This window comes from Cupriavidus necator N-1 (genome assembly GCF_000219215.1).
Taxonomy (GTDB): Bacteria; Pseudomonadota; Gammaproteobacteria; order Burkholderiales; family Burkholderiaceae; genus Cupriavidus; species Cupriavidus necator.
Genome location: NC_015723.1, coordinates 1296076 through 1409345 on the forward strand (window position 1 = coordinate 1296076; position 113270 = coordinate 1409345).

The 113270-nt window shown below is 66.0% G+C and carries 108 protein-coding genes, 1 tRNA gene and 2 pseudogenes (2 of these 111 only partly in view); 49 read left to right on the top strand and 62 right to left on the bottom strand.

Features of this window, described 5'->3' with window-relative positions:
• The 3 genes from CNE_RS24035 to CNE_RS24045 form a co-directional block, all read right to left on the bottom strand.
• Positions 1-188, bottom strand: partial view of a 5-carboxymethyl-2-hydroxymuconate Delta-isomerase gene (locus CNE_RS24035; RefSeq protein WP_035823957.1) — the 5' portion only. Its footprint begins 181 nt before the window's first position; 188 of the gene's 369 nt are visible here — the first part of the coding sequence; its start codon is at positions 186-188; its stop codon lies off the left edge, out of view.
• Between the two features lie 116 nt (positions 189-304).
• On the bottom strand, positions 305-901 hold the full coding sequence (locus CNE_RS24040) for an HAD domain-containing protein (protein ID WP_013952884.1): 597 nt from the start codon (positions 899-901) through the stop codon (positions 305-307).
• Between the two features lie 191 nt (positions 902-1092).
• Positions 1093-2721: a methyl-accepting chemotaxis protein gene (locus CNE_RS24045; protein ID WP_041228625.1), complete on the bottom strand. Its 1629-nt coding sequence runs from the start codon at positions 2719-2721 to the stop codon at positions 1093-1095.
• 230 nt (positions 2722-2951) lie between these two features.
• Between CNE_RS24045 and CNE_RS24050 the strand changes: the two genes are divergently transcribed.
• Positions 2952-4802 (top strand): phosphodiesterase, encoded by a 1851-nt coding sequence (locus CNE_RS24050; RefSeq protein WP_041228626.1) that lies wholly within the window; start codon positions 2952-2954, stop codon positions 4800-4802.
• On the opposite strand, the gene CNE_RS24055 is transcribed toward CNE_RS24050, so the two are convergent.
• Positions 4799-5554, bottom strand: coding sequence for a response regulator transcription factor (locus CNE_RS24055; protein ID WP_013952887.1), 756 nt, complete (start codon positions 5552-5554; stop codon positions 4799-4801). The genes CNE_RS24050 and CNE_RS24055 overlap by 4 nt on opposite strands.
• Positions 5555-5962: 408 nt before the next feature.
• On the opposite strand from CNE_RS24055, the gene cls (CNE_RS24060) reads away from it, so the two are divergent.
• From cls (CNE_RS24060) to CNE_RS24075, 4 genes are all read left to right on the top strand, one after another.
• Entirely contained in the window at positions 5963-7399 is a 1437-nt protein-coding gene (cls, locus tag CNE_RS24060) for a cardiolipin synthase (protein ID WP_013952888.1), read from the top strand.
• A 129-nt stretch (positions 7400-7528) separates the two neighbouring features.
• On the top strand, positions 7529-8173 hold the full coding sequence (locus tag CNE_RS24065; RefSeq protein ID WP_013952889.1) for a TetR/AcrR family transcriptional regulator: 645 nt from the start codon (positions 7529-7531) through the stop codon (positions 8171-8173).
• A gap of 314 nt (positions 8174-8487) precedes the next feature.
• Positions 8488-8805 carry a hypothetical protein gene (locus CNE_RS24070; protein ID WP_013952890.1) on the top strand — a complete coding sequence of 106 codons (318 nt, stop codon included), beginning with the start codon at positions 8488-8490 and terminating at the stop codon, positions 8803-8805.
• Between the two features lie 77 nt (positions 8806-8882).
• Positions 8883-9065: a hypothetical protein gene (locus CNE_RS24075; protein WP_041228627.1), complete on the top strand. Its 183-nt coding sequence runs from the start codon at positions 8883-8885 to the stop codon at positions 9063-9065.
• A 51-nt stretch (positions 9066-9116) separates the two neighbouring features.
• Here CNE_RS24075 and CNE_RS24080 read toward each other — a convergent pair whose 3' ends face one another.
• Complete coding sequence (locus tag CNE_RS24080; RefSeq protein WP_035823937.1) at positions 9117-9542, bottom strand: hypothetical protein; 426 nt, start codon at positions 9540-9542, stop codon at positions 9117-9119.
• A 249-nt stretch (positions 9543-9791) separates the two neighbouring features.
• Positions 9792-10919, bottom strand: a complete 1128-nt coding sequence (locus tag CNE_RS24085; RefSeq protein WP_013952892.1) for a site-specific integrase — start codon at positions 10917-10919, stop codon at positions 9792-9794.
• Positions 10920-11031: 112 nt separating this feature from the next.
• Between CNE_RS24085 and CNE_RS24090 the strand changes: the two genes are divergently transcribed.
• The 3 genes from CNE_RS24090 to CNE_RS24100 all read left to right on the top strand — a co-directional run bounded on the left by CNE_RS24090 (position 11032) and on the right by CNE_RS24100 (position 13081).
• Positions 11032-11997: a DNA-binding protein gene (locus CNE_RS24090; RefSeq protein WP_013952893.1), complete on the top strand. Its 966-nt coding sequence runs from the start codon at positions 11032-11034 to the stop codon at positions 11995-11997.
• 98 nt (positions 11998-12095) lie between these two features.
• A complete protein-coding gene (parS, locus tag CNE_RS24095) occupies positions 12096-12611 on the top strand; it encodes a type II RES/Xre toxin-antitoxin system antitoxin (RefSeq protein WP_013952894.1) in 516 nt (171 codons plus the stop codon).
• Positions 12608-13081, top strand: a complete 474-nt coding sequence (locus CNE_RS24100; protein ID WP_013952895.1) for an RES family NAD+ phosphorylase — start codon at positions 12608-12610, stop codon at positions 13079-13081. Before parS ends, CNE_RS24100 begins: the two co-directional genes overlap by 4 nt.
• A gap of 3 nt (positions 13082-13084) precedes the next feature.
• Here the strand turns inward: CNE_RS24100 and CNE_RS24105 are convergent, their stop codons facing one another.
• Complete coding sequence (locus CNE_RS24105) at positions 13085-14662, bottom strand: fatty acid--CoA ligase (RefSeq protein ID WP_013952896.1); 1578 nt, start codon at positions 14660-14662, stop codon at positions 13085-13087.
• Between the two features lie 193 nt (positions 14663-14855).
• On the opposite strand from CNE_RS24105, the gene CNE_RS24110 reads away from it, so the two are divergent.
• A complete protein-coding gene (locus tag CNE_RS24110; RefSeq protein WP_013952897.1) occupies positions 14856-17165 on the top strand; it encodes an ATP-dependent DNA helicase in 2310 nt (769 codons plus the stop codon).
• A 126-nt stretch (positions 17166-17291) separates the two neighbouring features.
• Complete coding sequence (locus CNE_RS24115; protein WP_013952898.1) at positions 17292-17615, top strand: thioredoxin family protein; 324 nt, start codon at positions 17292-17294, stop codon at positions 17613-17615.
• A gap of 17 nt (positions 17616-17632) precedes the next feature.
• On the opposite strand, the gene CNE_RS24120 is transcribed toward CNE_RS24115, so the two are convergent.
• Positions 17633-18064, bottom strand: a complete 432-nt coding sequence (locus tag CNE_RS24120) for a VOC family protein (RefSeq protein WP_010809388.1) — start codon at positions 18062-18064, stop codon at positions 17633-17635.
• A 122-nt stretch (positions 18065-18186) separates the two neighbouring features.
• Here CNE_RS24120 and CNE_RS24125 point away from each other — a divergent pair, with 122 nt between their 5' ends.
• Positions 18187-19071: a LysR family transcriptional regulator gene (locus CNE_RS24125; RefSeq protein WP_013952899.1), complete on the top strand. Its 885-nt coding sequence runs from the start codon at positions 18187-18189 to the stop codon at positions 19069-19071.
• A gap of 11 nt (positions 19072-19082) precedes the next feature.
• Here CNE_RS24125 and CNE_RS24130 read toward each other — a convergent pair whose 3' ends face one another.
• From CNE_RS24130 to CNE_RS24160, 7 genes are all read right to left on the bottom strand, one after another.
• Positions 19083-19418, bottom strand: a complete 336-nt coding sequence (locus CNE_RS24130; RefSeq protein WP_013952900.1) for a cupin domain-containing protein — start codon at positions 19416-19418, stop codon at positions 19083-19085.
• A gap of 105 nt (positions 19419-19523) precedes the next feature.
• Positions 19524-19730 (bottom strand): hypothetical protein, encoded by a 207-nt coding sequence (locus CNE_RS24135; protein ID WP_013952901.1) that lies wholly within the window; start codon positions 19728-19730, stop codon positions 19524-19526.
• Between the two features lie 88 nt (positions 19731-19818).
• Entirely contained in the window at positions 19819-20133 is a 315-nt protein-coding gene (locus CNE_RS24140; protein WP_041228629.1) for a hypothetical protein, read from the bottom strand.
• 181 nt (positions 20134-20314) lie between these two features.
• Positions 20315-21778: an efflux transporter outer membrane subunit gene (locus CNE_RS24145; protein WP_013952903.1), complete on the bottom strand. Its 1464-nt coding sequence runs from the start codon at positions 21776-21778 to the stop codon at positions 20315-20317.
• Positions 21775-22683, bottom strand: coding sequence for an efflux RND transporter periplasmic adaptor subunit (locus CNE_RS24150; protein ID WP_013952904.1), 909 nt, complete (start codon positions 22681-22683; stop codon positions 21775-21777). The genes CNE_RS24145 and CNE_RS24150 overlap by 4 nt, the downstream gene beginning before the upstream one ends.
• The gene (locus CNE_RS24155) at positions 22680-22898 is read right to left on the bottom strand and encodes a DUF1656 domain-containing protein (protein ID WP_013952905.1); all 219 of its coding nucleotides are present in this window, start codon (positions 22896-22898) and stop codon (positions 22680-22682) included. Before CNE_RS24155 ends, CNE_RS24150 begins: the two co-directional genes overlap by 4 nt.
• Before the next feature lie 26 nt (positions 22899-22924).
• Entirely contained in the window at positions 22925-24919 is a 1995-nt protein-coding gene (locus CNE_RS24160; RefSeq protein ID WP_013952906.1) for an FUSC family protein, read from the bottom strand.
• A gap of 213 nt (positions 24920-25132) precedes the next feature.
• Between CNE_RS24160 and CNE_RS24165 the strand changes: the two genes are divergently transcribed.
• On the top strand, positions 25133-26038 hold the full coding sequence (locus CNE_RS24165; protein WP_041228863.1) for a LysR family transcriptional regulator: 906 nt from the start codon (positions 25133-25135) through the stop codon (positions 26036-26038).
• Positions 26039-26059: 21 nt separating this feature from the next.
• Here the strand turns inward: CNE_RS24165 and CNE_RS24170 are convergent, their stop codons facing one another.
• Positions 26060-26623 carry a hypothetical protein gene (locus tag CNE_RS24170; protein ID WP_013952908.1) on the bottom strand — a complete coding sequence of 188 codons (564 nt, stop codon included), beginning with the start codon at positions 26621-26623 and terminating at the stop codon, positions 26060-26062.
• Positions 26624-26806: 183 nt separating this feature from the next.
• On the opposite strand from CNE_RS24170, the gene CNE_RS24175 reads away from it, so the two are divergent.
• Entirely contained in the window at positions 26807-27313 is a 507-nt protein-coding gene (locus tag CNE_RS24175; protein ID WP_013952909.1) for a GNAT family N-acetyltransferase, read from the top strand.
• 11 nt (positions 27314-27324) lie between these two features.
• On the opposite strand, the gene CNE_RS24180 is transcribed toward CNE_RS24175, so the two are convergent.
• Both CNE_RS24180 and CNE_RS24185 read right to left on the bottom strand, forming a co-directional pair.
• Positions 27325-29667: a cytochrome P450/oxidoreductase gene (locus tag CNE_RS24180; RefSeq protein WP_013952910.1), complete on the bottom strand. Its 2343-nt coding sequence runs from the start codon at positions 29665-29667 to the stop codon at positions 27325-27327.
• Positions 29668-29738: 71 nt separating this feature from the next.
• Complete coding sequence (locus CNE_RS24185; RefSeq protein ID WP_013952911.1) at positions 29739-30725, bottom strand: Bug family tripartite tricarboxylate transporter substrate binding protein; 987 nt, start codon at positions 30723-30725, stop codon at positions 29739-29741.
• 134 nt (positions 30726-30859) lie between these two features.
• Here CNE_RS24185 and CNE_RS24190 point away from each other — a divergent pair, with 134 nt between their 5' ends.
• On the top strand, positions 30860-31696 hold the full coding sequence (locus CNE_RS24190; RefSeq protein WP_013952912.1) for an IclR family transcriptional regulator: 837 nt from the start codon (positions 30860-30862) through the stop codon (positions 31694-31696).
• Positions 31697-31880: 184 nt separating this feature from the next.
• Here CNE_RS24190 and CNE_RS24195 read toward each other — a convergent pair whose 3' ends face one another.
• The 7 genes from CNE_RS24195 to phnG are packed head-to-tail and all read right to left on the bottom strand — an operon-like array spanning position 31881 to position 37756.
• On the bottom strand, positions 31881-33098 hold the full coding sequence (locus tag CNE_RS24195; RefSeq protein ID WP_013952913.1) for an alpha-D-ribose 1-methylphosphonate 5-triphosphate diphosphatase: 1218 nt from the start codon (positions 33096-33098) through the stop codon (positions 31881-31883).
• A 24-nt stretch (positions 33099-33122) separates the two neighbouring features.
• Positions 33123-33848: a phosphonate C-P lyase system protein PhnL gene (gene phnL, locus CNE_RS24200; protein ID WP_013952914.1), complete on the bottom strand. Its 726-nt coding sequence runs from the start codon at positions 33846-33848 to the stop codon at positions 33123-33125.
• Between the two features lie 5 nt (positions 33849-33853).
• A complete protein-coding gene (gene phnK / locus CNE_RS24205) occupies positions 33854-34630 on the bottom strand; it encodes a phosphonate C-P lyase system protein PhnK (protein WP_013952915.1) in 777 nt (258 codons plus the stop codon).
• Positions 34627-35529 (bottom strand): alpha-D-ribose 1-methylphosphonate 5-phosphate C-P-lyase PhnJ, encoded by a 903-nt coding sequence (locus tag CNE_RS24210; protein WP_013952916.1) that lies wholly within the window; start codon positions 35527-35529, stop codon positions 34627-34629. The genes phnK and CNE_RS24210 overlap by 4 nt, the downstream gene beginning before the upstream one ends.
• Entirely contained in the window at positions 35526-36650 is a 1125-nt protein-coding gene (locus CNE_RS24215) for a carbon-phosphorus lyase complex subunit PhnI (protein WP_013952917.1), read from the bottom strand. Before CNE_RS24215 ends, CNE_RS24210 begins: the two co-directional genes overlap by 4 nt.
• Position 36651: 1 nt before the next feature.
• Positions 36652-37269 (bottom strand): phosphonate C-P lyase system protein PhnH, encoded by a 618-nt coding sequence (phnH, locus tag CNE_RS24220; RefSeq protein ID WP_013952918.1) that lies wholly within the window; start codon positions 37267-37269, stop codon positions 36652-36654.
• A 1-nt stretch (position 37270) separates the two neighbouring features.
• Positions 37271-37756, bottom strand: coding sequence for a phosphonate C-P lyase system protein PhnG (gene phnG, locus CNE_RS24225; protein ID WP_041228630.1), 486 nt, complete (start codon positions 37754-37756; stop codon positions 37271-37273).
• A 178-nt stretch (positions 37757-37934) separates the two neighbouring features.
• On the opposite strand from phnG, the gene phnF reads away from it, so the two are divergent.
• The 3 genes from phnF (at position 37935) to phnN (ending at position 40111) form a co-directional block, all read left to right on the top strand.
• Positions 37935-38669 (top strand): phosphonate metabolism transcriptional regulator PhnF, encoded by a 735-nt coding sequence (phnF, locus tag CNE_RS24230; protein ID WP_041228631.1) that lies wholly within the window; start codon positions 37935-37937, stop codon positions 38667-38669.
• 129 nt (positions 38670-38798) lie between these two features.
• A complete protein-coding gene (locus CNE_RS24235; protein ID WP_013952921.1) occupies positions 38799-39524 on the top strand; it encodes a DUF1045 domain-containing protein in 726 nt (241 codons plus the stop codon).
• Positions 39521-40111: a phosphonate metabolism protein/1,5-bisphosphokinase (PRPP-forming) PhnN gene (gene phnN, locus CNE_RS24240; protein WP_013952922.1), complete on the top strand. Its 591-nt coding sequence runs from the start codon at positions 39521-39523 to the stop codon at positions 40109-40111. Before CNE_RS24235 ends, phnN begins: the two co-directional genes overlap by 4 nt.
• Positions 40112-40152: 41 nt before the next feature.
• Here the strand turns inward: phnN and CNE_RS24245 are convergent, their stop codons facing one another.
• From CNE_RS24245 to CNE_RS24270, 6 genes are all read right to left on the bottom strand, one after another.
• Positions 40153-40617: a GNAT family N-acetyltransferase gene (locus tag CNE_RS24245; protein ID WP_013952923.1), complete on the bottom strand. Its 465-nt coding sequence runs from the start codon at positions 40615-40617 to the stop codon at positions 40153-40155.
• On the bottom strand, positions 40614-41150 hold the full coding sequence (locus CNE_RS24250) for a phosphonate degradation HD-domain oxygenase (RefSeq protein WP_013952924.1): 537 nt from the start codon (positions 41148-41150) through the stop codon (positions 40614-40616). Before CNE_RS24250 ends, CNE_RS24245 begins: the two co-directional genes overlap by 4 nt.
• A 4-nt stretch (positions 41151-41154) precedes the next feature.
• The gene (phnE, locus tag CNE_RS24255; protein WP_013952925.1) at positions 41155-41967 is read right to left on the bottom strand and encodes a phosphonate ABC transporter, permease protein PhnE; all 813 of its coding nucleotides are present in this window, start codon (positions 41965-41967) and stop codon (positions 41155-41157) included.
• Between the two features lie 81 nt (positions 41968-42048).
• Positions 42049-43041, bottom strand: coding sequence for a phosphonate ABC transporter substrate-binding protein (gene phnD / locus CNE_RS24260; protein WP_013952926.1), 993 nt, complete (start codon positions 43039-43041; stop codon positions 42049-42051).
• A 55-nt stretch (positions 43042-43096) separates the two neighbouring features.
• Positions 43097-43951, bottom strand: a complete 855-nt coding sequence (gene phnC, locus CNE_RS24265) for a phosphonate ABC transporter ATP-binding protein (RefSeq protein WP_013952927.1) — start codon at positions 43949-43951, stop codon at positions 43097-43099.
• Between the two features lie 128 nt (positions 43952-44079).
• Positions 44080-44844, bottom strand: a complete 765-nt coding sequence (locus tag CNE_RS24270) for an SDR family oxidoreductase (RefSeq protein WP_013952928.1) — start codon at positions 44842-44844, stop codon at positions 44080-44082.
• A gap of 166 nt (positions 44845-45010) precedes the next feature.
• Here CNE_RS24270 and CNE_RS24275 point away from each other — a divergent pair, with 166 nt between their 5' ends.
• The 7 genes from CNE_RS24275 (at position 45011) to CNE_RS24305 (ending at position 53733) form a co-directional block, all read left to right on the top strand.
• A complete protein-coding gene (locus CNE_RS24275; RefSeq protein ID WP_013952929.1) occupies positions 45011-45943 on the top strand; it encodes a LysR family transcriptional regulator in 933 nt (310 codons plus the stop codon).
• A 168-nt stretch (positions 45944-46111) separates the two neighbouring features.
• A complete protein-coding gene (locus CNE_RS24280; RefSeq protein WP_010809356.1) occupies positions 46112-46591 on the top strand; it encodes an Lrp/AsnC family transcriptional regulator in 480 nt (159 codons plus the stop codon).
• A gap of 180 nt (positions 46592-46771) precedes the next feature.
• Positions 46772-49468: an alpha-ketoglutarate dehydrogenase gene (mdeB, locus tag CNE_RS24285; protein WP_013952931.1), complete on the top strand. Its 2697-nt coding sequence runs from the start codon at positions 46772-46774 to the stop codon at positions 49466-49468.
• A 163-nt stretch (positions 49469-49631) separates the two neighbouring features.
• Positions 49632-50822 (top strand): class C beta-lactamase, encoded by a 1191-nt coding sequence (gene ampC, locus CNE_RS24290; RefSeq protein WP_013952932.1) that lies wholly within the window; start codon positions 49632-49634, stop codon positions 50820-50822.
• Positions 50823-50940: 118 nt separating this feature from the next.
• On the top strand, positions 50941-51759 hold the full coding sequence (locus CNE_RS24295; protein WP_013952933.1) for a hypothetical protein: 819 nt from the start codon (positions 50941-50943) through the stop codon (positions 51757-51759).
• A gap of 111 nt (positions 51760-51870) precedes the next feature.
• The gene (copM, locus tag CNE_RS24300) at positions 51871-52317 is read left to right on the top strand and encodes a CopM family metallochaperone (protein WP_013952934.1); all 447 of its coding nucleotides are present in this window, start codon (positions 51871-51873) and stop codon (positions 52315-52317) included.
• Positions 52318-52353: 36 nt separating this feature from the next.
• Positions 52354-53733: a YncE family protein gene (locus tag CNE_RS24305; protein ID WP_013952935.1), complete on the top strand. Its 1380-nt coding sequence runs from the start codon at positions 52354-52356 to the stop codon at positions 53731-53733.
• A 37-nt stretch (positions 53734-53770) separates the two neighbouring features.
• Here the strand turns inward: CNE_RS24305 and chrA are convergent, their stop codons facing one another.
• Complete coding sequence (gene chrA / locus CNE_RS24310) at positions 53771-55000, bottom strand: chromate efflux transporter (protein WP_013952936.1); 1230 nt, start codon at positions 54998-55000, stop codon at positions 53771-53773.
• A 105-nt stretch (positions 55001-55105) separates the two neighbouring features.
• Between chrA and CNE_RS24315 the strand changes: the two are divergent.
• Positions 55106-55264: pseudogene (locus CNE_RS24315) on the top strand (Txe/YoeB family addiction module toxin); the annotation flags it as partial.
• Positions 55265-55360: 96 nt separating this feature from the next.
• Here the strand turns inward: CNE_RS24315 and CNE_RS24320 are convergent.
• On the bottom strand, positions 55361-55639 hold the full coding sequence (locus CNE_RS24320; RefSeq protein ID WP_013952938.1) for a c-type cytochrome: 279 nt from the start codon (positions 55637-55639) through the stop codon (positions 55361-55363).
• A 10-nt stretch (positions 55640-55649) separates the two neighbouring features.
• Positions 55650-56879 (bottom strand): molybdopterin-dependent oxidoreductase, encoded by a 1230-nt coding sequence (locus CNE_RS24325; RefSeq protein WP_013952939.1) that lies wholly within the window; start codon positions 56877-56879, stop codon positions 55650-55652.
• Positions 56880-57616: 737 nt separating this feature from the next.
• Between CNE_RS24325 and CNE_RS24330 the strand changes: the two genes are divergently transcribed.
• The 4 genes from CNE_RS24330 (at position 57617) to CNE_RS24345 (ending at position 61650) form a co-directional block, all read left to right on the top strand.
• Positions 57617-58051: a hypothetical protein gene (locus tag CNE_RS24330; RefSeq protein WP_085959704.1), complete on the top strand. Its 435-nt coding sequence runs from the start codon at positions 57617-57619 to the stop codon at positions 58049-58051.
• Between the two features lie 429 nt (positions 58052-58480).
• Positions 58481-61141: a YdbH domain-containing protein gene (locus CNE_RS24335; protein ID WP_013952941.1), complete on the top strand. Its 2661-nt coding sequence runs from the start codon at positions 58481-58483 to the stop codon at positions 61139-61141.
• Complete coding sequence (locus CNE_RS24340) at positions 61138-61317, top strand: YnbE family lipoprotein (RefSeq protein ID WP_013952942.1); 180 nt, start codon at positions 61138-61140, stop codon at positions 61315-61317. Before CNE_RS24335 ends, CNE_RS24340 begins: the two co-directional genes overlap by 4 nt.
• A 9-nt stretch (positions 61318-61326) precedes the next feature.
• Positions 61327-61650 carry a YdbL family protein gene (locus CNE_RS24345; RefSeq protein ID WP_013952943.1) on the top strand — a complete coding sequence of 108 codons (324 nt, stop codon included), beginning with the start codon at positions 61327-61329 and terminating at the stop codon, positions 61648-61650.
• Positions 61651-61871: 221 nt separating this feature from the next.
• Here CNE_RS24345 and CNE_RS39415 read toward each other — a convergent pair whose 3' ends face one another.
• The 6 genes from CNE_RS39415 to CNE_RS24370 form a co-directional block, all read right to left on the bottom strand.
• Positions 61872-62378, bottom strand: coding sequence for a DUF2141 domain-containing protein (locus CNE_RS39415; RefSeq protein ID WP_148271655.1), 507 nt, complete (start codon positions 62376-62378; stop codon positions 61872-61874).
• A 281-nt stretch (positions 62379-62659) separates the two neighbouring features.
• Positions 62660-63955 carry a cardiolipin synthase gene (gene cls / locus CNE_RS24350; RefSeq protein WP_013952945.1) on the bottom strand — a complete coding sequence of 432 codons (1296 nt, stop codon included), beginning with the start codon at positions 63953-63955 and terminating at the stop codon, positions 62660-62662.
• Between the two features lie 388 nt (positions 63956-64343).
• A complete protein-coding gene (locus CNE_RS24355; protein ID WP_013952946.1) occupies positions 64344-64655 on the bottom strand; it encodes a BON domain-containing protein in 312 nt (103 codons plus the stop codon).
• A gap of 164 nt (positions 64656-64819) precedes the next feature.
• Complete coding sequence (locus tag CNE_RS39420; protein WP_039008227.1) at positions 64820-64978, bottom strand: DUF3309 family protein; 159 nt, start codon at positions 64976-64978, stop codon at positions 64820-64822.
• Between the two features lie 17 nt (positions 64979-64995).
• On the bottom strand, positions 64996-66174 hold the full coding sequence (locus tag CNE_RS24365; protein ID WP_013952948.1) for a DesA family fatty acid desaturase: 1179 nt from the start codon (positions 66172-66174) through the stop codon (positions 64996-64998).
• 399 nt (positions 66175-66573) lie between these two features.
• A complete protein-coding gene (locus CNE_RS24370) occupies positions 66574-68334 on the bottom strand; it encodes an ABC transporter ATP-binding protein/permease (protein WP_013952949.1) in 1761 nt (586 codons plus the stop codon).
• A gap of 461 nt (positions 68335-68795) precedes the next feature.
• Here CNE_RS24370 and CNE_RS41080 point away from each other — a divergent pair, with 461 nt between their 5' ends.
• The 3 genes from CNE_RS41080 to CNE_RS24380 all read left to right on the top strand — a co-directional run bounded on the left by CNE_RS41080 (position 68796) and on the right by CNE_RS24380 (position 69842).
• A complete protein-coding gene (locus CNE_RS41080; RefSeq protein ID WP_148271656.1) occupies positions 68796-69164 on the top strand; it encodes a hypothetical protein in 369 nt (122 codons plus the stop codon).
• 24 nt (positions 69165-69188) lie between these two features.
• A complete protein-coding gene (locus tag CNE_RS24375) occupies positions 69189-69446 on the top strand; it encodes a hypothetical protein (protein WP_013952950.1) in 258 nt (85 codons plus the stop codon).
• 144 nt (positions 69447-69590) lie between these two features.
• Positions 69591-69842, top strand: coding sequence for a DUF1488 family protein (locus CNE_RS24380; protein WP_013952951.1), 252 nt, complete (start codon positions 69591-69593; stop codon positions 69840-69842).
• Positions 69843-69893: 51 nt separating this feature from the next.
• On the opposite strand, the gene CNE_RS24385 is transcribed toward CNE_RS24380, so the two are convergent.
• The gene (locus CNE_RS24385; protein ID WP_013952952.1) at positions 69894-70613 is read right to left on the bottom strand and encodes a Crp/Fnr family transcriptional regulator; all 720 of its coding nucleotides are present in this window, start codon (positions 70611-70613) and stop codon (positions 69894-69896) included.
• 405 nt (positions 70614-71018) lie between these two features.
• Between CNE_RS24385 and CNE_RS24390 the strand changes: the two genes are divergently transcribed.
• The 5 genes from CNE_RS24390 (at position 71019) to CNE_RS24405 (ending at position 81207) form a co-directional block, all read left to right on the top strand.
• A complete protein-coding gene (locus tag CNE_RS24390) occupies positions 71019-79568 on the top strand; it encodes a GH36-type glycosyl hydrolase domain-containing protein (protein WP_013952953.1) in 8550 nt (2849 codons plus the stop codon).
• Between the two features lie 122 nt (positions 79569-79690).
• Entirely contained in the window at positions 79691-79867 is a 177-nt protein-coding gene (locus tag CNE_RS24395) for a CsbD family protein (RefSeq protein WP_013952954.1), read from the top strand.
• 131 nt (positions 79868-79998) lie between these two features.
• Positions 79999-80235: a hypothetical protein gene (locus CNE_RS24400; protein WP_013952955.1), complete on the top strand. Its 237-nt coding sequence runs from the start codon at positions 79999-80001 to the stop codon at positions 80233-80235.
• A gap of 231 nt (positions 80236-80466) precedes the next feature.
• Positions 80467-80613, top strand: a complete 147-nt coding sequence (locus CNE_RS39425; RefSeq protein WP_013952956.1) for a DUF3096 domain-containing protein — start codon at positions 80467-80469, stop codon at positions 80611-80613.
• Positions 80614-80688: 75 nt separating this feature from the next.
• The gene (locus CNE_RS24405) at positions 80689-81207 is read left to right on the top strand and encodes a hypothetical protein (RefSeq protein ID WP_013952957.1); all 519 of its coding nucleotides are present in this window, start codon (positions 80689-80691) and stop codon (positions 81205-81207) included.
• 56 nt (positions 81208-81263) lie between these two features.
• Here the strand turns inward: CNE_RS24405 and CNE_RS24410 are convergent.
• From CNE_RS24410 to CNE_RS24430, 7 genes are all read right to left on the bottom strand, one after another.
• Positions 81264-81339 (bottom strand) — tRNA-Met (locus tag CNE_RS24410).
• A 93-nt stretch (positions 81340-81432) separates the two neighbouring features.
• Complete coding sequence (locus CNE_RS24415; RefSeq protein ID WP_013952958.1) at positions 81433-82356, bottom strand: BKACE family enzyme; 924 nt, start codon at positions 82354-82356, stop codon at positions 81433-81435.
• A 45-nt stretch (positions 82357-82401) separates the two neighbouring features.
• Positions 82402-83403, bottom strand: a complete 1002-nt coding sequence (locus CNE_RS24420) for a DUF6537 domain-containing protein (protein WP_049800641.1) — start codon at positions 83401-83403, stop codon at positions 82402-82404.
• A 42-nt stretch (positions 83404-83445) separates the two neighbouring features.
• Positions 83446-83838, bottom strand: a complete 393-nt coding sequence (locus tag CNE_RS38720) for a 2-oxoacid:acceptor oxidoreductase family protein (RefSeq protein WP_013952960.1) — start codon at positions 83836-83838, stop codon at positions 83446-83448.
• A gap of 3 nt (positions 83839-83841) precedes the next feature.
• Positions 83842-83964 carry a hypothetical protein gene (locus CNE_RS42745; RefSeq protein ID WP_013952961.1) on the bottom strand — a complete coding sequence of 41 codons (123 nt, stop codon included), beginning with the start codon at positions 83962-83964 and terminating at the stop codon, positions 83842-83844.
• Positions 83965-84002: 38 nt separating this feature from the next.
• Positions 84003-86018 carry a sigma-54-dependent Fis family transcriptional regulator gene (locus CNE_RS24425; protein WP_238553090.1) on the bottom strand — a complete coding sequence of 672 codons (2016 nt, stop codon included), beginning with the start codon at positions 86016-86018 and terminating at the stop codon, positions 84003-84005.
• Positions 86019-86234: 216 nt separating this feature from the next.
• Positions 86235-86738 (bottom strand): lecithin retinol acyltransferase family protein, encoded by a 504-nt coding sequence (locus CNE_RS24430; protein WP_013952964.1) that lies wholly within the window; start codon positions 86736-86738, stop codon positions 86235-86237.
• A 445-nt stretch (positions 86739-87183) separates the two neighbouring features.
• Here CNE_RS24430 and CNE_RS24440 point away from each other — a divergent pair, with 445 nt between their 5' ends.
• The 5 genes from CNE_RS24440 (at position 87184) to CNE_RS24460 (ending at position 94143) form a co-directional block, all read left to right on the top strand.
• Positions 87184-89328 (top strand): hydantoinase/oxoprolinase family protein, encoded by a 2145-nt coding sequence (locus tag CNE_RS24440; RefSeq protein WP_041228634.1) that lies wholly within the window; start codon positions 87184-87186, stop codon positions 89326-89328.
• An 11-nt stretch (positions 89329-89339) separates the two neighbouring features.
• Positions 89340-91664 carry a hydantoinase B/oxoprolinase family protein gene (locus CNE_RS24445; protein WP_013952966.1) on the top strand — a complete coding sequence of 775 codons (2325 nt, stop codon included), beginning with the start codon at positions 89340-89342 and terminating at the stop codon, positions 91662-91664.
• A gap of 23 nt (positions 91665-91687) precedes the next feature.
• On the top strand, positions 91688-92197 hold the full coding sequence (locus CNE_RS24450) for an acetone carboxylase subunit gamma (protein WP_013952967.1): 510 nt from the start codon (positions 91688-91690) through the stop codon (positions 92195-92197).
• 68 nt (positions 92198-92265) lie between these two features.
• Positions 92266-93813, top strand: a complete 1548-nt coding sequence (locus CNE_RS24455; RefSeq protein WP_013952968.1) for a class I adenylate-forming enzyme family protein — start codon at positions 92266-92268, stop codon at positions 93811-93813.
• 114 nt (positions 93814-93927) lie between these two features.
• Positions 93928-94143, top strand: a complete 216-nt coding sequence (locus CNE_RS24460) for a hypothetical protein (RefSeq protein WP_013952969.1) — start codon at positions 93928-93930, stop codon at positions 94141-94143.
• A gap of 1 nt (position 94144) precedes the next feature.
• Here CNE_RS24460 and CNE_RS24465 read toward each other — a convergent pair.
• The 3 genes and pseudogenes from CNE_RS24465 to CNE_RS24475 all read right to left on the bottom strand — a co-directional run.
• Positions 94145-94339: pseudogene (locus CNE_RS24465) on the bottom strand (ATP-binding protein); the annotation flags it as partial.
• Between the two features lie 151 nt (positions 94340-94490).
• Complete coding sequence (locus CNE_RS24470) at positions 94491-95000, bottom strand: lecithin retinol acyltransferase family protein (protein WP_013952971.1); 510 nt, start codon at positions 94998-95000, stop codon at positions 94491-94493.
• Between the two features lie 228 nt (positions 95001-95228).
• The gene (locus CNE_RS24475) at positions 95229-95603 is read right to left on the bottom strand and encodes a hypothetical protein (RefSeq protein WP_193351067.1); all 375 of its coding nucleotides are present in this window, start codon (positions 95601-95603) and stop codon (positions 95229-95231) included.
• Here CNE_RS24475 and CNE_RS42750 point away from each other — a divergent pair.
• On the top strand, positions 95592-95720 hold the full coding sequence (locus tag CNE_RS42750) for a hypothetical protein (RefSeq protein WP_269148719.1): 129 nt from the start codon (positions 95592-95594) through the stop codon (positions 95718-95720). The genes CNE_RS24475 and CNE_RS42750 overlap by 12 nt on opposite strands.
• A gap of 207 nt (positions 95721-95927) precedes the next feature.
• Here the strand turns inward: CNE_RS42750 and CNE_RS24480 are convergent, their stop codons facing one another.
• The 9 genes from CNE_RS24480 to paaA all read right to left on the bottom strand — a co-directional run bounded on the left by CNE_RS24480 (position 95928) and on the right by paaA (position 104911).
• Positions 95928-97592 carry a cation acetate symporter gene (locus CNE_RS24480; RefSeq protein ID WP_013952973.1) on the bottom strand — a complete coding sequence of 555 codons (1665 nt, stop codon included), beginning with the start codon at positions 97590-97592 and terminating at the stop codon, positions 95928-95930.
• Positions 97589-97897, bottom strand: a complete 309-nt coding sequence (locus CNE_RS24485) for a DUF485 domain-containing protein (protein ID WP_013952974.1) — start codon at positions 97895-97897, stop codon at positions 97589-97591. The genes CNE_RS24480 and CNE_RS24485 overlap by 4 nt, the downstream gene beginning before the upstream one ends.
• A 154-nt stretch (positions 97898-98051) precedes the next feature.
• Complete coding sequence (gene paaK / locus CNE_RS24490; protein WP_013952975.1) at positions 98052-99401, bottom strand: phenylacetate--CoA ligase PaaK; 1350 nt, start codon at positions 99399-99401, stop codon at positions 98052-98054.
• An 81-nt stretch (positions 99402-99482) separates the two neighbouring features.
• Positions 99483-101147 (bottom strand): phenylacetic acid degradation protein PaaN, encoded by a 1665-nt coding sequence (gene paaN / locus CNE_RS24495; protein WP_013952976.1) that lies wholly within the window; start codon positions 101145-101147, stop codon positions 99483-99485.
• Between the two features lie 58 nt (positions 101148-101205).
• Positions 101206-102282 (bottom strand): 1,2-phenylacetyl-CoA epoxidase subunit PaaE, encoded by a 1077-nt coding sequence (gene paaE, locus CNE_RS24500; RefSeq protein ID WP_013952977.1) that lies wholly within the window; start codon positions 102280-102282, stop codon positions 101206-101208.
• Between the two features lie 19 nt (positions 102283-102301).
• Positions 102302-102817 (bottom strand): 1,2-phenylacetyl-CoA epoxidase subunit PaaD, encoded by a 516-nt coding sequence (gene paaD / locus CNE_RS24505; protein ID WP_013952978.1) that lies wholly within the window; start codon positions 102815-102817, stop codon positions 102302-102304.
• A 5-nt stretch (positions 102818-102822) separates the two neighbouring features.
• Positions 102823-103578 carry a 1,2-phenylacetyl-CoA epoxidase subunit PaaC gene (paaC, locus tag CNE_RS24510; protein WP_013952979.1) on the bottom strand — a complete coding sequence of 252 codons (756 nt, stop codon included), beginning with the start codon at positions 103576-103578 and terminating at the stop codon, positions 102823-102825.
• 10 nt (positions 103579-103588) lie between these two features.
• Positions 103589-103870: a 1,2-phenylacetyl-CoA epoxidase subunit PaaB gene (paaB, locus tag CNE_RS24515; RefSeq protein WP_010809321.1), complete on the bottom strand. Its 282-nt coding sequence runs from the start codon at positions 103868-103870 to the stop codon at positions 103589-103591.
• Between the two features lie 54 nt (positions 103871-103924).
• Positions 103925-104911 (bottom strand): 1,2-phenylacetyl-CoA epoxidase subunit PaaA, encoded by a 987-nt coding sequence (gene paaA, locus CNE_RS24520; protein WP_013952980.1) that lies wholly within the window; start codon positions 104909-104911, stop codon positions 103925-103927.
• A gap of 131 nt (positions 104912-105042) precedes the next feature.
• Here paaA and paaX point away from each other — a divergent pair, with 131 nt between their 5' ends.
• A complete protein-coding gene (gene paaX, locus CNE_RS24525) occupies positions 105043-105984 on the top strand; it encodes a phenylacetic acid degradation operon negative regulatory protein PaaX (RefSeq protein WP_013952981.1) in 942 nt (313 codons plus the stop codon).
• 42 nt (positions 105985-106026) lie between these two features.
• Here paaX and CNE_RS24530 read toward each other — a convergent pair whose 3' ends face one another.
• Positions 106027-107043 carry a 1-aminocyclopropane-1-carboxylate deaminase gene (locus CNE_RS24530; RefSeq protein WP_013952982.1) on the bottom strand — a complete coding sequence of 339 codons (1017 nt, stop codon included), beginning with the start codon at positions 107041-107043 and terminating at the stop codon, positions 106027-106029.
• Positions 107044-107235: 192 nt separating this feature from the next.
• Here CNE_RS24530 and CNE_RS24535 point away from each other — a divergent pair, with 192 nt between their 5' ends.
• On the top strand, positions 107236-107751 hold the full coding sequence (locus CNE_RS24535; RefSeq protein WP_013952983.1) for an Lrp/AsnC family transcriptional regulator: 516 nt from the start codon (positions 107236-107238) through the stop codon (positions 107749-107751).
• Between the two features lie 149 nt (positions 107752-107900).
• On the opposite strand, the gene CNE_RS24540 is transcribed toward CNE_RS24535, so the two are convergent.
• Positions 107901-109067, bottom strand: a complete 1167-nt coding sequence (locus CNE_RS24540) for an acyl-CoA dehydrogenase family protein (protein WP_013952984.1) — start codon at positions 109065-109067, stop codon at positions 107901-107903.
• A gap of 255 nt (positions 109068-109322) precedes the next feature.
• Between CNE_RS24540 and CNE_RS24545 the strand changes: the two genes are divergently transcribed.
• From CNE_RS24545 to CNE_RS24560, 4 genes are all read left to right on the top strand, one after another.
• Positions 109323-110627, top strand: coding sequence for an acetyl-CoA hydrolase/transferase family protein (locus CNE_RS24545; protein WP_013952985.1), 1305 nt, complete (start codon positions 109323-109325; stop codon positions 110625-110627).
• A gap of 42 nt (positions 110628-110669) precedes the next feature.
• The gene (locus CNE_RS24550; RefSeq protein WP_013952986.1) at positions 110670-111878 is read left to right on the top strand and encodes an acetyl-CoA C-acetyltransferase; all 1209 of its coding nucleotides are present in this window, start codon (positions 110670-110672) and stop codon (positions 111876-111878) included.
• 119 nt (positions 111879-111997) lie between these two features.
• The gene (locus CNE_RS24555) at positions 111998-112984 is read left to right on the top strand and encodes a Bug family tripartite tricarboxylate transporter substrate binding protein (RefSeq protein WP_013952987.1); all 987 of its coding nucleotides are present in this window, start codon (positions 111998-112000) and stop codon (positions 112982-112984) included.
• Positions 112985-113036: 52 nt separating this feature from the next.
• Positions 113037-113270, top strand: partial view of an acyl-CoA dehydrogenase family protein gene (locus tag CNE_RS24560; protein WP_013952988.1) — the 5' portion only. 924 nt of this gene lie beyond the right edge of the window; only the first 234 of its 1158 coding nucleotides appear in the window; its start codon is at positions 113037-113039; the stop codon falls past the right edge of the window.

Sequence of the window (113270 nt, forward strand, 5' to 3'; positions counted from 1 at the left end):
TGGACAAAGGCCCGCTCGACCGCGTCCACGCCCTGGCGGTAAGTCGACAGCGTGATGCAGCGCGACTTGATATCCGCCTCCTGGAACTGTCCGGAAGCCAGCAGGGCGGCATTGGCTTCATCCAGCAACTCTTCCTGCGAGCAGTTCAGGCGGGTGTTTTCGGTGAGTTCGATGACGAGGTGAGGCATGGCGGCGTCCTGACTGTGCGTTCCGGTGAAACCGAGCATGATACGGGATCGCAGGGCGTACCAATGCAAACGGGGCGCCTTTGGGCGCCCCGTCGGGATGTGCTGCTGCTGCGGGATCAGGCGTGGACAGGCGTGCGCTTGCGTGCCGGTGCCCGCGCGCCGTCGAAGCGGGCCGGATTTTCCCGGGCGAGCTGCTGCAGCTGGGCCAGCTTGGCCTTCAGGCCGGCATCCAGTTTCGGTGCGGGCATCACCGTGGACGGGCAGGCCACGCCCAGGATGCCTAGCGCCTGCTGGAAGTTCTCCAGAGTCAGCCCGGCAGCCGGGTCAACGGTGACGAGGTGCTCGCGCAAGGCTTCGGGCATCGACTCCGGGGCGGCGCAGGAGATGATCACGTAGTGGACCGGCATGGCGCCCTGGGCGAAATAGGCTTCGATTTCCGCGCCATGGCCGCCTGCGGCCGGCGGGGTCATGGCTTCGACCTGCAGGTCCAGCTGCTGCAGGATTGCCGCGGGCGTGCCGCGGCGCCAGGCGTCGGACACCACCACGCGGGCGCCGGCCACGCCGAACAACCTGCGTACGAACCCCAGCGCGACAGGATCAAAGAACCGGACGTCGCGCAGCGTGCCCGAATCCGGAATGCCGCCGAGGCGGGTGCGGGAGCGGTCGGAATACAGGACGCCGGGTACGTCCAGCATGATGAGTCGTTCAGCCATGGTTTCCTGTGCGGGTGCCAGTTCAGTTGGTGTGAACCAAGATTACTCGCCAGGGGCAGGCTGACACGTAACCGGCGCGGGTTCAGTTGAAACAGATCTGTAACTTTGTCGGGGAAGACGTAAATGCCGGTTACGCCGCCATGACAAATGTTTCGCCCGGACACATCTGGCCGATACAAGGATGACACGCACTAGAAGCGGAAGCGGGCCACATCGTCGGCCAGTGCCGCTGCCTGCTGGTCCAGCCGGGCTGCCTGGCTGGCCAGGTCATCGACCAGCGCCGCGTTCTGCTGGGCGGTCTGGCGCAGCTGCGATACGGATTGCCCGGCGGCCTGCACGCTGCCGGCCTGCTCGTCGGCAATCGTGCGCAACGCCTCGGCCAGCGCATGGCTGTGCCCGACGGTAGCCGCGATGCGGTCCATCGCCACCACCACGCTGGCGCTCAGGCGCGTGCCTTGCTCGATCTCATGTGTAGCCGTGCCGACGATGCCACCGATCTCGCGCGCCGCATCGGCGCTACGCTGGGCCAGCGCGCGCACTTCTTGCGCGACCACCGCAAAGCCGCGGCCGGCGGGGCCGGCGCGGGCCGCTTCCACGGCGGCATTCAGGGCCAGGATATTGGTCTGGAAGGCGATGCCCTGGATCACGCCGACGATCTCGGCGATATGGCGCGAGTGGCCGTGCAGCGTATCCATCGCGCCGCGCATCTGCTGCACCACGGCAGCGCCGGCATCGGTGGCGGCACGTGCCTGGCTGGCCATCTGGCTCGATTCGGTGGCCTGGGCGTGCGCGTCGGCCACGCGCGCGGCCAGTGCCTGCATGCTGCCGGTGGTGGCATCGAGCGCGCTGGCCTGCTGCTGGGTGCGCGCCGACAGGGCCTGGTTGTCTTCGGCGATCTGCTGGCCGGCCGCGGTGATCTCCTGTGCGCTGGCCTGGATACGCGCCAGTACGCCGGCAAGCTGGTCGCGCATGCCGGCCACGTGGTGCAGCATGCTGCTGTGGTCCGACGGGCGCAGGGCGATGGTGGCGGTCAGGTCGCCGGCGGCTATGCGGCGCGCGATCTCGGCGGCGTCACGCGGCTCGCCGCCAAGCTCGGCACGCAGGCTGCGCGCCGCGATCCACGCCAGCGCGGCGGCCGCCAGCAGGCTGGCGCCGAGCAGGGCGGCCATCCATGCCTGCGCGCGCAGCTGGCTGGCCGCCACGCTGGCCACCGTGGCCGCGGCCTTTTGTTCCTGCTGCTGGCGCACGGCTTCCACCTGCCGGCTGAGGGATTGCAGCTGTTCGGTGACGAAGTGGCCGTCGACTGAGACCGCGCTGTCGAATTGCAGCGAGTCCAGTGGCTGCTTGCGCAGCAGCGCCACGTAGGCCTGCACCAGCTCGCCGGCGCGCTGGCGTTCGCGCAGCAGCGGCGCGGCCTGTGCCGCGGCGGCCTGGCGTACGCCGGCCAGCGCAGCATCGAGCTGCGACAGGCCGCGCGCGATGTCGGCGGCGGCATCGTCGCGCTCGGTGCTGCTGGTGGCCATGGTCAGCGCCAGCTGGGCACGGCCAAGGGTAGCCAGCGCCGACTGCGCACGCTCGGCCGAGATGGCGCCGTGCATGTCGTGCTGGTACAGGGTGTCGGTGCGCGCCTTGATCGAGACCAGGTTGGCGATGCCGGTCAACCCGACGGCGGCGCCGAACAGGTACACCAGGGCAAAGGCGGCGCACAGGCGCGCCACCAGCGGCAGGCGGCCCAGTCGTGCGGAAAGCCGCGCGAACAGCCGCGCGGGGGCAGCTGCCCGGCTGCGGCCGGGCAGGTGTGTCTTGATGACTTGCAACACGGAGAAGACTCCAAACGGGCACGCTGGCTCCAGAAGGATGCACGGCCCGGGCTTGACCCGAATTGCCGCGCGCGCTGTCCTCTGTCCGGGGCGGTCGCAGGCGGCGCACGGATGGTCGGTCATCAACGTGACGCCGGCGTGACATGGAATGAGGATCTTTGTCATCACGCTGTCATCTCCATGTCATGCAATGTCGCTCGCCCATCTTGCTCCACCCCCGGATTTCCTCCATGACAGGCCTGCCTGCCGCCACGCCTTCGCACGACCGCGCACCTGTCGCATCTTCTGGCACCCCCGTCGCGGCGGCACTGGCGCGTGCACGGCTGCCGCCGCTGCACGCGGTATTCCAGCCGATCGTGCAGGCCGACAATGCCGAAATTCTTGGCTACGAGGCGCTGATCCGGGGCCCGGCGGGCTCGCCCTGGGCGAAACCCGACGCGTTGTTCCGGCTGGCGCAGGGCGTTGCCGCGACCATGGCGCTGGAGATCCACGCGGCGCGCACCGCGCTGGCCGCCTGGCGCAGCCTGGACCTGCCCGGCAAGCTCTTCCTCAATTTCAGCCCCATGACATTGCGGCACCTGCTGGCCGAGCGCGGGCGGTTGATGGCGGCGCTGCTGGAAGCGGGCATTGCGCCATCGCGCCTGGTGATCGAAGTCACCGAACAGACCCCGATCGGCGATGCGGCCAGCTTTGCCCAGGCGATGGCGGTGCTGCGCGAGCTCGGCATGCAATACGCGCTGGATGATTTCGGCACCGGGCATGCCAACCTCGACCTGCTGGCGCACTTGTCGCCGCACTTCGTCAAGATCGACAAATCGCTGGTGCGGGGCATTGCTTCCTGTTCGCGCCGGCTGGAAATCCTGCGCGCGCTGCTGCGCATGATGAGCGCCTTTGGCGGGCGCGTGATCGCCGAAGGCATCGAAGACGAAGACGAGCTCGCCGTGATCCGCGACCTGGGCGTGACCGGCGCCCAGGGCTACTACGTGGGCCGGCCCGTGGCGCGGCCGGCCGCGCAGGCGCCGCTGCACGTGCACCAGGCGCTGGCGTCGCGCCATATCGCCGTGTTTCCGCAAATGGTGCGCTCAGGCTGGTCGGGCATCACCGCCGGGCGCCTGCTGCGGCCAGCGCCGACCGTGTCCCCTGCCACCAGCAACGATGCGGTGCTGCGCGTCTTCCAGGACCAGCCCGACCTGCAGGCCGTGGCCGTCGTCAATGACGAAGGCCGGCCGCTGGCGATCATCAGCCGCCAGGCCTTTGTCGACCGCTACGCGGCGCCGTTCCATCGCGAGCTGTATGGCAAGAAGGCCTGCATCGCCATGGCCAACCGCGAGCCGGCCTGCTTTGACCATCGCGCCAGCCTGGAGGAAATGGCGCAGATCCTGTCCGGCGAGAACACGCGTTCGCTTGCCGATGGTTTCGTGATCACCGAACAGGGCTGCTATATCGGCCTGGGCACCGGCGCCGACCTGATCCGGGCCATCACCGAAGTGCGCATGGAGGCGGCGCGCTACGCCAATCCGCTGACCTTTCTGCCCGGCAATATTCCGCTGAACCAGCATATCGAGCGACTGATCGAAGCCGCCAGCGAGTTCCGCGCCTGCTATGTCGACCTGAACCATTTCAAGCCTTTCAACGACAAGTATGGCTACTGGAAGGGCGATGAGATGCTCAAGGGCGCGGCCGCCATCCTGGCCGAGGCCTGTGATCCCGCACGCGATTTTCTCGGCCATGTGGGCGGCGACGATTTCCTGGTGCTGTACCAGAGCAGCGACTGGGCCGCGCGCCTGCAAGCGGCAATCCGGCGCTTCAACGACGCGGCGCGCGCCATGTATTCGCCCGCCGATCGCAGCGCCGGTGGCATGCATGGCGAAGACCGGCACGGGCGGCCGGTCTTCTTTGCGCCAGTGTCGATGGCGGTTGGCGTGGTGTGTGTGAGCGGCGAGGGCGTTGCGGGCCTGCAGCGGCTGGGCAGCCAGCATATCGGTGCCGCGGCGGCGGCGGCCAAGCGCGAGGCCAAGCGCTCGGCAACCGGCATGGCCGTGCTGGACTTCCTGTCGCTGGCCGCGACGCTGTCGGTCTAGCGGTCCGGCTGCCTGCGTCTGGTGACCCGGCGGCCCGCTGCGGGCAGCCTGGGCGCGTCGCCCCCTTCCAGTACGTCGAGCCGGTAGCCGTGCGCGTAGACGACGGTGATGACGATGCCGTTGGCGATGCCGATGCGCAGGGTCTTGCGCAGGCGCGAGATCAGTCCGGCCAGTGCCCGTGACAGCGGCGCCAGTTCATGCCGCCACACCGCCTGCTGGATGCGGTCGCTGGACAGGACCCGGCCGACATTGGAGAACAACAGCATGGCCAGGTCGAATTCCTTCGGCGTCATTTCGATGCGCTCGTCGCGCAGCGTGGCAAAGCGGCCCACACTGTTGAGCTGATAGGGGCCGACGCGCACCACCAGGCCCTGGCGCAGGCGCTCTCCGGTCACCCGGCGGCGCGGCGCCGTGATGCGTGCCATCAGCACGCGCGCATTGAGCGGACGGCATACGTAGTCATCAGCGCCGGCTTCGAGTGCATCGACGAGGCCATCTTCACTGCTGTCGGCCGCAAGCATGATGATGGGCACATCGCGTGAGCGCGCACAGCGCACGGCACGGATAACGTCGACGGCTGGCAGGTCCGGCAACTCGTCATCGATCAGCAGCAGGTCGAACGGTACCTGGCTGACACCGTGGATCAGGTCGCGGCCCGATTCAAACACGTTGCAACGATAACCGGAACGTGCCAGCAGTTCCGGCACCGGCCGGAGTTGGGGCGACTTGCCCATGAGCCGCGCAATATTCATCGATGGCGAAATACGAGAGCGTGGCAGGGACGGCCGGACCGCGATGGAACGAAGGCAGGCGCGCACGCACGCAGCACTACCGCTCGCAGGCAGCAAGCGTACAAAAAGTGCGGTCAACAGGACAATCAGACCTTTCTGAAATTTCTGCTGTTTTTTTGATGGCGCTCGCGTTGTTAGCGTGACGGAGCGCGTGTCGACGGGGCCGATGGCGATATGGAAAGTTGTCCACAGTTCCTGTGGACAAGCCAGGGAACAGTGGCCAGACTACGGCTTGGCACCGTGATGCTGTCGGCGTGCCAAAAAAGAAGGCAGCCGCGTTGAAGTTATGGGCGCCGTGCTGTCAACATCCGGGCGGGGTGTGCCAAAATAGCGCGCATCCCGTTCTGGTCCGGGGACTCAAGCCCACCGATGCTGCAGAGCCCGAGTGTCATCGCCATCATCGTCCTGTGCTTTCACGTCGTCGGCGTGGTGGCCGCCCTGCATGCCGTCATGACGGTGCGCACCGCGCCCGGCGCGATCGCGTGGGCGGGGTCGCTGCTGATGATGCCGTACTTCACGCTGGTGCCTTACCTGGTCTTCGGGCGCAGCACCTTCGCCGGCTACGTCGATGCGCGGCGTTTCAATGACGACCACCTGCGCGAGCTGCGCCACGGCATGACCCCGCGCGAGCGCGAGGCGCGCAGCGCCTGCGTGGTCCATGCGCCGGCGCAGGTCTGCATGCGTGCGCTGCCCCGGCTGACCGGCATGCCGTGCCTGGCCAACAATGACGTGCGCTTGCTGGTCAATGGCGAGCAGACCTTCGAGGCGATCTTTGCCGCGATCGCGCGGGCCAGTCAGGTGCTGATCGTGCAGTTCTTCATCGTGCATGACGACGCGCTGGGCCAGCGCCTGCAGGCGCTGCTGTGTGAGCGTGCACGGGCCGGCGTCAAGGTGTACTTCCTGTTCGATCGCATCGGCTGCCACGCGCTGCCGCGCCGCTACGTGCGTACGCTGACCGAGGCCGGTGTCGATGCGCGGGCGTTCTCCACGCACCGCGGCTTTGTCAATCGGTTCCAGCTCAATTTTCGCAACCATCGCAAGCTGGTGATCGTCGATGGCAGCGAGGCTTTTGTTGGTGGCCACAACGTCGGCGTCGAATACCTGGGCGAACGCCCGCCGCTGGCGCCGTGGCGCGACACCCATATCGCGCTGCGCGGCAGCGCCGTGCTGGACCTGCAGATGGCCTTTGCCGAAGACTGGTTCTGGGCCGCGCGCGAGGTGCCGCACCTGCTGATGCCGCCGCCTGAGGTGGGCGGGCGCATGACCTGCCAGGTGGTGCCGTCAGGCCCTGCCGACGCGCAGGAGACCTGTTCGCTGTTCTTTGTCGAGGCCATCCAGTCGGCGCGCCACCGGCTGTGGATCACGTCGCCGTATTTCGTGCCGGACGAGGCGGTGTTTGCGGTGCTGCGGCTGGCCGTGCTGCGCGGCGTGGATGTGCGCATCCTGATTCCGGCGCGGCCCGATCACCTGGTAGTCTATGCCGCCTCCACCATCTATGCGTACCAGGCCGTGTCCGCCGGCATCAAGCTGTATCGCTACCAGCCGGGCTTCCTGCACCAGAAGGTCATCCTGGTCGACGACGAAGCCGCGGCTGTCGGCACGGCCAACCTGGACAACCGCTCGTTCCGGCTCAACTTCGAGCTGATGGTGATGACCGCCGACAAGGGCTTTGCCGCGAGCGTGGCCACCATGCTCGAAGCCGACTTCGCCCAGGCCCGGCGCATCAGCGTAGACGAGTTCCTTGACGCGCCGGCGCCGCTGCGCGTGGCGATGCACGTCGCCAAGCTGTTCGCGCCAATCCTCTGAAGCCCGCATTCCGGTCCGCTGATTCCTGCAATCCTCGTTGCGACAGACTTGTTTTCGCTTGATTGTGTACACTGTTCACTATAAGCGTATGCACATCATGAACCGTTATCCATATTCAAGAGGGTCCGCATGACCCGGGCTGTCCACGCGCCCCCGGCGCGCGCCACCTACCGCCACGGAGACCTGCGCCGCGCGCTGCTGGACGCCGGCATCGACCTGGCGCGCGAGGGTGGCCCCGACGCCATCGTGCTGCGCGAGGCCACGCGCCGTGCCGGTGTGGTGCCCAATGCCGCGTATCGGCACTTTGCCAGCCGGCAGGACTTGCTGCAGGCGGTGCGGGCCTCGGCCTTGTCGTCGCTTGCCATTGCCATGGAGGGTGAAATCGGCGGGCTGCGGCCGGGCCGCGGGGCCGCCGCGCATGCGCGTGCCTGCCTGCGTGCGGTCGGCACCGGCTACCTGCGCTTTGCGCTGGCCGAGACCGGACTGTTCCGCACCGCGTTTTCGGTGCCGAATGAAGTGGAAGACGATGCCGACCCGGCCAAGGCGGGCAACAGCGGCCTCAATCCGTTCCAGCTGCTGGGCGCGGCGCTCGACAAGCTGGTGGAAGCCGGCGTGCTGCCGCCCGAGCGCCGGCCGGGCGCGGAGTACCTGGCGTGGTCGGCCGTGCATGGCCTGGCCATCCTGCTGATCGACGGCCCGCTGCGCAGCCGCGCCAGGGAGCAGGCAGAGATCCTCGGGCAGCGCTTGCTCGACATGGTCGAGAAGGGCCTGTAGCGCCTGCAGCAGGATCGCGGCGAAAAAAATGCCACGATGGCGGGGACCAACGTGGCAGTGTAAGGAACCAGGAAGGTGGTCAACCTGGCTCAGTCGGGGCACCCGCGGGCCGGGTGCAAGAGGACTGTATTCTGTTGTTTCTCATCTGAATATCGGATATTTCCTAAATAGGGCGTTGAATTGTCCCGATATGCGCACGTCGATGCCCGCACGTCATCAGGACGCGGCTGCATTTCGAGGAATTGTGAGGCTTGCGGCGCGGTCTAACTTGCTGTCAGACAGCCGAATACCGGCGCCACGGTGAGGAGCAGATCATGCGATATGGATTGGGAGCGGCCCTCTGCGTGGCAGTGCTGGCTGGCTGCGTCGCCTATCCCTATGCAGGTGACCCTTACTACCCCGCTTATCCGGCCTATCCGGTGTCGTCTGCCTACTACTACGATGGCTACCCGGTTGCGCCGTACTACCCGTACTACGGTGCCTGGCCCGGCTACGGTGGCTTCTACGGCAGCTTTACCTATATCCATGGCGGCGGTTACGGCGGGCATCACTGGCATGGCGGTGGTGGCCACGGGAATGGCGGCTGGCATGGAGGCGGACGCGGTGGCGGCCACGGTGGCAGGGGCCGATGACCATGCGTCGCCGTGATGGCAAGGCGGCCCGCACGGGATTACCATCCGCTCATGGACGCCAACGGAGCCCCATCGCCATGACCAAGCCCACAACGCAGAAGCACCAGACGCCAGCCTCCAGTGAACAACAGCGCAAGGATGAACTGATCGAGCGCGAACTGGACGAGGCGCTGAAAGAGACGTTCCCGGCGAGCGACCCCGTGGCTGTCGATACCCATGCGCCGCGCAAACCCGGGCCGGAACCGAAACCGGCGAAGTAGGCGGGCAGGCTATACCGTGGGGCGCGCAACGCGCCCGCGCAATCCGCCGTGCTATGGCAACTGGCGCAGCTGCCCGATCACCGACATCAGCCGTCCGTGCGCCACGATGACGCCGGACTCGTCCTGCAGGGCTTCCTGGTAACGCTTGCGGAAGGCCGGGTCAGAACCGTCGCTGAACAGCCTTTCCGCGGCGCGTCCGACTGCTCGGCAGGTTTCGTCGTGGTGTTCCTTGGCCTCCAGCTCTTCGTCGATCTCGATGATCAGGCGCGACAGCGGGTCGAGCCAGCGGAAGTAGTTGTCTTCAGTCACCAGTTGCACAAACAGGCCAGCCGGAATCGGGCCGTTTAGGCGCTCATACTGGGTCCTGTCATAGCCGATGACTTCCTTGTGAACCTGCAGCAAGGCAGCCCGCAGGGCTTTCAGCCCCGAGCGCCGGGTTTCCTGGGTGGCGAGGAATTGTTCGTTGGGCATCCCCATCTTCTCCGCGTTTCTGCTTGTTCCGGTCCAGGCAGGTGGTGCGCAATGGCATCCCATGGGCCGCCGCTGCACATCGTGCCAGTGGCGATTGCCTGCCGGATTCTCCGGGCGCGGCCGGCCATGCCTGGCACTGTGCGGCGCGCTGCCAGTATAGGCACCCCCCGCAGCCCGAGCCAGCGCTGCCAGCTAGCGAAATACCCGTATTTGCGCCGGCTGCGCGGCATGATTGGCGCCAGTTGCAAGCCGCGATCAGTCGCCTTCGGCGGATTGCGGCGCTTGCGCCAGCAGGTCGGCCGCACGCGAGCGCCGCGCGTCCGCTGCGCGGAAATATCGCACTACCGTCGACACGCTCGCGTGGCCGGTCATGGCCATGGTCTCGGCCAGCGGCACCTGTTGCGCAGCAGCCTCCGTGACAAAGCCCGAGCGCAGTGAATGCGCCGAGTAGTCGCCCTCCAGTCCCGCCAGTGCGCAGCGCGTCTTGACGATGCGGCTGACTGCCGCATCGGACAAAGCTTCTGCCACATGCCCGCCGCGGCGGATGCGGCGAAACAGCGGCCCGCTGCTGATGCCGGCGGCCGCAAGCCATGCCTCCAGCGCCTGGCCGGCGGCACCGGTGACGGGCTTGGCGGTATCGGCGCGCTCGTTGCCTGACTGGTTGGTCTTGGACCAGCCCAGTGCATAGACGAAGTCACCGGGGCCAAGCCGGGTGAGGTGCTCAAGGGTCGCGCGCGCGACTTCAGAGCGGCGGCGCCCGCCACTGGCCCACGCAAACAGCAGCAGCGCGCGGTCGCGCAGGCCGCGCAGCGAGTCATCGCAGGTATCGAGCAGGCGCAGCAGCGGATCGCGGGTCAGCGCCGCCTTGCGCGCCTGCCGCTGCCCGCGGCGCGCATAGGCACGCCGGATGCCGGCCATCAGTTCGCGCACCGCAGCTTCGGCACAGGGGTTGGGCAGGGCCTGCAGACGGTGGGCCTTGGCCAGTACCGCCAGCCGGTGCGTCAGCGTGGACAGCGCGGGCGGGCCGGGTCGTGCCTTGTATCCGTCAGCGACCAGCGCCTGGTCGATGGCCGTAGGCATCTCGCAGACAGGGCCTTGCGGCGTCTGGCGCGTGGCGTGGTCGACGATGAACTGGATGACGACGGCAGGCGCGAGCGGGAGCCGCACAGGTTGCCGGTAGCGCAGGGCATACCAGGCAGACCAGTAGCGCAATGCGGACCGGTAGCTCGCCACCGTGTTTTGGGATTCGCCTTCGCGGCGCAGGGCATTGGCCGCTTGCTCGGCAAGAGGATCCAGTTCGGACGGACGAAGCGGCGCCGGTAGTTCGACATCGGATGCGATCGGTGGAAAGTACGCCTCGTGGGCTTCTCGGATTTTAATCATAATAAATACGATGTATGCTGTAATATATCATACGGAAATGACAAATAACAGCCGATAACTCTCCATTATCGAACCTTATTTGCTTCCTCACAGACTTTTGCCGGATCCCATCATGGAAACCCTCCGCAGCCGTGGCATTACCCGAGACGACGTCTGGCAGGCCGCCGACAGCCTGCTCAAGGCCGGCCAGCGGCCCACCATCGAACGCATCCGCCTGCACCTGGGGCGGGGTTCGCCCAATACGGTCAGCCCGCACCTGGATGCCTGGTTTGCGGCGCTGGGTGGACGTATCCAGGATCCACAGGGCTTTGCGCCCGCACCAGGATGCCCGGAGCCAGTCACGGAGGCAGCGCGCTATCTGTGGGAAGCGGCGCTGCAGGTGGCCAAGGCTTCGGCCGAGGCCGCGCTGGTGCAGCGTGAGGCGGCGCTGGCCGAGGCCCGGGCGGCACTGGAGCAGGAGCGCGAGGCGCTGGCGCAGGAACGCCATGTCATGCAGGCCCGACTGGAAGGGGCCGAGACGGCCATGGCGGAACTGACACGGGCCCGAGACGACGCCACGGAGCGCGCCGTGCGTGCTGAAACAGCGGCCGCCGCCTTGCAGCAACAGGCGGAGACCATGCGCGCAGAATCGGCCGCGGCGCTGTTGGCACACAACGCGATGCAGCAGGATTTCGCCGCGCAGCGGGCGGCGTGGGACCAAGAGCGGGAAACCGTGACCCAGCGCGCCGCCGCCAATGAGCGCCGCATGGCGCTGGAGCTGGATGCCGCGCGCGTGGCGGCCAGGGAAGCCCAGAAGCTGCTGGAAGCCGAGCGCAAGGCGGCCGTTGAGCGGCTGACGCGTGCCGCCGAGGCCGCGTCGCGCCAGGGCAGCGAGATGACACGCCTTGGCCAGACGCTCGCCGTGCTGGAAGAACGGGTGCGGCAGCGGGAAAGCCTGCTGGCCGAGTATCGCGACCAGGCGGATGCCGCAACCACGGCCGCCGCCGGCCCCGCCAGTCCGGCAGTCCGCCGCACACGGCCGGCCCGCGCTGCACTGGCCGCCGGCAAGGGCAGCCGGCGGTACACGCGGGGCTTATAGTGCGCCTGGCAGGGCAACCACCAACGGATGCATGGCGGGTTGCGCAGGCGGCTTTTGTCAATTGAGCTATACTGAATGCTCATTTGATGAGGTCTGCCATGCCGTTCACGCTCACTCCCGAAGGCCGCTATCCGCTGGCTCATGAACGCCCGTCACCGCCCGAGCTGAGCGTCAACAACTATGTCGCCGTCTATGAGGCCAGCCTGTCGACGCAAGGTGCCATGTCGGTCATCCGCGCGATTCGTGAAGGCGTGCCGGCTTCAGACCTGACCCGCCTGGCCGAATCCATGGGCACGACCAAGGAGCAGCTGATCAAGACACTGGATTTGCCGCGCGCCACTGTGGACCGCAAGGCACGGGCGCACCAGAACCTGTCGAGCGAGCAGAGCGAGCGTGTGCTGGGCATGGCGCGGCTGGTCGGGCAGGTCCAGGCGCTGGTGGAAAGCTCGGGCGATCCGCGCGGTTTCAGCGCGGCACAGTGGGTGGCGCAGTGGCTGGAGCAGCCGTCGCCGGCGCTGGGCGGGCGCCGCCCCGCTGAGCTGATGGATACGCTCGCCGGCCAGCGCATCGTTTCCGACCTAGTGGCCAGGATGCAGAGCGGGGCGTACGCGTGAGGCCAGCCTGGCGGATCGCGACCGACACCCCAGACTACACCGCGGACGATGCCAGCGGCGCCGGCGCCAAGGCCACCGGCGGGCGCTGGAACCGGCAGGGCACGCACTTGATCTATGCGGCGTCCAGCATCGCGCTGGCTTGCCTGGAAACGCTGGTCCACCTGGGCGCGGGCGGGCTGCCACTGAACCGCTACCTGGTCCGGATCGACATCCCTGACGAACTATGGGCGGCGGCGCAGCAACTGAGCGCGGACACCGCCCCCGTTGGATGGGATGCCATTCCCGCCGGCAAGACCAGCCTCGACACCGGCGAAGCCTGGACCGCCGAGGGAACCAGCGCCTTGCTGCTGGTGCCCTCTATCGTCATCCCTGAAGAACACAACGTGCTGGTCAACCCGGCACACCCCGACGCGGCGCGGCTGGCCTACGTCAAGCTGCGCCGCTGGCAGTATGACGCGCGCCTAGTCTGAGGCTCAGGCCGTGGCGCCGGCGCGCAGCATGTGCTTCTGGATCTTGCCGCTGGTGGTCTTGGGCAATGCGTCCAGGAAGTGATAGCGGCGCGGGCGCTTGTAGGCTGCCAGCCGGTCACCCTGCAGCAGGAAGGCGTCGAGCTGCGCCGCGCTGACCGGTGCGTCGCCGCGCGTCACCACATAGGCGCCGACCACCTGGCCCCAGGTCGGATCGGGTTCGCCCAGCACGGCTACCTCCAGCACGGCTGGGTGTTCGATCAGTGCGTCTTCCACCTCGCGCGGATAGACGTTCTCCGCGCCGGAATTGATCATGTAGTCGATGCGGTCGCGGATCCACAGGTAGCCGTCCGCATCCAGGCTGCCGAGGTCGCCGGTGTGGTACCAGCCGTGCGCGAGCGCGCGCGCATTGGCATCCGGGCGGTTCAGGTAGCCCTGCATCATGCAGGGGCCACGCACCAGCACTTCGCCGACTTCGCCCGGCGCGCACGGCTGCAAGGGGTCGGTCGGCTCGCCGTCGTCGCGCAGCCTGGCCACCACCAGTTCATGGCCGAGCGCGGGCAGGCCTGCCGAGCCAGCGTGGCTCAGCTGCTCATGTGGGTAAAGCACCGACATGCACGGGCCCATCTCCGTGGTGCCGTACACCTGCACCAGCCCGGCGCCGACCTTGCGGTCCCACTCGCGGATCAGGTGCGGCGCCATCGATGCGCCGCCGTATTCGACCAGCCGCAGCGAAGACACGTCGCGCGCGTCGGCATCCGGATGGTTCAGCAGCATGCCCACCATGGTCGGGGCGGCAAAGAAATGCGTGACGCGTTCGCTTTCCACCAGTTGCCAGGCCTCGCCCGCGTCGAAGCGGCGCTGCAGCACCTGCGTCGCGCCGACCTGCAGGCGGGGCAGGAAGCTGGTATGCAGCTCGGCAGTATGGTTCAGCGGCGCGACCGACAGGCCCACGTCCTCGCGCGACAGCGTCATGGCCTGGTGCATCATCGCGTTATGCTGCAGCTTGCTGCGATGGGTGTGCACCACGCCCTTGGGGCGGCCGGTGGTGCCGCTGGTGTACATCAGGATGCAGGGGTCGTCTTCATGGACCGTCACCGCGGGCGGCGTGGCCGGCTGGCCCGCGGCCAGCGTGTCGAGCCGGTGCGTGGCGAAGGCGGGCGCGGCATCGGGGTCGGCATAGATACGCAGCGCGGTGCCTGGCGCCAGTTCGGCGGCCTTCTCCACCACGCCCGCGCCTTCCTGCTCGAACAGCACTGCTTTGGCGCCGCCATCGTTCAGGATGTAGGCCAGTTCCTGCGCAGCCAGGCGGTAGTTGACCGGGTTGTAGACCGCGCCAATGCGCGCCGTGGCCAGCAGCGTGAAGACGAAGGCCGGGGTGTTGTAGAGGAAGGCCGCGACCACGTCGCCCTTGCCGATCCCCAGCGACTGCAGCACGTGCGCGTGGCGGTTGACCTCGGCATTGAGCTCCGCATACGTCCACGCGCGTCGACTGGCACCGATGCCGCTGACCAGCGCGGTCTTGCGCGGCAGATAGCGCGCGGGCCAGGAGAGGGTGTCGCCAAGGGTGATGCCGCGGGTCAAGGTTGTGCTCCGGTCATGGTCCGCCGCCGGCTTGCCGGCAGGTAGTTGTTGTCTTGTAAGCCAGACAATATAGAGCGGCGGGTGGGGCACATGGAAATAACGTTTTGCTCTTTCCTTATGCCGGAGCGGCCGTCACGGTAACGCCCTTGCGTGATACTGTATATTCATACAGTTATTGCCGCGCCCCGTTCCTGTGTTTGCCGTCCCGCCGCCCATTCCAGCCCCGCCTGCCACGCCAGCCGCTCCGGCCTACGTGGTGGCCGTGCGCGCGCTGTGCGAGTTCACTGCCAAGGCGGGTGACCTGGACCTGCGCTTCGTGCCGACGCCATCGGCGCAGGAGGGCGTGGCCGGGCATGCCGTAGTGACCAGCCGGCGCGTGGAGGGCTACCAGGCCGAGGTGGCGCTTGCCGCCGATTTCGGCCCCTTGCATGTGCGCGGCCGCGCCGATGGCTACGATCCCGCCGCCAACCGGCTGGAAGAAATCAAGACCGTGCGCGGCGATGCCGCCGTGCCGGACAACCACCGCCACCTGCACTGGGCGCAGGCCAAGGTCTACGGCTGCCTGTTATGCCGCAAGCTGGGGCTGCCCGGGCTGGAGATCGCGGTGGTCTATTTCGACATCATCAGCCAGCGCGAGCACCCGGTCGCGGAGCACTTCACTGCGCAGGCGCTTGAAGCCTTCTTCGTGCAGACCTGCGAGCAGTTCCTGCACTGGGCGCAGGCGGAACTGGCCCATCGGCAGGCACGCGATGGCGCGCTGGCGCAGCTGGCCTTTCCGCACCAGGGTTTCCGCCCGGGCCAGCGCGAACTGGCGCAGGCGGTCTACAACGCCAACCGCGCGGGCCGCCACCTGCTGGCGCAGGCGCCCACCGGCATCGGCAAGTCGGTCGGCACGCTGTTCCCGGTGCTCAAGGCCATGCCGGGGCAGGGCATCGACAAGGTCTACTTCCTGTCGGCCCGCTCCACCGGGCGCGGCGTGGCGCTGCACGCCGCCAATGCGCTGCGCGGCCATGGCGCGCAGCCGCTGCATGTGCTGGAGCTGGTGGCCCGCGACAAGGCCTGCGAGCATCCGGAGCTGGCCTGCCATGGCGAGTCCTGCCCGCTGGCGCGCGGCTTCTATGACCGCCTGCCGGCAGCACGCGAAGCCGCGCGCGGCGTGCCGGTGCGCGACCGCGCCGCAGTGCGCACGCTGGCGCTGGCACACGGGATCTGCCCTTACTATCTGTCGCAGGAACTGGTGCGCTGGAGCGACGTGGTGGTGGCCGACTACAACTACTACTTCGACCGCAGCGCGTTGCTGTACGCGCTGACCGCGGCCAATGGCTGGTGCGCCAGCGTGCTGGTGGACGAGGCCCACAACCTGGTCGAGCGCGGCCGCGCCATGTACACCGCGGAACTCGACCCCCAATCGCTGCGCGAGGTGCGCCGCAGCGCGCCGGCCGTCGTGCGCAAGCCATTGACGCGGCTGGCCCGGCAATGGAGCACGCTGGCGCGCCAGAGTGATGACGCCTACGAAGTCCTGCCCGAAGTGCCCGCCGCCTTGCGCCGCGCGCTGGACGAATGCTGCGCGGCGGCACTGACGCATATGACCGAGCATCCAGGCGCGCAGGATCCGGCGCTGCAGCGCTTCTATTTCGATGCGCTGCATTTTGGCCGCCTGGCCGAGCAGCTCGACGCGCATTCGCTGTTCGATATCCAGCGCGTGCCGCGCAGCGGCCGCGGCCACCATGCGCGGCTGTGCCTGCGCAATGTCATCCCGGCCCCGTTCCTGCGCCCGCGCTTTGCCGCCGCGCATTCGGTCACGCTGTTCTCCGCGACGCTCGATCCTGCCGCCTATTACCTCGATACGCTGGGTTTGCCTGCCGATTGCGCGCGGGTGCAAGTGCCATCGCCGTTCCGCGCCGAGCAACTGTCGGTGCGGATTGCAGCGCGCATCTCCACCCGCTATGCGCGGCGCGAACAATCGCTGCCGGCCATCGTCGCGCTGATGGCCGGCCAGTTCCGCGCGCGGCGCGGCAACTACCTGGCGTTCTTCAGTAGCCATGAATACCTGCAACAAGCCGTGGCCCGCTTCGCTCAGTCTCACCCCGACATCCCGCATTGGGTGCAGTCGCGGGGCATGGACGAAGCCGCGCAGGCGGCGTTCCTGGATACGTTTGCGGAAGGCGGCGAGGGCATCGGCTTTGCGGTGCTGGGCGGCGCCTTTGCCGAAGGCGTGGACCTGCCCGGCGAGCGCCTGATCGGCGCCTTCGTTGCCACGCTGGGGCTGCCACAGTTCAACGCGGTCAACGAGCAGTTCCGCGCGCGCATGCAGCAGGTGTTCGGGCAGGGATATGCCTATGCCTACCTGTATCCCGGGCTGCGCAAGGTGGTGCAGGCGGCAGGCCGGGTCATCCGCACGCAGCAGGACCAGGGCGTGGTCTATCTGATCGACGACCGCTTTGCCGCGGCCGAAGTGCGCGAGCTGCTGCCGGCATGGTGGGAAATCGCCACGGCGGCGTAGAAATTACACAGCCGGGCCGGTCTGGGGCATCCTCTTTGCGCGGTGCCTGCCCGGAGTTGCCGCTGGAACGAATCTGGCAGGCATGCGGATGGCATCAGTGCCAGCTATCGCGAAAGGACCAGATCCATGCCCATGACCCAACAATACGCGGCCACCGAGCCGACCCGCACGGAAGTGGATGCGCTGCCGGGCGCCACCGTGCTGGAATTCGGCGCCCCGTGGTGCGGCTACTGCCAGCGCGCCCAGCCGGCGCTGGCCGAGGCCTTTGCCGTGCATCCGGCGTTGCGCCATCTCAAGATCGAGGACGGCAGCGGGCGCCGGCTTGGCCGGTCGTTTCACATCAAGCTGTGGCCGACGCTGGTGTTCCTGCGCGACGGGCAGGAAGTGGCGCGGCTGGTGCGCCCGACCGAGTCCGACCCGATCCGCGAGGCCATGCGCCGCATTGCATAGCCCGGCCGCGCGCTGCCTTACTTGGCAAACACCTGGCTCAGGTCGCCAAAGGCCTTGAACTCCAGCGCATTGCCCGACGGGTCCAGGAAGAACATGGTGGCCTGCTCGCCAACCTGGCCCTTGAAGCGCACATGCGGCTCGATCACGAACTGCGTGCCCGCCGCGCGCAGCCGCTCGGCCAGGGCCTCCCATTCGGCCATCGGCAGGATCGCGCCGAAGTGCCGCACCGGCACGTCATCGCCATCGACGGCGCTGGTGGCGCGGTGTCCGCATTCCTCGGGCGACAGGTGTGCCACCACCTGGTGGCCATAGAAATTGAAGTCCACCCAGGCCTCGGAACTGCGCCCTTCGGGGCAGCCAAGCAAGTCGCCATAGAAGCGCCTTGCCTCGGCCAGGTCGCGCACGGGGAAAGCCAGGTGGAACAGGGGGATAGAGGAAGTCGCGCTCATGCGGGGGGCCTTTGTCGGGGGTCGGTATGCGGGCAGGCGTTGGCCTGCGCGTTGATTGTAGCCAGCACAACCCGTAATATGAAGCGAATCATTTTTGCTCTGAGCATCAGACTTTTCGATAGATGATCCGCTACTTCCAGACCTTCCTGGTGGCCGCCGAGACTGGCTCGTTTTCCGCCGCCGCGGCGCGGCTGGCGCTGACGCAGTCGGCCGTCAGCACGCAGATCCGGCGGCTGGAAGAGGACCTGGACTGCGTACTCTTCGATCGCACCGGCAAGTCGGTCGCGCTCAGCGAAGCCGGGCGCCGGCTGGTGCCGGAGGCGCGGCGCTTTGTCGAGCTCTATGCCGCGATGAAGGACCGCGCCGGCCCGCACGCCGACGCCGCGCCGGTGGAGCTGGGCGCGGTGTCTACGGTCCAGGCCACCTTGCTGGCGGATGCGATGCGGCATTTCCGGGGGCGCTTTCCGGACTCGCACGTCAATGTGGTGCCGGGCATGTCCACCCAGCTGCTGACGCAGGTGGATGCGCGCGAGCTGGACATTGCCGTGCTGATCCGGCCGCGGCTGGGCTTTCCGCCAGACCTCAAGTGGGTGCCGCTGGTGCGCGAGGGCTTTGTTGGCATTGGTCCCGCCGGCGCGCCTGCAGACCTGCGCGCGCTGCTGGAGACGCTTCCGTTCATTCGCTACAACCGCCACAGCACCGGCGGGCAGCTGGTGGACGGCTACCTGAAGCGGCAGCGGCTATGGGTCAGGGAAGGGATGGAGCTGGATGAGCCTGCCGTGATCCTGCAGATGGTGGCAGCGGGCCTGGGTTGCGCCATCATCCCGTCCGAACTGGTGCCATTGCAGCAGTCCGCGGGCGTGGTGCAGGCGCCCTTGGCGGGCGGGCCGCTCTATCGCGACGTAGGCGTGCTGGTGCGCGAATCGGCACTGCGCCGCGAGCCGGTGGCGGCGCTGATCGATGCCTTTGTGGCCGCCAGCGCGCGCTGGCAGCCTGTCGTGGCGTAAGGCCGGACGACTCAGCGGCTGCCGGGCAGGACCAACGTGACCAGCACCGAGGCATCGGAGATGGCGGTCACGTCGTAGCGCACGCTCGGCCCCAGGTAGAGCAGGTCGCCCTGGTGCAGCTGGCGCTCGGCGCCGTCCACCCGCACGCGCACCTCGCCTTCCAGGCATTGCACGGTCATCGGGCCATCCACTGCATGGGGCGGCACATGCTTGCCCGCCTTCAGCACCAGCCGCATCACTTCCAGCGGGCCTTCCTTGAACAGGGCCTGGGTGGCGGTCTGGTCCAGCCGTGTGCCCAGTGGCAGCACGCTGGCGATCTGTCCGGATGCAAGATGGGGAAGGGACATGCGCGGCTCCTCGCTCTTCTGGTGGGGTGGCTTGTCAGGCACGGCCGGCGCCTGGCGGCGGCACGCCTTCTCAATCTAGCACCGGAGCGCGCACCTCAGTAGTACTCAGCGTGATGTAACCGGCGAAGCCGCCGACGCGGCAACGTCCGCCTGTGCGCAAGGCGTGGCATTGCGGGCTTGTGCGGTGCGCTCGGCAGCGTTCCTGGCAGCGGCGCGGCCGCGCTCGATCACAGCCCAGTCAGGACCGGCGGCAGCGGGAAAAGACGCGGCCAGGGCGCCAAGGCCGAGCAGCGCGAACAGGATGGTTTTCATGAGGGTCTTCAGGAGCAACGGAGAAGAGACGGGGCCGTGCGCCCCGTCGACACGCCACGGCGGCTGCCGTGGCGCGAGCAGGCGCCGGTCAGGCGGCAGCCGAAGCGCGCGAGCCGCTATGGGCCGGCGGTGCCGACACGCCGCTGCGGTCCATGCCCGCCACTTCCATGGCGGCGGCAGCGCGGTTGGCGCCGTCGGTGAACGGGTCGCGCCGGTCGTTGACGCGGGCGCCATCGGTGAACGGGTCACGCTTGCCGTTGTGCAGGTTGTAGCCGTAGCGGTCAGCGGCGACGCCGCGGTCGTTCAGGCCTTGCGCCATGGCAGGGCTGGCCAGTGCGGCGGCACCGAGTGCTGCGATCGAGAGGGTCGTGGCAAGGAGGGCTTTGAGAGCGTTTTTATGCATGTCTGCTGTTTTTGGGTAGGTGGACGGCATGGCCCGCGAGGGGCCGCGCGGGGATGGCGGATCTGCCTCCCGCGCCGTCCGGGTTCGCCTTTTGGGCGGTGCCGTCGCGTGGGAAGCGCGCGGCACAGGACGAAGTTTAGTCAGGTTGATCCATTCCTGTGATGATTTAAACGTCGAAAGATCAGTCGTTTTTTTCATCACCAGTCGCATTGGCGTCAGCCACCTTGCGCGCGGCCTGCCAACCCCCGCCGAGCGCGAGGAACAGGTCAACCTGGCGCGCGGCGACATGGCCTTCAGACGCAGCCAGTGCGGCCTCTGCATCGGCCAGCGTGCGCTCGGCGTCCAGGCGTGCCAGGTACGGGATGCGCCCCGCCTGCTGCAGGCGGCGCTGCAGCCGCGCTGCTTCGGCGGCCTGTTCACGCGCCGCGTGCAGGGCTTCGTGTCGTTCCAGTTCACGCGTGTAGGCCGACAACGCCGTTTCCGTTTCCTGCAGCGCGCGCAGCACCGCGCCGTCAAAGCGCGCCAGGGCGACGTCGGCCGCGGCTTCATGCCCGTGGATGCGATGGCGCACGCCGTTGGTCGGCAGCGACCAGCTCAGCAGCGGCCCCACGCTCCAGCGCGCCGTCGGGCCGCTGCCAAGGTGGCTCAGCACGCCGGTCAGCCCGGCGCTGGCGCCGATGCGGATCGATGGATACAGGTCCGCCGTGGCCACGCCGATGCGAGCAGTGGCCGCGGCCAGTTCGCGTTCCGCCTGCCGGATATCGGGCCGGCGCCTGAGCAGCGCGGCGCCGTCGCCCACGGGCAGCGGCGCACGCAGCGTGGGTTCCGCATAGCAGTCCACCTCGGCCTCTGGCAGTGCCGCAGGCGGTTTGCCCAGCAGCAGCGCCAGCCGGTGGCGGGCGGCGCTACGCGCGGCTTCCAGCGTTGGCAAGGCAGCGCGCAGCGCTTCGGTGCGGGCGCGCTCGCGCGCTGCGTCGGCGGGCTCGCCGCGGCCGGCGGCGACCAAGCGGCCGGTGGCGTCCAGCGTGCGTTGCTGTACCGCGAGCTGCAGCGTGGCGGCGGCGAGGTCATGCGTGGCGGCGCAGCCCTGCACGTAGGCGCGCACGGTCTGTGCTGCCACGGTGATGCGCACCATGTCGAGCGTGGCCTCGCTGGCTTCGGCGCCGGCCAGCGCGGCCTCGTCGGCGCGGGCGAGCTTGCCGAAGAAGTCGATCAGGTAGGACACGCCGAAACCGAAGTCCCCCAGGTTGAATACCGGTGGCTTGGTGGTCTGCAGGAAGCTCTCGGCCGACAGCTGCGCTCGCGATGCGCTGGCGCTGGCGCCGCCCTGGGGCAGGTTCTCGGACTCCACCTCGTGCAGCAACGCCACCGCGCGGCGCAGGTTGGCGCTGGCGGCGCGGATGTCGGTGTTGGCGGCCAGCGCCTGTTCGACCAGCTGGTCGAGCCGCGCGTCGTCATAGAGCCGCCACCAGTCGTCGGGCACGGGCGCGATGGCCACACCGTGCGCTTCGGCGCCCTGCAACGGGCCGTTGGCCGCGGGCGTGCGCACCGCCGCATGATCGGGCACGCGATAGTCCGGGCCCACGGTGGTGCAGGCGCACAGGCAGGCCGCGGCGCACGCCAGCCAGAGATGGCGCGGCCTCACGACCGCGGCCCCGCGCGGCGGCTGGCGTCATCGTCGCGCCTAGCTTCGCGAACGGCCACAGTCGCGGTGCGGCCGGAGACCAGGCGCACATCCGTGGGCACGTCCTCCAGCACGATGCGCACCGGCACGCGCTGTGCCAGCCGCACCCAGTTGAAGGTCGGGTTGACGTTGGGCAGCAGGTTTGAGCCCGCGCTGCGGTCGCGGTCCTCGATGCCGGCGGCGATGCTCTGCACGTGCCCGCGCAGGTGCCGGGGCTCGCCCATGATATGCACGTCGACCGGGCTGCCGATGCGGATCCGGTGCAGCTTGGTTTCCTCGAAATAGCCTTCCACGTGGAAGGAACCGGCGTCGACCATCGACAGCACCGGGCGGCCGGTCGAGACATAGTCGCCCAGGCGCGGCAGCCGGTCGTTGAGGTAGCCCGCCACCGGGCTGCGCACGCTGGTGCGCTCCAGGTTCAGCCGGGCCAGCCGCACCGCGGCTTCGGCCTGCGCCAGCGCGGCTTCGCCTTGCTCCACGCGGGCACGCCCCTGTTCCGCGACTTCGGCAGCAACCAGGCCGTCGAGATTGCGGTTGCGCGCGGCTTCGCGTCGCGCCTGCGCCAGCGCGGCGCGCTGCGTCGCTACCGTGGCCAGTGCCTGCTGCAGGGCCAGCGCGTAGCGGTCGCGATCGATCTCGAACAGGACTTCGCCTTGCTGCACGCGCTGGTTGTCGCGCGCCAGCACGCGCGTGACCAGCCCGGACACATCGGGCGCCACCTGGATGATGTCGGCACGTACGTGTCCGTCGCGGGTCCATGGCGCGGCCGTGTAGTAGTCCCACAGGTGGCGCAGCACCAGCAGGGCGGCGATGGCGGCCAGCAGCGTTGGCAGCAAGGGAAGCAGGGGGCGGAGTCGGAAGGTCATGAAGGCAGTCCCGGCACCGCGACAAAGACTGCGGCCACGGCGCCAAGGACGATCACATAAAGGGAAAGATTGAACAGCGAGCGGTGCCAGATATGCCGGTAGCAGCCCAGCGCGGCCAGCACCATGCGGATCGCGGTAGTGACGGCGAAGGCCAGCACCATCAGCACCAGCACGCCTGGCACGAAGACGCCATAGAGATCGATTTCACTGAGCATTCGGCGGCAGCGGAAAGTTGGGGAGATCAGCGGGCAGCCGCCGGGCCAGGCTGCAGCGTGACCTGCAGCACCACCAGCGCGCCAAGCGTGCCGCGGTGGTCAGAGCGGCCACCTGCGGGCAGCGCGGCCACGCCGGCGATGGCGTCGGCCACCCAGCCGGCCAGCCCCGCCGGCGCCGGCACGGCATGGCCCGCGCGCAGCCGTGAGCGGAAATGCCGGGCCACCGCGGCCAGCACGCGGCGCACCGGCTTGCGCGCCGCGGGCGGCAAGGCCGGCAGCGCTTTCTGCAGCGCCAGCGCGCAGTAGCCGACTTGCAGCGCATGAAAGCCATCGGACGACAAGGGATCGCCGGCAGCCCCCAGCCGCGGCACCAGTTGGCCGAGCCGGTCGAGCATGCGCGCGCCCAGCCGCGCATCACCATCGGCCGCGCGCAGCGTGGCGGCCTGGGCCAGGTCCTGCCAGCTGGCGCGCACCAGCCGGTGCGCCGCCGCCCGCGCGCCGAACGGGCGTACCGCCATCGACCACAGCGGCGCGAACAGCATTGCCGCGGCGCTGGCCAGGCAGGTATTGAAGGTGCCGAGGAAATCCGCATCGAATACGGCCTGCACGTTGGCGAACGACGCCGTGTTCACCGACAGCAGCATCGCAATCAACTGGAAGCCCGGGCGCGCGATCAGCAGGCCGATACCGAGGTAGGGCAGCGCCAGCATCGCGGCCAGCGCTTCAAAGGTGTGCGCGTGCGGCACCACCAGGAACAGGTAGCCGGACGACACCAGCAGGCAGATCGTGCTCCAGCGCAGGAAGGCGCCGGCCATGCGGCGCGGCTCGTCGATGGCCGCAAAGAAGCAGCAGGCGATCGATGCCACCGCGACCGCGCCGGCGCCGTCCTCCCAGCCCGAGAAGATCCAGAGCAGCCCCGCGCAGAAAACAGCCAGGCCGCTGGACATGGCGCCGAACAGCAGCATGCCGTGGTCGTGGTGATGGCCGGCAGCCTCCGGGGCCGGGTCGCCGCGTCGCATCGGCGCGCCGGCGCTGCGGTCGCCGATGCCTTGCTGCAGCGCCCGGCATTCAGCGTACAAGGTGCCCAGGCGCTGCAGCTGGTCCGCCGCCGTGGCAGCGAGGCGGGCTTGCCAGTCGACCTCGCCCGTGCAGCCATTGGCAAGCCAGCCGCCCGTGGCGACCGGAGGCGGCGTGGCAGCATCGGTCGCCAGCCAGGCGGTCGTCGCAGCCAGGGCCTCGCGCAGTGGCAGCGGCATGCCGTCCGGATGGCCGCGCAGCGCCTGCAGCACGCTTTCCAGCGACGACAGCAGCGGCATCAGCATGGTCATGCGCTGGCGCAGCGCGCGGGCATGGCGCAGCGTGTGGCTGCCCTCGGTGTCATAGGCCAGCTGGCTGACCAGCTGGTCCAGCGCCAGGATGTCGGCGGCGAGCCGGTGGCGGCTGTCGTCGGCGCGCGGGCTGCCGGCGAGGATGTCCGATGCCCAGGCCGCCGCGTCGGCGAGCCAGGTGGCGGCGCGGGACCGCAGCGCGGGCGCCACCTTGGCCGGGAAGACGACCGAGCCCACCAGCCCGGCGCAGACGATGCCGATCACGATTTCCTCGATCCGGGCCACGGCAATATCGAAGACCTGCGCCGGTGCGCTGACGGCCGGCAGCGCGACGATCGGCAGGGTGTAGGCCGCCAGCAGGTAAACATAGCTGCGCGGCGTACGCTGCAGCAGCGACAGGTATACCAGCACGGTGATCCACAGCGCGATTGCACCCATCAGCACGATCGGCATGCTGACCAGCTGCGGCACCGTGGCCACCGCGGCGGTGGCACCCAGCATCGTGCCGGCCACGCGGTAGGCCGCCTTGGAACGGGTGGCGCCGGTCAGGGGATGGGAAACAAAGTACACCGTCGCCATGGCCCAGTACGGCCGCGGCAGGCCCAGCGCCAGCGCGATATATAGCGCCAGCATCGCGGCGGCGAATGCCTTCAGCGAGAACAGCCACTGTCGTGCATTCGGCCAGCTAGCCATGGAGCGGGGTCTTCAGGAGGAGTTGAGGGCACACCGCGGCCTGCCGCTCCACGCTTCATTTGGCGGCGCAGTTGGGCGGGGGCGATGTGTGGAAGCGAAGTGTAGCCAAACCTTTCGCATTCCATTCATGATTTAATATTGGTCTTTCCATTCCCTTTGTTCATGGATGGCGCAAGCGGCCTGCAGGCAGCCCGCCCGCCGTCCCTCAGCACCATGCCCATCGATATCCGCGCGCTGCGCTATTTCGTCGAGACTGCCCGGCTGCGCAGCTTTACCCAGGCCGCGACCTCGCTGTTCGTCACCCAGTCGACCATCAGCAAGATGGTCAAGCAGCTGGAGGACGAGGTCGGCCAGCCGCTGCTGATCCGTGAAGGCAAGAGCGTGCGGCTGACCGACGTGGGCCGCGTGGTCTACGAGCGCGGGCAGGAGGCGCTGGGCGTGGTGCACCGGCTGACGCTGGAGGTGTCCGACCTGTCCTCGCTGGGCCGGGGGCAGCTGACGGTGGGGATCCCGCCGATGGTCAACCTGTTCTTTTCACCGGCGGTCAGCGCCTTCCGGCAGCGCTATCCCAACCTGTTGCTGACCCTGGACGAACACGGCGGGCAGGTGGTGGAGCAACTGGTGGCCAGTGGCGAGCTCGAAGTCGGCGCCACGGTACTGCCGGGCGACAGCGGCCTGGCGCTGGAAACGCGCCAGTTCGGCCGCTACCCGATCTGGGCCGTGGGGCCGCGCAAGGCCGCCTGGGCGCGCGGGCGCACCGTCACGCTGGCGGCGCTGCGCGATGAGCCGCTGGTGATGCTGACCGATGACTTCTCGCTGACGCGCAAGCTGCGGCAGGCATTTCTGGAAGCACGCATCGAGCCGCGCGTGGTGGCGCGCAGCGGGCACTGGGATTTCCTGGCGTCGATGGCGGCGGCGGGGCTGGGCACTACCTTCCTGCCACAGCCGCTGGCTGAGCGCCTGCAGGGCCAGGGCACGCTGGCCATGGCTCGGCTGACCGAGCCAGCAATGGACTGGACCATGGCGCATATCTGGTCGCCGGGACGCTACCTGTCGCATGCGGCGCGGGCGTGGCTGGCGGTTTGCGATGAGGTGCTGGGCGGCGGCAAAGGATCCTGAACCGCCGCGCGTGCGGCGGCCTCACTTCTTCAGGCACTGGTCGGGCTGAATATCCAGCAAGACCAGCGATTTCTGCCCGGCCACGTAGTGGTAGCGCAACCTGACCCCCAGCTTGCCGAGCACCGGCACATCCGGGTTGCGGCAGATGCCGCGCTCCAGGATCGGCTTGGCCGTCGCCATGAACGCGCGGGTATCGTCACGCGCGGCATCCACCCCCGAAACCTTCAGCTGGAACTCGACGATCTTGCCCGGCCGCGTCACGCAGCCGTCGAAGCGGGTGGTGTCGTCCAGGTCGAGCGGGCCGGCGCGCATCAGCTCCTGGCAGGCCATGCGCAGCTCACGGTCGACATCGCCCGCGGTCAGGCGGGTCACGCCGTTCATGCCGGTCGGCTTGCCGCGCACGGTGCCCAGCAGCAGCGTGGCCAGCCCTGACAGTGGCGGGGACGGCGCAGGCGGGGCAGCCACGGTGGCGGAAACGGCAAGTGGCGCAGCCAGCAGGGACAGGCCCAGGCACACAGCGGCATGGCGCAAAGGATGGCGATCGGGGACGGCGGGGGCAGCGGGGGCAGCAGGGGCAGAGCGCATGACACAACGGGGACGGGATTGCCTTGGGGTTCGCGCTGCTACTTTAGCCTTGGCGCGTTGCTGCCGTTGTCAGGCGTTGTCCTACGGCGCAACGGTGGCTTGCCCTGGCGGCCGCGGCATGCGTGCGAACGGGGAGCGTAGAATCCGGGTTCCTAGGACCTGATCGAAGTCCCGAGTCCCGCCATGTCCGTGCAGATCCGCCCAGAGTCGCCGTCCGACGCCGACGCCATCGCGCAGCTGACCACCGCCGCCTTCCTGACGGCGCCGCACACCAGCCACACCGAGGCGTTCGTCGTCAATGCGCTGCGCCGCGCCGGCCAGCTGACGGTGTCGCTGGTCGCACAGGCCGGCGACAGGCTGGTGGGACACGTGGCGATTTCGCCGGTGACGGTCTCATCCGGCGCGACCGGCTGGTACGGACTGGGCCCGATTTCGGTGGCGCCGGACCTGCAGGGGCAGGGCATCGGCTCACAGCTGATGCACGCGGCGCTGGCTGACCTGCGCCGTCTTGGCGCCGCCGGCTGCGTGCTGCTGGGCGATCCCGCCTACTACGGCCGCTTCGGCTTTGCCGCGCGGCCCGGGCTGGTGCTGGACGGCGTGCCGCCCGAGTACTTCCAGGCACTGGCGTTCGACGATGGCTATCCGGCGGGCAGCGTGCAATACCACGACGCCTTCAACGCCACCGCCTGACGGGCGGGCGTTCAGAGCTCCAGCACCAGCCGGCCGCCGCCACAGGCGCGCGAGCAGCACGCCATCATGCGCTGGTTGGCCTCGCGCTCGCTGCGCGTGAGCACCACGTCGCGATGGTCGACTTGGCCGGCCAGCACGCGCACCTCGCAGGACCCGCACAGGCCTTCCTCGCAATCGCTCTGCACGTCGATATTGGCGCCGCGCAGCGCGCTCAGCAGGGTCTGGCCGGCCGGGACTTCCATGACCAGGCCGGAGTCCTTCAGCTCGACGGTAAAGGGCTGCTCCTTCGACGCATCCAGCGTGCCCAGCTTCGATACGAAGTGCTCCACGCGCAGCGCATCTTCCGGCCACGCCGCGCAGCACTCGGCCAGCGCATCCAGCATGCGCTGCGGGCCGCAGGCGTAGATCTGGGTGCGCGGGTCGGGCTGCGCCAGCAGCTTGCCGAAATCGGCGCGATGGCCTTCATCGCTGGCATGGACTTGCAGCCGCGCACCGTGCAGGGCCTGCAGTTCATCCAGCATCGCCATCGCCTGGCGCGAACGGCCGCAGTAGTGGAACTCGTAATCGGTGCCAAGCGCACGGGCGCGCCGCGCCATCGCGCTGACCGGCGTGATGCCGATGCCGCCGGCGATAAAGATGGCGCGCTTGCAGCCTTCATCGAAACGGAAGTGATTGCGCGGCCCGCGAATGCGCAGGCGGTCGCCGGCCTGGACGCTGCCATGCACCCAGGCCGAGCCGCCGCGGCTGTCGGGGTCGCGCAGCACCGCAATCTCCAGCGCCGCGGCGTCGTCCGGATCGCCGCACAGCGAATACTGGCGCGACAGCCCGGTATCGCCGCATTCCACGTCGATATGCGAGCCCGGCGCCCAACGCGGCAGCGGCTTGCCGTCAGGCGCCGCCAGCCGCAGCCGGACCACGCCGTCGGCGGCGGGCGTGACGCACTCGACCACCACCGTGCGGGCGATGGTGTGGGCGGACGGCTCGCCGATGCGCACCGGCTGGTGCACGCTGAGCAACGCCGGGTCGCGGCGCTCAGGGTTCTGCGCCGGGTCCCATTCCACCAGCAGGTGCTCCGGGCCGCGGAACGAGGTGTTAGGCACGTAGGTGAAGGTCTGCCCGGCCAGGCGCATATGCGGCAGCCGGCGTGTCAGTTCTTCCAGGAAGACCTGCATCTCCATGCGCGCCAGGTTCTTGCCCATGCACTGGTGCGAGCCGTAGCCAAAGGTCAGCTGCTCGCTGGCGTTGTCGCGGCGGATGTCGAACAGATCGGCATCGGCAAAATGGCGCTCGTCATGGTTGGCCGAAGACGTGACGATCAGCAGCTTGCTGCCTGCCGGCAGGCGGATGCCGCCGACTTCGGCGTCGCGCGTCACCAGCCGCCGCCATGCGGCGACGGAGCCGTTGTGGCGCAGGCATTCTTCCACCGCATTGGGGATCAGCGATGGATCGTCGCAGATCTCGCGCCACGCATCCGGATGCTGCAGCAGCAGCTTGATGGCATTGGCCGAGGCATTGGCGGTGGTCTCGTGCGCGGCGACGATGCCGGCCATCATCATTGAATGCAGGTAGGAGTCGGTGACCACCTCGGGCAGGTCCTTCTGCTTGCGCAGGCCGTACTGCATCCAGCCCGGGCCGGACGGATCCTCGCGCATCTTGTCGAGGATGCGGCCCGCCAACTGCCAGAAGTTGCCCACGGCATGCGCCACAGCCACCTGCTCCTCCGGCTTCGGCCGGCCCCAGGTGTTGACGGTATGGGCGATGGAGTACTGGCGCAGCAGGTCCATGTCCTCTTCGGGCACGCCCAGGAAATGCAGGGCCACGGTCAGCGGCACCTCCCACAGCATCTGGTCGACCAGGTCGGCGCGGCCATCGTCGATAAAGCGGTCGACATATTCGCGCGCCAGGCGGCGCACCAGCGGCTCATGGTGCGCCAGTTCCGCGGGCGTGAACGGTGCCATCAGCGCGCGCCGGCGCGGCATGTGGGCGGGCTCGTCCTCGTTGACCAGCGTGCGGTTCATGGCGTAGCCATAGGAGGCCAGCACGGCATTGGCCTCGTCGCCGGTGGGCGTGATCTTCTCCAGCGCGATCGACGGGCTGAAGGTCAGGTTGTCGCGGAAGATCGCCTTGATGTCCTGGTAGCGCGTGACCACCCAGTAGCCCAGCGAGGGGCTGTAGAACACCGGCTCCTGCTCGCGCGACCAGCGCACGTATTCGGGCGGGTCCTGCTGGTAGCCGTCGCCGAAGGGATCGAATTGCGCCGCGTTGTGGCTGACCGGGCAGCCGTTGGGCGCGGTCAAGGCGCTGTGGTCGATCGGGCAGCCGCTGCGCGCGGCGCTGGGGGAGGGCTTGGCCATACTGCGTACTCCTGGCGAAAAACAGGGCCGTCCGGTCAGGGCCGGACGGCCATTCGGTGTTGCCGCCGGACTCAGTTGTCCAGCGTGATCTTCAGGTCGCGGATCAGTTTGGTCCAGCGGGTGGACTCGCTGCGCAGCAGCTCGCTGAACTGCGCCGGCGAGTTGCCGACCGGCTCTACGCCGAATTCCACCAGCCGCTTGTTGACAGCGGGCTCACGGATTGCCGCGACCACGTCCTTGTTCAGCGTGTTGACCACCTCCGGCGGCGTGCCGGCCGGCACCACCATGCCCACCAGCGCGGCAGCTTCCACGCGCGGGTAGCCCAGCTCGGCAAAGGTCGGCACGTCAGGCAACTGCGGCAGCCGGGTGGCATTGGCCACCGCCAGCGGCCGGACCTTGCCGCCCTTGATAAAGCCGGCGCCGGCGGCGTAGTCCACCATCATCGCCACCACCTGCCCGGCGGCCACGTCCGACAGCGCCGGCGCGGCGCCGCGGTAGGGGGCATGCGTCATCGACAGGCCGGCTTCCACCTTCAGCAGCTCCATCGCCAGGTGGTGCGGGCTGCCCGCGCCTGCCGAGCCGTAGTTGATGCCGCCCTGGGTGGCCTTGGTCTGCGCGATGAACTCCTTGGCGCTCTTGACCGGGCTGGTCGCGCCCACCACCAGGATCATCGGGAAGCGGCCCAGCAGCGTCACCGGAGCCAGGTCCTTGCCAGGGTTGTAGGAGAGCGATTTGTACAGCACGGGGTTGAACACCAGTGTGCCGTTGTCGGCCGACAGCACGGTATAGCCGTCGGCGGCCGAGCGCGCCGTCTCGGCCGCGCCGATGGCGGTATTGCCGCCCGGCTTGTTGTCCACCACCACCGGCTGGGCGACCTTGGCCGACAGCCCCTGGCTGATGGTGCGCGCGAGGAAGTCCGAACCGCCGCCGGCGGCGTAGGGGACGATCCAGCGGATCGGCTTGGCGGGGTAGGCTTCGGCGGCGTGCGCGGGGATGGCGGCCAGCATCGGCAGCGCCAGGGCGCCAATGGCCAGGCGCTTGAAGTGGGGGCGGGGCATGGGGCTTGTCTCCTTGTTGGTCAGCCCGGTGTACAGCACCGGTGTTTCTATTTTGCGTAAATCATATACGCATTGCGTAATGATTAAATGCGGGTTAACCTTGAAATGACCTCCGTTTGCCGGACCTTCCCGCCATGCCCCGACCGAAAGCTGCCCAACCTCCCATCGAACCCGCCGACGCACCCCGCACGCGCGAACGCCGCCAGCGCGTGCAATCGGCCGTCACCGGCATGGCGGTGCTCAAGGGACTGGCCCGGCTGGGCGGACGCGCCAGCCTGACCGCGCTGGCCGCGCATATCGACGAAAGCCCGGCCAAGGTGCACCGCTACTTGGTCAGCCTGGTGGAAGAGGGGCTAGTGGCGCAGGAGGCGGGCACGCAGCAATACCATCTGGGCTTCGAGGCGCTGCAGATCGGCATGGCGGCGATGCGGCAGGCCGACCCGATCCGGCTGGCCGAAGCCTCGCTGGTGCGCCTGCGCGAAACACTGGAAGTGACCTGCTTTGTCGCGGTGATGGGCAACAAGGGGCCGACCATCATGCGCTTTGAGGAACCGGGTTTGCCGGTGACGGTGAACGTGCGCGCGGGTTCGGTGATGCCATTGCTGTGGTCGGCCACCGGGCGCGTGTTCCTGGGGCTGCTCGATGAAAAGCGCGTGCATGCCCAGGCCGAAGAAGAACTGGCCACGGCCAGCGCGGCGCGGCTGGCGTTGCTCGATGCCAGGGACCCCATCGGCGCGCTGCGGCGCGCGGTGCAGGCCGACGACTGCGCCTGGGTGCGCGACACCAACCTGACCGGCATCAGCGCCGTGGCGGCGCCGGTGCGCGACTACACCGGGCGCGTCTGCGCGGTGCTGACGGCGCTGGGCGCCACCGGCGGTTTTGATCCCGCCATCGACGGGCCCATCGGCAGCGCCGTCCGGCGCGAGGCGCGCGCGGTCAGCACGGCGCTGGGGTTCAACCCCGGGGCCTGATCCGGTCCCTCAGCCGGTGAAGCCGCCATCGGCCAGCAGCGAACGGCCAAGCCAGCGCTACAGTGTTGCCGGCCTGACCGGCGCCGGCTCGTCCAAGCGCTGACCGAGGTTGCGCTCGATTTCCTGTTCAAATCAGCAGCCTGGCGGAGGCGCAGCGGAATTTTACGAATCCCGCCAATCCTCCTTATGCCACCTCGCGCAGCGCGGTTTCGCGCGGCATGGCGGCGTCGCCAACGTGCCGCACCGACGGATACCCCGCCGCAAACACCAGCCGCCCGCCGGACCAGGTATGCGTGACCATCGGCTGGCCTGCCACGCCGGACACGGCGATGACGTCCGCGCGCAGCCCCGGCGCCAGGCGCCCGCGGTCGTCCAGCAGGCAGGCCTCGGCGGGATTGGCGGTGACCAGCGCCAGCGCCTGGTTCAGCGGCAGGTCGGCCAGGCGCGCGGCGGCATACGCGGCCGCGATCAGCGTGGACGGCTGGTAGTCCGAACACAGGATGGTGCCGACCCCGGCGTGGATGGCGTCGATGGCGCGCATCGAGCCGCTCTGGCTCTTGCCGCGCAGCACGTTGGGCGCGCCCAGGATGGTCGGCAGCGCCTGGGCGCACGCGGCTTGCGCGGTTTCCAGGTTGATCGGGAACTCGCTCATGCGCACGCCCAGCGCGTGCATGGCGGCGATGCGCTGCGGTGAATCGTCGTCATGGCTGGCGGTAGGGATGCCCAGCGCGTGCGCCCTGGCCACCAGCCGGTTGACGCGCTCATGGGCGCCTTCCAGCGCGGCGGCCTTCTTGTGGGCCGCATCGGCGGCTTCCTCGCGGCTCATGCCGTGGTTGCCCATCATGTAGGCCAGGTAGGCATCCATGGTCTTGAACTGGCCCTGGCCCGGCGAGTGGTCCATGACGGACAGCAGGTCGACCACGCCTTCGGCCATCAGGGCTTCCAGCACCGGCACGGCGCTGGAATCGGTGACTTCGTAGCGGCAATGGATGCGGTTGTCGACCAGGCTGTGGCGGCGATACGCGGCCAGGGTGCGCACCAGCGTGGCCGCGGTATCGACATTGCGCACGCCGAACTGGTTGCCGGCGAACGACAGCGCGTGGTACGGCGTGGTAATGCCGGCCGCGGCATTGCGGCGGTCGACCTGGGCCACGGCAAAGTCCAGCGGGAACAGCACGCTGGCGCGCGGTTCGACTTCCTTCTCGATGGCGTCGCAATGCACGTCGACCAGGCCCGGCATCACCGTGTGGCCATGCAGGTCGATCACGGCGGCGTGGGCGGGCACCGCGGCGGGTGCCGGTTCGATGGCGGCGATGCGGCCATCTTCGATCAGCAGCGCGCTGTCGTGCAGCACGCGGTCCGGCAGCACCAGGGTGGCGTGCGTCAGGTAGGTAGCAGACATGTCCGGCTCCGTTCTGGGATCAAATCAGGCAAGGGCGGTAGCGGGTTGCAGCGGCAGCAGGCGCGTGGCCACGGCATCGCGCACGGCTTCGTCGTGGAAGATGCCGATCAGCGCGCGGCCTTCGGTCAGGGCCTCGCGGATCAGGTCGACCACCACGGTGCGGTTGTCGGCGTCCAGCGAGGCGGTGGGCTCGTCCAGCAGCAGGATCGGGTGGCCGCCGATCAGGCCGCGCGCGATGTTCACGCGCTGCTGCTCGCCACCGGAGAAAGTGGCCGGCGGCAAATCCCACAGCCGGCGCGGCAGGTTCAGCCGTGCCAGCAGCTCTGCCGCGCGGGCACGCGCTTCCTCATGGCTGGCGCCGCGCTGCTGCAGCGGATCGGCCACCACGTCGAGCGCGCCGACGCGGGGAATCGCGCGCAGGAACTGGCTGACATAGCCGATCACGTCGCGGCGCAGCTTCAGCACGCGTTGCTCGGGGGCATGGGTCAGCTCGACCCACGGCTCGCCCTCGGCGCTGGTATCGCGCAGGCGGATGCTGCCTTCGGTGGCCAGGTAGTTGCCGTACAGGCAGCGCAGGAGGGTGCTCTTGCCGGTGCCGGACGGCCCCGACAGCACCAGGCATTCGCCGCGGGCGGCATCGAAATCCATCGCGCGCAGCACCGGCAGGCGGATGCCGCCCTGGTTGTGCAGCGTAAACATCTTGCCGAGGCCGCGAACCTCGACCAGTTTCTGTGGGTATTCTGCGTGCATCGTCGTCAGCCCTGCAGGATGGAAGAGACCAGCAACTGCGTGTACGGGTGCTGCGGGTCGTCGAGGATCTGGTCGGTCAGGCCTTGCTCCACCACGCGGCCGCCCTGCATGACCAGCGTGCGGTGTGCGAGCAGGCGCGCCACGGCCAGGTCGTGCGTGACCAGCACGGCGGCGAGGCCCAGGTCTGCCACCAGGCGGCGCAGCAGATCGAGCAAGCGGGCCTGCACCGACACGTCCAATGACGCCGTGGGCTCGTCCATGAACACCAGGCGCGGGTGCGTGACCAGGTTGCGCGCGATCTGCAAACGCTGCTGCATGCCCCCGGAGAAGGTGCCGGGAACGTCGTCCAAGCGGGCCAGGTCGATTTCCATCTTCTCCAGCCAGTTGCCGGCGAGCTCGCGCAGGTTGCCGTAGTGGCGCTCGCCCACGGCCATCAGGCGCTCGGCGATATTGGCACCGGCGCTGACCTGCATGCGCAGGCCATCGCGCGCATGCTGGCGCACGAAGCCCCAGTCAGTGCGGGCCAGCAGCCGCAAGCGCGCGCTGGACAGCGTGGCCAGGTCGGTCAGGCCTGACTCGCGCATGTCGTAGCTCACGCTGCCGCGCTGCGCCGGCGCCTGCATCGACAAGGCCTGCAGCAGCGTGCTCTTGCCGGAGCCCGATTCGCCCACCACGCACAGCACCTCGCCCGGGTACAGGTCGAAGCTGACGTCATGGCAGCCGTGCAGGCCCTCCCAGGTGCGCGTCAGGTTGCGCACCGATAGCAGCGGAGTGGCGCTCATCGGGCACCTCCGGCAGCGGCCTTGACGGCCTGGGCCGCCTGGCGGTCGGCGCAGTACTCGGTGTCCGAGCACACGAACAGGCGCGTGCCGGCGTCGTCGGTGATGATCTCGTCCAGGTAGCTGTCGGTGGCGCCGCACTGGGCGCAGCAACTGGACCACTTTTCCACCGTGAAGGGATGGTCGGCGAAGTCCAGGCTCCTGACCGCGGTGTACGGCGGCACGGCATAGACGCGCTTCTCGCGCCCGGCGCCGAACAGCATCAGCGCGGGGCTGCGGTCGAGCTTGGGATTGTCGAACTTGGGGATCGGCGACGGCCGCATCATGTAGCGCTGGTTGACGATCACGGGGTAGTCGTAGGTGGTGGCGATATGGCCGTGATGGGCGATGTCCTCATACAGCTTGACGTGCATCGCGCCGTATTCGGCCAGTGCGTGCATGGTGCGAGTCTCGCCCTCGCTCGGTTCCAGCCAGCGCAGCGGCTCGGGGATGGGCACCTGGAACACCATGGTCTGGCCAGCGCGCAGCGGCGTTTCCGGAATCCGGTGACGGGTCTGGATGATGCTGGCCTCGGCAGTGCGCTCGGTGGTCTGCACGCCGGTGACGCGGCCGAAGAAGCGGCGGATATTGATGGCATTGGTGGTGTCGTCCGAGCCTTGGTCGATCACCTTGAGCACGTCATCCTTGCCGATGATGGCGGCCGTCACCTGGATGCCGCCCGTGCCCCAGCCGTAAGGCAGCGGCATCTCGCGGCTGCCGAAGGGCACCTGGTAGCCGGGAATCGCCACGGCCTTGAGCAGCGCGCGGCGCAGCATGCGCTTGGTCGACTCGTCCAGGTAGCCGAAGTTGTAGTGGTCGTCGCGGGCAATGCCCGTTGCCATGGTGGTGTCGGCCGTGTTCATGCCAGGGTCTCCTCTTGCGGCTGCGGTTGCGCCTGGACGGTAGCGGTCACGGCGCCATCCTGTTCCGCGCGCAGCCGGCGCAGCAGTTCCAGGTTGGCCTGGAAGTCCACGTAGTGGGGCAGCTTCAGGTGCTGCACGAACCCGGAGGCCTCGACGTTGTCACTGTGGTACAGCATGAATTCGATATCGTTGGCCGGGGCGTCGGCGGCTTCGCCGAGCTCTTCGGCGCGCATGGCGCGGTCGGCCAGCGCCATCGACATGGCCTTGCGCTCGTTGTAGCCGAACACCAGCCCGTAGCCGCGCGTGAACCGCGGGGCTTCGTCGGCATTGCCGGCGAACTGGCTCACCATCTGGCATTCTGTCAGCTCGATCTCGCCGATAGTGACCGCGAAGCCCAGTTCTTCCACGAACAGTTCGACCTCGGCCGTGCCGTAGCGGATCTCGGCCGCGAACGGGTGCGAGTTGCCGTAGCCGCGCTGGGTGGAATAGCCCATCGACAGCAGGAAACCCTCATCGGCGCGCGCCAGGTTCTGCAGGCGCGCGGCGCGGTTGGCGGGGAAGGCCAGCGGCTCGCGCGTCAGGTCGGGCGGCGTGGGGTCGCCCGCGGGGATCTGGTCGGCTTCGACCAGTTCATCCGCTTCCAGCAGGCCGGTCACGCGCGGCATGCTGGCGGCGAGGGGTTCGGGCGAGGGCGGCAGCGGCTCGGGGTCGCGGCCTGCTTCGAGCGTGAAATCCAGCAGGCGCTGGGTGTAGTCGTAGGTCGGCCCCAGCACCTGGCCGCCCGGCACGTCCTTGAACGTGGACGAGATCCGCCGCTGCAGGCGCATCGAACCCGTATCCACCGGATGGGTGTAGCCGAAGCGTGCCAGCGTGGTGCGATAGGCACGCAGCAGGAAGATTGCCTCGATCTGGTCCCCGGCGGCCTGTTTCAGGGCCAGCGCGCCCAGGTGCGGGTCGTACAGCGAGCCCTCTGCCATGACGCGCGACACCGCCAGCGGCATCTGTTCGCGGATCTGCGCCAGCGTAAGTTCCGGCACCGCGGTATCGCCGCGGCGGTAGGCATCGAGCATCCGGTAGGAATTGAGGATGGCGCGCTCGCCACCTTTGACGGCTACGTACATGTCAGTCCTCCACCAGCGTGGTGCGCGTCAAGGCGCAGAATCGGTCGCCGCTGGCCAGCAGCAGGTCCACGCCGAGCGGGAAGCCGGCGTTGTTGGCGCGCCAGCCGGCGCGGAAGTCCGCGGGCAGGTCGGCCACGCGCAGCACCTGCGTGGTTTCGATGCCGGGGCCGTGCAGCGTGAGGGTGTCGCCATCGGCAAGCGAGGCCACCTCCATCAGCAGCGTGGCCGAGCGGTCGGGGAAGGCCGGGTCGCCTTGCGCGCAGTCCGCCAGTGCCGGCATGGCATATCCGGCGGGCACGCAGACAAAGGCCGCGGCGCCGACATCGTCGGTCAGCGGGCAGCCGCAATGGAAGCGCAGGAACGCGCGCGCCGCGGCCGGAACGCCGGCAGGCAGCCAGACCGGGGTATCGGGATCGGCCAGCGTCAGCAGCAGCGCGGCCAGCGCAGGCGACAGGCCGTCGGGCAGGCCGCTGGCCACGGGCAGCGTTTGCAGCCGGCCCGGATGGGCAAACGCCTGCAGCGCGGCGCGGAAGACCTGCTGGGCGTCGTCGACCGGGTTGTTGAAACCCGGCAGCAGCGAGGCGGCGGGGGTGGACGGGATCGGTTGCATGGCAGTCATCTCAGTCCTCTCCCCGGACCATGGTGAAGAACTCGACGCGGGTCTGGGCGGCAGTGGCCGCTGCGTGTGCGGCGCGCTCCGCCTGCGTGCTTGCCAACGGCGCCAGCACAAGATCCTGCACGCGCTGGTGCCAGGCCGGGCGCTGCAGCAGCGCGTCCAGCACCGCGGCCTGTTCGGCATGGCGGGCGCTGCGGCCCTGGATATAGGCCACGCCTGCAGCGGCCCCGGCAGCGCCGTCTTCCAGCACGACCGCGCAGCGCGTGACCGTGATTTCCCCCAGGTTGAACTGGGGGCCGGTGCCGCCCGCGCGCGCCCGGACCATGGCCATGCCGGACTCCGGCTTGCGCAGCAGCCGGTAGGCCGGCAGGGCTTGCGCCTGGCCAAGCCGCTGGTAAGCACCGTCGAGCGCGTCGGTGGGCGCCGTAGCCAGGATCCGGAGCCAGGCGGCGCGGGCGGCATGGGCCTGCGCGGTTTCGCTTTGCATCATCACCCCTATACGTCTATACGTTTAGATGTCACTGCTTGAACACGCAGCTACTAGACCACAGGCAGATGAACGTTTCATGACGGGGCGGGGCATTGCTCGGGCACCCGGCCATCGCGGCGCGGTTGAGGCACAATCGCATGGCAATGGTGAACGCTTGATGACAAGAGGGCAGCGCGAGATGTCTGATCGAGAAGTGGAACGGGGTTCCGGCGTGGCGGTATGGCGCCAGATTGGCGAGGCGCTGGCGGACGACATCCGCAAGAAGCTGTACCTGCCCGGCGAACAGCTGCCCCCTGAGCCTGAACTGGCCACGCGCTTCGCGGTCAACCGCCACACCATCCGCCGCGCCATGGGCGAGCTGGAGCTGAGCGGGCTGGTGCGGATCGAGCAGGGCCGCGGCACCTTCGTGCAGGAGCATGCGATCGACTACGCGATCGGGCGCCGCACGCGCTTCTCGCAAAACCTGGCCGCGCAGGGCATGCGGGGGCATACCGAGATCATCGACAGCCAGGTGGTGCGCGCGCCGGAAGTGGCAAAGCAACTGGGCCTGGCGCGCACGGCGGAGATCCTGCACGTGCAGATGATCGGCAAGACCGAAGCGCGCACCATCGACGTTGCCGAGCATTACTTCGACCTCAAGCGCTTCCCGGGTATCGACGAGGTGCTGCGCGCCAGGCAATCCGTGTCGCGCGCGCTGGCGCATTTCGGCATTGCCGACTACACGCGCAAGTGGTCGCGCATCACGGCGGCCATGCCCAGCGCCCCGGTGGCGCGGCTGCTGAACCAGCCGAAGACGCGCCCGGTGCTGCAGGTGGAGGCGCTGAACGTTGATATCGACGGGGCGCCGGTGCAGTACAGCGTGGTGCGCTTTGCCGGGGACTGGGTGCAGCTGACGGTTTCCGACAGTGATTGAGGCGGAGCGCCGTGGCATTGGTCTAGACATCCGGCTGTCATCTGCCTGCGCTAACGTGTCTGCGGTCCAGACCACAAACCAGGGCAGTCGCCGCCGCCGGGCGTTTGGCGCCGCTGGTAACCTTGCCGCATGACCTTGCCAGCGCACCGTTACGCCATCTACCTGGCGCCCTCCGATCCCTTCCGCACATTTGGCAGCCAGTGGCTGGGCCGCGACGCCGATACCGGCACCGCGCTGCCCGCCCCGGCGGGCATGGCGCCGCCGCCCGCGGAGTGGGTCCAGATCCCGGCTCACTACGGCCTGCATGCCACGCTGAAGCCGCCATTCCGGCTTGCGCAGGGCACCAACGGCCCGATGCTCGACGCCGCTGCACGGGACTTTGTGCGTGGCTGCGAGGCATTCGACGCGCCGCTGGCGCTGCGTGCGCTGCGGGGTTTTGTGGCATGGTGCCTGGCCGATGGCGGATCCCCCCCGATGCAGGCGCTGGCCGATACATGCGTACTGGCATTCGAGCGCTTCCGCGCTCCGCCCACGGCCGAAGAACTCGGCCGGCGCAAACCGGACCAGTTGAGCGACGAAGAGCGCCGCATGCTCGACGCATGGGGCTACCCGTACGTGTTCGGTACCTTCGTCTTCCATATCACGCTGACTGGCATGCTTGATACTGCCGCCCAGCGCGCCGCCATCGAGCGCCTGGGGGCCGCGAGCGGCAAGTTGCTGCAGGCGCCGCTTCATGTGGACGGAATCAGCGTATTCGTGCAGCCGGCGCCGGGCGACGACTTTATCGTTGCTCGCCACTACGGTTTCAACGGCAACACCATCGATGGCGCCGGCGCGGCGTACCTGGACGCATGAACGCACATGGCGCGGCCGACGGACACGGCCTGTTCTACCTGATGGGGCCGTCCGGCAGCGGCAAGGACTCGCTGCTGCGCGCGTTGCGCGAGCGCCTCGGGCCGGACGACCGCATCGTCATCGCGCATCGCTATATCACCCGCGAGGCCGATGCCAACGAGGCCTCCGTTGCGCTCACCCCCGATGAATTCCGGCGCCGCCAGGCGCTCGGATGCCTGGCGCTGGACTGGCACAGCCACGGGCTGCATTACGGCATCGGCATCGAGATCGAGCAGTGGCTGGCCAGGGGCCTGACCGTGATCGTCAATGGCTCGCGCGAGTACCTGCCGCAAGCCGTGGCGCGCTACCCGAAGCTGTGCGCCGTGCATGTGCGCGTGCGCCCGGAGGTGCTGGCCACCCGGCTGCGCCAGCGTGGCCGCGAGTCGGAAGAAGCGATTGCCCGGCGCCTGGCGCGCGCGGCGCAGGCATTCACCGTGCCGGCTGGGTGCCGCCTGGTCGAGTTCGACAATAGCGGCGCCCTGGAAAGCGCGGCGGATGCGTTCGCGCGGTTGGTTGGGGCTACTTCCGATAGCGCAACATTAAGCTGATAAGCCCGTGCCGAAGCGAAGCCTACAGCACGGCCTTGCCATCAGAGTTCGATGCTGAAGCTGATGCCGTGCTCGGTGAACCCGAGCCGGCGATAGAACTGGTGGGCCTGCAGGCGCCGCGCGTTGGACGACAGCGCCAGCTTGGCCGCACCAGCCTCACGGGCCAGGCGCATGGCTTCGCGCATCATCGCCTTGCCGACGCCCATGCCGCGCGCGGACGGCGCCACCACCACTGCCTCGACAATCGCCTCGGGACGCCCGTCGTGGACCATCACGGGGAATACCAGCAGGCTGAAGGTGCCCAGCGGCACCTCGTCCTCGTCCACCATCATGTAGCAGCGGTAGTCCGGATAGCGGCGCATGGTAGCGTAGCGCTCGCGCATGGTGGCCAGCGGCAGCGGCGTTTCGTCGTCCATCGCGGCCAGCAGCGCGGACAGGTGCCGCAGTTCCGCGTCGGAACCGCGCACTTCACGCAGGGTAAGTACAGCTTCAGCCATGGTGTTCATGCGCCAGTCCGCGCGCAACGCGCGGCCATGTCCAGATAGTGCGCCAGCGGCGGCGTGGCCAGGTCGACCACCTTGGCCAGGTCGTCGTAGCGGCGCAGGCGCACCGCGGCGGCGGCGTGGCGGCTCGCGGCGAACGCATCGGCCTGGGCGGCGCTGTACGGGCCGCCTTGCAGCGCCAGGCTTTGCACGGAAGCGGGCGACAGCGTGCCGGAATACGCGGGATCGACGGCGCACAGGTAGCGCTTGGCCGCCACGTGCAGGCGCACGGGTTCGGTCACTTCATCGCCGAACAGCCCGGCCAGCGCATCGGCGGCGGCCTCCTGGTGGCGCATGTCGGTGGTGGTGCTTTCGGCCAGCAACAGGTGGCCAACGTCATGGAGCAGGGCCGCGACGATTAGTGGCTCGGGCTCGCCGGCCTGCTCGGCCAGTTGCGCGCATTGCAGCGCGTGCTCGGTCTGGCTGATGGCTTCGCCGCCGTACCAGGCATTGCCATGGTCGGCAAACAGCGTTTCGATGTGGGACAGGTTCAGCATGATGTCAGACCAGTACCTTGCGGATTTGTGCGGAGATGATGTCGATGGCCGAGACGAACAGGATGATGATGATCATCACGGCGCAGGTCTGCCCGTACTGGAAGCTGCGGATGATCTCCCACAGCACGGTGCCGATGCCGCCGGCGCCGACGATGCCCACCACCGAGGCCGAGCGCACGTTGGACTCGAAGCGGTACAGCGCGAACGACAGCCACAGCGGCAGCACCTGCGGAATCACGCCATAGACGATCTCCTCGATCGGGCCGGCGCCGGTGGCGCGCACGCCTTCCACCGGGCGCGGGTCGATGGCCTCGACGGCTTCGGCGAACAGCTTGGCCAGCACCCCGGTGGTGTGGATCCAGATCGCCAGCACGCCGGCAAACGGTCCCAGGCCTACGGCCACGATGAACAGCATGGCGAACACCATCTCATTGATGGCGCGGCAGGCGTCCATTATGCGGCGTGCGGGCTGGTAGGCCCACGCCGGGACGATATTGGCCGAGCACAGCAGGCCCAGCGGCACCGCCATCACCACGGCCAGGGCGGTGCCCCACAGCGCGATCTGCACGGTGACGAGCATCTCGTCCAGGTAGTGCCGCCAGTCGCGGAAGTCGGGCGGGAAGAAATCGGCGGCAAATTTTGCCATGTTGTCCGAGTCGCGCAGCAGGTCCAGCGGGCGCATGTCGGCGCCTTGCCAGGACAGGGCGAGCATGGCCAGCAGGACTGCCCAGGTCAGCATCACGGCAAGGGAAGTGCGCGGCGGGCGCACGTTACTTCGGGGTGTGGGAGGCAGGCCGGGCCTGGCGGTGACAGTCATGAGGCAATCCGGAATCAAGCGGGGGAACGACGGCGATGCGAGGCCGGCGGCGGGGTGCCACCGGCCTCGTCGGGGTGGGGCTTATTGCGTGCTGGTGGCGTTGCCGGCGGCCTTGTCCAGCTCAGCCAGGCGGCGGCTCACTTCGGCCAGCCGTTTTTCCTTGTCGGCAGCGGCCAGGGTGGTGTCCGATTCGATCTTCGCCTTCTCGCGGGCCAGCTCGATCTGGCGGATCGGCACCAGTTGCGCATCGCTGGCGGTGCGGAAGCCCTGGTAGGTCAGGGTGGCCAGCACCTGCTTTTCACGCGCGGCCTCGGCACCCTTGCCGTAGTTGACGAAGAAGGCCTGGATCTTCTTCTTCATCTCCGGCGGCAGGTCCTTGCGATAGACCATCGGATCGGCCGGGATCAGCGGCGACTTCCACAGCACCCGCACCTGGTCATAGGCGTTCTTGCCGGTGTTGATGCGATAGCGCTCCATGTTCTCGGTGTTGTTCACCGCCACATCCACCTGCTTGTTCAGCACCGACAGCAGGTTGGTCTCGTGGTTGCCGATGCGCACGGCCTTGAACAGCGTCTTCGGCTCGACCTTGTTGGCAGTCCACAGGTAGAAGCCCGGCACGGCCGTGCCAGAGGTGGAATTGGGGTCGCCGGCGCCGTAGCTGAGATCCTTGCCGCGCTTGATCACGTCTTCGACGCTCTTCAGGTCGCTGTCCTTGTTGACGATCAGCACCGACCAGTAGCCCGGGTTGCCGTCCTTGTCGATCACCGATGCAAAGACTTCGCCGCTGGCACGGTCCACGGCCTCCATGGCCGACTTGTTGCCGAACCAGGCGATCTGCACCTTGTTGAAGCGCATGCCTTCGATGATGCCGGCATAGTCGGACGCAAAGAAGGGCTTGACGGGTACACCCAGCGTCTTGCTGAGATCGTCGATCAGCGGCTGCCAGGCAGACTTCAGGTTCGATGACGATTCAGTCGAGATAAAGCCGATGTTCAGGCTCTTGGCATCCTGCGCAAAGGCGGGCAGGGCGACCACGCCCGAGGCCACGACGGCGAGAAAGGTTCTGCGAAGCATGGACAACTCCGGTGGGAAGCGGTTTGGGTGGAAAGCGGTCTGGACAGGCTGCCGTTCAGGCGGCCGCCAGGTTCATCGTGACCATCGCCGGTGCCGGCATGGCCGTAGTGGATACGTCTTCGTCGGGCACGGAATCGTGCAGCAGCTCGTCGGCTTCGGTACCGTAGAGATCGCGCAGCATGCCGGGCGTGAGCGCGGCAGAGGGTCCGTCATAGACCACCTTGCCGTGGCGCAGCGCCACCACGCGGGGGCAGTAGCGCATCGCCACATCCACCTGGTGCAGCGACACCAGCACCGCGACCTTGCGCGTGCGGTTGATCTGCCTGAGCAGCGACATCACCCGGCGCGACGATTCCGGGTCGAGCGAGGCGATCGGCTCGTCGGCCAGGATCACGCTGGCGTTCTGCACCAGCGTGCGGGCGATGGCGGCGCGCTGCTGCTGGCCGCCCGACAGCGTCGAGGCCCGTTGAAACGCATAGTCGTCTATACCAACTTGTGCAAGCACATCGAGCCCGCCCTGGACTTCATCGGCCGTGAAGATGCGCAGCAGGCTGCGCCACTTGGGCACGCGGGCCAGCATGCCGACCAGCACGTTGGTGATGACCGGAAGACGGCCCACCAGGTTGAACTGCTGGAACACAAACCCGATCTCGCCACGCACCTTGCGCACGTTGCGGGCGAGGCGGCCGTTGCGCTGCACATGGCGGCCGTTGACGAGGATTTCGCCGGCGCCGGCATCGCCCGTGATGAATCCGGCAACGTGGCGCAACAGCGTGGACTTGCCCGATCCCGATGCACCCAGCAGGGCGACCATCTCGCCTGGCGCGATGTGCAGCGTGACATCGTCAAGCGCCTTGCGGTCCGCGCGGAACGATTTGGAAAGCCCGCGGACTTCAATTGCGTGCGTCATGTCCACTCCCTGACTTGAATGACCTGCGCATTCTGGCCGGGGCGGATGACAGAACGATGACTTGAGCGGAAGGGGGCTGAAACCAGTCGGCAGCGCCGGCAGCCGTGCTGGCCGCCGGCGCCGGTGGGTCAGGTGCGCGTGATCGAGACGCCGCCATCCACCAGCGACGCCGTGCCGGTGACGAAAGCCGAATCTTCCGATGCCAGGTACAACACCGAGCGCGCCAGTTCTTCCGGCGTTGCCACGCGCTTGAGCGCATGCAGGTTGGTGATGAACGCCTGCGACTCCGCGGTGTCGTTCATGGTGCGATACATGTCCGTGTCCACGGCGCCTGGCAGGATCGCATTGACGCGGATGCCCTGCGGCCCATACTCGGCCGCCAGCGCCTGCGTCAGGCCGATCAGGCCGGACTTGCTTGCCGCATACGCGGCCACGCCGGGAAAGGCGACGGTGTAGCCAACGAAGGTCGATGTGAAGATCACCGAACCGCCGCCATCCTTCAGCATCTGTGCAAGCTGGTGCTTGGCGCCGAGGAAGGCGCCGGTGAGATTGATGGCAAGGGTGTCGTTCCAGCCCTCCGCCGAAACCCCGGTGCTGGGCCCGCCCTCGCCGAGCGTGCCGGCGTTGTTGAAGGCGATATCCAGGCGGCCATAGCGCTCGACCGCCAGCGCCACCAGCGCGCTGGCGTATTCCTCGCGCCGCACATCGCCGGCGAGCGCCACCGCGTCGCCGCCGGCGTCACGGATCTGCGCCACCAGGCTGTCCAGTTCGGACTGGCGGCGGGCACCGACTACCACCCTGGCGCCTTCGGCGGCAAACAGCAAGGCAGTGGCGCGGCCAATGCCGGCACTGGCGCCGGTAATGATGGCAACTTTTCCAGACAAACGTCCCATGATCGATCTCCGGTCTGGCGCGCGGGGCAACTTGCTGGTCGACGGCGCCGGTTTTGCGGGTAGGGCAGCAGGAACCGTCCCGCTGCCTCGTGAAACCAGTATGGGTACCGCGCGCGGTTCGCACTAGACTGAAGATCGCGGAACAACTTTCCGGATATGCCGAACAATGTTCAAGCTAGAAGGTGTCGCCAGCTTTGTCGCCGTGGTGGAGGCAGGCTCCATCAGCGAGGCCGCGAGGCGGCTCAACTTGTCCAAGTCCGTGGTCAGCGAACGCCTGGCCGAGCTTGAAAAGGCGATGGGTGCCAACTTGCTGCGCCGGACCACGCGGCGGCTGTCGCTGACCGAGGACGGCGCTGCCTTCCTGGAGCGGGCCGCGCGCATCCTGCATGAAGTGGAGGCGGCGGCAACCGATGTTGCCGAGCGGCGCGGCACCCTGGCCGGGTCGTTGCGGATTTCCGCGCCGGTCACATTTGGCCGGATGCACCTGGGGCCTGCCATCTATCCGTTCCTGGCCCGGCATCCAGAACTGGAGCTGAGCCTGGACCTGGACGACCGGCGCGTGGACGCGGCCACGGACAGTTATGACGCCGTGGTGCGGCACGGCCCGCTGGAGAACTCGCGCCTGGTGGCATGGCAGCTTGCCCCCAGCCACCGCCTCCTGGTCGCATCCCCGGATTACCTCGCGCAGATGGGCACGCCGGCTACGCTGGCGGAGCTGCAGCAGCACCGTGGCATCTTCTACGCCAACCGCGGCGCGGCTGACTGGCGCCTGCAAGGCCCGGACGGCACCGAGATCGCCCGTGCCGCCGTTGCGCTGCGCGTCAACAACGGCGACATGATGCGCGATGCCGCCATCGCGGGAGTCGGCATCGCGTTGTTGCCGACCTTTATTGCCGGCGATGCCATCCGGCAGGGTGCGCTGGCAGTGATCGATGTCGGCCTGCGGGCCGAGCCGGAATCCATCTATATCGCCCACCCGGAAGGCCGGCGGGTGTCGGCGCGGCTGCGCGCGTTTGCGGAGTGCGTGCGCACGGCCATCGGGAGTCCGCCGTACTGGGACGCATGGGCGCAGGCACGCGGGGAGGGCGCGGGAACCTGATGCCGGCTGCTGGCCGGGTCCCATGAGCGCCATGTGGCGACCCCGCAAGCCCGGAAGATTGCCGCCCGCGTGGCGCGGCCTGTATTCTAGTGCTCTGCCCGGCGCCCCGTTTCCGCAAGGAGGCAGGGCGCCATGCGCTTTACATCGAGCCGGCCATACAGGAACCCCATGCAGGAACCCGAACTGGATGAAATCAATATCCGGATCCTCGAGGCGTTGCAGCGCGACGCCAGCCTGACCAACGTCGAGCTGGCCGCGCGCGTCAACCTCTCGCCGTCGCCCTGCCTGGCGCGCGTGCGCGCGCTGGAGCAGCGCGGGATCATCCGGCAGCGCGTGACGCTGCTCGATCCGCAGAAGCTTGGCCTCAACGTCAACGTCTTTATCCACGTGTCGCTTGAGCGGCAGGCGCGTGAGGGGCTCGATGCCTTCGAGCGCGCCGTGCGCGCGCTGCCCAACGTGATGGAGTGCTACCTGATGACGGGCGATGCCGACTACCTGATCCGCGCCGTGGTGGCCGACGTCCAGGCCGTGGAGCGGCTGATCGTCGACGAGATCACGCGCATCCCCGGCGTCGCCAACATCCGCAGCAGCTTCGCACTCAAGCAAGTGATGTACGACACAGCGTTGCCGCTGCGCAATCCGCGCTAACCGGGCAATGCGCCCCCCCCGGCACGGCGTGGGATACGCCGCAGCCTCAGCATTCTCGCGTAGCCCGGACGGTGAACGGCAGTGGATTGTGCTGCCATCTGCCGAATGGGCAGTCAACTTCAGCATCTCATGCGGGAGGGCACTCCATAGAATGGGACAAAACCCATTGGAGACTTCCCCATGACCGACCTTGGCTCCCCACACGCCCGGCTGCTCGCCCAAGCCATGCCCGAGGGCGACAACGATCCGCAGGAGACGCGCGAATGGCTGGACGCGCTCGAGGCGGTGGTGGCGCAATGCGGGCAGGAGCGCGCGCGCTTCCTGCTCAGCCGGCTGCTCGATGCCGCGCCCGCGCTGGGTGTGTCGACCACGGCGCAAAGCAACACGCCTTACCTGAACACCATCCCGGTCGAGCGCCAGCCCCCTTATCCGGGCGATCTGGCGATGGAAGCGCGCATCACCGGCATCGTGCGCTGGAATGCCCTTGCCATGGTGGTGCGCGCCAACCAGGCCTACGGTGAGCTGGGTGGGCATATCTCCAGCTATGCCTCGGCGGCGGACCTGTTCGAGGTCGGCTTCAACCACTTCTTCCAGGGCGCCGATGCCGGCAACGGCGGCGACCTGGTCTACTTCCAGCCGCACTCGGCACCGGGCGTGTACGCACGCGCCTTCCTGGAAGGGCGCCTGTCCGAAGCCCAGCTCGACAACTTCCGCCGCGAGGCGGGCGGGCAGGGCCTGTGCTCGTATCCGCACCCCTGGCTGATGCCGGACTTCTGGCAATTCCCGACCGGTTCGATGGGGCTGGGCCCAATCCAGTCGGTCTACCAGGCGCGCTTCATGCGCTACCTGGAGCACCGGGGGCTGCAGGCCACTTCGGGCCGGCACGTGTGGGGCGTGTTCGGCGACGGCGAGATGGACGAGCCCGAATCGATCGCCGCGCTGCCGCTGGCGGCGCGCGAGAAACTCGACAACCTGACCTTTGTCATCAACTGCAACCTGCAGCGCCTGGACGGGCCGGTGCGCGGCAACGGCCAGATCGTGCAGGAGCTGGAAGCGCTGTTCCGCGGCGCCGGCTGGAACGTGATCAAGGTGCTGTGGGGCAGCGCCTGGGACCCGATCTTCGCGCGCGATCACTCCGGCGCGTTGCTGCGCGCCTTCGCCTCGACCATGGACGGCCAGTTCCAGACCTACAAGGCCAAGGACGGCCACTACGGGCGCGAGCATTTCTTCGGTCAGAACGAAGCGCTGAAGGCGCTGGTCGCCCATATGACGCCGGAAGAGGTGGCCGCGCTGAACCGCGGCGGGCACGACCTGCGCAAGCTCCATGCGGCCTTTGCCGCGGCACGCGCGCACAAGGGGCAGCCCACCGTGATCCTGGCCAAGACCATCAAGGGCTATGGCATGGGCAATGCCGGCCAGGCGCAGAACACCACGCACCAGCAGAAGAAGCTGGATCTCGAGGCGCTGAAGGCGTTCCGCAGCCGCTTCGGCCTGGACCTGTCCGACGAGGACCTGGAATCGATGCGCTTCTACCGCCCTGCCGAGGACAGCGCCGAGCTGCGCTACCTGCGCGCGCGCCGCCAGGCCCTGGGCGGCTACCTGCCGGCGCGTCGGCGCCAGGCCGACGCCGTGCCGGTGCCGCCGCTGGCGAAATACGGCCAGTTCGCCGTGGACGCTGGCCAGAAGGAAATGTCGACCACCATGGCGATGGTGCGCATGCTGACTGGCCTGCTCAAGGACAAGACACTCGGCCCGCGCGTGGTGCCCATCGTCGCCGACGAGGCGCGCACCTTTGGCATGGCCAGCCTGTTCCGCCAGGTCGGCATCTATTCGTCGCAGGGCCAGTTGTACGAGCCCGAGGACGCCGGCTCGATGCTGTACTACCGCGAGGACATCCGCGGCCAGATCCTGGAAGAGGGCATCACCGAGGCCGGTGCGATGTCGTCGTGGATTGCCGCGGGCACTGCCTACAGCACCCATGGCACGGCCATGCTGCCGCTCTATATCTACTACTCGATGTTCGGCTTCCAGCGCATCGGCGACCTGATCTGGGCCGCCGGCGACCAGCGTGCGCGCGGCTTCCTGGTGGGCGCCACGGCCGGCCGCACCACGCTGTCGGGCGAAGGGCTGCAGCACCAGGACGGCACCAGCCACATCATTGCCGCCACCATCCCCAACTGCCGTGCCTATGACCCGGCCTATGCCTATGAACTCGCGGTGATCGTCGACGCGGGCATGCGCGCGATGATGGAGCGCCAGGAGGACGTGTTCTATTACCTGACCGTGATGAACGAGAACTACGCCCAGCCGTCGATGCCGGCCGGCGTGGAGCGCGACATCGTGCGCGGCATGTACCGGCTTGCGCAGGTGGCAGGGGGCGGGCGCGCCAGGGTGCGGCTGCTCGGCAGCGGCACCATCCTGCGCGAGGTGGAGGCCGCGGCGCGGATGCTGGCCGAGGACTGGCAGGTCGACAGCGAGGTGTTCAGCGTCACCAGCTTCTCCGAGCTGGAGCGCGAGGCGCGCGAGACCGCGCGCCAACGCCTGCATCATCCGCAGGACAGCATCGCCCCCAGCCATGTGGAAGCGCTGCTGGCCGGCGACGCCCCGGTGGTGGCGGCCACCGACTACGTGCGTGCCTATCCGCAACTGATTGCGCCCTATGTGCCGGCCCGCTTCACGGTGCTGGGCACCGACGGTTATGGCCGCAGCGACAACCGGCCGTCGCTGCGCCGCTTCTTCGAGGTCGATCGCGCCTATGTCTGCGTGGCGGCGCTGCGCGCGCTTGCGGCGCAGGGCACGGTGCCGGCGTCGGTGGTGGCCGAGGCGATCGCGCGCTACGGCATCGACACGGACAAGCCTGCGCCGTCCTCGCTCTGATATCGTCCGGTTCGCCCTGCAGGCCCGGCGGGGCGAACCGGTGCGGGACTCCACATGCTCCGGCTGCGGCTGTTAAGCTTCATCCCTCTGCAGCCGTTCCAGGTGCGCGCCCGTGCCGCCATGGACCGGCGCCGCGCCCCAGCATGATCGCAAAGCGTCAGATATGAAACGGATTCCTGTTGCCCGCATCGCTACCTTCGCCATGGCTTGCAGCCTCTTCGCAGCCAATGCCAGTGCCGCCGACAGTGTCAGCCAGCGCCAGGTCGAACGCGCTGTGAACGATGCCATCCGCCCCCTGATGGCGGCGCACGGCGTCCCCGGCATGGCCGTTGCCGTCACGGCCGGCGGCAAGCGCTATGTCTTCAACTACGGCGTCGCGTCGAAGGCGGGCGGGCGCAAGGTCGACGGCGACACGCTCTTCGAGATCGGCTCGGTCAGCAAGACTTTCACCGCGACGCTTGCGTCCTATGGACAGGCCCGCGGCGCCCTGTCTCTGGCCGACCCTGCCGGGAAATACCTGCCGGCGCTCGCGGGAAGCAGCCTGGGCGCGACCAGCCTGCTCGATCTTGGCACCTATGCAGCCGGCGGGCTGCCGCTGCAGTTTCCGGATGCGGTCACCGATACCAGGTCGATGGTCGACTATTTCCGGGGCTGGCGCCCCAGATATGCCGCCGGCACCCATCGCCAGTATTCGAATCCCAGCATCGGCTTGTTCGGCTACCTGGCTGCCAGCAGCATGGGCCAGCCCTTCGATGACCTGATGGAGAAGACGCTGTTCCCGGCGCTGGGCCTGGCCCACACCTACATCAGGGTGCCGAAAGCGCGCATGGGCGACTATGCCTATGGCTATTCGAAAGACGGCAAGCCGGTCCGGGTGGCGCCCGGCGTGCTGGATGCCGAAGCCTACGGCGTGAAAACCACGGCGGCAGACATGATCCGCTTCGTCGAAGCCAACATCGACAGCGCCGGCCTGGACGACAAGCTGCGGCGTGCCATTGCCGGGACGCACACCGGATACTTCAAGGTCGGAGACATGGTGCAGGGGCTGGGCTGGGAAATGTACGCCTGGCCCACCCGGGTCGACAGCGTGCTGGCCGGCAGTTCACCGCAGGTCGTGCTCGAGGCGAACCCGGTGAGCCGGCTGGAGCCGCCGCTGTCATCGCCCGCCGATGTGCTGGTCAACAAGACCGGTTCGACCAATGGCTTTGGCGCCTACGTGGTCTTTGTGCCGGCGAAGCGGATTGGCATCGTGATGCTGGCGAACAAGAACTTCCCGGTGCCGGAGCGGGTAAAGGCAGCGTTTCGGATACTGGCGGTACTGGACGGTGTGCCAGCAGGGGCCGGCAGCCGGTAAGGGGAGGGCACGCCCTTCATCAAGGCGACACGTTGCCCAGGCAAGCTGCCTGGACCGCTCTTGCCGGTTGATCCGGCAAGGCATCGTCGCCCTGATTCTTATCCGATGAAGTCCACTCATGCTTGAACGCCGCCGTTTCCTTGCATCCACCTCCGCGGCCATTGCGGCCCCGATCGCCACCACCATCCTGAGCGCCTGCGGGGACGGTAATGCCGCCGACGCACCTGCCGCGATCTCCGATACGGAACTGCAGCGCCAGATGAACGCGCGCCTGGCGGTTCAGCTTAAAGACACCGCAGCTGCGGAGCAGATCTCGCCCCACGTGCTGGACTTTGCGCTCACCTGGCAGCCTCCGACCATCGCGGTATCCCGGCTGAACCGCATCGTGGCGTACGGGTTCGGCAACCGGCCGAACGCGCAAAGCGGCAACACGCCGACCAATGGCGGGAACCAGGCCGCACTGCCGGACCCGGGCCCCGTCAATGAAAAGCTCGCCGACACCGTCCATGCCATCTATCAGCAGCACCCGGTAAAGGTCTACGCGCAGTGGGAGATTGCGCGCTTCCTGAAGTCCAAGTACGGCCTGACCGATATGGTATCGATCGAGCCGGTGACCAATCCGGATGGCAGCATCACCTACCTGAGCACCGATGGCGTTGCCGCAAAGGTGGTGGAACTCGAACAGAACAATGCCGCCGGCATGGGGGTAGTGGGGGTCATTGGCTTCCGTGACCACGTCAAGCGCTGCGTGCTGACCTCGCGCGACCGCGGCATGAATGCCTTTGCCCCGGAAGGTGTGGAAATGCCTGGCGAATACGACGCGCAATCGGGCCAGTCCTGGACGCGTCGGCGCGACCTCTACCTGCTGCACGACATGTCCGCCCAGGTGCAGAGGCTGCGCGCCATGGCTATCGCGGCGGCGTACCCCAACGGCTAGCGCGCAAAAATATCCGGTTCTCCATGGAATAGTTCACGCGCCCCGCGTGTATACGCAGGTAATCCCCCGGCCGCCGGCGAACGCCAGGCCCGGAAAACAGGAGACCCTGCAATGCAACGGAGAACCCCACGCAATGGCGTCGGCACTGCGGCACGCATCGTGCCGGCGCTGTTCCTATGGGCTGCAAGCTTTGCCGCGCCAGCCCAGGATGCCTACCGGCATCACCAAACCACCCCGGGGCAGGCACCGCCGCCCTTTGTCGCCAGCACCGCAAAGCCGTTTTCCGGCCTGATGGGTGACGCCATGGCCGTGATGGATCACGGCATGGCGCAGGCAGCCATGAACGGCATCCCCGACCACGACTTTGTCACCATGATGATTCCGCACCACCAGGGCGCGATCGACATGGCCAAGGCGCTGCTGCTGTATGGCAAGGACCCGGAACTGCGCAATCTTGCCCAGGGCATCATCACCGAGCAGCAAAATGAGATCCGCCTGATGCAAGCCTGGCTCCAGCGCAGCCAGGCCAGGACACCTGGCGCCGCCAATCCTCGCTAACCCACGGACATACACCGCCCGCATCAGGACCGACTCATGAAAAGACATGCCCTTATCCTTGCCGTGGCCGCGCCTCTCGCAGTCGCCGCGCCGCAGCCACAGGATCGCGTTTATACCGCTGACCAGAACAGCAACACCGTTTCAGTGATCAATCCGGTGAGCAACACCTTGCTTGGGCAGATCCGCCTCGGCAACGCGCGGCCGGACGTGCTGTCGCCGCTATACAAGGGCGAGCTCAATGTCCATGGTCTTGGCTTCTCGCCTGACCATCGGACCCTGATCGCGATCTCGAACGGCTCGAATTCCGTTGCGTTCATCGATACCGCAACCAACAAAGTCAAGGGCATTGCCTATATCGGCCGCTCACCGCATGAGGGCTTCTTTACCGCGGATGGAAAAGAGGTGTGGGTAGTCGTCCGCGGCGAAGACTATATCTCCGTCATCAACCCGGTGACGTTCCGGGAAACCCGCCGCATCCAGACCACGGCAGGGCCGGGCATGGTGCTGTTCCATCCTGCCGGCAAGCTCGCCTTCGTAGTCTCCAGCTTCAACCCCGTGGTGGATGTCATCGATGTCAAGGCACACAAGGTGGTCAAGCGGCTCAATGTCACCAGCCCGTTTTCACCGTTCCTGCAGTTCACGCCGGACTCCCGCGAGGTATGGATGACGCACAAGGACGTGGGCAAGGTTACCCGCATCGACACCGAAAAACTGGAAGTGAAGGGCGTCTTCGACACCGGCTTCATCACCAATCACCTTGCCTTTGCCAGGACTGCACGCGGCACGTTCGCCTATGTGACGGTGGGCGGCGAAAACGTGGTCAAGGTATTCACAACCGAGGCCGAACCGCGGCTGGCCGCGACCATTCCGGTCGGCGCGCTGCCGCACGGCATCTGGGCTGCCGACGACAGTTCACGCATCTATGTCGGCCTGGAAAACGGCGATGCCGTGGACGTGATCGACACCGCAACGAACCAGGTCATGAGCCGCGTGCAGGTGGGCCAGGCGCCGCAGGCACTGGTCTATGTCTCCAACGCCGTGCCAGGCGGCGAAGGGACCGCGAACCTTGTGCCGAGAGCGAACAGCGATCCGGTCAACATCGCCCTCAGGCCGGTCAATGGCGATGCCAAGGGCTTTGTGGTTGCGCGCAATCTCGGTGTTGTCGACGCGTTGGAAGTATCCCTGTTCAAGCTGAAGCCGCAAACCACCTACAGCGTCTATGTCGCAGGACAGGCCACGCCCGTGGCAAGCTTCCGCACCAATGCGGCCGGCATGGCCAATGGCACCGCCATTGGCCCGCTGCGCGAAGTCGTGACGACGCTTTCGCCAAAGAGCGCCACCCCAGCGAAGCTGATCGTCATGGAGGGCGATGCGGCGGCGGATCCGGCTACGGCGGTGTTGGTGAGCGTGCCGTGAGTTGAGCCCCTGGTGACCTGGGTTGGCGGATCCCCGGCTAGAGCGCCAGGATCCATCCGCCCAGCGCCGCGCCAGCCACCACCAGCACGGGGGACACGCGGCCGTAGACGAGCAGGCCGAAGGCCGCCAGCGCCAGGCCGAAATCCGCCTTCGAGTGAATCGCGCTGGTCCATACGGGGTCGTACAGCGCGGCGGCCAAGACGCCAACCACGGATGCATTGATGCCACCCATCGCGCTCTGCACCCCATCGCGCTGGCGCAGGCTTTCCCAGAATGGCAATGCGCCGGCCACCAGCAGAAACGCCGGCGCAAAGATCGCGAGAAGCAGTACCAGCGCGCCCACCCATCCACCCAATGGCGCGGGGGAGAGCGCCCCGAGGTACGCGGCAAAGGTGAACAGGGGGCCCGGAACAGCTTGTGCTGCACCGTAGCCCGCCAGGAATGCATCATTGCCGACCCAGCCAGGGGGCACCACGCCAGCCTGCAGCAGCGGCAGTACGACATGCCCCCCCCCGAAAACCAGCGCTCCGGCCTGATAGAAGACCGACACGGCCGACACCGTCATGGAGCCGGTCACAGCGGCAAGGGCCGGGAGCAGCACCAGCAGCACGGCGAACAGCGCGAGAAGCAGAACGCCGACCCGGCGACTCACACCGTAGTTGAGATGCTGGGCAGGAGGCAGATGGTTCAGCTGCAAGGTCCAGCGCGCAACCAGGCCACCCAGCACAATGGCAGCAATCTGGCCCACCGCACCTGGCACCGCGAGGACCAGAAGCGCGGCCGCGACCGCGATGCCCGCGCGCAGCCGGTCCGGACACAGCGACCTGGCCATGCCCCATACCGCCTGTGCGACAACTGCCACGGCCGCCACCTTCAGGCCGTGGACTGCCCCGGAATCCGCTACGCCGGACCAGCGCGCAACGCCGAAGGCAAACAGGACAAGTGCAATCGCGGAGGGCAGGGTAAAGCCCGCCCAGGCGGCCAGCGCGCCAAGCCAGCCCGCCCGCTGCAGCCCCAGCGCCATGCCAACCTGGCTGCTGGCAGGTCCCGGCAGGAATTGACATAGCGCGACCAGGTCCGAGTAGCTCTTGTCGTCCAGCCAGCGGCGGCGCTCCACGAATTCGGTGCGGAAGTAACCCAGGTGCGCGATCGGGCCGCCGAACGAAGTCAGGCCAAGTTTCAGGAACGTCCGAAGAACCTCTGGAACCGTGCCACGTGTTGCGGCGTCAGCGGCGCGGTTTGTGTCCTGAGCGGGGCTGGGGGGCATCGGCGGTGTTCTCGGTTAAGGTTTCATCGACCAGTTCCGCGAGCCGTGGGCGCAAAGCCCCCAGTGCCTGCCGGCCCTTGTATAGCGAACTTCGATATTGTATCGAGACTACCTCCGGCGGGCATCGGCAAGCCCGAAGGCTTGAAGGGCAACCTGTCGGGCTTCTGGTCGCGCCGCATCGACGACACGAACCGCCTGGTCTATGCGGCGGATAATGAAGCGCTACGCATTGTCAGCTGCCGCTACCACGACGGCGACAAGTAAGCTGACCACTTGCGCGTCAGGCGGGAAGCCAGAAGGCCCTGAGTGCCACCACAGCAATGGGTGCCGCGTTTCGCCTCCTGACCGCCTTCGCCCGCCTCATCCCTTGCCATAGTACCGGCTGAGGTAGTCCACGATCTGAGGGATGTCTTCGTCCTTGATGGGGGCGCCGAACGCCTTGACCATCTTGTTCACCGTGGCGGTCCAGCCGTTGCGATCGAGGAAGACCGAGTTCATCGGGATGTAGTCGATGCTATGGCAGCTGATGCAGTTGGCCATGACCTTGTCCTTGCCGGCACCGTCCTTGATCCTGATGCTCGCCTCATCGGCCAGCGCATTGCCCGTCACCAGGATGAGGCTGAGCAGCATGGCTTTCATGGCATCTCCCTCACACGATTTCGACTTCGACCCGCTGGACCACATTGTGGTGATAGCCCGCGGGATTGTGGATCAGCTCGAACGTCTGGGTGGCGCCGGCGCGGTTGATGGCCCTGGCCATGACGGCAAGCTTGCCGCTCTTGCCGGGCGTGAACCGCAGGCTGAAGAGCCGGAAGGCGTAGCGCCCATGCTCCGGCCCAAGCTCGCTTGCTTGCCAGCTTCGCCCGCCGTCGGTCGAAACTTCCACGCGATAGATGCCGTAACCGCCGTCCCAGGCGATCCCCTTCACCTCCAGCACCGTGCCGCGCCGTATGCGCTGGCCCGGCAGCGGATTCGTCAGCAGCGAGTTCACCACCATCTCAGTGATTGGCATGTTGACGTCGGTTTCCTGGCTGACAAAGCGGTCGACCTGCGGAAACTTGCCCTTGGGGATGCGATAGGCGGGGTTCATCCAGAACCCGGACAGGGGCTTGGCCAGCGCATTGATCGAGACGATGTGCTTGACCCAGTACGTCGCGGTCCAGCCGGGCACGACGATGCGAGCAGGGTAGCCGTTCCAGTGCGGCAGCGGGGCGCCATTCATTTCCCAGGCGATCAGGGCGCTTTCCTCCATCGCCTTCCATGCCGGTATGCTCTTGACGAAGTCCGGCGTCTGCGCGATCACGGGTCTGTCCGCGCCGTCGAAGGCAATCTCCACGGCGTCCTTGCCGATCCCGGCCTTGGCTAGTACGTCCCTGAGCCTTGCGCCGCGCCATTTTGCATTGCCCATCGCGCCTGGCCCCCATTCCACGCCCGGCACGTGAGGCTGGAACAGGCCCCGCCGGTTGCCTGAGCACTGGCAAACCGCCGCCACCTCGAACGGCTCGAAGTCCTTCTTCAGTTGGGAAAGCGTCAGCTCGAACGGACTTGTGGCCGCCTCTCCGCCAATTCGCAGCCGCCAGTCGGCCTCGTTCACCTCGGGAATGGAAGCGAGGTGATAGCGCACGAAGAATGCATTGTTGGGGGTGAAGGCCTCACCGAAATATGCCAGTGGCGTTTCGTAGTTCGGTGGCCGGTAAGTCCGCTTGATGAGTGGCAGCTTGCCCGGCAGCGCGTCCAACACCGCTGATTCCCGCGCGCCTTCAGGCAGTTCGGGCGGCATGTCTGCGATCGCCGCGAAAAGCGGTGCCGGCAGCAATGGCCCAGTGCCGGCGGCCAGCAGTCCGGCTCCGCGCTTGAGAAACGCTCTGCGTGTGGTCATGTCGCCCCCGTCCGAGGTCCACATGACATCACTCTAGTGCATGCCGCGCCATTGGCCCAGCAAGCGGCGGTCTGGCACCAAGCTCATCCTGGGGCGCGGAAGAGAGGCTCTCTCGCAGGCCAGCGTCGGGCCGAAGTCGGGAAGCTTGACGGCTTTCCGTCCGTCCGAGACCGGAGCCCGTCATGTCAGCAGGAGCCATTGCCATGACGGTGCGGCAGATCGACCGGCTCAAGGTCGTTCAAGCGCTGGCAGATGGCTATCTCAAGCGCCTGCCACACTCGGACATTTGAACTTAGCCAGAACCGGACATTCTGGTTTGGCCCTTACAACAGCGTTGCGCATAATAAGTGTTATGTCAAATCGTAGACGTTTCTGGCGCCTGCCACAGCAAGCGCTGCGAACAGTCCAGACAAGCCCGGAACCCGCACCCGGCTGACCGGCAGCAGCCAGCAAATCCAACACCTCTCGCTTCGAAACGCCTGCTTCCTGCAGGCGTTTTTTTTGTGGCCGCGATCTTGCGGTAATACCGCCCCGTCTGGGTGCATCTTGCAGACCCCGCCGAAGCGTCCGAATGAAGTAGTACAAATGCCAAATTTCTCGCGCCACGGCTCGCGTTTCGTCTTCGCTCCGGCACAGATGATCGACAGCCGCCAGCCGCCCTACATAAGTCTTACGAGGGGTTGACGCAGCAAGCTCTCCAACAGATGGTGACGGCCTTGGCCCCAAGCGTGAACCCTATGTACAAGACTCTCGCCATTGCCCTAGCTATCGCCTGCACGCCCACTGCTCACGCCGCCAAATGCCGCAGTGGCAAGAGCATTCTCTACACCCAAGACCGGTACTGTCCCAGCGGATACACCGACATCACCTCACCCATGGGCGGCACCGTGTCCACCATGGGCAAGTCTGAAAACGTCCGCAAAGCTGAGCAGGAATATCTACGCATGCGGGCGACAGAAGAAAAGCAGTTTCAAAACCAGCAGGCACAGCTACAGGCCCAATACGCGCAAGAGCAAAACCAATTGCGCGGTCAATGCTCAGCCATCGACGCACATATACGTGCCAACGAGAGCCAGCAGCGCCAACTGAATGCATGGCAGCAGATTGACCAGTTGAAGCAAAACCACCGGGCCTTGCGCGACCAACAATACCGGCTCGGCTGTCATCGGTAAGCCACCGCATCAAACAGACAGATTGCAGGCTTGTCCCTCATGACGCTGCCTCGCGCACCCGGATGCAAGGTCTGGACGTCACCGTGCCGACGATTGTGTGTATTTTCTATTTGAGCATTTAAGGCATCCCGTCCCACTTGCACTACCTTGTCCGGCGTGTGCAGCAGCGTTTCCCTGATGCTTCGATCGTCGTCGGCCTCTCGCCAAGAGGTGATACGGATCAGTGGAGCGAAACGCTCCAGAGCGCAATGGGCGCCAATCACTATGCTACTTCGGTTCGGAGTATGGTTGACGCATCTCTGGCCACGGTCAGAACCGAAAATGCGATCGATCCTGAGCCACTCCCTGGCGACATGGGAACATAGAACCTGTTTGCCAAGGCAAGGGAAGAATCACAGTGTCAGCTCAATAACGTAGACGGGCTGCGACATGCTCCTCTCCCGGCAATATTCTCCAACGCTTGCATTCTTGCGTCGCAACAATGTCTGGCTGATCATCTTGGCGCTGCTGCCAGTGTGGATGTTGTTGGCGGTGGTAATCACGGCATTTGCGCTGGGTGTACGTGTCCAGGGGCTCGGTTGGCAGGGCGGGCTGGAGCTGGCGCATTGGCAAAGACTACAAAACGGCTGCGTGCAGGCCCGCGGCGAACGATTGCGGATCACCGGCTGGCGGCCCGTGACGATCGCCGTAGCCAGCGTGAGCCTGGCCGACTGCCAAGCTGGCGGCGAGACACCCCCTCCCCCATGGACGCCGCCATTCGATCTCATCGTCAATGCACTTTCCATTCCCGGCTTGCCGCCGATAGCGGTCACCGTCCGCCAGCGCGATCAGCGCTGGCAGGCATGGGGAAAGTATCAGCACAGCAATGCGACCGCTACCTATGACCGCTTTTCCGGGCGCTGGAGCGCGCAGGGCCAGATTCAGGCGGTTGACATCGCGCCCGGGTTCCTGGGCGCGCTGACCTTCACGGGACATGGGTTGTGGCAAGCCAGCCGACTGGACGGCGATTTACAGGCGCAGGCGCAACAACTGGGTCATCGTGATCAACCTCAACGGTCCGACATGAGGCTCGAGGCGAGCCTCGCCGCCAAAAGATGGCATTTGAATGCCGAGCTAGGGGCACCGTTGACGCTCGGCGGTGACTGGAGCCTGGAAGCCCGGCAAGTGCTACGGGCCAGCGGCAATCTGGAGGGGGTCGAGTCCCTGCGCCTGGACCTGCGAGCGGCAGGCCCGCAAGGCACCATAGTGCTGACCCTGGATACCGAGGGCACCGGCGTAGCACGCGGCCAGGGCATGCTGACGCTGGCCGGGCCCTCGCTAGCTGGCAGAGTGCCGATTCGCTGGAACCGGCAAGGGTTGGAACTGTTGCCGGCGTCGATACAACTCCCTGAGGGGCTTCTGCTGCGCTGGCCTCGGCCTTTGATACTGCCGCTGGCATTGGCCGGTGAAAGCGCAATCTCGGCCGAGCTTCAGTATCGCGATATGGAAGTCAAAACCGTCGACGGACGGTTAGCCTGGCAGGGAGCCAAGTGGAACTGGCAAGGACGGGTTGACCTGGCAGGCAAAACCGCCGGATACGACCTGACCGGGTCTTGGCAAGGCCGCATCGAAGCCTCCGGGCTGGCGGGGGAACCGGCTAGCCTCACGGTCAGGGGACCAGAGCTGTTGCTGGCAGTGAGCGTGCCGGTGACCGGCTTGCAGGCGCCGAGTTGGACCACGCGCGCGGAGTTCAATGGCCACTATGGCAACGCCCTTGTCACGGGGGCGCTCAGCGCCCGCTTTGCGCGAGGACGCTGGGAAGGTACGGTTGAAGCCGACTCGCGGCTCCCCTTCTACGCGCGGGGCGGGGGGCTGAAGCTCGTCGCGCCCTGGTTTGGCAAGGACGGGCAGTGGTACCTGGGCACTGGCAGTCGCGCAACGATAGCCGGCGGGCTGGTCGGAACGATATTGATCAAGCCGATCGCCGTGGTCGCCACAACGCCTCTGCGCGTCGGGCCCCAAGGCGTATTCGGCAAGCTGGAGGTCAAGGCGGAGGGCATCGTTGCAACCCGCTGGGTACTGCCCACCGTCACTGGGAAAATCGCCTTCGCCGGGCAGCAAGGCAGGGCCACGCTGCGCGCACCGGCCTGGCAATCCGAGCTGACCTTCACAGCAGAGCTGGCTGGCCGCGGAAGGAACGCCGGAGTGAAAGGCATGATGGAGATCAGGACACCGCTGTCTGCATCCATGAGCCGCAGCCTCGGCTTCACCTTGAAGCAAGGCACGCTCAATGGCCAAGGCCACTGGCAGTGGCAGGATGACTGGCGGCTGCAAGGCGACATATTCGTGTCCGGGCTGGCGCTGGACTGGGGAGGCATTCTGGCCACGGGTGGCAATGGGGCAGCGCATATTGAGCTGCACAGAAATGGCGTAGCGCTCACAAGCATCGGCCCGATCATGCTCGCCGAACTGGATGTGGGCACCCTGGTGCGCAATATCCGCATGACGGTCCAATCTGACTTGACCACCTGGCACGCCGTCGATGTTTCCGCCGACGTGCTAGGAGGCCATATGCACGCTCCCACCTTGCAATGGCCGTCCTCTCAGCTTCAGGCCGTGACCATCGGCCGCATCAACCTCGCAGAGGTGGCCGCGCTGCAAAGCGATCCGAACCCGACCGTTCAACTCGCTGGCCGCGTGGGCGGCAATCTGCCACTACAACTGACGAAGGACTCCCTGGCCTTGCGGTCGGGTCACGTGAGCAACGAGGGCCCCTTGCTACTCAAGGTCTTGCCATCTGCCGGGGTCACCGCGATAGGCCAATCCAATCGCGCGGTGGAACTGGCGCTCGATGCTCTGAGCAATCTGGCAATTGACGAATTCGAGGCGCGTCTGAATATGAAACCGGACGGCTGGCTGGACGCCGCGGTCACCATCAAAGGCCAGAACCCGCAGAAGAAGAGCTTGCCAATCGTACTAAACTACACGCACCGGGAGAACGTGTTCGAACTATTGCGCAGCTTGCGCATTGGGGATGATATCTCCCGGCGGGTACTGAACCAGATGCCTGCAGAAGGCTCACGCAGCGATGACGTGGAGGACACGCCATGAAACCCGTTTTGCTTGTCGCTTTACTGACGCTGGCCGCCTGCACGCCTCGGATCGCCCTTGAGGCCCCCAAAGACCCGATCACCATCAATCTGAATGTGAAGATTGATCATGAGATTCGCCTCAAGGTAGAAAAAGATGTGGATAAACTCATCAGTGAAGACCGCACATTGTTCTAGGAGCCAACCATGAAAATGGCGACACGATTGATGGCGGCGCTACTGCTGTCTGGCAGTGCGCTGGTCATGGCATTGGGCCTGGATAGTGCCAAGTCACAGGGGCTCGTGGGGGAGCAACCGGATGGTTATCTGGGTGTTGTCAAGGCGACCCCGGACGCAGTGGAGCTTGCCGCGGATATCAATGCGAAGCGCCGCGCGGCGTACGACGCCATTGCCAAGAAGAACGGTGCCACCCTGGAGCAAGTGGCGATCCTGGCGGGACAGAAAGCCATCGAAAAAGCGGCGCCAGGATCCTTCATCAAGACTCCTGAAGGTCAGTGGATAAAAAAGTAGTGCTCAGCGGAAGCACGAATGCGATCTCGCCCGCTTTCTGGTGAATATCCGGTCAGAACCAATTCTAATTATATGGCCCAGTTGCCGTAATCAGTCTCGGCAGAGGGTTTTTGGATCTAACTAATCTGGCGTCAATTAGGATGGCCGAACTTTTGAGGGACTGGAAGGCAGCAATCGAAAAAAGTAATTGCATATAAGGTGTCATTATAAAAAAATCGTGTTCAGTAATGCAATCTAATCGTCAAATTCAAGTTCCCCCCATCGTAGGAGAAGCTGGCGTCGGAAAACGATGGTGCGCCGAGCCATCCTACTGCATTGTTTGAAAAACCATATCCTTCGGCAGGAATGCCAAGCCCGTTGGTATCCAGCTTGCCGTTCATATTCTCATCATGTGCGACGGCTATGGCATACGTTCCCGGCGGAATTCCTTCAAAATTGCATTGCGCTTGATTATTCTTAACCCTTACTGACATGATGTTCCTCGCTGAATGCAGATAGTCTGCAGGGAATCCGACTGGCGATTCAAAGAGAGTGCAGGCCACCATGCCTGTGCTGCTTCGAATGCCTAGAATCTGTATATGAACCGATTGCGAAAAGGCGGGATATGGATAAGCTGAACACAGCAGTACCGCAAACCATGTTGCGTATCGAGCCGTCTTCGGCGTACGGTTCATGGGGATATTGTCTGCAACGGAAGCCAGAGCCTTCGGATCAGTTGATTCAATCATGATTTTCCTCGCCACTACCAGACCCTTGGCGAGGTTGCGGTCGCAGCCACACCGCCGGCGGCGCAGGCCGCCACCATCACGCCTCGATGCGCCAGAGTATGCACATCGGCGACGCAACATCGCTTGCATGCCTCGCGTCAGAGTCAAAATTCCGAAACTCGCGTCGGACAACTCCCACAGACCGAGCATAGCCCGCACACATGACGACGTGAGAGCCGGTGCCACATCGGTGCCGGCCAGGGGCTGCCGCCCCTATCTTCCGGGCATACCAGTCATGCAATCTACAACCAGTAAGCCCACACGCGCGCGGTCATCTCCTTCATACGCATACCGATCGAACGGTCGTTCCATTGTTCAAGTGTGATGGGATTGGACGCGGCGAGATCCACCTCGAACATGGCTTGCATCTGCGCCCCGAACTCCTGCCCGAGGACGACGGCGTTGACCTCGTCGTTGTGCAAGAAGCTGCGCCAGTCGAGGTTGGTCGATCCGATGGTGGACCAGACACCGTCGATAACCGCTGTCTTCGAATGCAGCAGTACGTCACGCCGCTCGTAGAGCTTTACGCCGGAGCGCAACAGCTCTTCGTAAAAGGAGCGTCCGGCGAAGAACACCAGCCACGAATCGGTCTTGCTCGGGAGGATGAGTTTGACATCAACACCACGAGATGCGGCATCCTTGAGCGCGGCTAGCAACTGCGGGTCGGGAACGAAATATGCGTTGGTCAAATATACGCTGGTTACCGCGCTGCCGATTGCCGAGAGCAGTGTCGCGTAGATGAGACTGTAGGGCTCATCAGGCGAACTGCCGATGGCGCGCACGACCTCCGTTCCTGTATTACCGAGTTGTGGAAAATAGTTCCTCGGCGCAAGCGGTTCCCCTTTTTGCTTACCCCACGTTTCCAGAAACAGCTTCTGAAACTCGCGGACCACCGGCCCCTCCACTTTCAGGTGGGTATCGCGCCAGGGAGGACTTCCATCGAGCCGACGCTTGGATTGGGGCCGGAAGGATCCGCTGGAATAGACGCTGCTGATATTGATCCCGCCAAGGAAGGCGATCCGACCATCGACAATCAACAGTTTGCGGTGATCGCGTTGATTGACCTCCCACCCCTTCTTTGCGGACAGTGGGTTGACCGGATTGAACTCCAGCACCTTGATTCCGCTGTCGGAAAGGCGCATGAAATACTCCTTCGGTGAGTTGATCGCCCCCACGCTATCGTAGATGAGATTCACCTGTACACCCTGGGCCTGCTTCTCAATGAGCGCATCGGCAAAGCGATTCCCTACCGCATCGTCTTCGATAATGTAGGTTTCCATGTTGATATGGTCTTTCGCACTGCGGATGGCGGCAAACATGGCCTGAAACGTGGCCGGACCGTCCTGCAGCAGAAGCACCTTGTTACCCACCACCAACGGGCTGCCGACGATGGCCGCTTCGAGCGCCAGATGCCGATCAAAGATGTTGGTTTCATCGCTGTGGCTCTTGAGGCGGCTGAGAATTTCCTTGCTCTGCTGGGCCGAAAGCGGACCGTGCGCGCCCCCGAGTTGAACGGGCTGGTCGGGGCGGCTCCTCATATCCGGGACAATGGTCGGCAGCACACTGCATCCGCCAGTGACGACAAGCGAGATAGCCAGCCATCCCGCAGCCCTGCCCAGCCAATCGCACCGGTGAATCCACTCAAGAAACAAGGCTGCCTCCGTCAATTGCAAATATCTCTCGGAGTCCGACCAGCCAACTGCGTCATGGTAGGGCCCACTCACCCGCTTCCGACCAAGCTCACCGTGTAGCGTGATCTACGCGACGCCCCCCCGTTCGGTTGCGACGAACCGGTTCAGCCTTGCCTGCGATCAGGCGACTGGTTTGAGGCGACTCCATCGCGTGATCACTTACGCGTGGCAACGGACCGCGCTCTCACCGGTGGACGTGAGGCGCAGACCGGCAATCGCTCGCGGCCAGCGACTGTCATTTGATCCGCATGTCATTCTTGACCGACTTCACCCCCTTGACGCCACGTGCAACCTCGACTGCCTTGCTGGCGTCGGCCTGGGACCTGACAAAGCCGCTCAGTTGGACAACACCTTTGAAGGTTTCGACGTTGATTTCGGCGGACTTCAAGGTCGGCTCATTCAAAACTGCCGCCTTTACTTTCGTGGTAAGGACCGTGTCGTCGACATACTCTCCAGTCCCTTCTTGCTTGGGCGTCGATGCGCACCCCAGGGAGAAGGCCATCAGGACGGTTAGGAAAAAGGCGGAAAGACGGTTTAGGTATGTCATGGCTAGGCCCTCCAGATGAATGACAATGCGAAAATCCCTCTCGAAGTTCGATCCGAGTCGAGAGTCCCCCCCCCCCGAATGCAAGCTCTATTGCTTGAAAAAAAGAAAACGTGGATCTCGCTGTCTCATGAACGGCGTCAGTAGCGCGACCGCGGCGCAACGCGCTATATCTTGCCCATCAGCAACAGTACGAGCAGGATTACCAGCACCAGCCCAAGACCGCCGCTGGGACCGTAGCCCCACCCCCGGCTGTGCGGCCAGGCTGGGAACGCGCCGATCAGCAGTAAGATGAGCACGATCAATAGTATTGTTCCCAATGTCATTTCATGTCTCCCAACAGTCAGGAATAGCAGCGGAGCTTCCTGGAAAACTCCTGCAACGCACGGATTCCGCTTTGGTCGGCGCGCCGGCACCAGTCTTCCAGCTGCTTGACCAGTTGCTCCTCCGGGATGGCAGAGCGGCTCCACATCGCGGTGAGGTCTTGGCGCATCGCGTAGACGGTGCGCAGCAACGCACTGGCATGCAGCGCCTGGTGCAGGACTGCGCGCTCACGCGCCGGTAGGGCGCCCGCCTCCCTTTGTAGCCAGTGCTTGAGCGCTTCCTTCGCCTTGGCCTCATTCAGACCCGGTAGGGCACGCGCTCGCAGGGTGCGGATTTCCCCCAATGCGGTTTTCCGCAGGGTGCTGGCGAACTTTGCCAGTACGTGGTAGCGGTGCGTGGAGATGGCCTGCAGGGTCTGCGCGTCGCAGCTTGTCCTGGCCGGATTGAAGCGGATCTTTGGCGCCACCCTGCGTACCCTGGCAAGACGGAGCGCCACCAGCAAGCGGATGTACGCCCAACCAAGGTCAATTTCCCACCACTTACTGGACAGCCTGGCTGAGCTGACGTAGGCATGATGGTTGTTATGCAGTTCCTCGCCGCCGATCAGAATGCCCCACGGCACGATATTCGTGGAAGTGTCATTTGGCGCGTACGTGCGGTAGCCCCAGTAGTGGCCGATGCCGTTGATCACGCCCGCGGCGAAGAATGGGACCCACAGCATCTGCACGGCCCAGATGCTCAGTCCGATCGGGCCGAACAGCAACAGGTCGATCACCAGCATGATGCCGATCCCTAGCCCGACGTGCTTCGCATAAAGATTGCGCTCAATCCAGTCGTCCGGGGTGTCGTGTCCATACCTCTGCAGCGTTGCTGCGTTCCTGGTCTCACTGCGATAGAGTTCGGCACCTTCCAACAGCACTCGCCAGATGCCGTAGAACTGCGGGCTGTGCGGGTCTTCCGGGGTTTCGCACTTGGCGTGGTGCTTGCGATGGATCGCCACCCACTCCCTGGTCACCATGCCGGTGGTCAGCCACAGCCAGAAGCGCAAGAAGTGGCTGGCGATGGGATGCAGATCAAGGGCGCGGTGAGCCTGGTGACGGTGCAGGAAGATCGTGACCGACGCGATGGTGACGTGGGTCAAGCCCAGCGTCACAAGCGCGTAACCCCACCAGGGGAGACTAAGAAAGCCGAGGTGCATCGCCGGCTCCTTTGTAACAGTTTCGGCGTCGATAAGCCTCAGAGATCTGTCCGAACTCCAGAAAGCGCTATCTCAATCCGAAGTATCCAAGCACGAACAAAATGATGACGACGGCTCCGACAAGCCAGATGATGTTATTCATAATGCGCTCCTTGAACTATTCCCCTGCATGAGCAGTAGGCGCGATGTGAATCTGTCCGCACGGACATACCATGGGAGGTGCCCATGGCTTTTCGCAGGGGTAGTGCCACTTTGTCACACACGACACGGAAACGTCTGTACGGTAACGGTCAACACCACATTGGATGGCTGGCGGCGGCAAGGTGGCATGTGGTACGGCCTGCAGGGTCTGCGCGTCGCAGTTTGCCCTGGCCGGATGAAGCGGATTCTTGGGAGGCACTACCAGTCAAAGCGGTAGTCTCTGGTTGGATGCAGTTGCCATCTCCCGTCCCCGGGCAGCTCCAGAACCTGGTGGTGATATTTGAGGAGTGTGGGTCGATGACTGACGCTGCCAAGCGTCGTCGACATGCCGGCCAGCTGCAAGTACAGACCTTCCTCGTTGCCAATATCCAAGGCGCTAGTAGCCTCATCCAGCATGGCATAGCGCGGCTTTGCGAGCAGTACACGCCCGATTGTGAGGCGCTGTTGCTCTCCAACGGACAACACTTTGCCCCAATCCAGCTCCGCGTCCAGCCCGCCAAATCTGCCGACGATATCCGGCAGGTTGACCATCTCCAACAGCAACAGAAGTTCCTCGTCGGATATCTCCCTATCATTGTTGTTCGGATATAGCAGCTGGTCGCGCAGGCTGCCGACCACCATGTAAGGGTGTTGCGGCAAAAACAACATTTCGTCCGGCTTGGGCCGCATGATGCATCCCGTGCCGCACCTCCACAAGCCCGCGATCGCGCGCATCAGAGAACTCTTCCCACCTCCGCTGGCACCGACAATGAGCAGCCCCTCCCCCGGGTTGATCGACACGGTCAAGTCCCTGACCAGCGTCCTCTCATGATTCGGCGTCTGCAAGGTGACATGTGATAGCGCCAGGCGGGAGTCCTGCATGGCTTTGATCGCGCCCCCCGCAGTAGGGGATGCTGCCGCCTTCGTGGTCAGGGAGATTGAGAATGTGTCCAGTCGATCCAACCCCGCCACAAATCGGCTCAGGTTTTCAAAGTTGTCAACGATCACAGCCAATACGCTCAGTATGGCCGCAAACGCGCCGGCAGCCTGGATGGCGCGACCGACTTCGAGCTCGCCCGAAAGCACGCGCGAAGCGACAATGGCGCTGGGCAGCATGATGGTCAGGAAGCCATAGCCATACTGAAACAAATTCAGATTCAGTTGCCAGTTGATGAGTTTGTTGAAGTTGCGGAAGGCCTGTTCAAAACGCCCCCGCACATGAAAAGACTCCCGGGCTTCACCCCGATAGAACGCAATAGACTCAGCGTTCTCACGAACTCGGATCAGGCTGAATCGAAAATCCGCCTCCCGCTTTAACTGATAAAAGTTCAGACCAATCAGGACCCGCCCGAAGAAATATATCGATATCGAGGTGCCAGCGACGGCGTAGAGAACAAGAAAGAGGACAAGCGACCTGGAGATCGACCACAGGACGTTGCTGAACGCAATGAGTTGCAGCAGTGCACTCATGCTGACCAGCAGGAAATATAGAGACTGCTGCGTAAATGTATTGATGTCCTCTGTCATCCGTTGATCCGGATTATCTGTCGTGGCATCTGAATTGAGTTTGTAGAAAATCCTGTCCTTGAAATATCCGTCCAGATAGTGATTGGTCAGCCAGCGTCTCCAGCGAATGCCGAGTTTGTTTCTAACATAATAATAAAATGCATAGATCGGCACCGCCAGAATCAGAATGTAAATGCACTTTGCGATGGAGGTCCAGAAACGATCAACATTTTTTGCCGCCAATGCCGATGTAAATTCCCCGGATTGCTCGTTGAACAGTACATTGGTTTCGGTTTGCCCCAGCAGCAACAGTATCAACAGAACAAGAAAACCAGCTGCCGTCCATTTATCCCGGGAGAACCAGTAAGGCTTTGCAATGGCCCAGAATCGAGTCCACAGATGACGGCTGGAAGCGTCAATACTGTTCGCAGACGCTGGACTGCCGTGCGGCCTCGGATCGTTAACCACGCTCATGTCACAACTCCCAGAACAGAAAGGATTACATACTCGTCACATTGATCCGGGCGCGGGCAACACTGCGGAACGGCAGAAGATCACTATTGAAATATAGCTCAGCAAGAAGGTGATACGAAGGAAAGGCATCGTCCGGTAATAGGAGAGCCGCATGCACTGAGTTTTTGACCGGATCTGGCCACAGGAAAATATATTATCCGAACTGTGCGCTAGCGGACGGCACCCGGCTCAAGTGTGAGCTATATATAAATCCGATGCAGTGCTCGCGGCCGATTGGATGCACGGGATATCCGTGTACCATTGCTCGCGGGCAACACACCATTATTTTCCTTCCGGATTAAGAGGCCGGACTAATCGCGTGAGTGGCCGGTCTCTTTGACTGGACCTTTTATGTCGATTTGAAGTGACTGTTTCCGGGGGTTTTCGGATATCGTGCCGGCCTTCTTGAAAAGGCGAGGAAAATGCCAACAGATTACCCCACTACCGTCATCGTCATTTTTCACGACAGCCCCCGCAATTGGTATTTTGCGGAGGTTGATCCAACGACGTGTATCTGCCGGCTTGGCCCGTTTGACAGCGAAAATGCAATTCATGAGATTCTTTCTGTCATCTACCCTGCCGGTCTGCCCCGTGAAATTATCGACGCCCCCGGCGACTATGACGATGTCACAATCCTGCGCACAGCAAAAAAGGCCGTCGATGCCCCGTTAGCCAGCGCTTGCCCGACTGGAGAAGCAGGAGCCGGGACGTCCAATTCCTGGTGGAGACTTCTCTTGGGCCGCCACGCTCCTGCGCGTGGCTCTCTTCGTGTACTAGGATCGAATAACTAGAGCCCATCAGGAAAGGGGACAGTCATGCAACGACGTGTCACTGTCGGTGACCATCAGGTTTCGATCGAAGTGGAGCAAAAATACGATCCTGCCGCGCCTGCAGTTGCGATCGGGTATACGGTGCGCTATTCGATTGCGCGTACCGACGGGCGGCCGGTCAGGAATGGTCTCCTGAGCGTACAGTCCTATGAGCTGATAGACGGTACGGAACACTTTCCAACCATTGATACTGCGCTTGATTACGGCGAGGCAAAGGCACGTAACGACATTGCGACGTTTTAGCGGCTACTCCGCTGTTCAGCTCGCGCAGTGATCGAAACCCCGCTTCGGATCAGGAAACCGGCGCATACTAGGGTAGCACCGCTGTGCGGATGCCTGTAGTCAAGGAGCGCCCGGCGTGCCATCACTGGATCGTAGGAGTCCACCATGGCACTGAATTTCCCCAACCCCAGCCGCAGCTACGATGCGGCGCGGCACTGCGTATGCTTCTGGGGCTACGACAACGCCCGCGAGGTCGCATTTCAAGTCTCTGACAATCTCCTTTTGCGCCTGAGTCAGGAGGTGGCTTCCGAAGAAGCTGCCTTTCTGGCTACATTCGACCGGCATCGCGAGCGGATATTGTTGCTGGCAAAAAATATATATACGCCGGGCGCGCGCAATACATACACCATTTCGTAATGGCGGCGGCTTGCAGGCAGAGCAGCGTGCCAGGTGCCCCAACCTTTGCACTCAAGTCGCAGACAGGTCAGGCAACAAGCGATCAAACTCCCGCTTCACGACCGCGTAGCATTCGCATACGCGTTTTTCCAGCCCCACCCGGTCGAGTACAGCAATATGCCCATGGCTGTAGCGGATCAGACCGGCGGCCTGGAGTTTCAAGGCGGCCTCGGTCACGCCGGAGCGCCGCACCCCGAGCATGTTGGCAATGAGTTCCTGCGTCATCGTCAGGTCGTTGGAGGGCAGCCGGTCGATGCTCAGCAGCAGCCATCGGCACAGTTGCTGATCGATGGAGTGATGGCGGTTGCATACCGCGGTTTGCGCCATCTGGGTAATGAGGGCCTGGGTATAGCGCAGCAACAGGCGCTGCAAAGATCCGCCCCGCACGAACTCGTGCTTCAGGAGCGTTGCGCTCAGGCGGTATCCGTGCCCGGCGCTTTGCACGATGGCGCGGCTCGGGGTCGTTTCGCCCCCCATGAAAATGGCAATCCCTACCATCCCCTCATTGCCCACGATTGCAATCTCGGCGGAGGCCCCATCTTCCATCACGTACAGTAGTGAAATGATCGAATCGGTCGGGAAATAGACGTAGCCCTGTTGATCTCCTGACTCGTAGACGACATGGGCCAGCGGCAGCTCCACCAGCGCCAGGTGTGGTGCGAGGCGCTCCCAGTCGACAGCCGGCAGTGCAGCGAGAAGGTGATTGGACTTCGGATCGTGCGTGACGCTCATGACTGCATCTCACCGCTCATAACAGGTTGATATCAGTGAATCCGACCTTGCCCAAGGCTTGGCGCCCAGACTACGGGACGGTAGAGGATCACTTGCCCTTGTCAATATAGGTCAGCGGGTAGACAAGGCAAATGCCAGACAAGAGTGCACTGCAAGTCATGCCCACTTCCGCGGATGGGCGCTCTCGGGTTTCGCCCCCTGCCCGCTCGGGCGATCTGACTGCAATGGAATAAATGCCCCGATCCGTACGCCTGCGGACGGCATTCCTCCGCACCCTGGCTCATATTTCACAGCGGTGCGCCTCTTTCTAGCCTCGTGAAACAAGGCCGTGGCTGACGAAAGTTCCCGCGGCAACAACGGTGCCACGGCGTTTTTTTGCTTCCGGAACCGAGCAATGTCCCGTCCATGAACCTGAACCTCTCATTCATGCTGCACGCATCTGGCGCGCCCTCCGTGCCGCCACCATGGGACAGCATGGCGCCGGTACGGGAGGAGTTGTTCGGCATAGAACGGCTGGAGCAGCACGCGCAAAGCCTCGCCGCCGCCCAGCCGGTAACCGCATCGCCGCCACGCGTGCCATCCCTGCGCAGCCGGCTCAGCGACAATGCGACTGTCCTGCTGGCCGCCTATCGGGCGAGCGCTGCCGAGGTGGAAGGCGGCGCCGAGGTGGCGCCGGCGGCGGAATGGCTACTCGACAACTATCACATCGTCGAGGAGCAGATCCGCGAGATCCGGGACGACCTGTCCCCCGGCTACTATCGCCAGTTGCCCAAGCTCGCCGACGGGCCATTCGCTGGCTATCCACGCGTTTTCGGGGTGGCCTGGGCCTTTGTCGCCCATACTGACAGCTACCTCGACCCCGACATCCTGCGCCGCTTTATCGCCGCCTATCAGCGCGTCCAGCCGCTGACGATCGGCGAGTTGTGGGCGGTTGCGATCACGCTGCGCATTGTCCTGGTCGAGAACCTGCGCAGGCTCACCGGGCAGATCACCGCCGGCCGGGTTGCCCGCGCCGATGCGGATGCGCTGGCCGTGCGGCTGCTGGCCACAGGGGGCGCCCGCACGGCACTCGAAACCGATATTGCCGCACGCCCTGCTGCGCCGCTGTCCGAGTTGTTCGCCGCGCAACTCGCCAGGCGCCTGCGCGACCAGGACCCGAGAACCATGCCGGCACTGGGCTGGCTTGAGAAGCGCCTCGGGCTGCAGGGTACTTCGGTCGATGAGGTGGTGCTGCACGCGCAGCAGCGGCAAGGCGCCTCCAACGTGACGGTGCGCAACATCATCACGAGCATGCGGCTGATGTCCGATATCGACTGGGCCGAGTGGTTCGAGAGCGTCAGCCTGGTCGACGCGCGGCTGCGCGCGGGCAGCGCTTTTGCCGGGATGGATTTTCCGACCCGCAACCTGTACCGCAACGCAATCGAGGAACTCGCGCGCGGTGCCTCGTGCCCGGAACTCAGGGTTGCCGATCTGGCGCTCAGCGCCACGCCAATGTCGGCGTCCTCAGCGGGTGAGGTGGACGATAGGGTCGACGCGACCGAGGCCGGTCATCAGGCCGATCCGGGCTATCACCTGATCGGCCCAGGCCGCTGTGCGCTCGAACGAGCCATCGGGTTTCGCGCCCCGCCCCGCCTGTGGATCAGCCGCTTCAGCAAGCAACTGGGCATCGGCGGCTACGTCGGCGCACTCCTGCTCGCCACTGCCGGCCTGCTGGCGTTCGCTCTATGGATCTTGCCGGCTGCCAGCCTGGCGCCCGGCTGGCTTGTCCTGCTGGGACTGATCTGGATCGTACCGGCCAGCGAGGTCGCTGCAACGCTGGTCAATCGCGCGCTTGCCGGGCGACTGGGTGCGACGATCCTGCCCGGCCTGGAGCTCAAGGCGGGCGTTCCGCCCTCGCTGCGCACGCTGGTGGTCGTGCCAACGCTGCTGACCGGCGAGGCCGAGCTGAGCGAGCAGATCGAGCGGCTGGAGGTGCACCACCTCGCCGGCGCAGGCGGCGACCTGAGCTTTGCTTTGCTGACCGATGGCGTCGACGCCGACCAGGAGGTGCTGCCTGCCGACGCCCACCTGCTTGCCGTCGCCAGCGCGGCGATCGCCCGGCTGAACCAACGCCATGGCCCGGGTCCGGCCGGCGACCGCTTCCTGCTGCTTCACCGCCGGCGCCTCTTCAATGCCGCGCAAGGCCGGTGGATGGGATGGGAGCGCAAACGCGGCAAGCTGCTCGAGCTGAACCGGCTGCTGCGCGGCGCGACCGACACGAGCTACGTCGCCGTCGATGGTCAGGCGCCGCGGGTGCCGGCCGGTGTGCGCTACGTCATCACCCTCGACGCCGACACGCGGCTGCCACGCGACGCCGCGCTGCGCCTGATCGGCAAGATGGCCCATCCGCTGAACCGGCCACGGTTCGATGCGGCCCGGCAGCGCGTCGTGGGCGGCTATGGCATTCTCCAGCCGCGTGTCACGCCTTCGCTGCCGATCGGCCGTGAGGGGTCGCTCTTCCAGCGGATTTTCTCCGGGCCGGGCGGCATCGACCCCTACGCGGCGGCCGCCTCCGACGTCTACCAGGATCTCTTTGGCGAGGGATCCTTTACGGGCAAGGGCATCTATGATGTCGATGCTTTTGAAGCCGCGCTCAGCGGCCGGGTCCCGGAGAACGCGTTGCTCAGCCATGACCTGTTCGAAGGGGTGTTCGCCCGTGCCGGGCTGGCCTCCGACGTCGAGGTGGTGGAGGAGTTTCCTCCGCGCTACGACGTGGCGGCCAGGCGACAGCATCGGTGGACGCGCGGAGACTGGCAACTGCTAGGCTGGATCTTCGGGCACCACCAAGGCATCCACGCGGTACCGGCCATCGGCCGCTGGAAGATGCTGGACAACCTGCGCCGCTCGCTGCTCGCGCCCTTTTTGCTCCTGAGCCTGGTGCTGTGCTGGTTCCTGCCCTGGCCGGCGGGGCTGCTGGCGACTGTCCTGCCGCTGGCTGCCATTGCCATTCCGGCCGTCCTGCCGGGCATCTTGTCCGGTCTGCGGCACCGCAGCGGCATGCGCCTGCGCAACCATGTGCAGGCGCTGCTCGCAGACCTGCGGCTAGCCGCCACCCAGACCTTGCTGGGGCTGGCCTTCGTGCCCGACCAGGCCTGGCGCACGGGTGACGCCATCGCCAGAACGCTGGCGCGGCTGTTTTTCACGCACCGCCATCTGCTCGACTGGACCACGGCCGCGCAGTCCGCCACGCGCCCGCGGCTGGACCTGGCCGGCTTTTACCGGCTGATGGCCGGCGGCACGCTGCTCGCGCTGTCGATGGCCGCCGCCGGCGTGGGGCTGCTGCCATCGTCATTGCCGCTCGTGCTGCCCTTTGCCCTGCTATGGCTGACGGCGCCAGCCCTTGCCCTGTGGACCAGCCGTGCGCCGGCCGTTGCGCGCCGGCTTGCCCTGCCGGCGACCGACGCGCTTGCGCTGCGCCTCACCGCGCGCCGCACCTGGCGCTTCTTCGAGACCTTCGTCACGCCAGCGGACAACATGCTGCCGCCCGACAACTTCCAGGAGACGCCCAGGCCCGTGGTGGCGCACCGGACTTCGCCGACCAATATCGGGCTCTACCTGCTGTCGGCCATCGCCGCGCGCGACTTCGGCTGGGCCGGGACCACCGAAACGGTAGAGCGCATGGAAGCGGCGTTCGCAGCGATGCGCAAGCTGCCGCGCTACCGGGGCCACTTCCACAACTGGTACGAGACGCTGGGCCTGCAGGCGCTGCATCCCGCTTATGTTTCGTCGGTCGACAGCGGCAACCTCGCCGCGCACCTGATCGTGGTCGCCAACGCTTGCGAAGAATGGACGACCTCCCCTGCGCCAGATCCCTGCCACGGACTGGCGGACACTGCGCGCCTGGCAAGCGAGGCCCTGGCTGCACTGCCCCTCGCACACAGCGCCTCCGGACGGCAGCTCGGCGGACTACTGGCCGAGATCGACACCATGCTCGCTGGCTCACTCGACATGGCGGCAGGGGCGACGCGGGCACCGGCGCTCGGGCGACTTACGGAGAAGGTTGTCACGCTGGCGCATGACATCGAGCCGGCCGCCGACGATGACACTGTTGCCGACCTGGCCTTCTGGGCCAGTGCGCTGCAGCGCGCCGTCACCGAGCATGAGCGCGACCAGCTGCAGCAGGCTGAAGCGCCGCAGGCGTTGGCCGCCAGGCTGACGGTGCTCGCCCACACTGCGCGCGAACTGGCGCTGGCGATGGACTTTGCCTTCCTGCTCGATCCGGCGCGCAAGCTGCTGTCGATCGGCTATTCGCTTGCCGACAACCGGCCCGATGTCAGTTGCTACGACCTGCTCGCCTCCGAAGCGCGGCTCGCCAGCCTGTTCGCCATTGCCAAGGGCGATGTGTCGACCCCGCACTGGTTCCGGCTGGGGCGCATGGCGACACCACTTGGCAAGGGCTCGGCACTGATTTCGTGGTCGGGCTCGATGTTCGAGTACCTGATGCCGTCGCTGGTGATGCGCGCCCCCGCGGGCAGCCTGCTCGAGCAGACCGCGCGCCTGGTGGTTGCGCGCCAGCAGGGCTACGGGCAGTCGCTGGGGATTCCCTGGGGCGTATCCGAATCTGCGTACAACGCCCGCGACAGGGAGTTCACCTACCAGTACTCGAACTTCGGCGTCCCCGGCCTGGGGCTCAAGCGGGGCCTGTCCGAGAACGCGGTGATCGCCCCCTATGCCACTGGGCTGGCGGCCATGGTCGATCCGCAGGCCGCACGCGACAACTACCGGCGCCTGGCCGAACTCGGCGCCCTTGGACGCTACGGGTTCTACGAGGCGCTGGACTACACACGCGCACGCCTGGCCGAGGGCGAGACGGTCGCCATCGTGCGCAGCTTCATGGCGCACCACCAGGGCATGACCATCGTTGCCATCGCCAACGCCCTCGACGACGGCCGCATGCGCGGGCGCTTCCATCGCGAGCCGATGATCCAGGCCTGCGAACTGCTGCTGCAGGAACGCATGCCGCGCAACGTCGCCGTGGCGCACCCCCGCGCCGAGGAAGTGAAGGTCTCGGCGGCCGCGGTACAGCCGCAGGACGCTGCGGTGCGGCGCTTCACGGCGCCGGCAACTGGCAACCCCGTCACCCATCTGCTGTCCAACGGACGCTACACCGTGATGCTGACCACCACGGGAATGGGCTACAGCCGCTGGCGGGACCTGGCCGTCACGCGCTGGCGGGAAGATGCAACCCGCGACGATTCGGGCTCCTTCATCTTCCTGCGCGATACGCAAAGCGGCACCACCTGGTCTGCCAGCGCGCAGATGGCGGCCGATGGCGAGCGCGGCGGCGAAGTGGTGTTCGCCGAAGATTGCGCCGAGTTCGTCCGGCACGACGGCAGCCTGACAACCATCCTGGAAGTCCTGGTTTCCGGCGAGGACGACGGCGAGGTCCGCCGCGTATCGCTGGTCAACAACGGGCGCCGCCCACGCGAGATCGAGCTCACTTCCTATGCCGAAGTCGTGCTCGCCGCGCGCGCGTCCTACGACGCGCATCCGGCCTTTTCCAGGATGTTCATCCAGACCGCACACCTGCCCGAGTCCGGTGCGCTGACCGCGACACGCCGCCCGCGCTCGCCCGGGGAGCCGCCGGTGTGGGCTGCCCATTTCAGCGTGCTGGAAGGCGAGCTTGTCGCCGATCCGCAGTACGAGTCAGACCGCGCACGCTTCCTGAAAGATGGCCGCACGCCCGCCGCGTGTGCAGTCGTCACAGCCGGACTGCCGCTCTCGAACACGGTCGGTACGGTCCTCGACCCGATCTTCTCGCTCAGGCAGCGCGTGCGGATTGCGCCCGGGGGCAGCGCGCGGGTGGCCTTCTGGACCGTCGTTGCGTCGTCGCGCGCCGGTCTGCTGGACCTGATCGACAAGCACCAGGACCGCAACGCCTTCGACCGGGCCAAGACCCTGGCCTGGACGCAAGCCCAGGTCGAGCTTCGCCACCTTGACGTCGACGCGGCGGAAGCGGCCGACTTCCAGCGCCTCGCAGCCCCGCTGCTCTACGCCGATGCCCGCTTCAGGGCCCCGCCCGACGCCATCCTGCGCGGCGCGGGTCCGCAGTCGGGACTGTGGCCGCTGGCGATCTCCGGCGACTTGCCGGTTGTCCTCCTGCGCATCGACGAGATCGAGGACATCGTCCAGGTGCGCCAGTTGTTGCGCGCCCACGAATACTGGCGCATGAAGGGGCTTGGTGTCGATCTGGTCATCGTCAACGAGCGCGCCTCGTCCTATATCCAGGACCTGCAGATGGCGATCGAGACCGCGGTTCGCAGCAGCCATTCGCAAAGCCAGACGGGCGAGGAAGCGGTGCGCGGATCGGTCTATACCTTGCGTGCCGACATGATGACTCCCGAAGCCCGCGCCCTGCTCCAGTCGGTCGCGCGCGTCGCGCTGATTGCCCGACGCGGTTCCATCGCGGACCAGCTAGCCCGACTGCCCGGCGCGGCGGCCCCGCTTGCCGTACCGGCCCGGCGCCGTCAGCGCGCGCCACCGTCACTGCCGACAGTGCCGGCACCAGCCGAGCTCGAGTTCTTCAACGGCCTGGGTGGCTTCGACCGGGACGGCCGGGAATATGTCGTGGTGCAGAACGCCGAGCGGTCGACTCCCGCCCCATGGATCAACGTGATGGCGAATCCCGGCTTTGGCTTCCACGCGTCGGCCAGCGGCAGCGGCTGCACCTGGGCAGAGAACAGCCGCGACAACCAGCTGACGCCCTGGTCCAATGACGCTGTCGCGGACCCATGTGGCGAGGCAATCTATATCCGCGACGAGAACAGCTTCCAGGTCTGGAGCGCCACCGCGCAGCCGATCCGGGACAACGGCACCTACACGGCGCGCCATGGCCACGGTTACAGCTGCTTCACCCATGATGCCGATGGGATCGCGCTGTCGCTGCTGCAGTACGTTGCGCTGGACGATCCGATCAAGATTTCGCGGCTGACGCTGCGCAATCTCTCCGGCACCCCGCGCCGGCTTTCCGTGACGGCCTATACGGAATGGGTGCTTGGTACCTCCCGGGGGGCTTCGGCGCCATTTATCACGACGGCGCCGGACCAGGCCACCGGCGCCATCCTGGTCCGCAACCCGTGGAGCACGGCGTTTGCGGGTCGCGTGGCTTTTGCCGATCTGGGCGGCAGGCAGACCGCCTGGACCGCCGATCGTACCGAGTTCCTTGGCCGGAATGGCGGCCCGGACGCGCCCGCGGCGCTGCTCGGCAAGGCACCCTTGTCCGGCACGACCGGGGCTGGCCTCGACCCCTGCACGGCCTTGCAGTGCAAGGTCGAGCTGGCGGCCGGCGAAACCGTTGAAGTCGCTTCGTTCATCGGACAATGCGCCTCGGCCGCCGAGGCCAGCGCGCTGATTGCGCGCTATCGCCAGGCAGATCTCGACGCCGTACTGGCGACAGTGACCCGGCACTGGCAGCGCCTGCTTGGCGCGGTACAGGTCAGCACACCGGACCGCGCCATGGACATCATGCTCAACGGCTGGCTTCTCTATCAGACGCTGGCCTGCCGCATCTGGGCGCGCGCGGCCTTCTACCAGGCAAGCGGGGCCTATGGATTCCGCGACCAGTTGCAGGACCATATGGCGCTCACCCTTGCCAGTCCCGACGCCACGCGGCGGCACCTGCTGCGCGCCGCCGGGCGGCAGTTTGTCGAAGGCGACGTCCAGCACTGGTGGTTGCCGCATTCCGGGCAAGGCGTGCGGACCCGGATTTCCGACGACCGCGTGTGGCTAGCGTTCGCTACCGCCAGCTATATCGCCAGCTCGGATGACACCGGCGTGCTGGACGAGACGGTTCCGTTCCTGGAGGGCCAACTGCTGGGCCCCACCGAGGCCGACGCCTTCTTCCAGCCGATGGTCTCGGATGTATCAGCCTCACTGTTCGAACATTGCGCGCGCGGGATCGACGGCTGCATTGCGCATACCGGCGAGCACGGGCTGCCGCTGATTGGCGGCGGCGACTGGAACGATGGCATGAACCTCGTCGGCGCGGGCGGCAAGGGCGAAAGCGTCTGGCTGGGCTGGCTGCTGGCACGCACCCTCGCCATGTTTGCACCGTTGGCGCAGACCCGCGATGCCGGGCGCGCCAACCGCTGGCGCGCGCATGCGGCCTTGCTGCGCGAGGCGCTGGAGCGTGCCGCCTGGGACGGCGACTGGTATTGCCGCGCGAGCTTCGACAACGGCACCTGGCTCGGCTCGAAAGACCGTGAGGAATGCCGTATCGACGCCATCGCGCAGTCATGGGCCGTGCTGTCGGGCGCGGCCGATCCCACTCGTGCCCGTGCCGCGATGGCATCGCTGGAAAAGTACCTGGTGCGCCGCGACGACGGGCTGGCATTGCTGTTCACACCACCCTTCGACAAAGGCGCCCTCAATCCCGGCTACATCAAAGGCTACCCGCCCGGCCTGCGCGAGAACGGCGGGCAATACAGCCATGCAGCGATGTGGGCAGTCCTCGCATTCGCCAGGCTCGGCGAGGCCGACAAGGCGGTCAAACTGTTCTCTCTGCTCAACCCGATCAACCATGCGCTGACACCCGTAGCGGTCGGGCGCTACAAGGTCGAGCCCTATGTGGTGGCGGGCGACGTCTACTCGGTGGAGCCCCACATCGGCCGAGGCGGCTGGACCTGGTACACGGGTGCCGCGGGATTGATGTATCGCGCCGGGGTGGAGGGCATCCTGGGGATCCGGATCGAGGGCGGGCGGCTGGTCGTTGCCCCTTGCATTCCGGCCTCGTGGCCAGGCTTCAAGGCCACAGTGAACGTGGCGTCTACCCGCTATGAGATCAACGTGGAAACGTCATTGCACCGCGCCGACGGTGTCTCGCAGGCGCTCCTTGACGGCGTCAGCATCCCCTGTAAGGACGGCCAGGCTGGCGTCCCGCTTGATGGGGGCGAGCACACGCTGCTGGTCCTGGTCTAGCTCCCCCGTATCCGGTCAATCAATCCGTACCGGCGCCTCGTCAAGCGTACGGCACCGGACCGACGCGAGATCCCATCCGAACTACGCTTTGAACAGGACACACCAATGAAGAGGAATACATCATGAACAAGGATCAAGTGAAGGGCCGGGTCACGGAGGCCGCCGGGAAAGTCAAGGAAGCCTTTGGCAAGATGACTGGAAACAGGCAAACGCAAGTGGCGGGAACCCTGAAGAAGGATATCGGCAAGACGCAGGCAGCGTATGGCGACGTCAAGGCGGATATCAAGAAGGCGGAATAGAGCAATACGGAGAGAGGGGCGAGCACCCGAACCGGCGCAGCCCCGGCGGGGATGGGAAAGGCGGCCAGTCAGCTGGCCGCCTTCTCCCGATTCGGCTTTCCCTCGATACATGCCGACGCCAGGAGACACCCATGCTGGACACGATGCTGAATCAATTCCCTCCGATGGAGCAGGAGGCTTTCCGCGAGACCTGCCTGCGCAATGGCGTTGCACCCGACGGATTTACCGTGACCGCAGTTGAAGACGCGGCAGGCGGCCGCACCGTCTCGGTAGGCTTCGGGAGAGAAATCCGCCAATACAACGGAAACCTGGGCGCGCAATGGACGGTCGATTTCGAGGACGACCTGAAATCGCGCGTGTTCGGCTGATGTTGTTGCCGAGGCAGGCAGCACGGCACTCCTCAAACGGACAGCAACGCTTATCGCCGCGCGCAGCATGGTCCCCTGCATCGGCACGCTTTTCGCCGCCTCCGTACGCTGTCGTACCGCATTCACATACGCATTGGCGTACGCTGAATCATTTCCAGACTAGGACGCTGTACAGCCTCCTGCCGCTGGCAGAGGAATACTGCGTGAGCACGCCAATCCCATGGAGTCATCGTGAACATCATCACCAGCGCTGGTCCTCTCATATCGCTGATCGCCGGCATCCTGATTCTTGTCATGCCGCGGCTGCTCAACTACATCGTCGCCATTTACCTTATCGTCATCGGCCTGCTGGGACTGTTTGGCGGACATCTGCGCTGAGCGGAAGCGGTGGCCCAGCTTCGCTCCGGATGTCCCCTTCCGGGCATCAGCACGGCCGGCCAGTCGAGATACATCATGCGTACCCTGCTCTGTCTTCGCTTCAAGAATGCCGCTTCCGCCCGTAACGGCTGGGCAAAACTGCTTCCCCTCGTGCGTGCGCCTGCCCATGTGGCTGGCCCCTGGTTCGTGGGCCTGGGCCTGCTTCCGGTCGAGAGCTTTCCAGGTGCGGACGCCACGCACACCACCTTCCGGCATGAAGGCTCGATCGCCGGCTATGCCAGCTTTGCAATACTTGGCCTGGCGCTGGCAGGGTATTACGGCGACCATTCCGCCCCGCTGAGCGGCCTTACCACCTATGGCCTTGGCTTCGTGGCCTTCGGCGTCTGTGGCTGGCTCCTTGGTGCGTTGTTGGGCTCAATGTTGCCGCGACAGCGGCTGGCGCGGGCCGCCGCACTCTTGTCGCAGGACGAAATCATCATGATCGTCGGATGCAAATCTTCCGAGAAGGAAACGATCAAGACACTGCTATACGAGATGGGTGGAGTCGGCATTGACGAGCACGGCGACTTCCTGCCACATCTGCACTGGACCTGAGCGTGAACTAAAGCAAAAGCCCCGCGCGGATGGCTCCGGCGGGGCTTGGACGAATCTGGTTGCGGGGGCAGGACTTGAACCTGCGACCTTCGGGTTATGAGCCCGACGAGCTGCCAACTGCTCCACCCCGCGGGGCGAACTATACGCTGGTTGGCGGCACCTGGATACCCCTTACCCAAAAAAACTGTGCAGATTGCTCACTCCCTGCCCTCCGGCGCCTTGCGTTCAGAATCCAACATTCTGCCGCCCCTTGAGCTTCAGCAACGTACGCGCCTCTTCCTGCGTGGCAACCTCCAGCGAAAGCGCTTCAATCACACTGCGCACGCGCAGGACCTGCGCGGCATTGCTGTCGGCCAGCTTCCCGGGTCCGTCCCACAGCGAGTCCTCCAGCCCGACGCGTACGTTGCCGCCCATCGCCGCGGAGATCGCCGCCAGCGGCATCTGGCTGCGGCCGGCGCCCAGCACTGACCAGACATAGTCCTTGCCGAACAGCCGGTCCGCCGTGCGGCGCATATGCATCAAGTCCTCCATGTGCGCGCCGATGCCGCCTCGCAGCCCGAATACGGACTGGATCAGCAGCGGCGGCGTCAGCAGCGCGCGATCGAGAAAATGGGCGGCCGTGTACAGGTGCCCGATGTCGTAGCACTCGATCTCGAAGCGAGTCTGGTTCTCGCTGCAGGACTGAAGAATGTAGGCGATATCCTTGAAGGTGTTCCTGAAGATGCCGTCATAGCTTTGCGCGAGATAAGGCCGTTCCCAGTCGTGTCGGAATGCCTTGAAGCGGTCCAGCAATTCGTACAGTCCGAAGTTCATCGAGCCCATATTGAGCGAGGCGACTTCCGGGCGCAATTGCAGTGCCGGCTGCAGGCGCTCCTCCACGCTCATCGTCGGCGCACCGCCGGTTGTCAGGTTGATCACCACGTCCGATGCCGCCTTGATGGTTGGCGCGAACCGGCGGAACAGTGCCGGGTCCTGCGACGGGCGCCCGTCCGCCGGATCGCGCGCGTGCAGGTGGACGATGGCGGCACCGGCCCGCGCGGCGTCGATTGCGCTTGCCGCGATGTCATCCGGCGTAACCGGCAGGTGGGCCGACATGGACGGGGTGTGGATCGAACCGGTGATGGCGCAGGTGATGATGACTTTGTTCATGGTGTTTCCGCTTTCGGTGATGACATCGCACGGATGCCGTTGTCGCTACCGGCTGGCATCGCCGCCCCACTCCTCGCGTGCCCGGTCCCGTATGGCAAAGCCCGCCTGCGCCAGCCGTTCGCGCACGTGGCCGTAACCGCGCACGCTGGCTGGCCAGCCAAGCAAGGCCTGCAAGCGTTCGGTCGGCCACTGCGCCGCGGCGTGCCCGAGCAGGTCAAGGTCTGCCTCATAGGCCGCCAGCACGCGGCGATTGAGCTGGGCTTCGGCGCCCCGCGCGAACGGATCGAGCCGGCTGCCGCGCAGGAAGCGCGCACCGGCCAGCAGGCGGAACGCGGGCCGGACCCACGCCCCGACGGCGGTCTTGCCGATCTTCCCCGTCACCTTGTCCAGCTTGCCGAAGGGGCCACCCGCGAGATGGAAGCTGACCTTGAAGTCGCCCTCGAAGCCGTCGCGCAAGGACTGCATGAACGCCGGGGGCGAATACAGGCGCGCCACCTCGAACTCGTCCTTGACCGCCAGCACACGGTAGTACTGCGTTGCCACCTCCCGCAGCAGCGCGTGCGCATCGCTGCGGCCCGCCAGCATCCGGCGCACTACCTCGATCCGTGCGCGGTAGCACGTGGCCAGCGCCGCGTTCTGGTAGTCGACGAGGCTCCGGGCCCGGTCCTCGATCAGTTCGGCCAGCGGTCCGTCGGCCTTCTTCAGGAACTGGACCACCTGCGCGGGCGCCTGCAGGCGCCGCACTGCGGCGTGGTCGTGCGCCAGCCATCGACCCAGCGTGAATGCCTTGTGGTTGGTGCCGGTCGCCACGCCGTTGAGTTCGATGGCTTTCTCCATCGCCGCGCGCCGCACCGGGATCACGCCCTTCTGCCAGGCATACCCGAGCAGCAGCATGTTGGAGAGGATGGCGTCGCCAAGGAGCTGCTGCGCGAGCGCCGCCACATCGACGAACTCCGCGCGCACGCCCAGCGCCCCGCTCAACCGCTGCCTCAGGCCGGCCTCATCCGCCGACCAGTCCGGCTGGCTGGTGAAGTCGCTGGTGGGCACGATCCCGGTGTTGACGAAGGCGCGCGCCTGTCCCGCTCGCAGTCAGGACAGCGCGTCCGCGCCCGCGGCGACAATCGGGTCGCATCCCAGCAGGACATCGGTCTCCGCACTGCCGATGCGCGCGGCGTGCAGCAGTTCGGCGCGCGGCGCAATGCGGATGTGGGAGCCGACCGCGCCATACTTCTGCGAGAGCCCGGTGACGTCGAGCGAGCTGCCGGCCTTGCCGTCCAGGTGCGCCGCCATGGTCAGCACCGCGCCGATGGTGACCCCGCCAGTGCCGCCGATGCCCGCCACCAGGATTGCCGTCGGCGCGAAATCGCCGGGGATCTCAACGTCCGGCAGCGCGGGAATCGTCAGGTCGCCGTCCTTGCCGCGCTGTGGCCGGCGCGGCCTGGCGCCATCGAGCGTGGCAAAGCTGGGGCAGAAGCCGCGCACGCACTACAGGTCCTTGTTGCACGAAGACTGGTTGATCTGCCGTTTGCGGCCCAGCGGCGTCTCCAGCGGTTCGATCTCTAGTTCGGCGTAGCCCGGCGTGGTGGCATGGAGTGCCGCAGAATCCACTGGCCGAAGCAGCGCAAGGATGTCACGCCGCGGCTCAATCAAACCGCTACATGCCGGCCTGAGCTGCCAAGGTCGGACTGGATTGCGGCCAGTTTGACATACAACGTGCTCCGCGAAATTCCCAGCGTCCTGGCGGCCATGGAAATATTGCCGTGGGAATTCGCGATCGCATCGAGTATCGCTTGTCTTTCCATTTCCTCAAGACGACCGGGCGGGGCAGCCATTGAAGGCGAGGTGGAAACCGAGTCCTTTGGCGTCTGCGCGATGCTCGGGGGTAATAGAGACGTATCGATGATGTGGCCTTCGCTGAGCGCGAACATCACCTCGAACACATTCTGCAGCTCACGTATGTTGCCCGGCCAGCGGTAGCGCAGAAGCGCCTGCCACACGGCGGGTTCAGGCTGCTTGGGCGCACAGCCATACTTGCGCGCCAGCTTGCTGTTGAGATGCGCAATGATTGCCTCGATATCGCCAGGCCGGTCGCGCAGCGGCGGCAGTAGCAGGCTGACGACGCAGAGGCGGTGGTACAGGTCTTCGCGGAAGCGCCCGGCGGCGATCTCCTTCTGCAGATCGCGGTTAGTGGCAGCGACGATGCGCACCGAAACGCGCCGCTCGCGGGTATCGCCCAGGCGGACCACAACGCCATCCTGCAGCACGCGCAGCAAGTGGGGCTGCATTTCAAGCGGCATCTCGCCGACTTCGTCCAGAAACAGCGTACCGCCGTCGGCCTGCTCAAACTTGCCCGCCAGGCCACCACGGCGGGCGCCTGTAAAGGCGCCATCGGTATAGCCGAAGAGTTCGCTGGCCAGCAGCTCACGGGTGAAAGCGCCGCAGTTGACGGCAATGAACGGACCCTCGGGGCGATTTCCCGCGCGATGCAACGCCCGGGCAAAGAGTTCCTTCCCGGCTCCGGTCTCGCCCAGCAGCAGTACCGGCAGGTCGAGAGGGGCGATACGGCGCGCGCGCGCCTTGGTCGCCTCCAGCACCTCGCTGGTCCCGATGATCTCGCCAAATGCATCGTTGGCTGCCATCGGTGCCGTGGCCATGGGCAGCGATACGGCGGGTCGATGCTGGCGCGCCCCGAGCGGGATCACCAGCATCGTACCCAGCATGCCGTCATGGTCCTTGATGGGGTGCAGCCATTCGGATCGCAGCCATTGCGGGCGTTGGCAACACCGGTCGATATCGGGCAGTGTCAGGTCGAGTCCTGGCACCTGCCCGCCAACTTCGCAGGGCAGCCGCACGTCATAGCTCTCCCGCGCCGCCTGCGCATTGCCGTTGGTACGGACAATGCGCCCGCGGCTGTCGACGAGCACAACGTAGTCGCTGGCGTAACGGATGAAATGATCGATCGACCGGGTGAGCAGACGCTCGTGCAGGGCAACGTTGCGGCGGGCCAGTTCGCATTCGATCTGGCTGGCGGCAGCCACCACCAGGCCCAGGGTGTGGCCATGGAAAGTTTCCTTGACGCCGGATATATCCACCACGCCCAGCAGGGTGCGACCAAAGGGGTCAAAAATGGGGGCCGCGGCGCAGGTCCAGCGTTTGACGTCCAGGCAGAAATGCTCGTTGGCATGAATCTGAACCGGAGCGGCGGTGGCAATGGCGGTGCCGATGGCATTGGTACCGATGACGTCCTCATTCCAGCAGCCGCCGGTGGCCAGGTTGATCCTCTCACCGACGCTGCGCGCCCGGGTCTCGCCATTGAGCTGCAGAATGGTGCCGCCGGGGTCGCAGAGCATGATGAGGGTACCGCATTCGCGCAGGATCTCGCGCAGGCCCTCGAGTGCCGGGCGCGCGGCATCGCACAGATCCCGGCTCTGCCGCTGCAACTGGCGGACATGTTCGGTGGCTGCGCCCGGTGCGGAGTGCTTGGCAGGATCAACGGCCTCGGACCGACATCGCTGCCAGGATGCGAGGACAACGCTTCGCACCCCCTTCGCTTCCAGGGGCTGGTCCTGCAGAAAACGCTCCCAAGCCGACGCCACAACCAGTTCGTCGCCGATGCGGGGGATCAGGGCGCCGAAATGTGAAGATGGCATCGGGGCGATCACTATCCGTTGACTGCAGTAACCGTAAGCCCTTGCTATCCCCAAGTCAACAAGCTCTTTTCAGAATGATTTGTGCTCTGCAGCAAAGCAACCAGAAGGTGTCCGGTTTCCGGTCATCGTGGCTTCAGGTGTCCGGAAACCGGACAGCGACATTGGTCTTTCCCGACGCGCCAGGGCACGGGTTCAGGCAGTGGCTTGCGGTGAATCCCCGAACGTCCCTCACTCGAATCCGAATCGGGAAGCCGCTCGCACCACCGGCACGCTTCGCGAGGCTCTGAGCGCGAGCGGCCTGATAGCGTTGCGGCACGCAGCCAGCACATCGTTTGCCCAGGATTTCCAGACCTCGATCTGATCGCTGCAGCTCTCGCCATATAAGCACCACATACAGAAGTGCTCGCAGTTATTGGAAATCAGGCGATAGCGATCCTCGCCGAGGCGGGAGTAGGCGCGCTGGACGGCCTCGACCCCAGCGAACCTGGCTCCGGGGCTTTGCCGGACCCAGACCGGACGTCCTTGCGCGAATTCCGCAAGCGTGACCTCGTGCACCGGGCCGCGACGCAGTGACCGCGACAGACCCGCGTAGTGCACGACCTTGCCGCTCCCCGCATAGACGCCATGATGCGTGTAGCCAAGGCGATCGGTGACGAGATGGGCTCCGATCGCCGGGTCCGTGTCGGCAAGCCCTTCGACAATCAGGCGACTTGTCTTCGTTGAATCTTTCATGAGCTTCACCACGTTTCGCTGTCATTCGCATGGAACCAGCGCACAAGGCGTGCCAGCGCAGCAAGCGGCCTGCGTGGTGGAGAACAAGAAAGCCAAAGTGCATCGCAGCAGCGACAGGCAAGCGCCCTTCCCCAGGCCCGGCGCGATCCGCGCCGGGCAGTCGTCAATGCGGCCACGGCTGAAGCCGGTGCTTGCCTGAGGACAACCGCATTGAATTACTGGCCAGAGGGCGTCCGATTCCCGGACACCGCCGTGCAGGGTGTCGGGAATCCGGACAGTGACAGCAGCGCCCTGCTACCAGCGGTTTGGCCAGGGAATGCGGGCAACCCGTTGATTTCCATCGCGTACGAGGCTGCTCACCGGTGCCCGTCAGGCTTGGCACGCACCTTGCCATGGATGGTTCGTGGGAACTCCCACCATGACTACACCAATGACAGGAGGCAACATGCAACCGCAGTCCACCGTACAGGTGATGGGCATCGATGCTGGCGGCACGATGACCGACACATTCTTCGTGCGCTCCGATGGCCGCTTCGTGGTCGGCAAGGCGCAGAGCAATCCCGGCGACGAATCCCTTGCCATCTACAACTCTTCCGAAGACGCCCTCGCCCACTGGGAGCGGACCGTGGACGACGTCTATCCGGAGCTGGTGACTTGTGTTTACTCCGGGACGGCAATGCTCAACCGCATTCTCATGCGCAAGGGCCTTGCCGTCGGCCTGATCTGCAACCGCGGCTTCGAGCAGATCCATTCGATGGGCCGTGCGCTGCAGAGCTACCTGGGCTATGCCCTGGAGGACCGCATTCACCTGAACACCCACCGCTACGACGAGCCGCTGGTGCCCGTCTCGCGCACGCGCGGCGTCACCGAGCGTACCGACGTGCAGGGGAAGGTGGTCATCCCGCTGCGTGAAGACGAAGTCCGCCAGGCAACCCGGGATCTGGTGGAGGCCGGCTCGCAAGCCATCGTCATTTGCCTGCTGCAATCCCACAAGAACGAATCCAGCGAGCAACGCGCCCGTGACATCGTGCGCGAGGAGCTCAAAAAGCTGAAGGCGGATATCCCGGTCTTCGCCTCGGTGGACTATTACCCGTCGCGCAAGGAGAGCCACAGGATGAATACCACCATCCTTGAAGCTTACGGCGCGGAGCCTTCGCGGCAGACCCTGAAGAAGGTCAGCGATCGCTTCAAGAAGCACGGTGCCAGGTTCGACCTGCGGGTGATGGCCACGCATGGCGGCACCATCAGCTGGAAGGCCAAGGAGCTCGCGCGCACGATCGTGTCCGGCCCCATCGGCGGCGTCATCGGCTCCAAGCTGTTGGGTGAGTACCTGGGCGACGAGAACATTGCCTGCTCCGACATCGGCGGCACCAGCTTCGACGTGGCCTTGATCACCAAGGGCAATTTCGCCATCAAGTCCGATCCCGACATGGCCCGCCTGGTGCTCTCCCTGCCCCTGGTGGCAATGGACTCGGTCGGCGCCGGCGCTGGCAGCTTCGTGCGCCTCGACCCTTACAGCAAGTCGATCAAGCTTGGCCCCGACAGCGCCGGCTACCGCGTCGGCACCTGCTGGCCGGAAAGCGGCCTCGACACGGTGTCCGTTTCCGACTGCCACGTCGTGCTCGGCTACCTGAACCCGGAGAACTTCTTGGGCGGTGCCATCAAGCTCGACGTGCAGCGCGCCCGCGACCACATCAAGGCGCAGATCGCCGACCCGCTCGGCCTGTCGGTCGAGGATGCCGCCGCCGGCGTCATTGAGCTGCTCGATCTCACGCTCTCCGAGTACCTGCGCGCCAACATCAGTGCCAAGGGCTACAACCCGGCGGAATTCACCTGCTTCTCATACGGCGGCGCCGGCCCGGTGCACACCTACGGCTACACCGGGGGCGTCGGCTTCAAGGACGTCGTCGTGCCGGCCTGGGCGGCCGGCTTCTCGGCCTTCGGCTGCGCCTGCGCCGACTTCGAGTACCGCTACGACAAGTCAGTGGACCTTGGTGTTGCCCAGCACGCCCCCGAAGCCGACAAGGAAGCCGCCTGCAAAAGCCTGCAGGAAGCCTGGTCTGAACTGGCAGTCAAGGTCATCGAGGAATTCGTCCTCAACGGCTACAAGGCCGAGGACGTGCTGCTGATTCCCGGCTACAAGATGCAGTACATGGGCCAGCTCAATGACCTCGAAATCGTCTCTCCGGTGACCAGCGCCGCCACTGCCGCCGACTGGGACCAGATCGTCGAGGCCTTCGAGAACACCTACGGCCGCGTCTATGCGAGCTCCGCCCGCTCGCCGGAACTGGGCTTCTCGATCACCGGCGCCATCCTGCGCGGCACCGTCGTGACCCAGAAGCCGGTGCTGCCGGAAGACCCGGATGCCGGCCCGACGCCGCCCAGGGAAGCCTATCTCGGAACCCGTCCCTTCTACCGCCACAAGAAGTGGGTGGATGCCGCGCTCTGGAAGATGGAAGCCCTCAAGGCCGGCAACCACATCGTGGGTCCCGCCATCATCGAATCCGACGCCACGACCTTCGTCGTGCCCGACGGCTTCGAAACCACGATCGACAAGCACCGCCTGTTCCATCTCAAGGAAGTGAAGTAAGGAGACCCGCCATGAACATGATGAGCAATAAAGAAGTCGGCTTCGCCGACCTGCTGCAGAACGGCCAGACGCTCAAGCAGCACCGCGACGGCATCATCGAGCGCACCAAGGCCACCGGCCACTACAACGGCCTCGAGAAACTGGAATTCCGTGACAGCGACCCGATCGGCTACGAGAAGCTGTTCTCCAAGCTGCGCGGCGGCCTGGTGCATGCCCGCGAGACTGCCAAGAAGATCGCCGCCAGTCCCATCGTCGAGCAGGAAGGCGAACTCTGCTTCACGCTCTACAACGCCGCCGGCGACTGCGTCCTGACTTCGACCGGGATCATCATCCACGTCGGCACCATGGGCGCGGCGATCAAGTACATGATCGAGAACAACTGGGAAGCCAACCCCTGCATCAACCCCGGCGACATGTTCACGACCAATGACTGCGCCATCGGCAACGTCCACCCCTGCGACATCGCCACCATCGTGCCGATCTTCTGGAAGGGCCGGCTGATCGGCTGGGTGGGCGGCGTCACGCACGTCATCGACACCGGCTCGGTGACGCCGGGCTCGATGTCCACCGGCCAGACCCAGCGCTTCGGCGACGGCTACATGATCACCTGCCGCAAGACCGGGGTGAATGACGAGCCGCTGCGCGACTGGCTGCACGAGTCCCAGCGCTCAGTGCGCACGCCCAAGTACTGGATCCTCGACGAAAAGACCCGCATCGCCGGCTGCCACATGATTCGCGACCTGGTGGAGGAGGTGATTCGTGCCGACGGCATCGAGGCTTACGAGAAATTCACCTACGAGGTCATCGAAGAAGGCCGCCGCGGACTGCAGAGCCGTATCAAGGCCATGACCCTGCCGGGCAAGTACCGCAAGGTCTCCTTTGTCGACGTGCCATACAAGCATGATGACGTGCAGGTCTCCAACGCCTTCGCCAAGCTCGACTCCATCATGCATTCGCCGGTGGAAATGACCATCAAGCCGGACGGCAAGTGGCGCCTCGACTTCGAAGGTGCGAGCCGCTGGGGCTGGCATACCTTCAACGCCCACCAGGTGGCATTTACTTCCGGAATCTGGGTGATGATGTGCCAGACCCTAGTGCCCACCCAGCGCATCAACGACGGCGCCTACTTCGCCACCGAGTTCCGCTTGCCAAAGGGTACGTGGTGCAACCCGGACGACCGCCGCACCGGCCATGCCTACGCCTGGCACTTCCTGGTCTCCGGCTGGGCGGCGCTGTGGCGCGGTCTCTCCCAGTCCTATTTCAGCCGCGGCTATCTGGAAGAGGTCAACGCCGGTAACGCCAACACCTCCAACTGGCTGCAGGGCGGCGGCATCAATCAGGATGGCGAGATTCATGCGGTCAACAGCTTCGAGGCCAGCTCCTGCGGCACTGGTGCCTGCGCGGTCAAGGATGGCCTCAACCATGCCGCTGCGATCTGGAACCCGGAAGGCGACATGGGCGACATCGAGATCTGGGAGATGGCCGAGCCACTGCTCTACCTTGGCCGGAACGTCAAGGCCAACTCCGGCGGGTATGGCAAGTACCGTGGCGGTTGCGGCTTCGAGACGCTGCGCATGGTGTGGAACGCCCAGGACTGGACCATGTTCTTCATGGGCAACGGGTTCATGAACAGCGATTGGGGCATGATGGGCGGCTATCCTTCAGCCACCGGCTATCGCTTCGAGGCACACAAGACTGGGCTGGACAAGCGCATCGCCATCGGCGACTCCTTGCCTCTGGGCGGCGACATCGATCCGGGCGACCCGGACTACGAGCGCCACATCGATGCCACTGCCGTGGTCAAGCGTGACAAGCAGTGCATCACCACCGAGGACTGCTACGCCAACCACGACCTGTACCTCAACTATCTGCGTGGGGGGCCGGGCTTTGGTGACCCGATCGACCGGGATCCGAAGGCCATCGAAGCGGACCTCAACCAGAAGTTCCTGCTGCCGGAATATGCGCAGAAGGTCTATGGCGCCGTCTTTACCCAGGACGCCAAGGGCGTGTTCACGGTAGATGCAGGCAAGACCCAGGCCCGCCGTGCCGAGATCCGCAAGGAACGCCTGGCCCGGTCCCTGCCAACCCGCGAATGGATGAAGGAAGAGCGCGAACGCATCCTCAACAAGCACTCGTCCGTCCAGGTGCAACACATGTTCGCCACCAGCTTTGCCCTGTCGGAGAAGTTCACGCGGGAGTTCAAGGCATTCTGGAACCTCCCCGCGGACTGGCAGTTGCTGGAGGAAGAACTGGGCGTGCCGTCATACGGCGCCAAGCACCGCATGGACCTCTCCCTGCTGCCCGACGTCACCACCGTCGTCCAGGTCGAAGAGTAATCACCGAATCAAGGAGCTGAACAATGTCTGCCTACACCAATGAACAGGTTGCCCACCTCGTCGAAGGCTCCCTGGACTGGGAAACCACCTTCCGCATGCTCTCGATGCCCAAGGATGACAGCCGGTTCGAGCAGTACCTGGCGGCCCTGCAGGCCAAGGTGAGCTTTCCGGACCGCATCGTGCTTCCGCTCGGCCCGCATATGCACATCGTGCAATCGGCCAGCAACAAGAAGTGGCTGGTCAAGTGCGATTGCGGCCATGAGTTCTGCGATTACCGCGAGAACTGGAAGCTGCATGCCTCGATCTACGTGCGCGACACCGAGGAGGCCATGACCGAGGTCTATCCCAGGCTCATGGCCCCCGACACCCAGTGGCAGGTATATCGCGAGTACTACTGCCCGGCGTGCGGCACCATGCATGACGTCGAGGCGCCCACCCCGTGGTATCCGGTGATCCATGACTTCGAGCCGGACATCGAGGCTTTCTATAAGGAATGGGTGCACTTGCCGGTTCCGGAGCGCGCCCCGGACTGATCGCAGCGTGAAGAGCGGGGGCAGGCAGGGCCTGTCCCCCGCAGACAACGGCAAAAACGGGAGGCAGCATGAACCCCAACCTTGCGCAAATGCTCGTTCGCACGGCCCGCGCCTATCCCGATCAGGCAGCGCTCTATCTCGGCACCGAGCTGCTATGTACCTTCGGGCAACTCGCCGACCGCGTGGCACGCTGCGCCTGCGGCCTGCGTGACTGGCTCGGCCTGCAGGCCGGGGACCGGGTCGCGTTGGTCATGAAGAACTGCCCGCAGTACGTCGAGCTTTTGTACGGCATCTGGCATGCCGGCCTGTGTGCCGTGCCGATCAACGCCAGGCTGCATCCGCGCGAAATCCAGGGCATCCTGCAGGACAGCGGCGCCCGCCTCAGCTTCTCCGCCGACGCCCAAGCAGTGTCTGGCGCCCGGACCATCGTGGTCGGTTCCACCGACTACCATGCCCTGTTTGCGGCACATGGCATTCCGGTCACCGATGTGTCCGAAGACGCCCTCGCCTGGCTGTTCTACACCAGCGGCACGACCGGCAAGCCCAAAGGGGTCATGCTCTCGCACCGCAATCTAGGCGCCATGTCGCGCGCCTATGCCAGCGCGGTCACCCGCATCCTTCCAGGCGACAGCCTGATTCACGCTGCGCCAATGTCCCATGGGTCGGGACTCTACGTGGTCCCCCACATGGCCGAAGGTGCGAGTCAGGTGATTCCACCTTCAGGCGGCTTCGACGTCGCCGAACTGGCGGGCCTCGTCGCCGCACACCAGCGCCCGAGCTTCTTCGCTGCGCCGACCATGCTCAACCGCCTGGTCGAATACACACGCCGGACCCGGGCCGACCTCTCCAATCTCAAGGTCGTAGTCTGTGGCGGTGCGCCCCTCTATGTGGAGGACGAGCTCGCCGCAATCGAATGCCTGGGCCCCCGCATCGCGCAGATCTACGGCCAGGGCGAAAGTCCGATGACCATCACCGCCCAGTCGTCCCACGAAATCGGCCGCGCCTACGCCGTCGGCGACCTCAAGGCGCTGGCTTCGGTCGGGCGGACCCTGCCCGGCGTGGAGATTCGCATCGCCGATGCCGGGGACCGTGCGCTCCCGGTGGGGGAAGTCGGTGAAGTCCTGGTGCGCGGGCCCACCGTGATGCAAGGCTATTGGAACAACCCGGAGGCCAGTGTGGCGACGCTGCGCAATGGCTGGCTGCATACCGGCGATGTCGGGTGCGTGGACGAGCAGGGGCAGCTCACGCTGAAGGACCGCAGCAAGGACACGATTATCAGCGGTGGCTCCAACATCTACCCGCGCGAGGTGGAGGACGCCCTGCTCGCCCATGCCGCGGTGGCTGAAGTCTCCGTGCTCGGCCGCAGGCATCCCGTCTGGGGAGAGGAAGTGGTGGCCGTCGTCGTGCTCAAGGCCGGGATGCGGATGACCCAGTCCGAACTGGATCAGTGGTGCCTGCACCGGATCGCCAGATTCAAGCGGCCGAAAGCCTATCTGTTCGTCAATGCGTTGCCGAAGAACAGCAACGGCAAGGTACTCAAGACCGCGCTACGGGAGCTGTTGGCCCAAGGTGGCGAACAGGCGAATGCTAGGACCTGGCGCTGGCAGCTTGCGTAGGCCGAGACTTACAACTCTGTCATCAAGCAGCAATGCATCGGTTGGCATCGGATACATAGACTGCTGTGCACGGCGCGACGATCCGCGCGCCGCATGGATCAGCCGGAGAGTGTCATGATGCCTACCCGCCGAATCCTCATTGCCGCCCTGCTGCTCACCGTACTGGGCTCCGCAGCGCCTTTTGCCTCAGCGGCTGTCGATCCCGCCAACGATGCCAACGGGACCACCGCCGACCAGGTCCACCGCCAGCGCGACCCCTTCACGGACGGCGCCGACAACAGCGCACGCGATCCCTACCTCGATGGCGCCCACCTGCCTGCGCAGGCCTGAGTCATTGGCCCGGCTCCGCGCGGCCCGGAAAGACCAGCCGGAAGCAGGTCACCTGCCCCGGTGTCAATTCCGCCTGCGCGGTGCCATGGTGCCGGTCCATGATGGTCTTAACGATGGCGAGCCCGATGCCTGATGACTCGCCGGAGTTGGCCCGGGTGGGGTCCGCACGGAAAAACCGGTCGAACAGCTTCGGCAAATGCGTGACAAGGCTGTAATCGTTAGGACCCCGTCTGATGCCCAGTGATGGCATCGTCGCCGGGGCGCGCCGACAACGCCGTCAAATACAGAGCCTCATTCATCGGGTTTACCGCGACCGCGCTGTACGGCATGGGAAGAACCGGGGCCGGTCAGGTCACGTAAGCGCCGATGCGCCGCATCGGCCATGCCGCCGCAAGGCATGCCGCGAACAGACATAACGCGGTCCGAAGGGCTGCGCGCGGGTCGATGAGGCACGCGAGCACCTGTTCGCTACGGCTTTCCCCATACAGGCACCAGGCGCAGAAATGCTCGCAGTTGTTGGTCAGCAGCCTGTAGCGATTCTCGCCTAACCGCGAGCGAGCACGCCGCACGGCTTCATGCCTGACGTACACCGGATCAGCACTTGGTTCGATCAGGACTTCGAATCCGCCAGCGAAATGCGTGATGCTGATTTCCTCGACGGGGCCGCGACGCAGCGAGCCGGCAAGTCCGGCGTAATGCACCACTTTGCCGTCGCCTACATAGATGCCATGGTGGCTGTAGCCGCGCCGCGGGGTGACGAGATGGGCACCGAGCGGCGGTTCTGCGCCGGCATCGAGGGGTCGCTGTGCCACGGCTGCGCTGGCGGTGCGACGTTGGTTGGAGGTTGGCTGGCCCATGTTCGAATGCACAAGCGATCAGGTGAACTTGAGTAAAGCCTATGTCCGGCAACACATTAATAACAATTAAACATTCTTCTACTGTCCATAAGTTTTTGTTTATGCCATGCGTCTTGCTACTGAATCGGCGAGGGAGTATCAACGGCGCCCTGGTTGCGCGCTGAATCGGACCCTCGTCAGTCGACTTCGCTGTGCGGTTCGGGCGCTTGCGATGCCGGGGGCTGCTCCTCAGGTGCGCGCACGGCGGACCGCGCTGGCCGCCAGTAGCACCGTCAGTCCGACCGCGAACAGCGGCCCCGCCCTGGCTGCAGTGACGGCATGCATGGCCTCCATCTCCCACGACGCCATCACCCAGGCCACCACGCCGATGGCCAGCCAGCCGTCATCCACGAAAAGCCCCATCACTCGTTTGAAGAGATGAACCATTGCCAGCGCAACCACGGCGAAAACGCCGATCAGTGCCAGGATTGCCCAGTCTTCACCCAACCACGACAGGCCGATGCCCTCGCCTGCCCAGAAGGTGCCGAAAGCCGCGAGCATGACACCGACGCCGAACTTGAGGGCATTCTCCGGAACATTGGCCAGCGGCCGATGCAGCCACACGCCGAGCGCCACCACCGCAAGCAACGCCAGGCCGGCACCGCCTCGCTGGTCGAGTTCGTGGAGGCACTCACCATCGTGCCGCCGTTGCAAAGCTGCATGGCGGCGCCCTTGAACTGACCGACAATCACCCGGGGTTGAGGGCAACGCTGGTCCTCTTCTCTTAGAGATCGCACTGGGGGAGGGGCGTGATCTCCCCTGCCGATCACGCAGCGCGTGTCGCGGCCACTGCCCTGATTTCGACAAAGAGCGACCGCCTGGCCAATGCGGCCACGCCGAGGATGGTCCAGGAAATAGCCTCACTGCTACGCTGCCCTGCCCTCAGGATCAATGCTGACTCGCCCCGGCAGCGCCAATCCCGGTCATCGCACGCACGAACTGCGCACCATAGCGCTGGCGCTCCGTGCTGGCCTGGGTGGAGCGGTCCAGCACCGACGCCAGCCAGGCGCTGGCGAAGGCCAGCGTCATCGAGAACAGCGCCGGGTTGGCATACGGGAAGATCGCCTTGTCATGATGCAGGATGCCCACCCAGACCGTCGGGCCCAGCACCAGCAGCGCCACCGCCGACACCAGACCGGCCAGGCTGCCCGCCACCGCGCCGCGCGTGGTCAGGCCTTTCCAGAACATCGACAGGAACAGCACCGGGAAGTTGACCGAGGCCGCGATCGCCAGCACCAGGCCGGACAGGAAGGCGATGTTCTGCTTCTCGAACATCACGCCCAGCACCATGGCCAGCACGCCAATCACGAGCGTGGCCGCCTTGGACACCCGGATCTCATCCTTCTCGTTGGCCTGCCCGCGGCGGAACACGTTGGCATAGAGGTCGTGCGAGACTGCCGAAGCGCCCGACAGGGCCAGGCCCGCCACCACCGCGAGGATGGTCGCGAACGCCACCGCCGAGATAAAGCCCAGGAAGAGATCGCCGCCGATCGCATGCGACAGGTGCACCGCCACCATATTGCTGCCGCCGATGATCTTGCCGGCCGCGTCGCGGTAGGCCGGATCCGCCCCCACCATCACGATCGCACCGAAGCCCACCACCAGGATCAACACGTAGAAGTAGCCGATGAAGCCGGTGGCGTAGAGCACGGACTTGCGCGCCTCGCGGGCGTCGGCCACGGTGAAGAAGCGCATCAGGATGTGCGGCAGGCCCGCGGTGCCGAACATCATGCCCACCCCCAGCGAGATCGCATCGATGGGATTCGACACCAGCCCGCCCGGCGACAGGATCGCCAGCCCCTTGTCATGCACCTTCGCCGCGCCGGCGAACATGGCTTCCGGGCTGAAGCCGAAATACGCCAGCACCATCACGGCCATGAAGGTCACGCCGCCCAGCAGCAGCGCGGCCTTGATGATCTGCACCCAGGTGGTGGCCAGCATGCCGCCGAACATCACATAGAGCACCATCAGAAGGCCGACGATCACCACGGCGGACTCATAGCTGGTGCCGAACAGCAGCTCGATCAGCTTGCCGGCGCCGACCATCTGCGCCACCAGGTACATGATCACCACCGTCAGCGTGCCGCAGGCGGCGGTGATCCGCACCGGCTTCTGCGCCAGCCGATATGACACCACGTCGGCAAAGGTATAGCGACCAAGGTTGCGCAGCCGTTCGGCGACGATGAACAGGATGATCGGCCAGCCGGCCACCACGCCCAGCGCGTAGATCAGCCCGTCATAGCCCTTGTCGAACATCATCGCGGAGATGCCGAGGAAAGAGGCCGCGGAAACCATGTCGCCGGCAATTGCCAGTCCGTTCTGGAAGCCGCTCAGCCCACCCCCGGCGGCATAGAAGTCGGATGCCGAGCGCGTGCGGCGCGCCGCCCAGCGGGTAATGCCGAGCGTGAACAGCACGAACAGCAGGAACATCACGATGGCGCTCCAGTTCAGCGGCCGCGGCGCGGCATCGCCCTGGATTGCGGGTGCCGCCGAGGCGGCCATGCTGGCAAGCCCGAGCAGGGCCGCGCACAGGTAACGGTTGGCGGGCTTCATGCCTGGCACTCCTTGCGCACGCGTTCGTTGAGCGGGTCCAGGTCGCGGTTGGCCCGGTACACGTAGATCCCGGTCAGCAGCACAGCCGAGACGATGACGGCCACGCCGACGGGAATTCCCACGGTCATCACACCTGCGCCGAGCGGCGTGCCGAGCGTGGCCGGCGAGAACGCCAGCAGCAGGATAAAGCCGAAGTAGATCACCAGCATGACCAGCGTCAGCGACCAGCCCAGGCGGGTCCGCCCGTTGGTCAGCCGGATGAAATCGGGGTGGTTCTGGATGGTTTCCAGTTGTCGCGCGTCCATGGTGGTCTCCTTTGGCGCAGGGGGCGCGGCGCCTCTGGGTGAGCGCCATCGTTGGATGAATTGCTGCGGCGTTGAATCTGCCGGCGGTTTGCTCCCCTCTCCCGCAGGCGGGAGAGGGGAGCGTTTGCCACGGGTGTTGGTAGAGGACAGTGCTTCAGATCGCCCCGACCGGCTGCTCGTGCGTGACCTTCGGCCGCATATCGAGCACCCGCCGCGCCTTGCCCACAGTGGTGCGCTCGATGCCGTCCGCATCCACCACCTGCACGCGCGTGGTCACGCCCACGTAGGTCTTGATCTGCGCCTTCAGCTCGCGCTCCAACGTCGCGCGATCGTCGGCGCAGAGGGCTGCCGAAGGTCCGGGCCGCGCTTCGACCCGAACTTCCAGCTTGTCCAGGTGGCCGTCGCGGGTCACCACCAGCTGGTACTGCGGCGCCAGGGCCGGCGTCTTCAGGATTAGCTCCTCGATCTGCGACGGGAACACATTGACGCCGCGGATGATCAGCATGTCGTCCGAGCGGCCGGTGATCTTGCCGATGCGGCGCATCGAACGCGAGGTGGGCGGCAGCAGGCGCGTCAGGTCGCGCGTGCGGTAGCGGATCACCGGCAGCGCTTCCTTGGTGAGCGAGGTGAACACCAGTTCGCCCTCTTCGCCATCCGGCAGCACCTCGCCGGTCACCGGATCGATGATCTCGGCGTAGAAGTGGTCTTCCCAGATCACCGGGCCGTCCTTGCTCTCGATGCATTCGCATGCGACACCCGGCCCCATGACTTCAGACAGTCCGTAGATGTCCACCGCGTCGATACCGGCGCGGGCCTCGATCTCGGCGCGCATCGCATCCGTCCACGGCTCGGCGCCGAAGATGCCGACCTTGAGCGAGCTTTCCGACGGATCCATGCCCTGGCGCTCCATCTCCTCGATCAGGTTCAGCATGTACGACGGCGTCACCATGATGATGTTGGGCTGGAACTCGCGGATCAGCTGTACCTGTTTCTCGGTCTGCCCGCCGGACATGGGGATCACCGTGCAGCCGGCCTTCTCGGCGCCATAGTGGGCACCCAGGCCGCCCGTGAACAGGCCATAGCCATAGCTGACATGGACCAGGTCGCCGGCGCGGCCGCCGGCGGCGCGGATGGAGCGCGCCACCACGCTGGCCCAGGTATCGATATCCTTCGCGGTATAGCCGACCACGGTCGGCTTGCCCGTGGTGCCGCTCGACGCATGCACGCGCGCCACCTTCTCGCGCGGCACAGCGAACATGCCGAAGGGATAGTTGTCGCGCAGGTCCTGCTTGGTCAGGAATGGAAACTTCGACAGGTCTGACAGCGACTGCAGGTCGTCCGGATGCACCCCGGCCGCATGGAAGGCCTTGCGGTAATGCGGCACGTTGTCGTAGGCATGGCGCACGCTCCATTTCAGCCGTTCCAGCTGCAGCGCCTGCAGTTCGTCGCGGCTGGCGCGCTCGATCGGCTCCAGCTCGTTGGGGTTGGGGATGCGTTGAACCATTGTCTACTCCATCATCGTTATGATCGCGCCGCATACGTATTTGGGGGCCGGCGCCGGGTACTGCGACTGCTAGCTAGTACATCAGATATGGGAACGGCTCTGCACCACGCGGAAGCGGTTGGCGACGAAGGCCGCATCCGACAGCGAGGCATTGGCTGCCGGGTTGGCGCCGGTGGCATGGAAGTCGCTGAACGCGGCCGACTGGTTGACGAACACGCCCCCGGTCAGGTTCAGCGACAGGGCCACGCCCGCGTCCTCGGCGGCATCGCGGATGGCCTCATTCACGCCGGCATCGGTGGTGTAGGCCGACAACGTCAGTGCGCCATGTTCCTTCGCGCCGCGGTGCGCCAGCGCGATGCTGTGCGCGGTGTTGTCGGTGGCGACGATGAAGGAGATCGGGCCGAACAGCTCCTGCATGATCTTGCCCTCGTCGCTGGCGTCCACCTTGAGCACCAGCGGCGTGCGGATGCGCGCGCCGGGGAACTCCGGGTGCTCCAGCACGCGGCTGTCGGCGACGATCTCGCCCAGTGCGCGCGACGATTCGATGCGCTGCACCACCCCGTCGTTCTGGATCGCGCCCAGCAACTCCACCGCCTTGGCCGCATCGCTGGTGAGCCTGACCACGCCCTCCCCGATCGCCGCGGCCACCTGGTCGAAGCTGAGGTGCCCTTCCGGCGTGTCGATGCCGTCCGTCGGCACATAGATGTTCTGCGGTGCCGTGCACATCTGGCCCGAGTACAGCGCCAGCGAGAACGCGATATTGCGCACCATGCCCTTGAAGTCGCCGGTGGAGTCGATCACGATCTGGTTGACGCCGGCCTTCTCGGTATAGACCTGGGCCTGGTGCGCATTGCGCTCCAGCCAGTCGCCATTGGCGCTGCTGCCGGTGAAGTCGATCAGGCGCACTTCCGGGCGCAGCGCTAGCGTGGACGCCATGCGCTCGGTCGGGTCGTTGGCCACCAGCGTGACCAGGTTGGGGTCGAAGCCGGCTTCCTGCAGCACCTCGCGCGCCACCTCGACGGTGATCGCCAGCGGCAGGATCGCGCCCGGGTGCGGCTTGACCACCACCGCGTTGCCGGTCGCCAGGCTGGCGAACAGGCCGGGATAGCCGTTCCAGGTCGGGAAGGTGCAGCAGCCGATCACCAGGCCCACGCCGCGCGGCACCACGCTGTAGCGCTTCTCCATGCGCAGCGGCTCGTTCTTGCCCTGCGGCTTCTCCCAGATGGCCTGCTTCGGGATGCGGCGCATCTCGTCCCAGGCGTAGGCAACGGCTTCCAGCCCGCGGTCCTGCGCGTGCGGGCCGCCGGCCTGGAAGGCCATCATGAAGGCCTGGCCGGTGGTGTGCATCACTGCGTAGGCAATCTCGAAGCTGCGGCGGTTCAGGCGCTGCAGGATTTCCAGCGACACGCCGACCCAGGCTTCCGGCCCGGCCTTGCGCCAGGCCGGCATGCCTTCGGCCACGCCGGCAAAGAGCTGGTCGAGGTCGGGCTTCGGATAGGTGATGCCCAGTTCCGCGCCGTAGGGCGAGACTTCCTTGCCCGCTTGGCCGACGGTGCCCGGCTGCGACAGCGCGAACGGGCGGTTCAGGCGGGCCTCAAACGCAGCCTTGCCGTCGGCGTTGGCGGTTTCGCCATAGACCCTGGGGCTCGGCATTTCGGTGAACGGGCTCCAGTAGCCGCGCTCGGCAATGGCTTGGGTGGCTTGTTCCAGCAGCGCCTGGTGGCGTTCAAAAAACAGATGGGACACGGCTTGCTCCGGGGGCAGAATGATTTGTGTATGGGTCGGGACGGCAGCAGGAAACGCCTCAGGTTTCCTGGTCGAAGTCGATCACCAGCTTGTCGCTGACGGCGTAGCTCTGGCAGCTGAGGATGAAGCCGCGCGCGACTTCGTAGTCCTCCAGCGCAAAGTTGACGTCCATGTCGACCTCGCCTTCGATGCGCTTGCAGCGGCAGGTCGAGCAGACCCCGCCCTTGCATGAGTAAGGCAGCTCGATGCCTTGCGCCAGCGCGGCATCCAGCACCGTCTCCTTGTTCTTCTCCAGCGTGAAGGAACGCGTGCGGCCGTCCTGGATCACCGTCACCTCGCACTGCTGCTGACCCACCTGCTTGTGCGCATGCGCGGCCGGGCGTGCCGAGGGGATGCTGGTGGCAAACAGCTCGCGCTTGATGCGGGCCTTGTCCACGCCGTTGTCGAGCAGCGCCTGCGACACCTCCTCCATCATCGAATGCGGGCCGCAGATAAAGGCGATGTCGATGTCCTGCGGCTTGACCCAGTGCTTGAGCAAGGCATTGACCTTCTCGCCGTCGATGCGGCCGTTGAAGAGGTCGATATCCAGCTGCTCGCGGCTGAGCACGAACACCAGGTTGAAGCGCTGCAGGTAGGTGTCCTTCAGGTCTTCCAGCTCTTCCTTGAACAACACGGAAGACGAGGCGCGGTTGCCGTAGAACAGCGTGAAGCGGCTTTCCGGCTCGGCCTGTAGCGTGGTCTTGATGATCGACAGCATCGGCGTGATGCCGCTGCCGGCGGCAAATGCCACGTAGTGCCTCGCTTGCGCGGCAGACAGCGGCACGTGGAAGTGGCCGGATGGCGGCATCACCTCCAGCTTCATGCCGGGCTGCAGCTGTTCGTTGGCCCAGTTCGAGAACAGGCCGCCGTCGACGCGCTTGATCGCCACGCGCAGCTGCGCGTCCTGCACCGCCGAGCAGATCGAGTACGAGCGGCGCACGTCCTCGCCGCCGATGCCGGTGCGCAGCGTCAGGTGCTGGCCCTGGATGTATCGGTAGGTGTCGGCCAGTTCATCCGGCACGGCAAAGGTCACGGCCACGGCATCGCGGGTTTCGCGGGTGACCGAGGCCACGGTCAGTTCATGGAATTTGCTCATCTCACTACCCCGGTCAGGTTCAGTGCGCCTTGAAGTAATCGAACGGTTCCTTGCAGTCGCCGCAGCGGTACAGGGCCTTGCAGGCGGTCGAGCCGAACTGGCTGACCAGCCGCGTGTGCCGCGAGCCGCAGTGCGGGCAGGCCACCACCAGCGCAGGCGCCACCTTGCGGCTGATGCCGCTGATGTCGATCACCTGCTGGGCCGGCGGCGCAATGCCGTAGCCGCCCAGGCTGGCCTTGCCGCGCGGCGTCATCCAGTCGGTGGTCCAGGCCGGCGCCAGCTGCGTCCGCACGCGCACGCTGGCGATGCCCTGCGCGGCCAGCGTGCGCTCGATCTCCTCCCGGATCACGGTCATGGCCGGGCAGCCGGAGTACGTCGGGGTGATGGTGACGATGCAGGCGTCGTCCTCCCATGCCACGTCGCGCACGATGCCCAGATCCACCACCGAGATCACCGGGATCTCGGGATCGGGCACCGTATCGAGCCAGGTCCAGACCTGCCCGATGGCCGGGCGTGCGATGGCTTGCGCAGTCATGGCGTTCACCAGCTGGCGCCCGGATAGGCGCGCTGCAGGAATTGCATTTCGGCCAGCAGGTAGCCGAGGTGTTCGGTATGGCGGCCGTGGCGGCCGCCGCTCTGCGACCACGTCCCGGCAGGCAATTGCAGCGTGGCTTCTTCCAGCACTGCGGCCACGTGGCGCTGCCACGGTTCGGCCAGTGATGCGGGGTCGGGCACCACGCCGTCCTGCACCAGCGCGGCGTCGCCCGCGTCGGACTCGAACAGCTCACCGCTGAACATCCACAGGTCGTCGAAGGCATCCTGCATGCGGCGGTGGCTCTCTTCGCTGCCGTCGCCCAGGCGCACCACCAGGTCGGCGCTGCGGCGCACGTGATAGGTCACTTCCTTGAGCGACTTGGCGGCGATCTCCGCGATGCGAGCATCGGTCGAGCGCTGCAGCCCGTCGAGCAGGAAGTAGTGCCAGGTGTCGAACAGGAACTGCCGCGCCAGCGTATCGGCATAGCTGCCGTTAGGCTGCTCCGCAAGCAGCAGGTTGCGGAACTGGTGCGCGTCGCGCAGGTAGGCCAGCTGGTCGGCGGTGCGGCCGGCGCCCTCCACTTCCGCGGCGTAGCCCAGCCACAGCCGGGTCTGGCCGATCAGGTCGAGCGCGACATTGGTCAGCGCGATGTCCTCTTCCAGCGCCGGGCCGCGGCCGCACCATTCCGACAGGCGCTGGCCGAGGACTAGCGTGGAATCGCCGAGGCGCAGCAGGTATTCGAGCTTGTGGTTGTCCATCATGCGGGCCGTATCAGATGTGCTTGACGGCTTCCGGCATCGGGAAGAACGTCGGGTGGCGGTAGACCTTGCTGTTGGCCGGCTCGAACAGCGGGCCCTTGTCGCCGGGGCTGCTGGCGACCACGTCGCCGGCCTTCACCACCCAGACGCTGACGCCTTCGTTGCGGCGCGTGTAGACGTCGCGCGCGTTATTGATCGCCATTTCGCCGTCCGGCGCGTGCAGGCTGCCCACGTGCTTGTGGGCCAGGCCGTGCTGGCTGCGGATAAAGATCTCCCAAAGCGGCCACTCTTTCATGGCAACCTCCTGTGTCATTGCGTTGGATGGATGGCGGCGCCGCGCGCCGCGGTGTCAGGCGGCGGCCCGCTGCGCCTGCTTGTCGGCGTGGGTCACCAGGGCATCGCGGAACCACGCGCCCTCTTCCCAGGCCTTGACGCGGGTGCGCAGGCGGTCGCGGTTGCACGGGCCGTTGCCCTGGATGACGTTGTAGAACTCGGACCAGTCGATCTCGCCGAAGTCATAGTGGCCGCGCTCCTCGTTCCACTTCAGCTCGGGATCGGGAATGACCAAACCCAGGTACTCGGCCTGCGGCACGGTCTGGTCGACCATCTTCTGGCGCAGCTCGTCGTTGGAGAACAGCTTGATGCGCCATTGCATGGATTGCGCGCTGTTGGGCGAATCGCCGTCGGACGGGCCGAACATCATCAACGCCGGCCACCACCAGCGGTTCAGCGCGTCCTGCGCCATCTGCTTCTGCTCGGGCGTGCCGTTGCACAACGACAGCAGGATGTCGTAGCCCTGGCGCTGGTGGAACGACTCTTCCTTGCACACGCGCACCATGGCGCGCGCATACGGGCCAAACGAGCAGCGGCACAGCGGCACCTGGTTGATGATGGCCGAGCCGTCGACCAGCCAGCCGATCATGCCGATATCGGCCCAGCTCAGCGTCGGGTAGTTGAAGATGCTGGAATACTTGGCCTTGCCGGTGTGCAGGTCGCCCAGCATCTGGTCGCGCGACACGCCCAGCGTCTCGGCCGCGCTGTAGAGATACAGGCCATGGCCGGCCTCATCCTGGATCTTGGCCAGCAAGACTGCCTTGCGCTCTAGCGTCGGCGCGCGGGTGACCCAGTTGCCTTCCGGCAGCTGGCCCACGATTTCCGAATGCGCATGCTGTGAGATCTGGCGGACCAGGGTCTTGCGATAGGCCTCGGGCATCCAGTCCTTGGCCTCGATCTTGATCCCGGCATCCACGCGCGCCTGGAACTCGCGTTCCTGCGGCTCCATTTCTTCCATGGCGCGAAGCCTCGTCGCTCCTGTCTCCACCAGCTGTGCGTACATCCTTTGCTCCGCTCTTGGTTGCTCTGAATCGGGGTCTTGACCTGCATCAACATCATCAGTTGCAACGGATGGTAGTGATACAATTTGATTCAATCAATCGGCGTTTGTGTATCACTTAAAGGGGCAGGCCAATGGCGACGTCAGGCACCGATCCGGTTTCTCCGCGCGTGGCGCGGTTGGCACGCGGGCTGAAGCTGGGCGCCAATTCCATGCTGGTGACCTTGTTCGGCGATGTGGTGGCGCCGCGGCCCCAGGCCATCTGGCTGGGCAGCCTGATCCGGCTGGCGGCGCCGTTTGGCATCAATGACCGGCTGGTGCGAACCGCCACCTTCCGCCTTACCGCCGACGACTGGCTGGCCGCTACCAGGATCGGGCGGCGCAGCTACTACGGGCTGTCTGACGCCGGTTTGCAGCGTGTACTGCACGCCGGCAAGCGCATCTACGCCGGTGAGGCATCCGAATGGGACGGCCGCTGGACCCTGGTGATGGTGCGCGGTGACGTACGCGCCACGGTCCGGCAGAAGCTGAAGCGGGAATTGCTGTGGGAGGGCTTCGGCGCCATTGCGCCAGGGGTGATGGCCCACCCCAATGCGGACCTCGCCTCGCTGCGCGAAATCATCCAGGCCGCGCGCGCGCAGGACGATGTGGCGGTGATGGAGGCAAGCAGCCTCGAGGCGTTTTCCATCCGGCCACTGCAGGCGCTGATGCACCAGACCTTCAAGCTCGGCGACGTGGCCGCTGCCTGGCAGGCACTGCTGCGCCGCTTTACGCCGCTGGCCGAAGAGCCGGCCGGGCTTGCTCCGGCCGATGCCTTCTTCGTGCGGACGCTGCTGGTGCATGAATACCGGCGCGTGCTGCTGCGCGACCCCAACCTGCCTGAAGCGATGCTGCCGCAAGACTGGCCCGGCCGCACCGCGCGCGGCTTGTGCCACACCCTGTATGGGGCGTTGCTCGACGCCAGCGAAGACTACCTGCACCGCGTGGTGGAAGCGGCGGACGGTTCGCTGCAGGATGCCAACCGGAGCCTGCGCCTACGCTTTGGGGCCGGCGCGCAGGCGGCCGGCGGCAATTAGCCGGGCATCGGGGGAATCCCGGCTGCGAGACTGTGCACGGAATCACCCGTCCTTGAAGAGGAAGCTGTAGGCGTTCAGCGCCGGCACCCCGCCCAGGTGAGCAAAGAGGACTTTCGATCCTTGCGGAAACTCGCCGCGACGGACCATGTCGATCATGCCCTGCATGGACTTGCCCTCATAGACCGGGTCGGTCATCATGCCTTCCAGCCTGGCGCTGAGGCGGATGGCTTCCAGGGTGCCCGCCGAAGGCAGGCCGTATTCGGGGCCGCCATAGCGGGTGTCCAGCACCACGTCCGCTTCAGTGATGTCGCGGCCGAGGCCGACCAGCTCCGCGGTATGGCGTGCGATGCGCAGGATCTGCGCGCGCGTCGGTTCCGGCCTGGCCGATGCATCGATGCCGATGACCCGGTCCGCACGGCCGTCGGCAGCGAATCCCACCACCATGCCCGCCTGGGTGCTGCCGGTGACCGAGCAGACGACGATGTAGTCGAAGCTGAAGCCGAGCTCGGCTTCCTGCTCCCGGACTTCCTCGGCGAACCCTACGTAGCCGAGACCGCCGAGCGGGTGCTCCGAGCAGCCTGCCGGAATCGGGTAGGGCTTGCCGCCCGCCTTGCGCACGCTCTCCATGGCATCTTCCCAGCTTGGGCGAATGCCGATGTCAAACCCTTCGCTGACCAGGCGCACGTCGGCCCCCATGATGCGCGACATCTGGATGTTGCCCACGCGGTCATAGACCGCGTCTGAGTAGTTGACCCAGTTCTCCTGCACCAGCACGCACTTCAGCCCCAGGTGGGCCGCGATGGCGGCAACCTGGCGCGTGTGGTTCGACTGGATCCCGCCGATCGAGACCAGCGTATCGGCGCCCTGCGCCAGGACGTCGGGAATGACGTATTCGAGCTTGCGCGTCTTGTTGCCGCCAAAGGCAAGGCCGCTGTTGCAGTCCTCGCGCTTGGCATAGAGCTCGACCTTGCCACCCAGGCTTTCGCTCAGCCGCGATAGCGGATGGATCGGCGTCGGGCCGAAGGTCAGGGAATGACGCGGAAATTGCTTCAGGTTCATGACTGGCTCCAGGTTGTGGTTGGCATGCGGGCGCCCGGCAGCCGCAAAGCCCGGCATTCGCACGGAAGCTGCGCGACGCCGCATCTGGAATCATCATAAGAACGCTGGGACGAAAGGTGCTTGCAAAGATCTGCGAGTTCTTGCACGATAAAAAGGCCGGAAGCACCAGAAAATTCTCTTTATTCCGTAGAAATGGCCACATCCAGAATAAAATTTCGTACGAAATCCGAGACCTCCCCGCAGCCCGCGCCGGTGCTGGATCGCACGGACAAGGCCATCCTCCGCGCCTTGCAGCGCGATGCATCCATCTCCAACCTGGCCCTGGCGGCCAAGGTCAGCCTCAGCCCGCCCGCATGCCTGCGCCGCGTGGAACGCCTGAAGGCGGATGGCCTGATCCGCGGCGTCGTGGCGCTGCTGAACCCGGCTCCCCTGGACGCGGGGATGCTGGTCATCATCGGGGTCGTGCTGGACAGGTCCACGCCCGAGTCGTTCGCCGCCTTTGAGAAAGCGGCGCAGAAGGTGTCAGGCTGCATGGAATGCCATGAAGTCACCGGCGAGTTCGACTACATCATGATGCTCAGGACGAAGGACAGCGAGAGCTTCAACCGCCTCCACGCGGAGCAGTTGCTCTATCTGCCGGGCGTGCGGCAGATTCGCTCGTTCATGGTGCTCAAGCAGGTGCTGTCGACGACGCAGTTTCCGATTTGAGGATCGGGCTGGATCCGGCTGCGCGGACGAAGAGAGGAGACAGGGGGAAATTCGGGGGCCTGGGGCGAAGCAGAACCCCCGGCGCCGTTGCTGCCGGGGTTCCATCCGGCCAGCCCCTTGAATGTTGGGGCTGGCGCGCAGTCCATCGCTCAGAATGAGCGCGGCAGGCCCAGGACGTGTTCGGCGACGAAGGAGTAGATCAGGTTGGTGGAGATCGGTGCCACCTGGTACAGCCGCGTTTCCCGGAACTTGCGCTCCACGTCGTATTCGCAGGCAAAGCCAAAGCCGCCGTGGAACTGCAGGCAGGCGTTGCCGGCCTCCCAGCTGGCCTTGGCCGCCAGGTACTTGGCCATGTTGGCCTGGGCCCCCATGGGCTCGTGCTTGTCAAACAGTTCGCAGGCTTTCCAGCGCATCAGGTTCGCCGCTTCCAGTTCGATAAAGGACTCGGCAATCGGGAACTGCACGCCCTGGTTCTGGCCGATGGGGCGGCCGAAGACCTCGCGTTCCTTGACGTACTTGGTGACGCGGTCGATGAACCAATAGCCGTCGCCGATGCACTCGGCCGCGATCAGCGTGCGCTCGGCGTTCAGGCCATCGAGGATGTACTTGAAGCCCTTGCCCTCTTCACCGATCAGGTTTTCCTCGGGGATTTCCAGGTCCTCGAAGAACAGTTCATTGGTCTCGTGGTTGACCATATTGGGGATGGGGCGCACGGTCAGGCCCTTCTTCTGCGCCTCGTGCAGGTCCACCATGAAGATCGACATCCCTTCGCTCTTCTTCTTCACCTCGGCCAGCGGCGTGGTGCGCGCCAGCAGGATCATGAAGTCGCTGTGCTGGACGCGGCTGATCCAGACTTTCTGGCCGTTGATGACGTAGCGTCCGTCTTTCTTGACCGCCGAGGTCTTGATCTTGGTGGTGTCCGTGCCGGTGGTGGGCTCGGTCACGCCCATGGACTGCAGGCGCCATTCCCCCGAGGCAATCTTCGGCAGGTACTTGTCCTTCTGTGCCTTGGAGCCGTGCCGCAGCAGCGTGCCCATGTTGTACATCTGCCCGTGGCAGGCGCCGGAGTTGCCGCCGCAGCGATTGATCTCTTCCATGATGACCGAGGCTTCGGTCAGGCCCAGGCCGGAACCACCGTATTCCTGCGGAATCAGCGCCGCCAGCCAGCCCGCCGCGGTCAGCGCATTGACAAAGGCCTCGGGATAGGCGCGCTGCTCGTCCACCTTGCGGAAGTACTCATCGGGAAACTCCGCGCAAAGCGCGCGGATGGCGTCGCGGATTTCTTGGAAGTTGTTCGATTGGGTCTGTTCGATCATGGCGCTTGGCTTGCGTTCGGTCTGTGGCGGACGGCCGCCTCCTTGTGATAGCCGCAATAGTCGCGGCGTTCGGCCAGTTGGACAATCAGCCTTTCCGAAAGCGCGCCTTCCACCGGGGTTAAGTCCCCGCGACGGTCAAGGCCTTTCGCTTTCGCCAAAGTCCGCCATTGGCATTGTCAAATAGCGCAAACCCCGCTTTGGAGACATGCTCCGGGCTATCTGGCGCATGCGCCGACTGACCGCTGCCCCGTGGACATGCACACCCTCGCCTCCCGCCTGAAAGCCCTGATCCGCCCCGGAGACCATATCTGGTGGGGGCAGGCCACCGCCGAGCCGCTGACGCTGACGCGCGCGCTGGTGGAACACCGCCACGCCATCGCCCAGGGCGGACGGCTCAGTGTCTTTGTCGGCATCGGGCAGTCAGACACCCTGCAGCCGGCCCAGGCCGACGTGCTCGACTTCTTCGGCTACGCCGCCAGCGGTCCGCACCGGCAACTGGCCAGGGCCGGCGTGCTGGACATCGTGCCCAGCCACTATTCGCACCTGCCCGGGCTGATCCGCCAGGGCACGCTGCGGGCGGACGTGGCGCTGGTGCAGGTCTCGCCCGCCGACGAGCAGGGGCGCCACAGCCTGGGACTGGTGCATGAATACCTCCCCGCGGCGCTCGACCGCGCCCGCGTCATCATCGCCGAGGTGAACCCGGAGGTGCCGTGGACCCACGGCAGCCGCTACCTGACCGCGGACGATATCGACCTGCAGGTCGAAGCGCTGCACCCGCCCATCAGCCTTGACCGCAGCGCGCCCGGGCCGGCCGAACAGGCGATTGCACGCCACATCGCCGGCTGGGTGGAGGATGGCGCCACCCTGCAGATGGGCATCGGCAACCTCCCTGAGGCCGTGGTGGCTGCGCTGCATGGCCACCGCGACCTGGGGCTGCACAGTGGCGCGATCGGCGACGGCATTGCGGCACTGGCCGAAGCCGGGGTGCTGACCAACGCACGCAAGAGCATCGATACGGGCGTGGGCATTGCCGGCATCCTGATGGGCAGCGAACGGCTGCGGCGCTGGGCGCACCGCAATCCGCAACTGCAGCTGCGCGAGACCGCCTATACCCATCACCCCGAGGTGCTGGCCAGCGTCGACAAGCTGACCGCCATCAACTCCGCCATCGAGGTCGACCTCACCGGCCAGGTGAACGCCGAAGTCGCCGCCGGCGTCTATGTCGGCGCCGTCGGCGGTGCCGTGGACTTCCTGCGCGGCGCCGCGCGCAGCCGCGGCGGCCTGCCCATCGTCGCGCTGCCGGCGACCGCCAAGGGCGCGAGCCGCATCGTGGCGCAGTTGTCCGGCCCGGTCAGCACGCCCCGCTCGGATGCGGGCCTGATCGTCACCGAGCACGGCGTGGCCGACCTGCGCGGCCAGACGCTGTCGCAGCGCGTGCGCCGCATGCTGGACATTGCCGCCCCCGAACACCGCGAGGACCTGGAGCACCAGGCCCACGTCATGCTGCGCCAGTGTGGCGCGGCCTTCGTGGCCCTTCCCGGGCACACGCTGACCGACTGACTTATTTGCTCACCCCCAACACAGAGTTCCAAGGAGACTTCCATGCGCAGAGCTGCAATCGTCACTCCCCTCCGCACGCCCGTCGGCACCTTCGGCGGCAGCCTGCGCCCGGTGCCCGTGGAGGAGCTGGCCGCCACCGCCGTGCGCGCCGTGGTGGAACGCAGCGGCATCGATCCCGCGCGTATCGATGACGTGGTCTTTGCCCAGTCCTACGCCAACAGCGAAGTGCCCTGCGTCGGCCGCTGGGCCGCGCTGCAGGCCGGCCTGCCGGTCGAAGTGCCGGGCATGCAGCTGGACCGCCGCTGCGGCGGCGGCCTGCAGGCCATCGTCACGGCCTCGATGATGGTGCAAAGCGGCGCCGCCGACGTGGTGATCGCGGGCGGCGTCGAGAGCATGAGCAATATCGAGTACTACACCACCGACATGCGCTGGGGCGCGCGCTCGGGCAATGTGCGCTTCTTCGACCGCCTCGACCGCGGCCGTGAACGCTCCCAGCCGGTCGAGCGCTTCGGCAAGATCTCCGGGATGATCGAGACGGCCGAGAACCTGGCGCGCGACTACGGCATCAGCCGCGAAGCGGCCGATGTCTTCGCCGCCCGCAGCCACGCACGCGCCGCGGCAGCCTGGGAGGCCGGCCGCTTCGATGCCGAGGTCGTCCCCGTGCAGGTGCCCCAGCGCAAGGGCGATCCGGTGCGGTTCGCGCGCGACGAAGGTTTCCGCCCGGAAACCACGCGTGAAAGCCTGGGCAAGCTGCGCACGCTGATGCCGAACGGTACCGTCACCGCCGGCAACGCCAGCCAGCAGAACGACGCCTCGGCCGCGTGCCTGATCGTGGCCGAAGACAAGCTGGCCGAATTGGGCCTCACCCCCATGGCCTCGCTGGTGGGCTGGGCGGCGGCTGGCTGCGAGCCCTCGCACATGGGCATCGGCCCGGTGCCCGCGGTGAAGAAGCTGCTGGCGCGCCTGAACCTGACGCTGGACCGGATGGACCTGGTCGAGCTGAACGAAGCCTTCGCCTGCCAGGTGCTGGCCGTGCTCAAGGGCTGGGAATGGCATGACCAGGACGCGATCGAGCAGAAGCTCAACGTGAACGGCTCGGGCATCTCGCTTGGCCATCCGATCGGCGCCACCGGCGTGCGCATCCTGGCCACGCTGCTGCACGAACTGCAGCGCCGCGGCGGCCGCTATGGCCTGGAAACCATGTGCATCGGCGGCGGCCAGGGTATTGCCGCGGTCTTCGAACGCTACTGAGAAAACCCACTGCATTCGCCGTACAGCCCCCGTGCGCGACGGCGGGGGCTGCGCCCGCCTTTTGCCTTTTGCTTTTCGGCTTTTGCCATCGGCTCTTTGCTTTACGTAGGAGAAGTATCTTGATTTCCATCTCACGCCGTCACGCCATGCTGGCCGCCCTGGCCCTGTGCGGCGCAACTCTGGCCACTCCCCCTGCCTCGGCGCAGCCCAACGGCCAGCCGGTGCGCCTCGTGGTCGGCTACGCGGCCGGCGGCCCTGCCGACCAGGCCGCGCGCCTGTTTGCGGTGGCGTTGGGCAAGGCGCTCAACGCCAACGTCATCGTCGACAACAAGCCCGGCGCCAATGCCACGCTGGCCGGCTATGAAGTGGTCCGCGCCAAGCCCGATGGCGCCACGCTGTGGTTCGCCGCCAGCGCGGCGCTGACGGTCGCGCCCAACATCATGAAGAGCCTGCCGTACGACCCGGCGAAGGACCTCGCCCCGGTGGCACCGGTGGCGCGCTATTACAACATGCTGGTGGCCAACGTCAAAGAGCCGTTCAAGGGCACCCAGGACCTGGTTGCCTACGCCAAGGCGCATCCTGGCAAGCTCAGCTACGGCTCTTCGGGCGTGGGCAGCTCCAACCACGTCGCCATGGCCTTGTTCGCCCGGCAGGCACAGGTCGAGCTGAACCATATTCCCTACAAGGGCAATGCCCCGGCCATGACCGACACCATCGGCGGCCAGATCGACGTGATGTTCGACATCATCAGCACCGCCAGCGGCTATGTGCAGAGCGGCAAGGTCAAGCCCATCGCCGTGGGCTCGCCCAAGCGCAGCGCATCGCTGCCCGGCGTGCCCACCTTCCGCGAATCCGGGATTGCCGGCCTCAAGGACTATGAAGCCGGCGGCTGGTACGCCATCTACGCCCCCAAGGGCGTAACCCCCGAGCAGACCCAGAAGCTGGCCGCGGCAGTGCGGCAGGCCGTGGAAGACGCGGAGCTCAGGAAGCGCTATGCCGAACTGGGCTACGAACAGTGGAGCGGCACCACGCAGGACGTCGTGAACACCGCCGCGCGCGAGCGCACGCAGTGGGCCAGCGTGCTCAAGGGCGTGACGCTGGACTGATGGCCCCGCCACCCTCGAACCGACACCGACCCGACATCCAGGAAGAACTGACATGATCCGCGATAACGACATCCTCGAAGCCCTGCTCGACAGCGTGCGCCGCTTTGTGCGCGAACGCCTGGTTCCCGCCGAGGCGCTGGTCGCCGAGACCGACGAAATCCCGCAGGACATCGTGCAGGACATGCGCGAGATGGGCCTGTTCGGCATGACCATCCCCGAGCGTTTTGGCGGCCTGGAGCTGACCATGGAAGAGGAGGTGCGCGTGGTCATGGAGCTGTGTCAGACC

What these genes read in the sequence shown, in the direction of transcription:
- CNE_RS24040 (WP_013952884.1), bottom strand. Translation starts at nt 901, where the DNA reads ATGGCTGAACGACTCATCATGCTGGACGTACCCGGCGTCCTGTATTCC.
- CNE_RS24050 (WP_041228626.1), top strand. Translation starts at nt 2,952, where the DNA reads ATGACAGGCCTGCCTGCCGCCACGCCTTCGCACGACCGCGCACCTGTC.
- CNE_RS24055 (WP_013952887.1), bottom strand. Translation starts at nt 5,554, where the DNA reads ATGAATATTGCGCGGCTCATGGGCAAGTCGCCCCAACTCCGGCCGGTG.
- cls (WP_013952888.1), top strand. Translation starts at nt 5,963, where the DNA reads ATGCTGCAGAGCCCGAGTGTCATCGCCATCATCGTCCTGTGCTTTCAC.
- CNE_RS24065 (WP_013952889.1), top strand. Translation starts at nt 7,529, where the DNA reads ATGACCCGGGCTGTCCACGCGCCCCCGGCGCGCGCCACCTACCGCCAC.
- CNE_RS24070 (WP_013952890.1), top strand. Translation starts at nt 8,488, where the DNA reads ATGCGATATGGATTGGGAGCGGCCCTCTGCGTGGCAGTGCTGGCTGGC.
- CNE_RS24075 (WP_041228627.1), top strand. Translation starts at nt 8,883, where the DNA reads ATGACCAAGCCCACAACGCAGAAGCACCAGACGCCAGCCTCCAGTGAA.
- CNE_RS24080 (WP_035823937.1), bottom strand. Translation starts at nt 9,542, where the DNA reads ATGGGGATGCCCAACGAACAATTCCTCGCCACCCAGGAAACCCGGCGC.
- CNE_RS24085 (WP_013952892.1), bottom strand. Translation starts at nt 10,919, where the DNA reads ATGATTAAAATCCGAGAAGCCCACGAGGCGTACTTTCCACCGATCGCA.
- CNE_RS24090 (WP_013952893.1), top strand. Translation starts at nt 11,032, where the DNA reads ATGGAAACCCTCCGCAGCCGTGGCATTACCCGAGACGACGTCTGGCAG.
- parS (WP_013952894.1), top strand. Translation starts at nt 12,096, where the DNA reads ATGCCGTTCACGCTCACTCCCGAAGGCCGCTATCCGCTGGCTCATGAA.
- CNE_RS24115 (WP_013952898.1), top strand. Translation starts at nt 17,292, where the DNA reads ATGCCCATGACCCAACAATACGCGGCCACCGAGCCGACCCGCACGGAA.
- CNE_RS24120 (WP_010809388.1), bottom strand. Translation starts at nt 18,064, where the DNA reads ATGAGCGCGACTTCCTCTATCCCCCTGTTCCACCTGGCTTTCCCCGTG.
- CNE_RS24125 (WP_013952899.1), top strand. Translation starts at nt 18,187, where the DNA reads ATGATCCGCTACTTCCAGACCTTCCTGGTGGCCGCCGAGACTGGCTCG.
- CNE_RS24130 (WP_013952900.1), bottom strand. Translation starts at nt 19,418, where the DNA reads ATGTCCCTTCCCCATCTTGCATCCGGACAGATCGCCAGCGTGCTGCCA.
- CNE_RS24135 (WP_013952901.1), bottom strand. Translation starts at nt 19,730, where the DNA reads ATGAAAACCATCCTGTTCGCGCTGCTCGGCCTTGGCGCCCTGGCCGCG.
- CNE_RS24140 (WP_041228629.1), bottom strand. Translation starts at nt 20,133, where the DNA reads ATGCATAAAAACGCTCTCAAAGCCCTCCTTGCCACGACCCTCTCGATC.
- CNE_RS24150 (WP_013952904.1), bottom strand. Translation starts at nt 22,683, where the DNA reads ATGACCTTCCGACTCCGCCCCCTGCTTCCCTTGCTGCCAACGCTGCTG.
- CNE_RS24155 (WP_013952905.1), bottom strand. Translation starts at nt 22,898, where the DNA reads ATGCTCAGTGAAATCGATCTCTATGGCGTCTTCGTGCCAGGCGTGCTG.
- CNE_RS24160 (WP_013952906.1), bottom strand. Translation starts at nt 24,919, where the DNA reads ATGGCTAGCTGGCCGAATGCACGACAGTGGCTGTTCTCGCTGAAGGCA.
- CNE_RS24165 (WP_041228863.1), top strand. Translation starts at nt 25,133, where the DNA reads ATGCCCATCGATATCCGCGCGCTGCGCTATTTCGTCGAGACTGCCCGG.
- CNE_RS24170 (WP_013952908.1), bottom strand. Translation starts at nt 26,623, where the DNA reads ATGCGCTCTGCCCCTGCTGCCCCCGCTGCCCCCGCCGTCCCCGATCGC.
- CNE_RS24175 (WP_013952909.1), top strand. Translation starts at nt 26,807, where the DNA reads ATGTCCGTGCAGATCCGCCCAGAGTCGCCGTCCGACGCCGACGCCATC.
- CNE_RS24180 (WP_013952910.1), bottom strand. Translation starts at nt 29,667, where the DNA reads ATGGCCAAGCCCTCCCCCAGCGCCGCGCGCAGCGGCTGCCCGATCGAC.
- CNE_RS24185 (WP_013952911.1), bottom strand. Translation starts at nt 30,725, where the DNA reads ATGCCCCGCCCCCACTTCAAGCGCCTGGCCATTGGCGCCCTGGCGCTG.
- CNE_RS24190 (WP_013952912.1), top strand. Translation starts at nt 30,860, where the DNA reads ATGCCCCGACCGAAAGCTGCCCAACCTCCCATCGAACCCGCCGACGCA.
- CNE_RS24195 (WP_013952913.1), bottom strand. Translation starts at nt 33,098, where the DNA reads ATGTCTGCTACCTACCTGACGCACGCCACCCTGGTGCTGCCGGACCGC.
- phnL (WP_013952914.1), bottom strand. Translation starts at nt 33,848, where the DNA reads ATGCACGCAGAATACCCACAGAAACTGGTCGAGGTTCGCGGCCTCGGC.
- phnK (WP_013952915.1), bottom strand. Translation starts at nt 34,630, where the DNA reads ATGAGCGCCACTCCGCTGCTATCGGTGCGCAACCTGACGCGCACCTGG.
- CNE_RS24210 (WP_013952916.1), bottom strand. Translation starts at nt 35,529, where the DNA reads ATGAACACGGCCGACACCACCATGGCAACGGGCATTGCCCGCGACGAC.
- CNE_RS24215 (WP_013952917.1), bottom strand. Translation starts at nt 36,650, where the DNA reads ATGTACGTAGCCGTCAAAGGTGGCGAGCGCGCCATCCTCAATTCCTAC.
- phnH (WP_013952918.1), bottom strand. Translation starts at nt 37,269, where the DNA reads ATGACTGCCATGCAACCGATCCCGTCCACCCCCGCCGCCTCGCTGCTG.
- phnG (WP_041228630.1), bottom strand. Translation starts at nt 37,756, where the DNA reads ATGATGCAAAGCGAAACCGCGCAGGCCCATGCCGCCCGCGCCGCCTGG.
- phnF (WP_041228631.1), top strand. Translation starts at nt 37,935, where the DNA reads ATGTCTGATCGAGAAGTGGAACGGGGTTCCGGCGTGGCGGTATGGCGC.
- CNE_RS24235 (WP_013952921.1), top strand. Translation starts at nt 38,799, where the DNA reads ATGACCTTGCCAGCGCACCGTTACGCCATCTACCTGGCGCCCTCCGAT.
- phnN (WP_013952922.1), top strand. Translation starts at nt 39,521, where the DNA reads ATGAACGCACATGGCGCGGCCGACGGACACGGCCTGTTCTACCTGATG.
- CNE_RS24245 (WP_013952923.1), bottom strand. Translation starts at nt 40,617, where the DNA reads ATGAACACCATGGCTGAAGCTGTACTTACCCTGCGTGAAGTGCGCGGT.
- CNE_RS24250 (WP_013952924.1), bottom strand. Translation starts at nt 41,150, where the DNA reads ATGCTGAACCTGTCCCACATCGAAACGCTGTTTGCCGACCATGGCAAT.
- phnE (WP_013952925.1), bottom strand. Translation starts at nt 41,967, where the DNA reads ATGACTGTCACCGCCAGGCCCGGCCTGCCTCCCACACCCCGAAGTAAC.
- phnD (WP_013952926.1), bottom strand. Translation starts at nt 43,041, where the DNA reads ATGCTTCGCAGAACCTTTCTCGCCGTCGTGGCCTCGGGCGTGGTCGCC.
- phnC (WP_013952927.1), bottom strand. Translation starts at nt 43,951, where the DNA reads ATGACGCACGCAATTGAAGTCCGCGGGCTTTCCAAATCGTTCCGCGCG.
- CNE_RS24270 (WP_013952928.1), bottom strand. Translation starts at nt 44,844, where the DNA reads ATGGGACGTTTGTCTGGAAAAGTTGCCATCATTACCGGCGCCAGTGCC.
- CNE_RS24275 (WP_013952929.1), top strand. Translation starts at nt 45,011, where the DNA reads ATGTTCAAGCTAGAAGGTGTCGCCAGCTTTGTCGCCGTGGTGGAGGCA.
- CNE_RS24280 (WP_010809356.1), top strand. Translation starts at nt 46,112, where the DNA reads ATGCAGGAACCCGAACTGGATGAAATCAATATCCGGATCCTCGAGGCG.
- mdeB (WP_013952931.1), top strand. Translation starts at nt 46,772, where the DNA reads ATGACCGACCTTGGCTCCCCACACGCCCGGCTGCTCGCCCAAGCCATG.
- ampC (WP_013952932.1), top strand. Translation starts at nt 49,632, where the DNA reads ATGAAACGGATTCCTGTTGCCCGCATCGCTACCTTCGCCATGGCTTGC.
- CNE_RS24295 (WP_013952933.1), top strand. Translation starts at nt 50,941, where the DNA reads ATGCTTGAACGCCGCCGTTTCCTTGCATCCACCTCCGCGGCCATTGCG.
- copM (WP_013952934.1), top strand. Translation starts at nt 51,871, where the DNA reads ATGCAACGGAGAACCCCACGCAATGGCGTCGGCACTGCGGCACGCATC.
- CNE_RS24305 (WP_013952935.1), top strand. Translation starts at nt 52,354, where the DNA reads ATGAAAAGACATGCCCTTATCCTTGCCGTGGCCGCGCCTCTCGCAGTC.
- chrA (WP_013952936.1), bottom strand. Translation starts at nt 55,000, where the DNA reads ATGCCCCCCAGCCCCGCTCAGGACACAAACCGCGCCGCTGACGCCGCA.
- CNE_RS24320 (WP_013952938.1), bottom strand. Translation starts at nt 55,639, where the DNA reads ATGAAAGCCATGCTGCTCAGCCTCATCCTGGTGACGGGCAATGCGCTG.
- CNE_RS24325 (WP_013952939.1), bottom strand. Translation starts at nt 56,879, where the DNA reads ATGACCACACGCAGAGCGTTTCTCAAGCGCGGAGCCGGACTGCTGGCC.
- CNE_RS24330 (WP_085959704.1), top strand. Translation starts at nt 57,617, where the DNA reads ATGTACAAGACTCTCGCCATTGCCCTAGCTATCGCCTGCACGCCCACT.
- CNE_RS24335 (WP_013952941.1), top strand. Translation starts at nt 58,481, where the DNA reads ATGCTCCTCTCCCGGCAATATTCTCCAACGCTTGCATTCTTGCGTCGC.
- CNE_RS24340 (WP_013952942.1), top strand. Translation starts at nt 61,138, where the DNA reads ATGAAACCCGTTTTGCTTGTCGCTTTACTGACGCTGGCCGCCTGCACG.
- CNE_RS24345 (WP_013952943.1), top strand. Translation starts at nt 61,327, where the DNA reads ATGAAAATGGCGACACGATTGATGGCGGCGCTACTGCTGTCTGGCAGT.
- CNE_RS39415 (WP_148271655.1), bottom strand. Translation starts at nt 62,378, where the DNA reads ATGATTGAATCAACTGATCCGAAGGCTCTGGCTTCCGTTGCAGACAAT.
- cls (WP_013952945.1), bottom strand. Translation starts at nt 63,955, where the DNA reads ATGAGGAGCCGCCCCGACCAGCCCGTTCAACTCGGGGGCGCGCACGGT.
- CNE_RS24355 (WP_013952946.1), bottom strand. Translation starts at nt 64,655, where the DNA reads ATGACATACCTAAACCGTCTTTCCGCCTTTTTCCTAACCGTCCTGATG.
- CNE_RS39420 (WP_039008227.1), bottom strand. Translation starts at nt 64,978, where the DNA reads ATGACATTGGGAACAATACTATTGATCGTGCTCATCTTACTGCTGATC.
- CNE_RS24365 (WP_013952948.1), bottom strand. Translation starts at nt 66,174, where the DNA reads ATGCACCTCGGCTTTCTTAGTCTCCCCTGGTGGGGTTACGCGCTTGTG.
- CNE_RS24370 (WP_013952949.1), bottom strand. Translation starts at nt 68,334, where the DNA reads ATGAGCGTGGTTAACGATCCGAGGCCGCACGGCAGTCCAGCGTCTGCG.
- CNE_RS41080 (WP_148271656.1), top strand. Translation starts at nt 68,796, where the DNA reads ATGCCAACAGATTACCCCACTACCGTCATCGTCATTTTTCACGACAGC.
- CNE_RS24375 (WP_013952950.1), top strand. Translation starts at nt 69,189, where the DNA reads ATGCAACGACGTGTCACTGTCGGTGACCATCAGGTTTCGATCGAAGTG.
- CNE_RS24380 (WP_013952951.1), top strand. Translation starts at nt 69,591, where the DNA reads ATGGCACTGAATTTCCCCAACCCCAGCCGCAGCTACGATGCGGCGCGG.
- CNE_RS24385 (WP_013952952.1), bottom strand. Translation starts at nt 70,613, where the DNA reads ATGAGCGTCACGCACGATCCGAAGTCCAATCACCTTCTCGCTGCACTG.
- CNE_RS24390 (WP_013952953.1), top strand. Translation starts at nt 71,019, where the DNA reads ATGAACCTGAACCTCTCATTCATGCTGCACGCATCTGGCGCGCCCTCC.
- CNE_RS24395 (WP_013952954.1), top strand. Translation starts at nt 79,691, where the DNA reads ATGAACAAGGATCAAGTGAAGGGCCGGGTCACGGAGGCCGCCGGGAAA.
- CNE_RS24400 (WP_013952955.1), top strand. Translation starts at nt 79,999, where the DNA reads ATGCTGGACACGATGCTGAATCAATTCCCTCCGATGGAGCAGGAGGCT.
- CNE_RS24405 (WP_013952957.1), top strand. Translation starts at nt 80,689, where the DNA reads ATGCGTACCCTGCTCTGTCTTCGCTTCAAGAATGCCGCTTCCGCCCGT.
- CNE_RS24415 (WP_013952958.1), bottom strand. Translation starts at nt 82,356, where the DNA reads ATGAACAAAGTCATCATCACCTGCGCCATCACCGGTTCGATCCACACC.
- CNE_RS24430 (WP_013952964.1), bottom strand. Translation starts at nt 86,738, where the DNA reads ATGAAAGATTCAACGAAGACAAGTCGCCTGATTGTCGAAGGGCTTGCC.
- CNE_RS24440 (WP_041228634.1), top strand. Translation starts at nt 87,184, where the DNA reads ATGCAACCGCAGTCCACCGTACAGGTGATGGGCATCGATGCTGGCGGC.
- CNE_RS24445 (WP_013952966.1), top strand. Translation starts at nt 89,340, where the DNA reads ATGAACATGATGAGCAATAAAGAAGTCGGCTTCGCCGACCTGCTGCAG.
- CNE_RS24450 (WP_013952967.1), top strand. Translation starts at nt 91,688, where the DNA reads ATGTCTGCCTACACCAATGAACAGGTTGCCCACCTCGTCGAAGGCTCC.
- CNE_RS24455 (WP_013952968.1), top strand. Translation starts at nt 92,266, where the DNA reads ATGAACCCCAACCTTGCGCAAATGCTCGTTCGCACGGCCCGCGCCTAT.
- CNE_RS24460 (WP_013952969.1), top strand. Translation starts at nt 93,928, where the DNA reads ATGATGCCTACCCGCCGAATCCTCATTGCCGCCCTGCTGCTCACCGTA.
- CNE_RS24470 (WP_013952971.1), bottom strand. Translation starts at nt 95,000, where the DNA reads ATGGGCCAGCCAACCTCCAACCAACGTCGCACCGCCAGCGCAGCCGTG.
- CNE_RS42750 (WP_269148719.1), top strand. Translation starts at nt 95,592, where the DNA reads ATGCAGCCACACGCCGAGCGCCACCACCGCAAGCAACGCCAGGCCGGC.
- CNE_RS24480 (WP_013952973.1), bottom strand. Translation starts at nt 97,592, where the DNA reads ATGAAGCCCGCCAACCGTTACCTGTGCGCGGCCCTGCTCGGGCTTGCC.
- CNE_RS24485 (WP_013952974.1), bottom strand. Translation starts at nt 97,897, where the DNA reads ATGGACGCGCGACAACTGGAAACCATCCAGAACCACCCCGATTTCATC.
- paaK (WP_013952975.1), bottom strand. Translation starts at nt 99,401, where the DNA reads ATGGTTCAACGCATCCCCAACCCCAACGAGCTGGAGCCGATCGAGCGC.
- paaE (WP_013952977.1), bottom strand. Translation starts at nt 102,282, where the DNA reads ATGAGCAAATTCCATGAACTGACCGTGGCCTCGGTCACCCGCGAAACC.
- paaD (WP_013952978.1), bottom strand. Translation starts at nt 102,817, where the DNA reads ATGACTGCGCAAGCCATCGCACGCCCGGCCATCGGGCAGGTCTGGACC.
- paaC (WP_013952979.1), bottom strand. Translation starts at nt 103,578, where the DNA reads ATGATGGACAACCACAAGCTCGAATACCTGCTGCGCCTCGGCGATTCC.
- paaB (WP_010809321.1), bottom strand. Translation starts at nt 103,870, where the DNA reads ATGAAAGAGTGGCCGCTTTGGGAGATCTTTATCCGCAGCCAGCACGGC.
- paaA (WP_013952980.1), bottom strand. Translation starts at nt 104,911, where the DNA reads ATGTACGCACAGCTGGTGGAGACAGGAGCGACGAGGCTTCGCGCCATG.
- paaX (WP_013952981.1), top strand. Translation starts at nt 105,043, where the DNA reads ATGGCGACGTCAGGCACCGATCCGGTTTCTCCGCGCGTGGCGCGGTTG.
- CNE_RS24530 (WP_013952982.1), bottom strand. Translation starts at nt 107,043, where the DNA reads ATGAACCTGAAGCAATTTCCGCGTCATTCCCTGACCTTCGGCCCGACG.
- CNE_RS24535 (WP_013952983.1), top strand. Translation starts at nt 107,236, where the DNA reads ATGGCCACATCCAGAATAAAATTTCGTACGAAATCCGAGACCTCCCCG.
- CNE_RS24540 (WP_013952984.1), bottom strand. Translation starts at nt 109,067, where the DNA reads ATGATCGAACAGACCCAATCGAACAACTTCCAAGAAATCCGCGACGCC.
- CNE_RS24545 (WP_013952985.1), top strand. Translation starts at nt 109,323, where the DNA reads ATGCACACCCTCGCCTCCCGCCTGAAAGCCCTGATCCGCCCCGGAGAC.
- CNE_RS24550 (WP_013952986.1), top strand. Translation starts at nt 110,670, where the DNA reads ATGCGCAGAGCTGCAATCGTCACTCCCCTCCGCACGCCCGTCGGCACC.